We start from the raw sequence: 112,981 nt of genomic DNA on the forward strand, positions 1-112,981 counted from the left end.
CCAGAGGGGGCGAGTTCAACGGCCATGGTCTTGGTTGCGGTGATCATCCAGCCCTTGGAGGCGTTATACCAGTTCAGGTTAGGGCGCGGCGACAGGCCTGCTGTGGAGGCGACGTTGAGGATAGCCCCCGCGCCGCGGGCCTTCATCGCGGGGACAAAGGCGCGGGCGGTCAGGTAGACGGATTTCATGTTCACATTGAAGACGCGTTCAAAGTCATCCTCGCTGACATCTTCCAGCGGTGTGGGCAGATGCGTGACGCCCGCATTGTTGACCAGAATGTCGAGATGTTCGTATGTGGCATAGGCTGCATCGGCCATGGCCTGGACCGAGACACGGTCACCCACATCCACCTGCTGCGCCAAGGCGTTTGGTCCAAGTTGCGCGGCCATGTCCTGCGCTGCGTCGCCGTTTATATCGGCGATCATCACACGGGCCCCTTCGGCCAGAAACTTCTGTGCGATCCCTGCCCCGAACCCGGACGCCGCGCCGGTCACGATTGCGGTTTTTCCGTCCAGCCTCATGATGTTGCCCTCCTGCCTGTCAGGGGCAGAGTAGCAACGCATCGCAAAGATGCCAGATCATTCTTCCGACACTTTGCCACGCAGCGCCTTGACGTCACCACGCGCCTTTTTCGCTGCCAACCGCCGTTTGACCGACCCATAGGTCGGTTTCGTCGCGACCCGCCGTTTGGGTTTGACCAGCGCGCGGGCGATCAGTTCGGCCAGTCGGGCGCGGGCAAGTTCGCGGTTGCGGGCCTGAGATCGGGTTTCTTCGCATTGGATGATGATCGCGCCATCCTTGGTCCAGCGCCGCCCGGCCAGCCGTTTCAGCCTGTTCTTCACCGGGTCGGGCAGTGAAGGCGAGCGCGCGGCTTCGAACCGCAACTCGACGGCGGTGGACACCTTGTTGACGTTCTGCCCGCCGGGGCCAGAGGACCGCACGAAGCTTTCCGTCATTTCCCAGTCCTGCAGGGTGATCTCGTCGGTGATGCGCAACATGAGGCGGACCTTACAGGGACCGCACAGAAACAGAAAGGGCCGCCCCGGCGGGACGGCCCTTCGAAAGTTCAGGAGGTCGGGTCGGTTAGATCAATCGACCAGCCGGAGCGAGCGCTCCGCCAAGGGCTGCCCTAGCAGGCGATCCCCCCGGTTGTTCCGACACCTCTCTCCAATCTCTTTCTCGACACTGGATCACCTCCTTTTCTATCTGTTGCGGTTGAAAAGGATGGTGGCACAAGTTGTGCCATTCTCCAAACGTTTTTTACGTGGGCTGCGCAGTCAGGCGGGAAACGATCACCTTGAATGGAATCAGGGCGATCAGCGCCAGGGACAGTTTCACCAGCCAATCCGCAAAGGCCAGTGTGACCCACAGCGGGGCCATCGGGCCGGACAGCATAAAGGGCACAGGCTCCCACGCCCAGCTGATGGCTGCGTCTGCGCCAGCACCGAAGACCGTGACCGAGGCCGAGAAGGCGAGGGTAAAGAAGATCGCGGTGTCCAATGCCGAGCCCACAAGGGTCGAGACCAGCGGCGCGCGCCACCAGCGACTGCCGCGCAGCGAATTGAAGATGGTCACATCGGTCAGCTGTGCGATCAGGAAGGCGGTACCCGACGCAACTGCGATCCGCAGCGGTACGGCGGTATAGGTGAAGCCGTCCCCTTGCAGCACGATCTGGCTGCCGATCAGCGAGCAGATGATACCGGTGACAAACCCGGCAAACACGACCTTGCGGGCCGGGCCCACGCCATAGACGCGGTTCATGATGTCAGTGACCAGAAAGGCCAGCGGATAGGTGAAGGCACCCCAGGTCAACAGCCCGTCAAGGATCAGGAACTGGACCAGGATGTTCGAGGCCACAACAATGGCGGCCATGGCAAGAATGCCGGGAATAAAGCTGCGTTGCATATTTTGATGCCCGTTTTGACAAGGTAGCGGCGACTTGGCCAAGGGCTCATCCCAAGGCAAGCCGTGCGTTTAGACCTTTGCCTGCGCCCTGTCAATCGGGCAGCAGGTATTCCACCAACTCGGTCCGCTGAAGCGCCAGAAAGTTGTCATCCGAGATCATGGTGGCGCGCAATCGGCCCTGATCATCGCGCCAGACCGACAGCCCTTCGAGGTTGTCATGCGCGCCTTTGCCTGTCTCAATCAGGGTTTCTTCGGCCTTTGGCGTGTCTTCCGAGACATCCCACCGCCGCAGGCGCGACCGAAAGCCGGTTATGGATGCGGTGCGTTCCAGCACATAAAACCGCCCATCCGGGCCGAAATCGGCAGCCACAGGCTGGAAATCCCCGCGTTGCGGCACGACAAAGGGCGTGGACCACACGCGCCCGTTCCAGCGATAGACAGGGATGTCCCCCTGCGCCGTGCGGCTTTTCTCGGTCAGGGTAAAAAGGCGACCCTGATCGTCGATTGCCAGCCCTTCGAACGAGCCATTGCGATCCAGACCGTCAAACGCCTTGGGCCGGGGCAAGACCTGGGCCCTTGTTCCCGGCGCCGGGTAATAGGCCACCCGATGCACGCCTTCGAACGAAATATAGAACCCGCCATCCGGCGCCATTGCGATGCCTTCGGAATCCCCCGCATAGCCCAGCATGATGCGACCCGCGCTGGACAGAACAGGCCAATGGCCCAGAATTCGGATGTCCGTGATCTGATCCCCGTCACGGGTGATGCGGGCCGTGACCAGCGTGGCACGGTCGCTGAGCACGGTGATGTGAGTGCCATTTTCCGACATATGGATGGCCGAAAACCCGCCGAACCATTCGGCGTTATGCCTCCAGACATAGCTGCCAAGTTGCGTGGCGGATTTGACCTCAACGGCCCCGACCGATCCCGCAAAAGCCGCCGCTGCTATCAGTTGGACGACAAAACGGCGGCGCATTGCTGGGGCAAATCAGCCAGAACATACTCCCGGCGTTTCTTGGGGGCTGGGGCGTTCGGGTCGGGTGGCGGCGGGTTGAGGATGTTGTTCACCCATTCCTGCGCCTGAGCGCAACCGTCGCCCCGCGGCGGCGGATCCTGATTGATGCAACCACGCGATCCGCGCGGGCATTTCAGACGGACGTGGAAGTGATAGTGATGCCCCCACCACGGCCTGATCTTGCGCAGATAGGCGCGGTTGCCTGTCTCGTTGTTGCACATCTGAACCTTGGCACCGGGAAAGACAAAGATCCGCGCCACGCGCTTGTCTTTGGCAGCTTCACGCAGGATCGCGTGGTGCTGAGGGGTCCAGTTGCCGTTCACAAAGGCCCCGCCAGAGCGGCGTAGGGAGATGGAAGAAAGGTTCTCGCGCGCTGTGCGGCTGAGGCGCATGTCCCCGCCGGGCAGCATCCAGATATCGATGTCCAGCCCCAGTTGATGCGAGCGATGGCCCGAGGTCATCGGCCCGCCACGCGGCTGGCTGATATCCCCGACATAAAGGCCGTTCCACCCCGGTTGTTTGGCGGCAAAGCGGCTGAGGTCCTGCACGTAGTCGATTGCCTCTGGATGGCCCCAGTTTCGGTTCCGCGACAGCCGCATCGCCTGCCATGTGGGCCCGGTTTCCGGCAACTGCACTGAACCGGCAGCGCAGCCGCGCGAATAACTGCCGAAAGCGGCCGGTTTTTGCTGAGAACTGGCCCTCTGCGCGCCAAATAACTGTTTGGCCAAAGGCTCGGCCGTTGCTGTACTTGCCAGGGTAAGCGCAGCCAAAACTATCAAAAAACGTCGTAAAATCATCTGCTCTGATCCCCTTCCGGTTTCACCCAGCGCATTAGGAACAGCCCCAGAATAAACAACAGGACGATGGGTGACACCCCCAGTCGCGCGCTGCCAGTCACGGTTGTGGCAATCCCGATCAGCAGCGGCGCGGCAAAGGCTGTGGCGCGACCCGACAGACCATAAAGCCCAAAGCTTTCAACCGGGGTGGCGGGATCCGTGTGGCGCACCATCATCGAGCGGCTGGCCGATTGCAGAATCCCCCCCATGCCGCCGATCAGAACGCCGCAGCCAAAGAACACCAGATCCGGCAGGTTGGACCCTTCGGGCAGGCTGATGCCATAAATCTGCGTCCGGTCCATCATCACCACCGTAGCGCAGACAAAGATCAGCACCCAGATCGCGGTCAAAATCACCGGTTTAGGGCCGTATTTCCGATCCATCTTGCCGCCGATCCAAGCAAAGATGGCCGAGGCCAGAACGCTGACGATCCCGAACACGCCGATCTTGATCAGGTCCCATTCCAGCACCAGCCGCGCGTAAACGCCGCCAAAGCTGTAAAGCCCGTTCAGCGCGTCGCGGTAGAACATGGACGAACCCAGATAGGCCGCCAGACTGCCCCGATGACGCAAGGCGGCGATCGACTTGCCTAAAAGGCGCAACGCCTCTCCGACGCTGCCCTTCTTTTCGGTTTGCGGATCATCGCGCACCCACAGGAAATAGGGCACCATAAACAGAACGAACCACCCGGCGGTGAACGGCCCGACAAAACGCGTGCCCTCGCGCGCGGTGGCGTCCAGCCCGAACAATGGTTCCATACCGATCAGGGTCTTGCCATTGGGCTGTTCCACAAACAGCGCCAGCATGATCGCGAGCGAGATCAGCCCGCCGAAATACCCGAACGCAAAGCCCGAGCCGGAAATCTCGCCCACTTCGTTATCGTCCCCCAGATCGGGCAGCTGAGAATTGATGAAGATCAGCGCATATTCTGCGCCCACAAAGCCCAGGCCAAAGGCCGACAGCATCAGCCACATATTCGAGCCATCGGGCAGCGTGTACCACAGCGCAGCCGAGCCCACCGCGTACATCACCGAAAAGGCAAATATCCAGGGGATGCGCCGCCCCGACACATCCGCCATTGCGCCCAGCAAGGGTGCCCCGAACGCGATGATCAGACCGGTGATGGTCAAGCAGTTTGCCCAGACCGTCTGCGCCTGCGCGGCGGCGGCCTCGGCACCCAGCCCGGTATTGGCGTAATACCCGGCGGCGACCCCTGCGAAATAGGGGCCGAACACAAATGTCACCAGCAGAGTGTGATAGGGCTGGCTGGCCCAGTCGAAAAACCACCATCCCCAGATGCGCTTGCGCTTGGAAATCTCTGCCATGACTGCCCCTGTTCTTCTTTGTCTTCATAAGACGGGGCTTTGTTCCAATTCGCAAGCTTTCAGTTGGGCCGGACTTGCTCTTTACGACAGGGGCGCTTAGGTCTCTGTTCGGTGAAAGAACGGAGTGCCCATGCTGTCGCTGATCCAAATCCTGCTGCTGATCCTGGACATTGTCTGGTTCATCATCCTTGCCCATGTGATCATGAGCTGGCTGATCAACTTTCAGGTGCTCAACCTGCATCAACAACTGGTCGCGCAAATCTGGTACGGCCTGAACCGTTTGTTAGAGCCTATATATGGCCCGATCCGCCGTGTTCTGCCCAATATGGGCGGGCTGGACCTGACACCTTTGGTGGTGCTGATCGGGGTCTATGCGCTGCGGATCATCCTGATCAACAATATGGGCTATTTTGTCTGAGGCCTTGTTCACCGAATCTTAGTATGTGATTGTCCTGTCTTAAGAGCAGACAAACCTTAAAACAGGGCACCCCCGCAGATGTTCGACTCCGCGCCTTTGCTGCGAGATGTCTTTGGATTCGACGCCTTCCGCCCCGGGCAGGAAGAGATTGTCGATGCCGTGACCGCTGGCGAAAACGTGCTGGCGATCATGCCCACGGGGGGCGGTAAATCCCTTTGTTTCCAACTGCCTGCCCTGCTGCGCGACGGGGTGACGGTGGTGATCTCTCCGCTCATCGCCCTGATGCGCGATCAGGTTCGCGGCTTGCAGGAAGCGGGCGTTGAGGCCGGGGCGCTAACATCCGGCAATACACAGGAAGAAACCGATGCGGTGTGGGAGGCGCTGGAGGCCGGACGGCTGAAGCTGCTCTATATGGCCCCCGAACGTCTGGCCGCCGGGTCGGCGCTGGGGATGCTGCGTCGGATCAATGTCAGCCTGATAGCCGTGGACGAGGCGCATTGCGTCAGCCAATGGGGCCATGATTTCCGCCCCGATTACCTGCGGATCGGAGAGCTGCGCCGCGCATTAAACGTGCCGCTGGCCGCCTTCACCGCCACGGCGGATGCGGAAACGCAGGACGAAATTGTCGAGAAACTGTTCGACGGCACGGCCCCGCGCAAGTTCCTGCGCGGGTTCGACCGGCCCAATATCCATCTGGCCTTTGCCGCCAAGGATGGGCCGCGCAAGCAGGTCCTCGACTTTGCCGGTGCCCGCAAGGGCCAGTCGGGCATTGTCTATTGCGGCACCCGCAACAAGACCGAGGTGCTGGCGCAGGCGCTGCGGGCCGAGGGTCATTCGGCCTGTCATTACCACGGCGGGATGGAGGCCGAGGACCGCCGCATCGTCGAAACTCGGTTCGCCCGCGAAGATGGGCTGATCGTCGTCGCCACGGTCGCCTTTGGCATGGGCATCGACAAACCCGATATCCGCTGGGTCGCCCATGCGGACCTGCCCAAATCCATCGAGGCCTATTATCAGGAAATCGGCCGCGCCGGACGCGATGGTGGCCCTGCCGAGACGCTGACCCTGTTTGGGCCGGATGACATCCGTCTGCGTCGATCCCAGATCGACGAAGGCCTGGCCCCACCTGAACGGCGCATGGCCGATCATGCGCGGCTGAACGCCTTGCTGGGGCTGGCCGAGGCGCTGGTTTGCCGCCGTCAGACCCTGCTGGGCTATTTCGGGGAACAGGCTGAACCCTGCGGCAAATGCGACCTGTGCGATACTCCGCCCGAGGTCTTCGACGGCACAACCCCTGTCCGCATGGCCCTGTCGGCGATCCTGCGGACCGAGGAATGGTTCGGCGCGGGCCATCTGATCGACATTCTACTGGGCAATGAGACCGACAAGATCCGCGCCCGCCGTCACGATGACCTGCCCACCTATGGCATCGGCAAGGATTGGTCGCGGCCCCAATGGCAGGCGATTTTCCGGCAGATGATGGGCCACGATCTGGTCCGCCCCGACCCGGACCGCCACGGCGCGCTGCGCATGACTGAGGCCGCCAAGCCGATCCTCAAGGGCGAGGCGCAGATCAACCTGCGCAAGGACACGATCCGCAAGGCCACCCGGCGACCAGCGGTCAAGGCGATGGTGTCCGAAGAAGATGCACCGCTGCTATCGGCGCTCAAGGCCAAGCGCCGCGCCTTGGCCGAATCCGCGCGGGTTCCGGCCTATGTCATCTTCCCCGACCGCACCCTAATCGAAATGGCCGAGACCCGCCCCGCGACCCTGGACGACATGGCCCGGATCGGCGGGGTCGGCGCGAAGAAGCTGGAACGCTACGGCGATACGTTTCTGGAGGTGATTGCGGGCGCGGTCGAGGCCGTTCACCCGGCGCGCCGCAAACTGGCAGGGCGCGATCAGGGCGAGATTTATGACCGTTTGCTTGAGGTGCAGTCTCAGCTGTCGCGTGGCCCGGACGGGATCGACAAGCCGCTGACCTGCTCCGCATCGCAATTGGCCAAGGTGGCACAACTGCGCGCCGACGACCCACGCGGGATCGAGATGGTGCTGGGCGACCGCCGTCACGAAAGGTTTGGCGCGGCCTTTCTGGACGTGCTGCGGGATGCGGGCTAAATACCCGGCATCAGGCAAGGAACGAGGGCGGATATGCTGGTAGTGATTTCCCCGGCCAAACGGCTGGACTGGGCAGAGCGGGATATTGAGGTCACAGCACCCGATTTTCAGGACGACGCGATCCGCCTGTCGAAAACCGCCCGCAACCTGACGCTGGGCGATCTGAAAAAGCTGATGGACCTGAGCGACGATCTGGCCCGCCTGAACCGCGACCGCTATCGCGCCTTTGCCGACGCGCCTGAGGCTGACACCACCCGCCCCGCCGCGCTGGCCTTTGCCGGGGATACCTATCAGGGGCTCGAGGCAGCCTCGCTGGACGCGGACGAGATGGCCTGGGCGCAGGATCATCTGCGCATTCTGTCGGGTCTTTACGGTGTCCTGCGCCCGCTGGATGCGATTCAGCCCTATCGGTTGGAGATGGGCAGCAAACTGAAGACCCGCCGCGGCAAGAACCTTTATGAATACTGGCGCGACCAGTTGAGCAAGGCGCTGAACGCGCAGGCCGAAGAGATTGGCGGCGATGTTCTGGTGAACTGCGCCAGTCAGGAATATTTCGGTGCGGTCGACCTGAAGGCGCTGAAACTGCGGGTGATCACGCCCGTGTTCATGGAAGACAAAGGCGGCACACCCAAGATCGTCAGCTTCTTTGCCAAGAAAGCGCGCGGCGCGATGGCGCGCTATATCATTCAGCATCGGTTGACCGATCCCAAAGGGCTGCTCGATTTCGACAGCGGAGGTTACGAATACCGCCCGGAACTGTCTGAGGAAAACAAGCCGGTTTTCCTGCGCCCTTATCAGGCTTGAACCTTACGCATGAAACCGGCCTGTGGTCCTGGTTGTTGATGGCGGAGCGAGGGGCGCTGCCCCTCGCGCTCCCCGAGATATTTTTGGCCAGATGAAGGGGATCCGGTTGCGCGGTTTGAAGCGTGGCGTGTGTGGGGCGAGCGGCGCTAGCCTGTCGGTGCCGGGCTGTCCGAGACCGGTTGGGCTTCATCCGGGCGGTGATCCAGAATCATCTGGTGGATCAGCTTCTTGTGCAGCGGTTTGGTCAGGTAGTGATCAAGCCCGGCGGACAGGATGCCCTGATCGTCACCCGCCATGGCATGCGCGGTCAGGGCAACAATGGGGACATGGCCGCCCGTTTCAATCTCATGCCGCCGGATTTCGGCGGTCGCCTGCTTGCCGTCCATTTTAGGCATGGAAATGTCCATGAAAATCAGGTCAGGGGCGAATTCCTGATAGGTTTCAACCGCCTCTAGCCCATTGCCTGCAAACTGAAGATCGATGTTCAGGTCTTTCACCATCTTCTTCAGGATCAGTTGGTTGGTGCGATTGTCCTCGGCCGCAAGGACGCGCATCCGCCTTTGGCGTTCTGGTTTCTGCGCAGAGCCAGCTTCGGCCACTTCCGGGGGGTCGGGTTTCAACGCGGCGTTGCCCAGCGCCATGAGGCGGCTGTAAAGCTCGGATCGCGGGATTGGCTTTTGCAGAACGCCTTCGATCAGGTGCCGGGCGGGATCGGCGTAGATGGCGCCCGGATTTGCCGACATGATCACCACCGGCAGCTCTGACCAGCCGCGATCTTTCACAGTTGTCGCAAGTTCCAGCCCGTCCATATCCGGCAGGTCGTGGTCACACAGGACCAGATCGACGGTTGCATCCAGCTTTGCCAAAGCCTCACCCCCCGAGGCGCACATCGTGACGTCTGCGCCAAGGCGGCCGAGTTGCTTGGCAAGGATGGCGCGGTTCACGGCCATATCTTCGACCACCATCACATGTTTCAGGCGACCATCCAGATCAGGCGGCGCGGGCTGAGGACCTTCGGCGGTGGGCAGCGACACCCGGAACCCAAAGCAAGAGCCCTGCCCCACCTCGCTTTCGACCCAGACTGTGCCGCCCATCATGGTGATCAGGCGCTTGGTGATCGCAAGACCCAGCCCGGTGCCTTCGAATTGGCGATTACGCTCATCCTCGACCTGATTGAACTCGCCAAAGATGTGACTGATCTTGTCCGGCGCGATCCCGATGCCGGTGTCTTCGATAGCGATATGGATGTCGCATTCCTGCGTGTCCGGATGCGGCACACCAGTGACCCGGATCAGGACGTGACCGTCACTGGTGAATTTGACGGCGTTGCCCACCAAGTTGGTCAGCACCTGCCGCACCCGACCCGGATCGCCCACAAACAGCGTCGGCAGGAACAGGTCGTAATCCACCAGCAGCGTCAGCCCCTTGTCCCGCACGCTGGGCTGCAACAGCATCGCCACTTCCAGAATGCAGCGTTCCAGATCGAACTGTTCGGGATGCAGGATCAGCTTGTCGGCTTCGATCTTCGAATAATCCAGCACGTCATTGATGATAACCAGCAGCGCCTCGCCCGAGTTACGGATGGTGTTGACGTAAAGGCGTTGTTCCTCGTCCATCGGGGTTTCGGACAGCAACTCGGTCATGCCGACGATGCCGTTCATCGGTGTGCGAATTTCGTGGCTCATATTCGCGAGGAAAGCCGACTTGGCGCGGTTGGCGGCCTCGGCCCGGTCGCGGGCGGCCTGCAATTCAGCCTCGTGCCGGACCGAGGCGGTAATGTTCAGCGCCAGGCTGACCACATCGCCGCCATTGCCGCGTTGATCGATCAGACGGATGTATTCGCCGTTCCACAATTGAATTACCTCGGACGGCGGATTTGCCAATGCCCATCGATCCTGCATCCGGGCGCGCCATGCGGCGGCTTTCTCATCGCCGATATCCACGATCCCCTCGGTCGTCAGCAGGTCGAGAATCCGGGTGTATGAGATACCCGGCGCGACCTCATCCAACCCCTCAAACACGCTCAGATAAGCGGTGTTGGCGCTGATCAGGCGGCTTTCACCGTCAAAAAATGCGAACCCGTCCTGAATCGTCTGGATCGAATGCCACAGGCGGCGTTCTGCAACCTCGACCTTGGCATGCGCCACTGTCAGATCGGATTTGACCTTTTCGTTTTCATCCCGGACCGTCTCAACCTCGGCCTGAGTCTCACCGATGCGCTTGGTCAGGGCCATGGCGTGGCGACCCAGCTTGCGATTGGCCGCGTAAAGCTCGGCCTGTTTCATTTCCAGCATCCGCTCGGCCGCGAGACGCGCGCGCCGTTCCTGTGCCAGTTTCTGTGCAAGGCTCATGATGTTCAATTCCGGTCTGATCCGCACCCAGCATCCGGCCAACCGATGAAAAAGTGTTTAAGCCGTTGCGTGACCCGCGGGCCGCATGCGAGATTGATGGGGAATAGGAGGTCCCGATGCACCGCTTTGTTTTTATTTCAATTGCTTACATCTTTTCTTTGCTGATCCTGCCCATGGCGTCAGTGGCACAGACAGCGGTGCCGGAATTCCGCTATATCACCACGCGGGATGCGGATTTTTATGGCTCGGATCTGGACGCGCTGTTCGACACGGATCTGCAATCCTGCATTCGGGCGTGCTCGGCCAATCAGCAATGCACAGCGTTCACCTACAACACCCGATCCGATGCCTGTTTTCCCAAAAGCGGCGTGAACCGGCAGGAGCCCTATCAGGGCGCAGTGTCGGCGCAGAAGGTGGCGACGCCGGAACAGACCCTAACACTGGCGAAAACGCGCGCGGAGGCAATGACCTTCATCCGTCAGAAAGACCTCAACGCGGCCGCACGGCAAGCGCGCGACCTTGGGTTTTTGCACAATGCCGGGGATCGTGATCTGCAGACTTTGCTGGAGGCGGCGCGGAACGCGGATACCGACAGGTTGGCAATGCTCTGGACCGGGGCGGCTGTGACCCTGAGCGACGCGCCAGAATTGTGGGCGGAATATGCAAGGCTGTTGCTGGGCCTGGACCCCAATGGCTATCGCGAAGGGCGTGAGTTGCGCGAACGTGCCCTGAACGCAGCCGTCAACGGGTATCTACGTTCGGATGCGCCGGGGACTCAGATCGCGGCTTTGATGATCCTGGCAGACGCGCTGGAAGCGGCGGATCGCGGGCGGGACATGGTGTCTGCCCTGCGTCTGGCGGAACAGGTTCAGCCGCGTGCGGATGTGCTGGCCGCGTTGGATGAGGCAATCGGGAAATATGGCTTCCGCGTCATCGACAGCACCGTTGAAAGCAACGCCGCCGCGCCGCGTATCTGTGTTGAGTTCTCGGAACCGCTGGTCAAGGCCGGGGTCGATTATGACCCCTATGTGCAGCGCAGCACCGAGGGGTTGGTGGTGCAGGTTGAAGGCAAAAACCTCTGCGTTGATGGCGTGGTGCACGGCCAACGCTATCGTCTGAGCTTGCGTGAGGGGCTTCCAGCCGCATCGGGCGAGGCTTTGAACCGCACGGTGGAATTGACGCATTACGTGCGGGATCGCGCGCCGTCGGTCCGCTTTCCCGGACGCAGCTATGTGCTGCCGAAATCGGCGGATGCCGCCCTGCCGGTCGAAACGGTAAATACCGCATCTCTGGACCTGACCCTGCGGCGTGTCAGTGACCGCAACCTGATCCGCGCGGTGCAGCAGGATTTCTTTGGCCGCCCGCTAAGCGATTGGCAGGAAGAGACGTTCTCGGAAGAGATCGCCGAGGATATCTGGACCGGCACAGCTGATATCTCGAACGAGTTGAACCAAACCATGACCGCCCGTCTGCCGATGGCCGAGGCGATTGCCGAGCAGCCCGCAGGCATCTACGCGCTGACGGCGCGTGTTCCGGGCGTCGATCCCTATGACGATCCGGGTGCGACGCAATGGTTTGTCCTGACCGATCTGGGGATCAGCACGGCTTTGGGCACTGACGGTCTGCATGTCACCGTGCGTGGGCTTCATGATGCCGCGCCTCGGGCGGGGATCGACGTCTCGCTGGTGTCAAACGCCAACGCTGTGATTGCTCAGGCGCAGACCGATGACAGCGGTTATGTGCGGTTCGACCCCGGTTTGACTCGCGGCGCGGGCGCAAGCGCGCCTGCCTTAGTGATGGTATCCGACGGGGATACGGATTTCAGCTTTCTGTCCCTGACCGACCCGGCCTTTGATCTGTCGGATCGCGGTGTCGAAGGGCGCGCGCCTGCCGGGCCGGTGGATGTGTTCCTGACCACCGACCGGGGGGCCTATCGCGCGGGCGAGGTGATCCATATCACCGCGTTGACGCGCGATAGCACAGCGCAGGCGATTGACGGCCTGCCGCTGACGGCCATTCTTTCACGCCCGGATGGGGTGGAATACCGCCGTGCGGTCTCGGATGGTGGGGTCGCCGGGGGGCATGTCTTTGCCTTGCCCGTCGCGGCCGATGTGCCGCGCGGGGCGTGGAAGATCGAGATCAAGTCCGATCCCAAGGGCACGGCGCTGGCCCGCCAGACCGTTCTGGTCGAGGATTTCCTGCCCGAACGCATCGACTTTGACCTGACCCTGCCGGACGCCCCGCTGCGCCCCGGCGACACACCGCCCTTGCAGATCGACGCCCGCTATCTGTTCGGCGCGCCCGGGTCGGATCTGGGCATCGACGGTCAGGTCATCGCCCGCCCTGCGGACACCGTTCCCGGCTATGAAACCTATCGCTTTGGCCGGTACGACGCCGAAACCTCGACCAAAAGCACCTATTTCGGTGACGCCCGCACGGATGCCGCCGGGCAAGCCACAATCGCCGTGGAAATCCCTGTGTTAGAGACAGATGGTGCTCCGGTCGAAGCGGTTGTCATCACCCGTCTGTCCGATGGATCAGGTCGTCCGGTGGAGCGTCGGCTGACGGCCCCGGTGCGGTCCGCGCAAGCGATGATCGGGGTCCGGCCCTTGTTCGAGGATGTGATCCCCGAGGGGACCGAGGCCGCCTTTCAGATCGTCGGACTGTCGCCCGACCTGACCCCGGAACCCATGCGCCTGCGCTGGACGCTGAACAAGGTGGAAACCCGCTATCAGTGGTACCAGCTATATGGCGACTGGAATTGGGAGCCGACCACCCGCCGCACCCGCATTGCCACTGGTGAGGTCGAGACGACCACAGACCCGCTGACCCTGACGCAGCCCGTAGACTGGGGGCAGTATGAACTGGTCGTCCAGCGCCTTGATGGCGCTTACGCCGAAACGGCGGTTGAGTTCTCGGCAGGTTGGTATCAGGCGGCAGATGCATCCACCTCGCCCGACCGGTTGGAGATGTCGCTGGACCGCGATAGTTATCGCCCCGGCGACACCGCGCGATTGCGGATCGTCCCGCGCATGGCCGGTGTGGCGCAGATCGAAGTGCTATCGAACCGCCTGATCCACCGCCATATGGTCAAGGTGCCCGAAGGCGAATCCGTGATCCCCATTGAAATCACCGAAGACTGGGGCGCAGGCGCCTATGTCACCGCCACGGTGATCCGCCCGATGGACGTCGCCGCAGGCCAGAACCCGGCGCGGGCCATGGGTGTGGCCCATGCGACGGTCGAACCGGTGGGGCGCATGCTGGATGTGGCCATCGACGTGCCCGAGGTGACCGCACCAAGACAAACGCAAAAAGCCCGTATCAGGGTCGAAAATGCGCGCGAAGGCGACCCGGTCTGGCTGACCTTGGCGGCTGTAGATGTCGGCATCCTCAACCTGACCGGATTCGAAAGCCCGGACCCGCAGGGGTACTATTTCGGCCAGCGTCGTCTTGGCGTTGATCTGCGCGATGTCTATGGGCGTCTGATCGATGGCATGAACGGCGCGATGGGTACGATCCGGTCCGGTGGTGACAATTCGGGCACGCGGCGACAATCGCCGCCGCCAACGCAGGACCTGATGGCCGTGTTCAGCGGGCCGGTTCAGGTCGATGCAAATGGCGAGGTCGAGATCGACATCCCCCTGCCCGCCTTCAGCGGAACCGTGCGCCTGATGGCGGTGGCGTGGTCAAATGCTGCCGTCGGTCAGGCTGAGGCTGAAATGATCGTCCGCGACCCGGTGGTCGTCACCGCCAGCCTGCCACGCTTTCTGGCCCCCGGCGATCAAAGCCGAATGCTGTTGGAAATCGTCCATGCCGACGGCCCAAGCGGGGAAATGGCACTGGGCCTGACATCCTCATCCGCGCTGCAACTGGGCACAGCGCCCAGCAGTTTCGTGCTGGAAGACGGCGGCAAAGTCACGTTCGAGGTCCCGGTCAGCGCTCTTGCCGTAGGCGACCCTGAAATCAGCGTTGCGATCACCACTCCGGATGGCCGCGATCTGTCGCAGACCCTGAGAATGCCTATCCGTGCAAATAACCCCGTTGTGGCTCAAACACGGCGGTTTTCGCTGGGCGAAGGCGACAGTTTCCTGCTCACACAGGATGTGTTTGACGGGTTCCAGCCCGGTTCTGCCAAGGCCATCCTGTCCGCCGGAGCGCTGGCGAAATTCGACACGCCCGGCTTGCTGGACCAACTGAACCGCTACCCCTATGGCTGCACCGAACAGATCACCAGCAAGGCGCTGCCCCTGCTCTATCTGTCATCTGTCGCGCAAGCCTCGGGGCTTGGCAATGGCCCAGCGGTGGATCAGCGCATCACCGACTCGATCCGCAGCATCCTGACCCGGCAGGCCCCGAACGGAGCCTTTGGCCTGTGGCGTGCGGGCAGCGGGGATTTCTGGCTGGACGCCTATGTCACCGACTTCCTGTCGCGCGCCCGTGCGCAGGGGCACCCGGTGTCCGACCGCGCCTTTGCCCAAGCCATGGACAACCTGCGCAACCGCATCAACTATGCGCCCGACTTCGACAAGGGGGGTCAGGATATTGCCTATGCCCTGATGGTGCTGGCGCGAGAAGGGGCGGCCTCGATGGGCGATTTGCGCTATTACGCAGATGCCAAGGGCGACGCGTTCGACACCCCACTGGCTGCGGCCCAGTTGGGGGCAGCGCTGGCCTCATACGGGGATCAGACCCGCGCTGACGCCATGTTCGCCCGTGCCGCCCAAATGTTGCAACGCCGCCCCGCGCAAGAGAAATACCTGTGGCGCGCGGATTACGGCACCGATCTGCGCGATGCCGCCGGTCTGCTGACGCTGGCCGTGGACGCGGGCAGTCAGGCGGTGGACCGCGACGCCCTGATCCAGCGTGTTAGCGCCGAGCGCGGGTATCTGTCGACGCAAGAGGCGTCATGGTCCCTGCTGGCAGCCCACGCGCTGGTCTCGAACCCGTCCGGGTCGGGGCTGATGGTGAACGGCGCACCGGTCTCTGGCCCCTTCGTTCAGGTGCTGGAAAGCGGATTGACGGATGAGCTGAACATCACCACCACAGACGCGAACCCAACCGACATCACGTTGACCGTCACCGGCATCCCGACCACACCGCCCGAGGCAGGCGGCACCGGCTATGCAATCGAGCGCAGCTATTACTCGATGGATGGTGAGCCGCTGGACCCGACAAACTTCGCCACCGGCGACCGGTTTGTCACGGTCCTGACGGTCACACCCTTTGAGCGCGGTGGCGCGCGGCTGATGGTGGATGATCCTCTGGCAGCGGGGATCGAGATCGACAATCCGAACCTGCTGCGCTCGGGCGATGTGCGCGCGCTGGACTGGCTGGACCTGTCCGAGGCGACGCATACCGAGTTCCGCTCGGACCGGTTTCTGGCCGCGGTTGATCTGTCCGGCGGTGAGACCGTGACGCTGGCCTATGTGGCCCGCGCGGTCACGCCGGGCACGTTCCACCACCCGGCGGCCTCGGTCGAGGATATGTACCGCCCGCAAAACCGCGCCCGGACCGGAACCGGGCAGATCGAGGTTCGGTGATCGGTCGCCCGACATATCAACTGGCAGAGCGTCGGGATGCCTAGAAGCTCCGCGATATTGATGGCGCTGGCCGGTGTGCTCTATCTGACCGCCTTTGCGCGGGACCGGGCGGCGGAGTGGGTGGATGCAACCGTCCTGCCCCCGGTTCTGGCGGAAACCTCGGTCGAGATGCGGGACCGGAACGGCACGTTGTTGCGCACCTTCCCGGTCGAAGACGGGATCTGGCGACTGCGCCCCGGCGCGGTCGATCCCGCCTTTACCGACATGCTGATCCGCTACGAGGATAAGCGGTTCTGGTCCCATTCCGGCGTTGATCCAGTGGCGATGATCCGAGCGGCTGGGCAGGCGCTGTGGAACGGGCGCACCGTTTCGGGCGGATCGACCCTGACCATGCAGGTCGCGCGGCTGATCGAGGACGGCCCCACCGGGCGCTGGAGCGGCAAGATCCGCCAAGTTAGGGTCGCTTTGGCGCTGGAACGACGCCTGAGCAAACATCAGATTCTGGGCCTGTATCTGACCCATGCACCCTATGGCGGCAATCTGGAAGGCATCCGGGCGGGCACCCGCGCCTGGTTCGGCAAAGACCCGGTTCGCCTGACGCCTGCACAGGCTGCGTTGCTGGTCGCCCTGCCCCAATCCCCCGAAACGCGGCGACCCGACCGCGCCGCCGAGGTCGCCCGGATTTCGCGCGACCGGGTTCTGCGACGGATGCAGCGGCATGGGGTGCTGTCTGACGCCCAGATGCTCAGCGCGCTGACCGAAACGGTTCCCACGCAGATGAAGGCCTTCCCGCGCCTCGCACCTCATCTGACCGACCGGGCCCAGCGCGCAAACCCCGAGACCGAGGCGCTGGATTTGACATTGGACGCCGGGTTGCAGGCCCGGCTGGAATCGCTGGTGGCTCAGGCCGCCGATCAGGCGGGGCCGCGCATCTCCGGTGCCCTGATCGTGGCGGATCACCGTAGTGGTGAGATTCTAGCTTCGGTCGGATCGGCGGGCTATCAGGACGACCGGCAGGGCTTTGTCGACATGACCCGCGCATTGCGGTCGCCGGGGTCTACGCTGAAGCCCATGATCTATGGGCTGGCCTTCGATCAGGGGCTGGCCCATCCCGAAACCCTGATCAGCGACAGCCCGGTGATGTTCGGGCGCTATGCGCCGCGCAATTTCGATGGTGTCTTTCGGGGGGACATCCGGGTGCGTGACGCGCTGCAATTGTCACTGAACATCCCGGTGGTGCGCCTGACCGACGCGCTTGGTCCCGCGCGGGTGATGGCCGCGCTGCAACAGGCCGGAAGTGATCCGCAACTTGGCGGCGGGACACCGGGCCTTGCCATCTCGCTGGGTGGTGTGGGGCTTAGCCTGCACGATCTGGTGCAACTCTACGCCACGCTTGCGGCAGGCGGGCAAGGGCCGGTTCTGCATCATGACGCACTGGCCGAGCGGACCGAAACCGCCCGCGCCCTGTCGGACGTCGCCGCGTGGCAGGTGAGCGACGTACTGGCTGGACTCGCCCCGCCACCGGGGGCCGCCGCGCAGGGGTTGGCCTACAAGACCGGCACATCCTACGGGCATCGGGATGCCTGGGCCATTGGCTTTGACGGCCAGCATGTGATCGGTGTCTGGCTGGGCCGTGCCGACGGAACGCCGGTGCCCGGCGCGTTTGGCGGCGAACTGGCTGCGCCCCTGCTGTTCGAGGCGTTTGGGCATCTGAAACCCATCCCCGTTCCGCTGCGCCCGCCTCCCCCATCCACCCTGATTGTCGGAGCCGCCGAATTGCCGCAACCCCTGCAACGGTTTCAGCCGCGCGGGGCTGCGTTTGAAGATGACCCAAGCGCCCCTGACGTGATCTTCCCGCCAAACAATGCCGTGTTAGAGACCGACGGAGCCCCTTTGACCGTCAAGCTGCGCGGCGGGGTCGGGCCGTTTTCCCTGCTGGCCGACGGGGTTCCGGTTTTGACCGGACAGCGGCACCGTGAGTTCGAAATACCCAACCCGGGGCCGGGGTTTTCAGCGCTGGTGGTGGTTGACGCCCATGGCGCGTCTGACCGGGTTTCGGTCAGGATCGACTGAAAGGAGATCGATATGCGGACGTGGATAACCCTGGCGCTCGCGATGACGGCCTCTCAGGCAGTTGCGGACTGCGCCTCTGACGCGCAGATCGAGACCTTTGTGCGCGACTATCTCTCCAATACTGCAACCGCCGCCCTGTCGCCGGATGGAACGATGGAGGATGCGCTGTGTACCCAGGCCAAGCTGGCCGAGGTCATGGAACCGCATCTGGGCCCGGTCATCGGCTACAAAGCGGGCCTGACCAGCGCACCGGCGCAGGAACGGTTCGGGGCGTCCGAACCGGTTCAGGGTCTTCTGTATCGCGACATGATGCGGGACGATGGGGCCACGGTTCCGGCGAATTGGGGGGCCCGACCCGTATTCGAGGCCGACCTGATCCTTGTCGTCGGCGACCCCGCGATCAATCAGGCCACAACGCCCGAGGAGGTCATCCGCAACGTCTCGGCCATTCGCCCGTTCATCGAACTGCCCGATCTGACACTGGCCGAGGGGCAACCCATCACGCCTGTGACCCTTACGGCCATCGGTGTGGGGCCGAAACTGGGCGTGTTAGGCTCGGAAATCGCCGTAACGGACCCATTGGCCATGACAACGGCGCTGGGTGACATGACGGTCACGCTCAGCGCAGCAGATGGCGAAATACTGGCGCAAGCGCCGGGGCGGGCAGTTCTGGGGCATCCGGCCAATGCCGTGATTTGGCTGACCTCCAAAGGCATCACCTTTAAGCCCGGCGACATGGTTTCAGTCGGTTCTTTTGGTCCGCTGTTTCCGCCGGCCAAAGGCAAAGGCGGCGCGTCCGTCAGCTATGAGGGTCTGCCGGGGAACCCATCGGTCAGCGTTATTTTCAGCGAAGACTAACGACGGCCTTCGCGCAGCCAACCACCCAGCAGGAACCCACCCGCCAGCAACAGAACCAGCCAAGGCGGCAGCAACCCGGCCTGCGTGACATCGCGAGTCTCATAAGCCTCGCGCGGGGTCAAACCGATCCAGCCGCGTCCCGCCGCAGGACGCCCGGCCCGGACATTGCGGATCGAGGGCAAGCCATCTTCCAGCCGGATCACCCCGCCACGCATCTGCGCGATTACAGGATCAAGCACATCGCCGGTGGCGATGGTGCGTTCAAATTCCTTGGGTGCAGCGGGGCCAAGGCCGATCACCGCCATCAACTCGCCTTCCTGCAAGCGGTAGAGGCCGATCTCAGGCCCGAAATACTGCGCTTCGAACCGGCCCGGAGTGACCTCGTCCAGCGTGATCTCAAGCGTCTCGCCATTGGGGCGGGTGATTGTGACCGGCCCGACCTCATCCTCAAGCGTCTGACGGATGATGCGCATGGATTGACCATTGGCCTCGGCCCATAGCGCCTCTTCCTCAAGCTCGGGCTCTTTCATCATCCAATGGGCCAACCGGCGCAGCAGTTCTAGCTGCGGCCCGCCACCCTCGTAACCCCTGCTCCACAGCCAGGCATGGTCCGAGGCCAGCATCGCCACGCGCCCCTCGCCCACGCGGTCCAGTACCAGCAGCGGGCGTTCGTCCAGACCGGTCATCAGAACCTGACCCGAGCGCTGGTTCACATCGATCTGACGCAGCCATGCGCCCCAATCCTCGGAATCGCCCAGATTGGTGGTCACCGGATGCCGATGCCCCAGATCGCTGACCATGGGCACATAGCGTTCCTCGATCACCCGCGCCGTGGGTTGCGCGGGCAGGATGGGCGCAAGCGGTGAGCGGAAGATACTGTCTGCACTGGCGAAATCGGGACCCGCCGCGATCAGCACAGCACCGCCGCCGTTGATGTAATCGGTCACGTTATCCAGATAGATCGCGGGCAGGATGCCGCGACGTTTGTAGCGGTCAAAGATAATCAGATCGAAATCGTTGATCTTTTCCAGAAACAGCTCGCGCGTCGGGAAGGCGATCAGTGACAGTTCATCGACCGGGACGCCATCCTGCTTTTCCGGCGGGCGCAGAATGGTGAAATGCACCAGATCAACGGAACTGTCTGATTTCAAAAGGTTCCGCCATGTACGGCCACCGGGATGCGGCTCGCCCGAAACCAGCAGAACGCGCAGCCGGTCGCGCACGCCGTTCATCTGGATCAGCGCAGTGTTGTTGCGGTCGGTCAATTCGCCTTCGGCCTGCGGGACCGAGAACTGGATCACGTTGCGCCCGCCATGGGGCAGCGTGATTGGCAGTTCCACATCCACGCCGATCGGGATACGGAACTCTTCCGCTTCTCCGCCGTCGACCGAGATCTGAAGCGGCGCGTTGGGCGCTCCGCCCGGCGCGGCACCGCTGTCCTCGACACGCAGGGTCAGGGTCACAGGCTCGCCGATAATGGCAAAGGCGGGTGCGTTGCGGACGATCAGCCTGCGGTCCCAGTCGCTTTCGCGCCCGGTTTGCAGCAGATGCAGGGGCGCAGGCAGGTCCGGGGCCTGATCGACATCGTGCACGATCCCGTCCGAGACGACCAGAACGCCCGCAATCCGTGCGCGCGGTTCCTCGGCCAAAGCGGCGTTGACGGCGGCCATCACCTGCGTGCCCTCATCACCGTCCCCGTCGCCAACGCGAATGCGGCGCAGTTCAGTGTTGTCGCGGGATTCGATCTCGGCGGCCAGCGCCTCGGCGGCCTCGGCAGTTTGATCCGCGCGGTCGGAAAGCGTCTGACTGGCGCTTTCATCCTCGATCATCAGGACAATGTCGGTCAGCGGCGCGCGGTCTTCGATCTGGTACACAGGACCGGCCAGCGCGGCGATCAACACCAAAGCCGCCAGGCCCCGAAGCGCCCAGCCGGACAGGCCGCGCCAGACAGCCAGAATCACCCCGCCAACCGCAAGCGCGGCGACAATCGCCAGAACGGGCCATGGGATCAGCGGATCGAATATGACGGTTCCGGTCATTGTCCCAATCTGTCCAGCAGAGCAGGCACATGCACCTGATCGGATTTGTAATTTCCGGTCAGCACATGCATCACCAGATTAACGCCAAAGCGACTGGCCAGTTCGCGCTGACGCTCACCGGCATAGCCGCGACCCACCGGCAGCAGGGCCTGCCCGTTGCGGTCCACCGCCCAGGCCCCGGCCCAGTCATTGCCGCCGATCACCACCGGCGTCACATTGTCGTTGAGGTTACGGAAGGGCATCCCCTCGATCTGTTCGGCATCCAACGGCGCGGCTTCGACCCAGACCTCAGTGCCTGAATAACGGCCCGGGAAGTCCTGCAGCAGATAGAAGGTTCGCGTCAGGACATGGTCGCGGGGAATCGGCTCTAACGCGGGAATATTCAGCGGCCCGGCCAGTTGTTGCAGCTTGCGCCCATTGGGACTTGAGGCCCCGAACCCTGCGATATCGGCGTCCCGCGTGTCGAACAGGATCATCCCGCCCGAGCGCAGATAAGCGTTCAGCTTGGCATAAGCCTCGGCTGAGGGTTGCGACTGATCAGGCGTGATCGGCCAATAGAGCAGCGGGAAAAAGGCAAGCTCATCGCGCTCCAGATCCACGCCGATGGGTTCCGCCGGTTCCACGGATGTGCGGTAGAACAGCGTTTGCGCCAGCCCGCGCAGGCCCGCCTGCGCGATGTCGTCTACCTGAGAATCCCCGGTCAGGACGTGGGCCAGAACCAATTCATGGGTGGCGGCCAGGGCAAAATCCGTCTCATCCGGCGTTTGCGCCTGTGCCTTGGGCACCAGCAGCATGGCCACAAGGGCCGCTGCGGTCGCCTTGGCCAGACCCAACCGGCCCGACAGCGCGAGTGAGGCGATCACGTCGATGGTCAGCAGGATCAGCGCGAGGCTGAGCAGCAGGCCACCCAACGGCGTCTCGGTCGTGACCTCCTGCCCCCGGATCGGCACGTCCGAGGGCCAGACCACCGGGTTCAGCACCGACTCCTCGGACAGAACGTTGCGCGCCAGTTTCTGCTTGCCGCTTTCGTAAAGACCGGGGCGAATGTCGGGGCCGATCTGACCCGAGACAAGTTCCACCCCGTCCACACCGGCCAATGTGCCCGCGTCGGACAGCACGCCAAAGCCGTCCATGATCTGAACCGGCTCCCACGTGGTGCCTTGCAACTGTTCCACTTGTCGGGATTTGGCCGCCGAGGCGACAGCCAGACGGTCCAGCATTTCCACAAACAGGCCTGATAGCGGCAGGCTGGACCATTCCGCATCCGCCGTCACATGGAACAGCACGACCTGCCCCAAACCCAGCGCCTTGCGCGTAACCAGTGGTGTTCCGTCCGACAGCGACGCAATCACCCGATCCGCCAGATTAGGGTCTGGTTGCGCCATAACCTGTGTTGAAACCACCACGTCATCCGGGATTTGCAGCCCATAGAAGGGCGAGTCTTCGGGGAACGGGGCCAGCGTCTTGGCCTCACCCCAACTCATCGCGCCGCCAACGGTGCGACCGCCGCTGCGCAGCCTTACCGGCAACAGCGTATCTTCCTCATCGCGGCCCAGATCGCTGGCGGCCATACGCGGCCCGGCAAAGCGCAGCAGCAGCCCGCCCTGTTCGACCCACGCGATCAGGTCAACCTCTTCCGTGGCGGAAAGCTGGGCCACATCGGACAGAACGACGACATCCGGATTCGCAGGCAAAACCTCAAGCAACCCGCCTTCGACAAAATCCGCTGTGGGGACCAGCACCTGAGTCAGGTAGTGCAAGGGTGATAGCAACTCCAACCCTTCGCGGTTGATCGATCCGGCAATCAGCGCGACCTCGCGCCGACGCAGGCTGTCGTCGGTCAGGGTGACTGCTCCGGCGGACCGCTGGCCCTGAAGCTCGAACCGGGTAATCCGGGCGCGCAGTTCAGATGGCAAAGCCAGCTCGATCCGCGCTTCGGTTGCGCCATTCTCAAAGGTCATGTCTGCGGATTGCAGAACGCGCGCTGTCCCCGCCGGGTCGCGACCCTGTGCCAGAACGGTGACGCGCTGTTCCGATCCGGGTTCGGCCCGCAGCGCGGTCAGTTGGATCACCCCGTCCTGATAGGCCGCAGGCAACAACGCCACCGCGCCGGAATTGGGCTGATACACCGTGACCTCGCCACGGGATTGCAGATCAGACACTAAATCGGCGTGACCCTCATAGCTCAGCCGGTCGCTGAACCAATGGGTGTCAAAGCCGCCATCGACCTGCTCCAGCGCCGCAAAGACCTGTGCGATCTGCGTTGCGGTCGGTTGCCACGGGTTCGGTGCCAGCCCCGGCAAACGGTTCCGCCATGCCTCAGCCGCCTGAAACACCGGCGTTTCCGGCTCGGTCAGGCGCAGGATCGAGACAGGACGCCCTGCACGCCCGGCCTCGGTCAGTTGCGCATCGATCTGGTCCAGCGTCGCCGACCAGCGCGTCGCCCCGGCCCAGCTTGCATCCAGCACCAGCAGCAACGGCCCGGTGCCCGTCTGATCGCGTGAAGGGTTCAGGACCGGCCCCGCCAGCCCAATGATGATCGCCGCCGCCGCCAGCATGCGCAGCATGAGCAGCCACCACGGGGTGCGATCCGAGACGCTTTCGTCATCCTTCAACCCCAGCAGCAAAGTTACCGCCGGGAACAAGCGCCGGATCGGCGCGGGCGGCACGGCGCGCAGGATCAGCCACAGGATTGGCAGGGTCAGCAGACCCAACAGCACCCATGGGGCGGTAAAGCCGATGCCCGCCAGAACCGTCATCGCATGCCCCCGTCCAGCGCCCGGTAGAGCCATAACAGAGCCGCTTGTGCGCTGTCTCCGGTGTGGTGCAGGCCCAGTTGCCAGCCAGTTGCGCGGCACAGTTGGGTCAGCGCGTCCTTACGCTGTGCCAACCGGTCCAGATATCGATCACGCAGGTCTCCGGCCTTCAGCGTCTCGTGCCGGGTCGTGCCGCCGACACTTTCAAAGATGGTGCGGCCGCGATAGGGGAAGCTCTCTTCGCTTGGGTCCAACACCTGCAGGATCACACCCCGCACGCCCCGGTCGGCGGCCTTGGTCAAGGCCAGTTCGACCTCATCCATCGGGCCGAGGAAATCGGAGATGAAAACAGCCCGCGCATGCGGGATCATCGCCCGGTGTTCGGGCGGGGCATAGTCAGGTTCGGCATCCTCGGACCACGCCTGCGCCAGCCGGATGATCTGCGCATTGCCGCGCCGGGGCGGCAGGGTGGTTCCGGTCAGGCCCACACGCTCGCCCCCGCGCACCAATAGGATCGAGGTTGCCAATCCCAGCAAACGCGCCCGGTCGGCCTTGGTCGGCAACTCTTTGTTCGACGCAAAGCGCATCGAGGCACCCTGATCGACCCACAGCATCACCGATTGCGCAATCTGCCATTCGCGTTCGCGCACAAATTGCTGATCACCGCGCGCTGATCGCCTGTGATCGATCATCCGCCGACTGTCACCGATCTGTGCCGGGCGGTACTGCCAGAAATCATCGCCCAACCCCGAGCGTCGCCGCCCGTGGTCACCCAGCAGGACGGTCCCGGCCAGATGTTCGGCACGCGCCAACAGGGGCGGCAGCCGGGACGCCTCGGCCTCGGATCTTTCGCGAAGGGTCAGCGCGGCATTCACGCCGCGGCCTCGGTCCGGATCAGACCGGCGGCGGTGGATTCGATCAGTTCAGACAAGCTGTCGCCGCGTGCCCGCGCCGCAAAGTTCAGCGCCATACGGTGGCTCAGGACCGGGCGGGCCATATCCAGCACATCCTCGGCATTCGGGGCCAGCCGCCCTTGCAGCATCGCGCGCGCTCGCACGGTCATCATCAATGCCTGCGCCGCACGCGGGCCGGGGCCCCAGGCGACGGTTTCGGCGACACGTTCCGAGGCTCCGGGCTCATCAGGGCGGAAGGCGCGGACCAGATCGAGGATCAATTCGACGACCGAGTCCCCAACCGGCATCCGACGCAGCAGGACCTGCGCGGCCAGCAACTCTTCCTTGGTGAAAATCTGATGCGCCGCGTCCTCTTCGACGCCTGTTGTCGCCAACAGAATATCCCGCTCGGTCTGGCGATCCGGGTATTCGACGTCGATCTGAACAAGGAACCGGTCCAGTTGCGCCTCGGGCAGCGGATAGGTGCCCTCTTGCTCAATCGGGTTCTGCGTGGCCAAAACGTGGAAGGGCACACCTAACGAGCGATCCTCGCCCGCCACGGTCACCGTGCGTTCCTGCATCGCCTGCAGCAGCGCCGACTGGGTGCGTGGGCTGGCGCGGTTGATCTCATCCGCCATCAGCAACTGGCAAAAGATCGGACCCGAGATAAAGCGGAAATGACGGGTGCCGTCATCGGCGGTGTCCAGAACCTCGGAACCCAGAATATCGGCGGGCATCAGGTCGGGCGTGAACTGGATACGGTTGCCATGCAGGCCCATCACGGTCGACAGCGTCTCGACCAAACGTGTCTTGCCCAGACCGGGCAAACCGATCAACAGCGCATGCCCACCGCACAGAAGCGCGGTCAGGGTCAGCTCCACGACCCGTTCCTGCCCGATGAAGCGGCGAGTGATCGAGGACTTGGCCTCTTGCAGTTTTGTTTCCAGCGCTTCGATCTCGGACACGAGGTCGGCAGGTTCGGTCATGACTTTCCCTTCCGTGGACTATTATAAATGAAGTGTATCGCGCTAAGAGGAAATGGCAAAAGCAATGAGCGGACAAAAACCTGTGAAACCTTCGCCGGATGGTCTGGCTGCATCAGTCAAAGCGGCCAAAACCAGGGGTTTACCGCCCGTTCACCTGTGGAATCCTCCGTTTTGCGGCGATCTGGACATCCGGATCGCACGGGATGGTACCTGGAGTTACTTAGGGTCGCCGATCAACCGGTTCGAGTTGGTAAAGCTATTTTCCTCAATTCTTAAGAAAGATGGCGACAGATACTACCTCGTCACCCCGGTCGAAAAGGTGGGAATCACTGTCGAGGACGCGCCGTTTGTCGCCGTGGACTTTGACCAAACAGGCGACGGCGCGGCGCAAGAGCTGACATTCACAACCCATGTGGGCGATACGGCGGTGGCCGGGCAGGACCATCCCATCCGCATTGTCACCGATCCCGAAACAGAAGAACCCGCGCTATATATGTTGATCCGCGCCAACCTTGAGGCGCGCATCGACCGCAAAAGCTTTTACCGGCTGGTCGATATCGGGACCGAGCACGAGGGTTGGTTCGGCGTCTGGTCCGGCGGGCAGTTTTTCCCGTTGATTGCGGCAGAGGCACTGACCGACGTTTAGGTCGATTGCGGAATCCTGCGGTCCTGCGCGACCAGCACCGCCAATGCAACGATCCCCGCGCCCAGCGCGCGGGTCCAGTCCCATGCCTCGCCCAGCACCAGCATGATGATCATGACGTAGAAGGGCGCGACGTTGATGTGGAATGAGGTCAGCGCGACGCCCATTTTGCCAACAGCGGCAATGAAGAACACCTGGCTGATGCCCATTGAGACCAGCGCGTAAATCACCAGCATCGCGCCTTGGGCAAAATCAACGGGCCGTGAGGGGCGCAGATCAAGCCCAAGCAGATACGCCCCCAACAGCAGCACTGCCGCCATCATCAACGCGCCGGCAAAAGTGATCGTCGATCGGCCCATCGGACTGAGTTCAGGGAAGTCGCGCGCTGTGGCCATGCTGCCCCAGCAGAACAGAAACGTGGATACAACCGCGCAAGCCGCCCCCACACCCAGCTGTGCCGGAGCCAGCGCACTGGTGGCGATGATCCCACCGATGATCGAGACCAGGACGCCGAGGGCAAAGTTCCATCGCAGGCGTCGCGTGCCGGTTGCCATTTCAAGCAAAGTGGCGGCCAAAGGCGCGCAGGATGCGATGATCGCCACCGTCACCGGATCGGTCAGCTTTTGCGCCAGCAGGATCAGGAACATGCCGCCGCCGAACCCCACCGCTCCGATATACAGCGCCCGGCCCCAGCGGGCGTTCAGCACCCGCGCCGGACCGTCAAGCCAGATCCAGATCGGAACCATAACGGCCAAAGCCAACGCCATCCGCGCCGCAAACAGCGCAATCGGAGGCCAGCTGTGCAACAGGACCTCTGCCGCCGGAAACCCTGCCGCCCATGTCAGCATCGACGCGACCGCCAACCCGTTGCCGGACAGCGCAGCATTGCGGTCGGCGGGCAAAGCGAGTGCGGTCCCGCGCGCGGGGTCGGGGCTGTAAGCCATAAAGATCGGGCCTTTTTGTCAAAGCGGCGCCGGACATGATTCGCCGCATTGGGGCGGATCGTCCCTCAGACCCGATCCTTGATCTGGTCGATTTTCGACAATCTGTCGTTTTCCGTCCCTTTCCTGAAAACCGCCCGCTCGCTAAGGTCCGGGGACCAAACACCTGGACCGCTCATGCCCAGATTTGCCGCCAATCTCTCGCTGCTCTTTACCGAGCTGCCCTACCTGGATCGCTTTGCCGCCGCAGCCGAGGCCGGGTTCAAGGCGGTCGAGATTCTGTTCCCCTATGATCTGGCCGCGAAAGAGACCCGCCGCGCCCTGTTGGCCAATGGGCTGGAACTGGTTCTGATCAACGCCCCACCGCCCAACTACACCGGCGGGCAGCCCGGTTACGCGGCAATTCCCGGCGGCGAGGCGCGGTTTCAATCCGATATCCGCAGGGTTCTGCGCTATGCCGACGCGCTGCGCCCGAAGATCATCCATATCATGTCCGGCTATGCGTCCGGGCCACAGGCGATGGCCAGCTTCGTGCAAAACCTGCAATGGGCGGCCGAGATCGCGCCCACCCAGCAGTTCACCATCGAGCCTCTGAACCCGGTGTCTCAACCGGGCTACTTCCTGAACGACTACGCGCTGGCGGCCGAGGTTCTGGACCAGGTGGATCGCCGCAATATCGGTCTGCAATATGACAGCTTTCACGCCGATATGATCCATGGCGACGCGTTGGCCGTCTGGGATCAATACCATGACCGCGTGGTGCACGCTCAGATCGGGGCCGCGCCGGATCGGTCGGAACCCGGCAGCGGACACACGGATTTCGACAGGCTTTTCAGTGCGATGGACAATAGCGGCTATACTGGGTGGGTCAGCGCGGAATACACGCCCTCAACGCGCCGGACCGAGGAGTCGCTGGGCTGGATGCGGTAGTCTGACAGCAACCACTGGCATTTGCGGCCAAAATACCCCACATGTTGCCAAGGCCAACGAACGGATGATGCCCATGACCGCCGCCCGCTTATCGCATGTCGTGTTTTGCCTGATCATGTCAGGGCTGATGTCATGCATCGTAACCGGTATTGCGACGGTCAAGGCCGTGGGGCTGGGGCCCACCACCGTCTCGGACTGGATGGCCTCGTGGATGTTCTGCTGGCCCATCGCCTTCGCGGTCATTGTGGTTCTTGGGCCTGCAGTGAAACGGCTGGTCGATCGACTGGTCAGGCCCAAAGCCTGACCCGCTGCGAAGAGGGCCCGCCGGGCCTGATGAGCAGCGTCTTCCTTAATGCGCTTCGGCCCAGTTGGCCCCCTGCCCGGCATCCACATCCAGCTTCACATCCAGTTTGACGGCCGGGTCCGATGCACCCTCCATTACGTCGCGCGCCACACCGATCACCTGATCCACCGCATCCTCGGCCACTTCAAACAGCAATTCGTCATGCACCTGCAACAGCATCTTGGCAGGCAGCCCGTTGATCGCATCCGGCATCCGCACCATCGCGCGCCGGATCACATCCGCGGCCGTCCCCTGAATCGGCGCGTTGATCGCCGCCCGGCGCGAAAAGCCCGCATGGGGCCCCTTGGCATTGATCTCGGGCGTATGGATTTTGCGCCCAAACAGGGTCTGGACATAGCCATGTTCCTTGGCAAACGCGACCGTATCGTCCATGTACTGGCGAATGCCCGGAAAACGCTCGAAATACCGGTCAATGAACCCCTGCGCCTCGGCCCGCGGGATACGCAGGTTGCGCGCCAGACCAAAGCCCGAGATGCCATAGATCACACCAAAGTTGATCGCCTTGGCCTGGCGACGAATGTCTGGTGTCATCTCGTCCAGCGGCACATCAAACATTTCGGACGCGGTCATGGCGTGAATGTCCAACCCGTCCGAGAACGCCTGTTTCAGCGCATCAATCCCGGCGATATGCGCCAAAATCCGCAGCTCGATCTGGCTGTAGTCGAGGCTGACCAGCACATTGCCTGGCTCGGCAATGAACGCCTCGCGAATGCGCCGCCCTTCCTCGGTGCGTACAGGGATGTTCTGCAGGTTTGGATCGGTCGAGGCCAGACGCCCCGTGCTGGCCCCAGTGATCGAATAAGACGTATGCACCCGCCCCGTATCGGGGTTGATATGGGTCTGCAAAGCATCCGTGTAGGTCGATTTCAGCTTGGACAGTTGCCGCCAGTCCAGCACCCGGCGCGGCAATTCATGCTCGGTCGCCAGATCCTCAAGCACATCCGCCCCGGTCGAGTATTTCCCGGTCTTGCCCTTCTTGCCGCCCTCAAGCCCCATCTTGTCGAACAGTATCTCTCCCAACTGCGCGGGTGAGCCGACGTTGAAATTCTCACCGGCCAATTCGTGGATTTCAGCCTCTAACCCGGCCATTTTCTGGGCAAACGCATTGGACATCCGGCTCAGGACATCTCGGTCAACCTTGATGCCATGCATCTCCATCTCGGCCAGCACCGGCACCAGCGGGCGTTCGAGGGTCTCATACACCGTCGTCACCTGCACCTGATGCAGTTGCGGCTTGAACAGCTTCCACAGGCGCAGGGTGATATCGGCATCCTCGGCGGCATAGGCGGTGGCTTCGTCAATCGGCACCTTGTCGAAGGTAATCGCCGATTTGCCTGAACCCAACAGCGGTTTGATCGGGATCGGCGTGTGGCTCAGATAGCGTTCGGACAGCGTATCCATACCATGCCCATGCGCGCCACCATGCATGGCGTAGGACATCAGCATCGTGTCATCGATGGGGGCCACGTCGATGCCATAGCGCGCGAAAATCTTGGCATCATATTTCATATTCTGCCCGATTTTCAGGACCGACGGGTCCTCGAACATCGGTTTCAGCAGGGTCAGGGCCTCATCCAGCGGCATCTGCCCCTCGGCCAGCGCATCGGTTCCAAACAGATCGTCGGTCGCGCTTTGCCGGTGGATCAACGGAATATAACAGGCCTCGCCCGGCTCAATGCACAGAGAAATACCGACCAGATCGGCAATCATCTCGTTCAGCCCGGTGGTCTCGGTATCCACCGCAACCCAGCCACGCTCATAGGCCTGATCGATCCATTTTTGCAGCGCCCCTGCATCGCGCACGCAGTCGTATTTCGATGCATCAAAGGGAATGGCCTCGGCTTCCACCTCTTCGACCGGCGCGGGTGCATCGGCAATCACCGGGGCCTCGGCCCCCAGCTTGCCCGCGATGCGTTTGGTGAGGGTGCGGAACTCCATCTCGGCCAGAAACCCCAGCAGAGTGTCCGGCTCGGGGTCTTTCACCTCAAGATCGTCCAGCGTGAAGTCCAGCGGCGTTTGCTCATCCAATTGCACCAGCTTCTTCGACAGCTCGATCTGGTCGCGCTTTTCGATCAGAGTCTGGCGGCGCTTGGGCTGTTTGATCTCTTCGGCGCGGTCCAACAGCGTTTCCAGATCGCCATATTCATTGATCAGCAAAGCGGCGGTCTTGATCCCGATCCCCGGCGCGCCCGGTACGTTGTCCACCGAATCCCCGGCCAGCGCCTGCACATCGACCACCCGTTCCGGCCCAACGCCGAATTTCTCGAACACCCCATCGCGGTCGATGCGCTTGTTCTTCATCGCATCCAGCATTTCCACGCCGTCGCCGACCAGTTGCATCAGGTCCTTGTCGGAACTGACGATGGTCACACGACCCCCGGCCTCGCGCGCCTGAACGGCGAGGGTCGCGATGATGTCGTCAGCCTCATAACCCTCAAGCTCCTTGCAGGCGATGTTGAATGCTTTCGTCGCCTCGCGGGTCAGGGGCATCTGCGGGCGCAGATCCTCGGGCATCGCCTCGCGGTTGGCTTTGTAGAGATCGTACAGATCATTGCGGAACGTGTGCGAGCCCTTGTCGAAAATCACCGCCACATGGGTCGGCGCATCCGGCCCCGCGTTCCCTTCGACATATTTCTGCAGCATGTTGCAGAACCCCGAAACCGCCCCGATCGGCAGCCCATCGGATTTGCGCGTCAGCGGAGGCAGCGCGTGATAGGCCCTGAAAATAAAGGCCGATCCGTCGATCAGATGCAGGTGACACCCTTTTCCGAAATTGCTCATGCGCGCTCTCCCTGTCGGTCAGGGATGGTTCTGCCACAGGGGCAGGCGACTGACCAGTCAGGAACGTGGGTTAACCACCAAAGAGGCCGCTGAAAACGTCCGAGAAGCTGTTCAGAAGCGCCATGATCGCCAGCACGCCGAGGAAGGCGAAAAAGGCAAAGGCGAAGAACTGGAACAGGATCGCACCGATACCGATGGCGACACCCGCGATAGCAGGGCGCATCCGTTCGTGGCGCAGAATGCCAATTACCGAGACAACAATCGCCAGCCCGCCCAGCATGGCCACGCCGATTTGCAGGAAATCGTCCAGATCGCGGGTTTGGGCGACCGGTTCGGGCTGTTCCAGCCCAGCGGCGGCGCGGAGCGTCGATTTTCCAATCTCGGCGGCCAGTTCCCCCAGCGACACGCCGGTTGATTGCTGCGGTGCAAACGGCCCGGCCCAGAACACAAACAGCGCGGCAAACAACGCCATCGCCGCCAGGCAAAACCCGATCCAGCCAAAAACCGGGCTGGCGTTCTGTTTAGCAGTCATGTCGGTCATCGCACTCACCCGCGTTGGTCCCACCAAAGAGTTACCATGAGAAACGCGGCAAGATTTGGGCAGCGACCGAAGCGGCGTACGATCAGCTTTGCTCTGTGCCCCTCAGAACATATTTGCAGTCGCAATAGGGGCATTCGACCCAGCCGGTATCCTCGGGGATCTGCAACCAGACGCGCGGATGACCCAATGCGCCCTCACCCCCGTCACAGGCGACACGGGTGGTTTCGACGATCCTGGTTTCCGGGGCTTCGATGGTCACGGCTGGCGATCCTTCTGCGGTTGTCGGCCTCGCGGGCATATACTAGGTGCGTTTATGAGCGATGAGCAAACCGGGGGCAAGAGCCACATGGCCGATGCGGCAATCAGGATCGAAGGGCTGCGCAAGACCTATCGCGGCAGCAAGGGCCAGCCCGAGAAACAGGCGTTGAAAGGCATTGATCTGACCATCCCGCGCGGGTCGGTCTTTGGGCTGCTGGGGCCAAACGGGGCCGGGAAATCGACGCTGATCAATATTCTGGCCGGTCTGGTGGTGAAATCCTCGGGCAATGTGTCGATCTGGGGCTTCGATCAGGATCAGAACCCCCGCCAATCCCGCGCCGCCATTGGCGTGATGCCGCAGGAACTGAACCTCGACCCGTTCTTCACCCCACGCGGCGCGCTAGAGGTTCAGGCCGGGCTGTATGGCGTGCCCAAAGCGCAACGCCGCAGCGATGAGATCCTTGAACTGGTCGGCCTCAGCGACAAAGCCGAGGCTTATGCCCGCACTCTGTCCGGCGGGATGCGCAGGCGGCTGCTGCTGGCCAAGGCGCTGGTGCATCATCCCAAAGTGCTGGTGCTGGACGAACCGACGGCGGGCGTGGATATCGAGCTGCGCCAGATGCTGTGGGCCAATGTGCGCAAGCTGAACGAACAGGGCATGACCATCATCCTAACCACGCATTATCTGGAAGAGGCGCAGGAGATGTGCGACCAGATCGCTATCATCAATCACGGCGAAAAGATCGCGCAGGACAGCACCGCAAACCTGCTGGGCCGCATGGACAGCCGCACCATGGTGATTGTCCCCGACCGTCCTGTCACCGATTTGCCCGCAACCGAGGGCGTCGAAGCCACCCTGCGCGACGATGGCAATCTGGTGTTGAACTACCGCAGCGCCCAAACCAGCGCCGAGCAGGTTCTGGAATCCGTCCGCGCCGCAGGTATTCGCATTCGCGATGTCCGGACCGAAGAGGCCGACCTCGAGGATGTCTTCCTTGCTCTGACATCTTCGCGCGCCAATGAACCGGCCGAGGATCAAGACCAGCCGCGCCGGGGGATGCACCGGGTCAGGCTCTAGGGTCCTGACCCTAGGCCCGGTCGATCCGCGCCTGATAGCAGTTGTTGCGGGCAGAGCGGACGTGGATATAGGCAATCTCTGGTCGGGCAAAGATATCCCGGACCTTTGCGCCAATCTGATCCGTAGGCGTGATCGCCCCGGTGCCATAAACGATCCGGTTGTCCGCACCATACCCCTTGATCAGATAGTCCGGCGAGGTGGTCAGGATCTCTGGCAGTTCCGCTCCCTCGTACCGCTCGCACGGGGCGGCGCACAGGAATATCGGGCCGGTTTCTGCATAGGGATGTGTCTCTAAAAAGGGTCTATGCGCCAATATCAGCATCTCTTCGCCTTCAGGAATGTTGCGCAGACAATGACGACATGGATTGCCAGCGCCGGTCGAAACGGCCCGCTCGGGCGGGACACCATAGGCATCCGGGCCGCCTGCCTGAAGGGCGCGGACATCGTCGGTGAGCAATGCGGTGATCTTGAACATATCGGGCCTCCTTTTTCCTGACCCTGCCCGCCTCATCGGCCTCAATCGACCCGTTTCCTGCGCAAAGGACTCGAAAAAGAACAAAACGTGAATATAATGTGGAATCGTCATGTATGCCGAGCTGTCGATCACGTCGAACTTCACCTTCCTCACCGGGGCCTCTCACCCCGAGGAGTATATGGAGCGTGCCGTCACCCTGAACCTGCCCGCCATCGCCATTGCCGATGACAACTCGGTCGCCGGAATCGTGCGCGCCCATACCCAAGGGCGCGAGATCGCCCGCAAGGTCCGCGAGCGGCTGGAGTGGGAGGCGCAGAACACCTCCATCGGCCCGCCCTGCCCGGACCATATCCCCAAACCGCCCTCTTACCCCATCCATGCGGTGCCCCGCCTGATCCCAGCCGCGCGACTGATCTTTACCGATGCACCTACTGTCACCGCCCTGCCCTTGAACCGGCAGGGCTGGGGCAACCTGTGCCGTATCCTGTCGGCGGGCCGTCTGCGCGCCGAGAAAGGCGATTGCATCCTGCACCTGTCCGATCTTTTGGAATTCTCCGACGGTCTCCACCTGCTGCTCTGGCCACAGGCGGATCGATCCCCGGGCGGCGCGAGCCCATGGCGGACACAGGCGCAACAGCTGACGCGCCGCTTTGCCGGGCGGATGCATCTGTTGATGCACCCCCGGTATGATGGCGCAGACAGCACCTATTTCTCCTTATTAGAGACTGAATCGAAACATCTCGGCATCCCCACCCTCGCCAGCGCCGCACCGATGATGCATCACGGTGCGCGTCGCAAGCTGGGGGATGTGCTGACCGCCATTCGTCTGCGCCGCAAGGTGGATGATCTGGGCCGTGCAGCGTTGGCCAATGGCGAACAGCGCCTGCGATCCGAGGCTGAGATGCTGCGCATCTTCAAGGGGCATGAAGGGGCTGTCGCCCGCGCCCATGACCTCAGCGAACGGCTTACCTTCTCGCTGGATGAATTGCGCTATGAATACCCCAGCGAGGGCAGCGCGCAGGAAACCCCAACCGAACGCCTGCACCGTCTGGCCCATGAGGGGCTGAAATGGCGCTACCCGGCGGGCGCATCCGAGAAGGCCAGGAAGATGCTGGCCCATGAGCTTACCCTGATCGGCAAGCTGAAATACGAACCCTACTTCCTGACCGTCCGGGACATCGTCAAATTCGCACGGTCCCGCGATATCCTGTGTCAGGGGCGCGGCTCGGCGGCCAATTCGGTGGTCTGCTACTGCCTTGGCATCACCGAAGTCAGCCCCGAACTGGGCACGATGGTGTTCGAACGCTTTGTCTCGGAGGCCCGCGATGAACCGCCCGATATCGACGTGGATTTCGAGCACGAACGCCGCGAAGAGGTGATCCAGCACATCTATGACCGCTATGGCCGGGACCGCGCGGGCCTCTGCGCCACGGTGGTGCATTACCGTGGTAAACGCGCCATTCGCGAGGTTGGGCGGGCCATGGGTCTGACCGAAGACACGATTTCGGCGCTGTCCTCGCAGCTATGGGGTTTCTTCTCGACCGTCGGGCTCGAAGCGCACCGGATGCGCGAGATTGGCCTCGACCCCGAAGATCGCCGCCTGAAACAGACTCTGTCTTTGGTCTATGAGATCGACGGCTTCCCCCGACACCTTTCCCAGCACGTGGGCGGGTTCATCATCACCGAGGGGCGGTTGGACGAACTTGTTCCCATCGAAAACGCCACCATGGAAGACCGCACCGTGATCTGCTGGGACAAAGATGACATCGACAGCTTAGGCATTCTGAAGGTCGATGTGCTGAGCCTTGGGATGCTGACCTGCATTCGCAAGGCGTTCGACCTGATTGGCCAGCACCACCAGACCAGCTACACGCTGGCCACCCTGCCGCCCGAAGATCCCCAAGTATACGATATGCTGTGCAAAGCGGATTCGGTTGGCGTGTTTCAGGTGGAATCACGGGCACAGATGAATTTCCTGCCCCGCATGCGGCCGCGCAATTTCTATGATCTGGTGATCGAGGTCGCCATCATCCGCCCCGGACCCATTCAGGGCGACATGGTCCACCCCTATATCCGCCGCCGGAATGGCGAGGAAGAGGTCAGCTTCCCCTCGGACGAACTGGGCGAGGTGCTGGGTAAAACGCTGGGCGTACCGTTGTTTCAGGAACAAGCGATGCAGATCGCAATTGTCGGCGCGGGGTTCACCCCGGAACAGGCCGACCGGCTGCGGCGGTCTCTGGCAACCTTCAAGAAGCATGGCAATGTCAGCGAGTTTCGCGCGCTGTTCCTGCGCGGGATGAAGCGCAACGGGTATGAACAGGATTTTGCGGAACGCTGTTTCTCACAGATCGAAGGGTTCGGGTCCTATGGCTTCCCTGAAAGCCACGCGGCCAGCTTTGCGCTGCTGGTCTATGCCTCGGCCTGGATCAAGTGTCACCACCCCGGCATCTTCGCCTGTGCGCTGCTGAATTCGCAGCCGATGGGCTTCTATGCCCCCGCCCAGATCGTGCGGGATGCGCGAGAACACGGGGTGCAGGTGCGCCCGGTCTGCATCAATGCCAGCTTCTGGGACAATGTGATGGAGCCCGACGGCCATGGTGGGCTGGCCCTGCGGCTGGGATTCCGCCAGATCAAGGGGCTCAGCGAAGAGGACGCCAGCTGGCTGACCGCCGCGCGCGGCAATGGCTACCATCAGGTCGATGACGTCTGGCGCCGGGCGGGGTTGGGCCCGTCGGTGATCGAGCGGCTGGCCGAAGCCGACGCCTTCGCCGCCTGCGACCTGACCCGGCGCGAGGCGCTGTGGCAGGCCAAGGCAATTGCCACCGCCAAACCCTTGCCGCTGTTCTCGCAGGATCTGGAGGGTGAGGCGCTGGATGAGCCCGAAGCCTATCTGCCGCAGATGACACTGGGCGAGCAGGTAGTCGAGGATTACGTCGCCACCCGCCTCAGCCTGCGGGCGCATCCGGTCGCCCTGCTGCGGCATCTGCTGACGCCGGATCAGCGCGACAAAACCACGCCTGTCGCGTGACGACAGAACGGGATATTGGCCCGGAACAGAGTCGAAACCGGTGCCCTCATGACCAGACCCGCCCTGCCGCCGCGCTTTCCGGCAACGCCCGATCAGATCAACACTCAGGTCCGCGCCTTCTATGCCCGCGTGCGCGAGGATGCTGTGCTGGGTCCGGTCTTTGGCAACCATGTCACCGACTGGCCCAGCCATGAGGAAAAGATCGCCGCCTTCTGGCGCAACGCCATCCTGTTCGAGCGCTGCTATGACGGCAATCCCCAACGCGTCCATATCGAGCGGCCCGACGTGAAGCCCGAGATGTTCGCCCATTGGCTGGACCTGTTTGAAGAGGTCGCCACCCAGACATTGCCACCGGAAACCGCAACCCCATGGGTCGCGCTGGCCCGGCGTATCGGGGTCGGGATGAAGGCCGGTGTGCAATCGGCCCGCCAACCCAAGGACGCTCCGCCGATCCTGCGTTGATCCCTGAACATGGCGGCTTTGCGATGTTAGCGGTAAAATAGGGGCTATGCGCCCCGGTAAAATCGGTTTACTCAGGGGCAAGACAGCCTTTTTGCGCTGCGACGGCATAGTGCCACCACACCGACATCACCCGAGGCCATATCGATGAGCACTCAAAACACCACCCTTCGGGGACTTGGTTTCGCGTTTGCGGGATTCGCGGTCTTTGCCAGCCATGACGCGCTGATCAAAGTGCTGGGCGGGACCTATTCGGTGATGCAGATCATCTTCTTCGCCACGCTGTTTTCCTTTGTCCCCATGGCGGTCACAATCCTGACCGACCGGACAACGGGCAACTTCCTGCCGCATCACCCGTGGCTGGTGCTGCTGCGCTCGGCGCTGATGGTCACGGCCATGTCCTGCGCCTTTTACGCCTTCTCGGTCCTGCCGCTGGCCGAGGTCTATTCGCTGCTGTTTTCCTTCCCGCTGATCGTCACGGTCCTGTCGATCCCGATTCTGGGCGAAGTTGTCCGCGCCCAGCGCTGGGCCGCCGTTGGCGTCGGCCTGATCGGCGTTCTGATCGTGCTGCGCCCCGGTTCAACGGATATCACTTTGGGCCACCTCGCCGCCCTGACGGCTGCGTTTTGCAGCGCCTTTGCATCCGTTCTGGTGCGCAAGATCGGGAATGAGGAACGCTCGGCCGTGCTGATCCTCTACCCCATGCTACTGGCTATTGTGGTCATGAGCTTGCTGCAACCCGCCGTCTACCAGCCGCCCTCGCTGCTGCATCTGGCGATGATGGCGCTGGTCGGCGTGTTCTCGGTCATCGCGCAACACCTGATCATCCTGGCCTACCGCGCCGCGCCCGCCGGTGTTGTCGCCCCCAGCCAATACAGCCAGATCATCTGGGCAACGCTGTTTGGAATGATCTTCTTTGGCGAGCGACCGGACGGCTGGGTCGCCGTCGGGGCAAGCGTCATCATCGCGTCTGGTGTATTCGTGGTCTGGCGCGAGAGCCGGTCGAATACCACCTCAACCAACACCCCGGTTTTGCGGGTGCGCTCACCGCGCTCGGATACAGGGGCGTCGCGGCCGGGGGATTGAATCAAGGCTTTAGGTGTCACTGCACCTGATCTTGAGTCCTCCATTTATGTTACCTTCTTCAAAGCGGCCAATGGCTCTAACCAAATCGCTCAGCCTTTTGTGACCGTAAGTACGGGAGTCGAAGTCCGGATACATCTTACCTAATTGACTACCGACAAAAGCGAGACTGGCCCATCCATCCGCCTCGTTCGTGTTCAGCACAACGTTTCGGATCAATTGGTAAGCATGGTTCAACTCATGCTTCGCCTTTGGTGTCTCTGCACTCTTCGCGCGTGATGCAATGGGTTCGGATTTTTCAATATTCTCTATGTAAATGAAACGATTGCACGCATTGACGAACGCTTTGGGTGCTTTTCGCTCGCCGATTCCATATACATCCAATCCCTGTTCGCGAATGCGGCTTGCCATGCGGGTGAAGTCGCTGTCTGACGACACCAGTACAAACCCGCCGAAGCGCTCAGAATGCAGGATGTCCATGGCATCAATTACCAAGGCAATATCGCTGGAATTCTTCCCAGATGTATTGGCGAACTGCTGATGGGGAACGATGGCAAATTCAGCCAGCAATGCGGCATCCCATCCTTGGGGTGCGCCGTTGGAAAAGTCTCCGTAAATCCGCCTGAGACCGGCTTCGCCCAATGTCGCAATTTCTTCGAATATCTCTTTGGCATGTTTCGCGGGCACATTGTCCGCATCTATCAATACTGCCAATCGGTAGGATTTTCCTGTTGTCACTTCAAATCCTCAATTCAAAATAATTCTATCATCAAAAATTAGGTACGAAAAAAGGGCGAGCTAAAGCCCGCCCTTCAAGAACATTTCATTGTATCAGTAAACCACAACCGACCGAATGCTCTCACCTTTATGCATCAGGTCGAAGCCGTGGTTGATGTCGTCCAGACCCATAGTGTGGGTGATCATCGGGTCGATCTCGATCTTGCCGTCCATGTACCAGTCGACGATCTTGGGAACGTCGGTCCGGCCCCGCGCACCGCCAAAGGCGGTACCGCGCCAGGATCGGCCGGTGACCAGCTGGAACGGACGGGTCGAGATTTCGGCACCCGCAGGGGCCACGCCGATGATGATCGACTCACCCCAGCCCTTGTGGGCCGATTCCAGTGCGTCGCGCATGACGCCGACATTGCCGGTGGCGTCGAACGTATAGTCCGCGCCGCCCTTGGTGAGGTTGACCAGATAGGGAACCAGATCGCCTTCGACCTCTTTGGGGTTCACAAAATCGGTCATGCCGAATTTCGTCGCCATTTCCACCTTGGCAGGGTTCAGGTCAACGCCCACGATCTGATCGGCCCCGGCCAGACGCAGGCCCTGAATGACGTTCAGGCCGATACCACCCAGACCGAATACGATGGCGCGGCTACCGATCTCGACCTTGGCGGTATTGATGACGGCTCCGATACCGGTGGTCACGCCGCAGCCGATATAGCAGATCTTGTCGAACGGCGCGTCCTCGCGCACCTTGGCCAGCGCAATCTCGGGCAGGACCGTGTGGTTCGAAAAGGTCGAGCAGCCCATGTAGTGCAGGATCGGATCACCATCCAGCGTCGAAAAGCGCGAGGTGCCGTCGGGCATCAGGCCTTTACCTTGCGTTTCACGGATCGCCTGACACAGGTTGGTCTTGGGGTGCAGACAGTATTCACACTCACGACATTCGGGAGTGTAGAGCGGGATCACATGGTCGCCGGGCTTCAGGCTGGTGACACCGGGGCCAACTTCGACCACCACGCCTGCGCCTTCGTGGCCCAGAATGGCGGGAAACAGGCCCTCGGGGTCGGCGCCCGACAGGGTGAATTCGTCGGTGTGGCAAATGCCGGTCGCTTTGATTTCCACCAGAACCTCACCCGCTTTGGGGCCTTCCAGGTTCACGTCCATCACTTCCAAAGGTTTGCCCGCCTGAACGGCGACGGCGGCACGGGTGCGCATTGTGCTTGTCTCCCTGTCTTGTTTGCCCCGACCCTGCGCCAATTGCAGGGTGTTTTCAACTGTGCTTTGATGACAGGCAGGTTAAACGATTGATATTGCAGAAACGACATTGCCGGAATGAGGAGCGCCAATGCACCGATTTATCCCGATCCTGATCCTTCTTGCGGCCTGCGCCGAACCCCCTGCCCCGGAAGAGGCGCGGACCGAGCCCGAAGCCGCGCCGGTCGATCTGGCCTTTTGTCAGGGCGATCCGTTTGCTGACTCGGTCGGTCAGCCCGTGTCTTCCATTCAGGCCGATCTGCCCGAACGGGCGCGGGTTCTGGGACCAAACGACATTGCGACGCAGGATTATCGCATCGACCGGCTGAATGTCTTCGTGAACGGTGCGGGCGTCATTCAGCGTCTGACCTGCGGGTAGGCGTGGACTCGGGCGCTGATTCTCAGGTAAGAACAAAATAAGAACATTTTGATGTCTGCCGATGCCAAAACGCCGAATACTTTCACTGTGGTTTCCCCGTCTGGGGGCTGAACGGCTGATCCGCGCCGCGCGGGGGCTGCATAGCGGACCTTTGGCTGTCGTGGCCGAACAGTCGAACATGCAGGTCGTGACCTCTCTGAACGCCGAAGCTCAGGCCGCCGGGCTGCGCGTGGGTCAGCCGGTGCGCGATGCCCATGCCATGTGTGCCTCGCTGATCACCAGACACCGCAACGCCCCGGCCGAGGCTGCGTTTCTGACCGCGCTGCGCCGCTGGGCGGGCAAGTTCAGCCCGTGGGTGGCCGAGGAAGCGCCGGACGGGCTGATCGTCGATCTGTCGGGCTGCGCCCATCTGTTCGGCGGGGAAGAGGCATTGCTGAGCGTGCTTGAAACCGACTGCGCCGATATGGGCCTCAGCGTGCAGATGGGGATCGCGGATACGCTGGGCGCGGCCTGGGCGCTGGCACGCTATGCAGGGCAAGAGGCCACATCCGACCGCAATGGCGACGCCATCAGTCAGGAGGCCCGTGCCACCCGCGCGCGGGCGGGCAAGCGGCGGCACTGGACCAGAGGCGGGGCCGCGCCGCAGGTGATGGCGCTGGGCGGCGGGGCCCGGATCGCCGCGCCAGGGCAATCCTACGGCGCGCTCAGCCCGCTGCCCATCGCGGCGCTGCGGCTTGAGGATCAGGTGGTCGCACAGCTCAACCGTCTGGGCCTGCGCCGGATCGGCGATCTGCTGGGGCAACCACGCGCCAGTTTGGCGCGGCGGTTCGGACGCGGGCTGGTGCTGCGGCTGGATCAGGCCATGGGCAGCGCGCCCGAGCCCGTCTCGCCCGCCCGCCCGCCACATCAGTTTGCGGTGCGGATGACCCTGCCCAACCCGATCGGGTTGATCGAGGACGTGATGGCTGCTGTTGATCGCGTTCTGCCGACGCTTTGTACCAAGCTGGAAGAGAAAGGGCGCGGCGTCCGGACCCTGCGGTTGGAAGCCCACCGCGCCGATCAGGCGGCTGAGATCATCGAGGTCGGTCTGGCCCGTCCGACCTATGACAAACACCGCATTCGCCCCTTGTTAGAGATGAAAATCGATAAGATCGACGCTGGCTATGGCATCGACATGCTGCGGCTTGAGGCGATCCAGACCGAACCTATCCACGCCCGAACGATGGCAGGACATGCCGAAGCCAGACAGGTGGCCCGCAACCGGCTTGAAGGGAATACAGCCGTGGATGACCTGATCGGCAAGCTGGGCGCGCGGGTCGGGCTTGAGGCGATCACACGGCGACATCCCGCCGCCTCGCACATCCCCGAGAAGACGGCGCAGGTGCTGGCGGCGGCGTGGTCGGAACCGGCTCGCGATTGGCCTGCGCCGGCACGTCCGCGCCCCTTGCAGATGTGGCAGCCCGAGCCGGTGATGGCCCCGGAAACCCCGGATGTGCCCGGCAGCTTTCGCTGGCGCGGGCGCGACTGGCAATTGGCACAGGCCACCGGCCCGGAACGGATCGCGCCCGAATGGTGGCTGGACGATCCCAACTGGCGCAGCGGCGTGCGCGATTACTGGGTGGTGGTGACGGAACAGGGGGAACGGCTGTGGCTGTTCTACGGCCATGGCGGCACCATGTCAGCGGGCTGGTTCTGTCAGGGGCAGTTTGGTTAGGGTCTATTTTCCACGATACACCAGCCAATCCGGCAGGTAATCTACCAACCGGACCACCCAGGAAAACGGTGCAGGAAAATCGGTGCGAAAACGACGGCGCGACATCGCTTTGATGACACGCTCTGCCGCGTCCTCAGGCGTCATCAGCATCGGCATCTTGAAGTCATTCTTCTCGGTCAGGCGGGTCTTGATGAAACCCGGATTGACGATCCGAACCGTGACCCCCGTGCCCGCCAGATCGAACCGCATCGTCTCGGCCAGCGACACCAACGCCGCCTTGCTGGCCGCATAACCCACCGCCGCAGGCAGGCCACGATAGCCGGACAAAGAGCCGATCAGAGTAATGTCCCCCCGACCTGCGCGCATGAAGCCCGGCACCGTCTCACCCAGTACCCGCAACGCGCCAGTGTAGTTCACGTCGGTCATGGCCAGAACCGCCTCGGTGTCCCAATCGGCCGAGCGCATCGGCTCATAGGCTCCGGCGTTGTAGACCAGCCCGTCGATCTCTCCGGTCTCGGCCACGGCGCGGCGTACGGCGTCCAGATCGGTCACGTCGAAGGGCACCGACCGCGCATTGGGCAGCTTGGCGCAGATTTCGGCCAGGCGGTCGGCATTGCGCGCCGACAGGATCAGATGCGCACCGTCGCGGGCCAGCCCCTCGGCCACGGCCCGGCCCAGCCCTTCGCTGGCGCCTACGATCCAATAGGTTTTTCCGTGAAAACTGCTCATCCCCGGGCCATATCTGTTGTGCTGTATCTTCTACGGTTGGGCCAAAGGGCTGGATCACGCAACCACACAGGAAACTCAGCCCAGACGTCACAGTCTAGAGCACGTGGCAAATTAATCTAATCTGATTGATCCGGCGTGAACCCTGCTACGTATCCCTTTGTAAAATGTCGCACTAAGGGGATCACATGTTCGACGAAACACGGGGCGTACGTAAGAAAATCGCAATCGTAGGTGCAGGCATTTCAGGTCTATCCGCAGCTTACTACCTTTCAGAAGACCACGACATCACAGTTTACGAGGCCGAACCCCGACTGGGGGGGCATGCCCGCACGGTCATGGCGGGAAAGAAAGGTGATCAACCGGTGGATACCGGGTTCATCGTGTTCAACTACGCGACCTATCCTTACCTGACCAAACTGTTCGACGAATTGAACGTGCCGGTCACCAAATCCGAGATGAGCTTTGGCGCAACCATCGACAACGGTCGGATCGAGTATGGGCTGAACAACCTGCGCACCCTGACCGCACAGAAACGCAATCTGGCGCGGCCGTCTTATTACAAGATGATCGCCGACATCCTGCGCTTCAGCAAAGAAGCGCCCGAGGCCGCTAAGGACGACGACACCACGATCGGAGAGCTGGTGGATCAGATGCGTCTGGGTCACTGGTTCCGCCACAACTATCTGATGCCGATGTGCGGCGCGATCTGGTCGACGCCAGTTGAATTCGTGGATCAGTTCCCAGCGCGCTCGCTGGTGCAGTTCTTCCGCAATCACGCCTTGCTGGCCAGCGGCCGCGCCAACCAGCACCAGTGGTACACGGTCAAAGGCGGCAGCATCGAGTATGTGCGTCGCATCGACGCCGCCCTGCGCGAACGGGGATGTGACATCCGTCTGGGTGCTCCGGTCGATCATGTTCAGCGTGACGACATGGGCGTTTCGGTTACAAGTCAGGGCCACACCGACCGGTTTGATGAAATCATTCTGGCCACCCATTCCGATCAGTCCCGCGCCATTCTGGGCGACAATGCCACCGCCGCCGAAGCTGCAGCATTGGAAGCGATCCGCTATCAGCCCAACAGCGCCATCCTGCATTGCGACCCCGGCCAGATGCCCAAGCGTCGTGCTTGCTGGTCCAGTTGGACCTATCGCTCGCAAGCCGGGAATGTCGGCGTCACCTATTGGATGAACCGTTTGCAGAACATTCCAGACAGCGATCCGCTGTTCGTGACGCTGAACGCGTCGTCAGAAATTCCCGCGGACAATATCTATGATCAGGTCGAGTTCGCCCATCCGGTGTTCGACAAGGCCGCCCTGAAAGCACAAGGGCAAATCCGCGAGATGCAGGGACAGAACCGGACCTGGTTCGCCGGAGCGTATAACCGGCACGGGTTTCACGAAGACGGGATTGCCAGCGCGATGCATGTCGTGGATCGCATCAAGGGCACCCCGCAAACGATCGGAGCTGACCATGGCACTTTGGAACAAGACCCGGCCATCCCTGCTGTTGCGGCTGAATAGGCGCCTCTGGCGCGCCGGGCTTTTGTCTTTGACGCTGCTGGCCCCGGTTGGGCTGGCAGCGGATCCGCTGTCGCGCGAATTGAAAGACCCCAAGCAGATCGGCAGCGGGACCTTTCGGTTTCTGGGTCTGCCGCTTTACGACGCGAAACTCTACACCCCCGGCGGGGCCGCGTTTAACTGGGCCGAGGATTTTGGCCTGCAACTGACCTACCGCAAGAACCTAAAACAAAAGGCACTTGTGGAATCGACGCTGGAAGAGATGGCCCGTCAGGGCAACCCACAGCCCACACAGGCACAGCTTGAAGCCTGTTTTCAGGCCGTCAGCAAAGGTGACAACTATCTGGCGATCTCGGAAGGGCCCAACAAGGTCGGGTTCTGGCGCAATGGTACCCAAACCTGCACGCTGGCGAGTACCGACATCAAGAAATCCTTCATGTCGATCTTTCTGGGCGACAACACCCGGTCGGCCAGCTTTACGCAGAGTTTGAAGGGTCGGTGATGCTGTACCCCCGTGTCAGCCTCTATGCGCTGATGCTCGCTGCGGCGGGTATTCCGCTTTATATTCACCTGCCGCGCTTTGCGGCGGTGAATCTGGGCATTGGCCTTGGGGTGATCGGTACGGTCTTGCTGGTGATCCGACTGGTCGATCTGGTGCAGGACCCGCTGATCGGCTGGGCCATCGACCGCTGGCCGGGGGGGCAGCTTTTGTTCGCAGCTTTGGCCGCGTTGGGATTGGCCATCGGCTTTCCCTTGCTGTTTGGCCTGCCCGAAGGCGCAAGCGTCACAGCCCTGATCACGGTTCTGATCCTGCTGTTTTCGGCCTACAGCCTGGGCACAATCCTTCTATACGGCCGCAGCGCGACGCTTGCGAAAAAGGCTGACGCGAAAGAACTGATGACACTCGCCGCCTACCGCGAAGGCGGGCAACTGACGGGCGTGGTCATCGCGGCCAGCGCGCCAGCCCTGTTCGTGGCCTTGGGTGCATCAGCGCAAGGTTACCCCGCTTTCGGGCTGTTTCTCGGCCTGTTGGCGCTGTTGACCCTGGTTCTGACAATACCGATCTGGCGGCGCACGCCGATCACCGGTCAGGGCCTGTCCTTCGCCGGTCTTGGGCAGGCCGGAGCGCTGAGACTGCTGGCATTGGCACTGGTCAACAGCCTTCCGGTCGCCATCACCTCAACGCTGTTCCTGTTCTTTGTCGAAGATCGCCTGCAACTGGCCGGCAAGGCGGGGCCGCTGCTGATCCTGTTCTTCCTCAGCGCGGGCGCAAGCGTGCCGCTTTGGGCCAAGCTCAGCAACCGGATCGGCCCGAAAAAGACCCTGATCATCGCCATGCCGCTCTCGATCGCGGGCTTCATCGGTGCCGCAACGCTATCCGCCGGAGACCTCACCGGTTTCGCCATCATCTGCATCGCATCCGGCGCGGCGCTTGGGGCGGATATGGTGGTGCTGCCCGCCATGTTCTCGGTCGTGCTGACGCGCGCGGGGCTGAACGCCTCGGCCGCGTTTGGCATCTGGTCATTCGCTGGCAAGCTGGGCCTTGCGCTCGCTGCCTTTTTCACTCTGCCGCTTCTGGAACGCAGCGGCTTTACACCCGGTCAAACCAACAGTGCCGAGGCGTTGAACACGCTCAACCTCGCCTACGCCGTGCTGCCCTGCATCCTAAAGCTTGGGGCGTTCGGGATGGTTCTGACCCTTCCTACGGAGGTTACAGCCAAATGAATACGCTTATCGTGTTTCTGCTCGCCATCCTCGCTGTTCTTGCGGCCCGGGGCCGGTTTCTGAGCTTTCGGTCCCAATCGCCTGCCGATTACACGGGCACCGGCCCGGATTTCTCGCTGAAGAAACACCTCAATGGCGAGATCCTGTCCGAAGGCTTGATCTATGGCCCCAATGGCAAGATGTCGAACAGCTTCGTGGCGCGCATGGTCGGCGAATGGGACGGCAACTCGGGCACATTGGCGGAATGGTTCACCTATTCCAACGGCAAGCAGATGACCCGCAAATGGTATCTGACTATGGGCACCGGCAACACTTTCATCGCCACGGCAGATGACATTGTGGGGGAAGGAAAAGGTGAAATCTCGGGCTCAACCGTCAAGCTGACCTACAGGATCATCCTGCCCGAAGATGCGGGCGGTCACACGCTGGATGTGACCGACTGGATGTATCTGACCGAAAATGGCGCGATCATGAACCGATCCGAAATGCGCAAATTCGGCATCAAAGTGGCCGAGCTGGTCGCGACCATGCGCCCTGCACCCGAGATCAAGACCACGCATCTGTCCGGCACAAACGGCTATGATGCCGACGCGGACGGCAGGCTGTTGCAATGATCCGTATCCGCGCGCTCATATCCATTGCCGCGATCGCCTGTCTGTTGGTGCTGGCGGCGTGCTCGGCCAAACCGAGGGTTCCCAAATCCTTCCTGTCGGATCGCGAGTTGAACCTTGAGGAGTTTTTCGAAGGCAAAACCGTTGCCTACGGTCAGTTTCAGGACATCCTCGGCAACGTCCCGCGCCGCTTTACCGTTGATATCGACGGCACCTGGGACGGAGAAACGCTCACCTTGGTCGAAGATTTCGTCTATGATGACGGCGCGACCGAGCAGCGTATCTGGACCCTGACCAAAACCGGCGCCGATACCTGGACCGGCACCGCCCCCGGCGTGCTTGGCACCGCTGAAGGGATCGAGCGCGGTGACACCTTCAACTGGAAATACAAGATCGACCTGCCGATCAAGGACGGCTCCATGCGCGTGAAGTTCGACGACTGGATGTGGCTGCTGGAAGATGACCGCCTGCTGAACCGCGCCTATGTCTCACGCTTCGGGATCCGCATCGGAGAGGTCATCCTGTTCTTCGAAAAGAAGTAGTTCGAGGGTTGGGATGCGCCTACATCCGACCCCAACGGTCTTTTGCATATTTCTATGCGGTTCCATACCGCTTGATTGCAGCTGACGCGGGAAAATCCCGCCTGTTCAAGCTTGCCTTGCGGAAAAAGTGGTGAGCCGTGCAGGATTCGAACCTGCGACCCACTGATTAAAAGTCAGTTGCTCTACCAACTGAGCTAACGGCCCACTCTTTCGTTGGATCTTGACGATCCGTGGCGCTCTGTAAGGCAATTACCCGACCGGGTTCAAGCCCTTATTTTGCGCCTCGTTTCGCCGGTTTAATCAGTGTTTCCGGCGACCCGATAGGCGGCCTAATTAGGCAGGTGGCGCGGGGGGGTCAACCCCTTTTTTCAGGAATCTGCGCGACAGGGTGGATTCATGTTCAGAGCAACGTTATATGCCCGCCATGCAACAGATAAGCGATACCGGTTTGCCCTTTATGAAGATGCACGGGCTGGGCAATGACTTTGTCATTGTGGATGCGCGCGCGCATGCCGTTCCGATCAGCGCGGAATTGGCCAGGGGAATCGGGCACCGTCAGTTTGGCGTCGGATTCGACCAGTTGGCCGTGATCGAAACCGGCCCAGCCGACGCACATCTGGTATTTTACAACGCGGACGGATCGACCTCGGCCGCTTGTGGGAACGCCACCCGCTGTATCGCCCGGTTTCTGATGGAGGAAAGCGGGAAATCCGATCTGACGCTGACGACCGAACGGGGCACATTGTTGGCCAAAGAGGCCGGGAGCGGCCTGACCTCGGTCAATATGGGGCAACCTCAGCTGGAGTGGCACGACGTCCCGCTGGCGGAAGAGATGGACACTCTGGAACTGCCCATCGAAGGCGCGCCAACGGCGACCGGCATGGGCAACCCGCACTGCACCTTCTTTGTGGAAAACGCCGAAGCGATTCCCTTGACCGAGTTCGGGTCGCGCTACGAACACCACCCTCTCTACCCGGAACGCACCAATGTTCAGGTTGCTCAGGTGATCGGGCCGGATCATATCCGTATGCGCGTCTGGGAACGCGGTGTGGGCATCACGCTGGCCTCTGGCTCATCCTCTTGCGCCACAGCGGTTGCGGCTGCCCGGCGGGGCCTGACCGGGCGCAAGGTGCAGATCGAACTGGACGGCGGCACCATCTGGATCGACTGGCGCGACGAAGGTGTCTGGATGACCGGACCAACAGCCTATGTATTCTCGGGCACCCTGACGCCCGAATTCATAAGGTCGCTGGGATGAGCGCCCCGAAATTCACCACTCTGGGCTGTCGCCTGAACGCCTATGAGACCGAGGCGATGAAAGAGCTGTCGCAACAAGCGGGGCTGACCGATGCGGTGGTCGTGAATACCTGTGCGGTGACGGCCGAGGCCGTGCGCAAGGCGCGGCAAGAGATTCGCAAGCTGCGCCGGGAAAACCCAAACGCCCGCCTGATCGTCACCGGTTGCGCGGCACAGACCGAGCCTGAGACCTTTGCCCAAATGGAAGAGGTTGACGCGGTCATCGGCAATACCGAGAAAATGCAGCCTGATACCTGGAAGGGTATGGCGGCCGATTTCATTGGCGAAACCGAAACAGTGCAGGTCGATGACATCATGTCGGTCACTGAAACCGCTGGCCACCTGATCGACGGTTTCGGAACCCGATCCCGCGCTTATGTGCAGGTCCAGAACGGATGCGACCATCGCTGCACCTTCTGCATTATCCCCTATGGCCGCGGAAACTCGCGCAGTGTCCCTGCGGGCGTGGTTGTCGATCAGATCAAGCGGCTGGTGGACAAAGGCTATAATGAGGTCGTCCTGACAGGCGTAGACCTCACCTCGTGGGGGGCCGACCTGCCGGCGCAGCCCAGGCTGGGCGATCTGGTGATGCGCATCCTCAAGCTGGTGCCAGACCTGCCCCGCTTGCGGATCAGTTCGATCGATTCCATCGAAGTGGACGAGAACCTGATGCAGGCCATCGCGACCGAGCCGCGCCTGATGCCGCATCTGCATCTGTCGCTGCAACATGGCGACGATCTGATCCTGAAACGCATGAAACGCCGCCACCTGCGCGACGACGCCATCCGCTTCACCGAAGAGGCCCGCAAGCTGCGCCCGCAGATGACCTTTGGCGCAGACATCATCGCAGGTTTCCCGACCGAGTCAGAGGCGCATTTCGAGAACTCGCTGAAACTGGTCGCTGATTGCGATCTGACCTGGCTGCACGTCTTCCCCTATTCCAAGCGCGAAGGTACCCCTGCGGCCCGCATTCCGCAGCAGATCAACGGCAACATCATCAAGGACCGCGCCGCCCGCCTGCGCGCCGCAGGTGATGCGCAGGTGGCCAAACACCTCTCAGCCCAGATCGGCAAAACCCATCACATCCTGATGGAAAACCCCCATATGGGCCGCACTGAACAATTCACCGAGGTCGCCTTCAACGCGCCTCAGCCCGAAGGCCAGATCGTGACGGCAAAAATCACCGGGCAGACCTCGGGCCAACTCACGGCCTGATCCGCTCTTCTTCTGTTCAAAAATACCTCGGGGTGAATTGGCCGCAGGCCAAGAGGGGCTGGCCCCTTCTGGCGACCTCAAAAAGAAACCCCCGCAACCTTAGGGCGCGGGGGTTCTAGTTTCAGTATTCCGAAAAGGATCAGTCCTCGTTGCGAAGCTTACCCTTGTGCGGCGCCCACAGACGCTTGTTCACCAGGTACAGCAGCACCGACAGAACGGTCAGGAAGATCACGCCAACAAAACCGGCATTCTTACGATCCATCATCTTGGGTTCAGCGGCCCACATCAGGAAGGCGGCAACGTCCTCGGACATAGCTTCGACAGTGGCCGGGTGGCCATCGGCAAACTCAACCTGATCTTCCGAAATCGGCGGGGCCATCGAAATCCAGCCGCCGGGGAAGGCCTTGTTTTCGTACAGGATGGTGCCTGCCTCTTCCTTCTCTTCGCCAGTATAGCCATCCAGCAGCGAGGCGATGTATTCCGCGCCGCCCATACCTTTGACCAGCTGGTTGATGCCCAGGCCATAAGGACCATGGAAGCCCGCACGCGCCTTGGCCATCAGGCTCAGGTCGGGTGCGCCAACCGCGTCATTGACCGGGAAATGGTCGGTCGGGATCGCCGGGCGGAAATCGTCCAGCTCGGGGTCGAAGACCTCGAAATTGTCGGCCGCGTAGGTGATGACCTGCTCTTCCGAATAACCCAGCGCTTCCAGATCGCGCAGGGGCACATATCTCAGCCCGTGACAGGCTGCGCAAACCTCGGTGTAGACCTGAAGGCCGCGCTGCAGCTGGTTCTGATCCCAGGTTCCGAACGGACCCTCGAACGAGAAGTCGAAATCCTCGATATGCTGCTCGCCGCCACCTGCCGCAAAGGATGCAGCAGGGGTCAGAGCGAGGGCAAACGCGGCGCCGATTGCAAGTTTCTTGAACATGTTTCCGGTCCCTCTTCTTACTCGGCCGGCGTGGCTTCGGCGTCAGCCTTGCCATAATGCGCGTTGAAGTCTTCTTCGATGGTCTCGGGCTGCGGCAGCGGCTTCTCGATCACCCCAAGGATTGGCAGGATCACGAAGAAATAAGCGAACCAGTAGGCCGATGCGATCAGCGAGAAGGTTGCATAGGGCTCTTCCGCGGGCATCGCACCCAGCCACATCAGGGCAAAGAAGTCGATGATCAGCAGGTAGAACCACCATTTGAACATCGGACGGTATTTGCCCGAACGCACGGTCGAGGTGTCCAGCCAGGGTGCCAGAGCCATCGCCAGGATCGCACCGAACATCGCGACCACACCAAAGAACTTGGCGTCGACGATGCCGCCGGTGATGAAGCTGGCGAATTGCACAACCCAGACCTCGCCGGTGAAGGCCCGCAGGATCGCGTAGAACGGCAGGAAGTACCATTCGGGCACGATATGCGCAGGTGTAACCAGCGGGTTGGCTTCAATGTAGTTATCCGGGTGGCCCAGGTAGTTCGGCATAAAGCCGACAATGGCCCAGAACACGACCAGAATAACCGCCAGCGCGAACAGGTCCTTGATCACGAAGTAAGGCCAGAAGGGCAGCGTGTCCTTGTCGGCCTCGGCTTTCGAACCACGACGCACTTCAACACCTGTGGGGTTGTTGTTGCCCGTGGTGTGGAACGCCCAGATATGCACGATGACCAGTGCCGCGATGATGAACGGCAGCAGATAGTGCAGCGAGAAGAAGCGGTTCAGCGTGGCGTTATCCACCGCCGGTCCGCCCAGCAGCCAGGTCTGCAGCGCATCACCCACAAACGGGATGGCGCCAAACAGGCCTGTAATCACGGTCGCACCCCAGAAGGACATCTGACCCCAGGGCAGAACGTAACCCATGAAGGCGGTGCCCATCATCATCAGATAGATCAGCATCCCGATGATCCACGTGATCTCACGCGGGGCTTTGTACGAGCCGTAGAACAGGCCGCGGAACATGTGAATATAGACCGCAACAAAGAAAAGCGACGCGCCGTTCATGTGCAGGTAGCGGATGAAGTAGCCGCCATTCACGTTACGCATGATGTGCTCGACACTGGCAAAGGCCAGATCGACATGCGGGGTGTAGTGCATCACCAGGATGATGCCGGTGACGATTTGCAGCGCCAGGCAGAACGCCAGAACGATGCCCCAGATCCACCACCAGTTCAGGTTTTTGGGGGTGGGAATCATCAGGGTGTCATACAAAAGGCCGACGATGGGCAGGCGGCTGTGCAGCCACTTTTCGCCGTTTGACTTCGGCTCGTAATGATCGTGGGGAATTCCGGACATAAGTTGGGTCTCCCTTAGCCGAGTTTGAGGGTTGATGCGTCCACCCATTCAACGGGTGGAATCGGCAGGTTCTCAGGCGCGGGGCCTTTGCGGATCCGGCCAGCCAGATCGTAGTGCGAGCCGTGGCAGGGGCAGAACCATCCGCCGAAATCACCGGCGTCGCCCAGCGGAACACAGCCCAGGTGGGTGCAAACGCCCATCTGGACGATCCAGGCACCCGCTGCTTCGCCTTCGGGCGAGGGCAGCACGCGGTTGGCATCGGTTGCGGGCGCGTCCGCGTTCAGGTTGAAGTTCCGGGCCAGCGGGTCGGGCAGGTTGCCAACCGCTTCCTCATCCTGTTGCTGCGCTTCGGCAATCTCGGCACCGGTACGATGGCGGATGAACACGGGTTTACCCAGCCATTTCACGGTCAACTGTGTGCCCGGCTCAACCCCGCTGACATCTGTACGGATCGAGGACAGGGCCTGCACATCCGCCGACGGGTTCATCTGGTTGATCAGGGGCCATACGGCTGCACCTGTCGCAACGACTCCTGCGCCGCCAGCGACGTAATAGAGGAAATCTCTGCGGGTGCCTTCGTGGTCTTCTGCGTGGGACACGAGGTTATCTCCGGTTTTCTGGCGCCCGCGGACGGGCAAATAGCTCGCGCACCGCACGAATGCGGTGTCTTAACCGCGCTGTCTATCGACGCAAATAGCGTTCGTCCAGCGGTCATAAACGCGCAATACGCCGCATCTGTGCTATTTGTCACAATGCATCGGGTATTTTTGGTGATTCAAGCCCACATCTTTTCCGATCATCCCGAATCGGCGGGGTTTGATTCGATGGTCAGGGACACATCCCCGCTATGCCTGACCCAAGCGGATTCGGGGCACATCTTCCGGCAGAAGATTGATGCCATGTCATGCAATATCCGCGACGGCAGAGCCGCATTGTTCCGCGACAAATGACACCTCTGAAATAGACCATTTGTTCAGTGGGATAGCGGTCTTTTTGCTGTTGAATCCTGTGCCTGAATGCCGGACATCCCGGTCTGCGCGAACGCCGATCAGGAGACCCCGATGTCAAAAACCCCCTTGGCCGCCGTTCTGTTAACGATTGCACTGTCCACCCAAACCGCCGCTGCTGGCGATCCAGCCAAAGGCAAGCAGCTTTATAACCGCTGTTCCTCGTGCCACGCGATCATCAAAGATGGCGAGGTTCTGGAGAAAGGCGGCATTACCGGACCGAATCTCTATGGCGTCGTGGGCCGCGTCGCCGGGTCCGAGACCGATTATCTGAATGGCAGCGAGCGCCTGCCCATCGGCATGTTCACCGACGATATGATCCGGGCGGGCGAACAGGGGCTTGTCTGGACCGAGGAAAACATCGCGGTCTATTCAAAGGACCCGATCGGTTTCATTCAGGAGTTTCTGCAGGACGATACCGCCCGCCCCAACATGAGCGTCAAGCTCAGGAAAGGGGCCGAAGACATCGCCGCCTATCTGGCAACCTTCAGCGACTAGGGGCGCGGGTCGCCCTCAGCCTTGCGGGCGGGTGGCGACCATACTGGGCCGCTCGCCAAACTCGGCAAACCAGGCCGCAAGCGCATCATTGCCCTTGCGCCAGCCGCGCGCATCGTGGCGCAAATCAAGATAGCCCAGCGCACAGCCGACAGCCACTTGCCCCATATCCAGCGGGCCGGACAGATGCGCCATCCAGCGCTGGTTCAGGGCGGCACAGGCCCGGTCGATCTTGACCCATTGCGACTCGGTCCAGTCGTCCCATTGCTTGTCTTCGGGGCGCAACCGGTCTTCGTAGGTCATCGACAGGGCCGCATCCAGAATACCATCTGCCAGCGCCTCAAGCGTCAGTACATCCCAGCGGCGCGCGCCATCGGGATAAAGCCGCCCTCCGGCGCGGGCATCCAGAAACGCGCAGATCACCCGACTGTCGAACAGGGTTGGCCCATCCGGGCGTTCCAACGCCGGAACCTTGGTCAGAGGGGCCTTGCTGATCAAAGATGCCGCCGGTGAAATCGGCGTACTGGCCACCGTCTCAAGCTCGACATCCTCCAGCTGATCCGTTTCGTGCAGCAGCACCATGACTTTGCGCACATAAGGCGAGGTCAGACTGTGATAGAGTTTCATTCGCACGCTCCCTGATTGCGCCGACCTTACAACAAGGGCGAAAAAACAAAAGCGGTCAGTCGTCTGACGGCTTGGCCCCGCGCATCAGCGTCTGCAGCACCTGCAACTCGGACCCAATCCCCGACGCGATGTGATCGGACGCCTGCATCCGCACATCATCGGGTTTGTTCTGGTTCAGCTTCCAGGTACCCTGAATGTCATCGATCCGCATCCGACAGGGCACAATCATCCGCATCATGCGATCCAGCGCCTCATCGGTCATCTTATCGGTACGCCACGGCGGCTTCGGACGCAGCCGATCTTCGTAGAACGCCGACTGCCGGTCCAACAGATCGCGCAATTCCTGCGGCGGGCGCATCTCAAGAACGCCGGTCAGATGGGCGGCCACATAATTCCAGGTCGGCACCTGATCCGCGATCCCGTACCAGTCGGGTGACACATACCCATCCGGCCCCGATACCGCGATTCGCGCCGTCACAGGCTGCTTCAACACCCGCACAATCGGGTTCGAGCGGACTAGATGCAGCTCGGCCACCGCCCCGTCTTCGGACAGCAAAAACGGAACATGGCTTACAATCGGCGCGCCATCGGTCGAGATTGCCAACACGCCAAAGGCCCTATCACGGGCAAACGCAATATGACGCGCGCGGTCCTCGGCGCGGAAGGCGGGGTTCGGGTGCATGGCATTCCTCCTGCCAAATCTCTTGCAGAAGGGGCCCGATCTATGCAAGGTCCGTCTCGTTCTCAGGGCGGGGTGAAATTCCCCACCGGCGGTATGCGGGCAATGACCCGTAAGCCCGCGAGCGGCTTTGGATCATCCGGGGTGACAAGCAGATCTGGTGAGAGGCCAGAGCCGACGGTTAAAGTCCGGATGAAAGAGAACGTGCAGCGTGCCGCCTCGGCGCGTCTGCTCGTGATCGCCTTGGGTGACGTGTCTGTCTACTTAAGGAGGTCCAAATGACACACACCCGCTATGCTTTCATCAAAGCCAATTGGCATTCCGATATCGTCGACCGCGCGCTTGACGGCTTCTTTGAGCTCATCCCAGCCGAACAGGTCGACGTCTACGACGCCCCCGGCGCGTTCGAAATGCCCCTGCTGGCGCGCGATCTGGCCCAAACCGGCCAATATGCCGCGATCGCCTGCGCCGCCTTTGTCGTCGATGGCGGCATCTACCGGCATGATTTCGTGGCACAAGCCGTGGTGGACGGCCTGATGCGCGCAGGCCTGGATACCGGCGTCCCGATCCTGTCGGTCTCACTCACCCCGCACCAATATCAGGAAACCGACCACCACAACGCCATCTACCGCGCGCATTTCGTCGAAAAAGGCCGCGAAGCCGCACAAGCCGCGCTCAAGATAACCGCGACGCGCGCGACCATCGCAAAAGCCGCCTGATCCTTCTTCTGTTCAAAAATACCTCGGGGGAGTCGCGCTTGCGCGACGGGGGCAGAGCCCCCTCCCCGACCCCAAGAAGCAAATCCGCTTGAGGCCAAAGGCCCACAAGGCTAATCACTTCGCTCAAAGGAGCACGCCCATGTCGATGAACAGCTTTGGACACCTCTTCCGCGTCACCACCTGGGGTGAAAGCCACGGCCCCGCTTTGGGCGCCACTGTTGACGGCTGCCCGCCAGGCGTCACAATCGATGAGGGCATGATTCAGCACTGGCTGGACAAGCGCAAACCGGGGCAGAACAAATTCACCACCCAACGGCGCGAGCCCGATCAGGTGAAAATCCTCTCCGGCGTGTTCGAAGGCCAGACCACCGGCACCCCTGTCCAGCTGATGATCGAGAACACCGATCAACGCTCGAAAGACTACGGCGACATCATGGACAAGTTCCGTCCGGGCCATGCCGATATCACCTATTGGCAGAAATACGGCATCCGCGATTATCGCGGTGGCGGGCGCAGCTCAGCCCGCGAAACCGCGTCGCGTGTTGCCGCCGGTGGCTTGGCACGAGAGGCCATCAAACAGATCGCGCCCAATGTGCAGATCACCGGCTACATGACCCAGATCGGCCCGCACAAGATCGACCGCGCCAATTTCGACTGGTCGCAGATCGAACAGAACCCGTTCTGGACGCCCGACGCCCAAGCGGCCGGGGACTGGGCCGCCTATCTGGACGACCTGCGCAAATCCGGCAACTCGGTCGGTGCGGTGGTCGAGGTTATGGCGCGCGGCGTTCCCGCCGGGCTGGGCGCACCGATTTACGCCAAGTTAGACACTGATCTGGCCGCTGCAATGATGTCGATCAACGCCGTCAAGGGCGTCGAGATCGGTGAAGGCATGGCCGCCGCTGAACTGACCGGCGAGGCCAACGCGGACGAGATCTTCATGGGCCAGAACGGCCCGCAATACAGCTCAAACCACGCGGGCGGCATTCTGGGCGGTATCTCGACCGGGCAGGACATTGTGGTGCGGTTTGCGGTCAAACCGACCTCGTCGATCCTGACCACCCGCAAGACCATTACCAAATCCGGTGAGGAGACCGAGATCATCACCAAAGGCCGCCACGACCCCTGCGTCGGTATCCGCGCGGTTCCCGTGGGTGAGGCGATGATGGCCTGCGTCATCCTCGACCACTTGCTGCTGCATCGGGGTCAGATCGGCGAGAATCGTGGACATATCGGCTGATCTGTGCGCCCGTCTGCGGGGCATCGTCGCGCAGCGCATGCAGGCCGACCCGGCGCATGATCTGGCGCATCTGGATCGCGTCTGGAGCAATGCGCGGGCCATCGCCGATGAACAGACAGACATGCAGGTCCTTCTGGCCGCCTGCTATCTGCACGATCTAGTCAACCTGCCCAAGAACGATCCGAACCGGCACCTCGCCTCTCGTCTGTCCGCTCAGGAATCAGAGCCTATTTTGGGTGATCTGGGCTTTGATGCCGCGTCGATCCGCGCCACCCAGCACGCGATTGAGGCCCACAGTTTCTCGGCCAACATCCCCCCGCGCACTGCCGAGGCCCGCATCCTGCGCGACGCAGACCGGCTGGACGCACTGGGCGCGATTGGCATCGCCCGCACCTTTGTTGTTGCTGGCGCGCTGGGCCGCGACCTTTATGATCCCGATGATCCCTTTGCCGAAGCGCGCGCGCTGGACGATCTGAAATTCTCGCTCGACCACTGGAAAGTCAAACTGCTGACCCTGCCTGCCGATATGCTGACCCCTGCCGGGGGGGCGCTTGCACAGGAACGGGTGTCACAGATGCTTGAGTTTCTGGATGCCTTCGCGGATGAAATCGGCCACCCCGTTCCCGATCACTGGAATTCCGCCTGATTGGTACAATCCCGTCGTTGATCTTTCGCCGCCAAAGGCGCAGGGTCCCGGCCAATGGCACAATCCTTAACATCGCATCGACCCATGCTTGCCGTGGGTTTGAAACTGGCTGCGCTGATGCTGTTCACCTCGATGTCGGCACTGGTCAAAGCCCTGTCCGAGGATTTCCCGCCGGGTGAGCTGGTCTTTTTCCGCTCGCTCTTTGCCATTCCGGTCATCATCATCTGGCTGATCTGGCGGGGCGAACTGGCGCAAGGTTTTGTCGTCAAGAAACCCATGGGCCATTTCTGGCGCGGCGTTCTAGGCACCAGCGCCATGGGGCTGACGTTCACCGGCCTCAGCCTTCTGCCCCTGCCCGAGGTCACGGCCATCGGCTATGCCACCCCGATCTTCACCCTGATTCTGGCCGCGCTGATGCTGGGCGAACGCATCCGCATGATCCGAATCGGAGCGGTGGCGCTGGGCCTGCTGGGGGTCCTGATCATGATCTGGCCCCGGCTCGGCAGCACTCAGATGGAAGTCACTGCTACCATTGGTGCTCTTTGCGTGCTGGGGGCTACTATGGCCCGTGCCTTCGTGCAGATTCATATTCGGCAACTGGTCAAAGTCGATCACCCTGCGGCCATTGTGTTCTACTTTTCCATGACCGCGACGCTGTTATCTGCGCTGACGGCCTTCTGGGGGTGGGCCATGCCAACCCTGAATCAGGCTCTGATACTGGTCATTATGGGGCTGATTGGGGGGGTCGCGCAGATTCTGGTGACCTCGTCCTATCGGTTCGGGCAGGCCTCGATGCTGGCGCCGTACGATTATTCGACCATGCTGTTTGCGATTTTCATCGGCTATGTCTGGTTCGATGAGTTGCCAACAGTCGCCATCCTGATCGGCGCAGCGCTGGTGATCGCAGGCAATGTCGTCGTGATCTGGCGCGAGCATCAATTGGGGCTAGAGCGCGGCAAGGCGCGATCCGTCACCGACCCCAAAGCGTGACTTTACCTTTCGCAAACTTCGCCTAGGTTGGGCGCGACAGTCAAAGAGGGTTTCCCATGAGCGACGCACAGGATCACAAGGAAAAGATGCAGCAGGTGCAGGCCAAGCACCGCAAGAAAGTGTCCGAGGCGGTTGATCCGGGGCGCGGGCTGGTGCTGATCAACACCGGCAAGGGCAAGGGCAAATCCTCGGCCGCGTTTGGTGTGGTGATCCGGGCGCTGGGCTGGGGTCAGACAGTCGCGGTGGTGCAATTCATCAAGGGTAAGTGGAAGACCGGTGAACGCCGGTTTTTTGAAGACCGCGATCTGGTCACATGGCACACGATGGGCGAAGGTTTCACCTGGGATACGCAGGACCGCGAGCGTGACATTGCCGCCGCCACCGCCGCCTTTGACAAGGCTTGCGATCTGATGGCCAGCGGTGAATATGATCTGGTCGTGCTGGACGAAATCAACATCGCCCTGCGCTATGAATACCTGTCGGTTGAGCGTGTGATCGAGGGGCTGAAGGCACGGTCCGACAAGACCAGCGTCTTCCTGACCGGTCGCGACGCCCCGCAAGCGCTGCGCGACTATGCCGATCTGGTCACCGAAATGACCGAGGAAAAACACCCGTTTCAGGCTGGTATCAAAGCCCAGCGCGGCGTGGACTTTTAGGAATGGTCAAGGTGGGCGTCGCCATACCCACCTTAACCTGCGCGCTTGCCTGACAGGTTTTCAAATACGTAGCGCACAGACTTGCGGCGGCTTGCGGCGCTCTCTGGCAGAATGTCGTCTTTTCCCGCCGCATCGCGGGCAGCCTTGCGGTTCTTTTGGTCCACGTAAGCCGTGTAATCGGTGTCGCAGCAGCTGCACCCACAGGCAGTGGCGGCATCGTGCCGGGCAATGATCTCGTCCATCTTTTCGCGCATACCGAAGCCCTGCGATTGTCTCGTTTCCGAGGCGGCGGCAGGCCCTCACTGTGTCACGCGCTGAGCCCGCAAACCGCCCCGAAACCCTGTGCTGGATAATACATCATCTGGCGTTGAGCTATATCTGATTATTTTAGTCAGACAATTCAAGCCAAAAAAATGCGCCCACGAATTTCTTCGGGGCGCAAGTTACGGGGAAGATAGGATCAGATGGCCGGGTCACGCGGATCCAGCGTTACCGACCATAGCTCGGTATCCGCGCGGTCCATCAGGCGAACGGTCATTTGTTGCGTTGAACCGTCGATATCCACGAGGCCAAAGAACTGCAGACCCGCACTGGGTGGCAGGTTCACCCCTTGATCTTCGGTCGGAGCTTTGACGAATTTCACCTCGGGCCCGAAGGTTCCGTCCAACGCGTTCGGACCAAATGTACCGGCGTGCAGGGGCCCCGAAACAAACTCCCAAAACGGTTCAAAATCCTGAAATTGGGCTTTGTTAGGGTCGTAGAAGTGCGCCGCGGTATAGTGAACATCTGCTGTAAACCAGACCGTGTTCGTGATGCCCGCCGTCTTGATAAAACGCAGCAGATCGGCGATCTCCAACTCGCGACCCTTGGCCGGCCCACTGTCACCGTTTGAGATCGCCTCCGCTCCGGCCTGTTCCTTCCATTTGTCCCACACGATCAACCCGATCGGCATGTCAGAGGCAATCACCTTCCAGGTGGCTTGCGAGGCTGCAAGTTCGCGTTTCAGCCAGGCCAGTTGCGCGGCACCCAGAATGCGGGACTGATCGGTGATTTCATCCTCCATCGCGGGTCCGTTGGGGCCGCGATAGCTGCGCAGATCCAGGAAAAACACATCCAGCATCGGACCGTATGAGATCTTGCGATAGACGCGACCGGGCTCGGCAGGGGTTATGCGCAGCGGTGTCATCTCGTGAAACGCCCGTCCGGCGCGGGCTTGCAGCACATGCACCGATTTCTCGGAATACCGATCATCCGAGATCAGGTCCTTGGCGTCCGACCAGTTGTTGACAACCTCGTGGTCATCCCACTGGAAGAAGGTGGGGCAGACGGCGTTCATGGCGCGCACGTGCTCGTCCATCATGTTGTATTTCCACTGGGCGCGGAATTCGTCCAGCGTCTCGGCAACCTTGCGCTTTTCGTCGATCAGGGTGGCGTTCTTCCAGATCACTTGCCCGTCCTTTTCGACCTCGTCCTGCATCGGGCCGTCGGCATAGACCGTATCGCCGGAATGGATGAAAAAGTCAGGCCGGTGCTGCGCCATGGTCGCATAGGTGCGCATCCCGTCATCATCAATCCCCCAACCCTGACCTGCGGTGTCGCCGGACCAGGCAAATCGAATGTTCCGGCGCGCGGACGGAGCGGTGCGGAATTGCCCAATAACAGGCTCTGATACGGCATTGATATCGCTTAGATCGGCGGCGACAAAGCGATAGAAGATATCCTGATCCGCTGGCAGCCCGTCGATCAGGCGTTTGACCGCGAAGTCACCGTTCGGGATTGCATCCATTGGCGGCAACCGGCGGGCATCGGCAAAGCTCTCGGTGGTCGAGACCTCCATCATCACGCGCGCAGGCCGGTCGATGCGAGTCCAGACCATGCCCGAGCTTGCATCCACGTCGCCTGACTGAACACCATGTGTGAAAACGGGTCGCGACGCGGCACGGCTGATGGCAGGCATGGCCAGCGACGCAGCAAATGCAGTGCTGCCAGCCAGAAACGTGCGGCGGGTCGGGCGAATAATCTTGGTCATCTCGGGGCTCTCCTGTCTGGTGATCGTCTCAAAGATCACGCGATTGGTGAACCGATAAGAACCGCCCGTTTGTAAAACGCGCGGCTCAGTTTCTTGACAGTATCACGATGATACTGTGACAGCTGTGGATAATTCTCAGGCGGCAACACCCTGTTCAGGCGCGCTGAGTGAGATCACCAGCACCACCGCAGCACCGTTCAGCCAGTAAAAGACGGCATCCAGACCCGAAAACCCGAAAAGGCTAGGGGCGAACAGGAAGGTGATGCCGACGATAAGGTCCACGGCCAGATGGAACTTATAGCTCAGGACACGCCAGACCCCCAGGTGATGGTCGGTCAGAGCAGTCAGGACAAAGGCCGCGACCCCGGTGATAACCGACAACCACAAAGCCATGGGGTTGGACTGACCCAGCCCCAGAACAAAGGGCAGCACGATCAGCGCCAGCGCGACGGGGTAGTCCAGATAGGCGTGAATGTTGCGCGTAACGAAACGAAGAGACATCGGAAGATCCTTTTCTTGCTTGGGATAATCCGAAGATGGGGTGGGGATCTCAGACGTATCAGTTCAGGTCGTTCAGGTCTTTTTGCAGATCGTACAAATGCGCCGGTCGATCAGTGCATCGCCCGGTAAGCAGCCGGGGACACGCCGACCTGCTTCTTGAACACGCGCGAAAACGCCGCTTCGGACGCGTATCCGACCTCGGCCGCCGCATCCGCCACGTTCCAGCGGCTTTCTGTCAGTCCATGGCAGGCGATCTGCATCCGCCACGAGGTCAGGTATTGCATCGGGGTCGTTTCCATCTTCTCGGCAAACAACTGGGCAAAGGCGGTGCGTGACATCCCGGCCTCGCGGGCCAGAGTCTCGACACTCCATTCCTGTGCGGGCCCGTGGTGAAATGCGGTCAGCGCGCGGGATATGCGGGGATCGGCAAATCCGGCAAGCGCCGCGCCGGTCGGGCTTTGGCATTCCAGATAGGCCCGGATTGCCTGCGCAAACAGGACCTCGGACAGTTTCAAGGCGATCAGGTCGCCGCCGATCCGCGCGCCGCCCACTTCGGACCCGATCATGCGCAGCGTGGCCTCGATCCAGGCCCCGGCTTCTTCGCCATAATTCTCGATCAGAATGTAGGGCGGCAGCCGGTCGATCAGCATATGCCCGGTGCCCCGCCGCCCCGGCGGACCGGTGAACGAGAAATGGCCGCAGATCAATTGCGTATCGCGGCTTTTGTCCTCGCCGCCATAGACCAGAACGCCGTCGCCCTGATACCCGGCGTCCTCCAGCACCTGCTCCAGTGGCAGGGCGTCCAGCGGATTGACCTCATTGCACAGCAGCGCATGGGCTGCGCCGTGCGGGATCAGAATCAGATCACCCTGTTTCAAACGCAGTGTTTCGCCCGTGTTAGAGACAAAAACCTTCAACTCCCCACGCTGCACAAAGTGAAACCGGGCCACGTTTTCGAACGCGGGCACCTGAATGCCGAAAGGCGGCGTGAAAGAGGTGCGGAAATAGAACGTCCCCCGCAGGGACAGACGGGTGAGGATATCACTGAGCAGGTCCAACATGTGGGTAACGTAACCCCACCTGCGCGTTCGTCCAGCCATCTGAACGATCTGCACAATGTCTTGAACGGCAGGCAAAGAAAAACCCCTGCGCAAGGCAGGGGTTTGGAGTTCAGGATCTGCGCAGATCAGGCGCGGACAAGCTTTTCGTAGTCTTCGGCAATCTCGCGGGTCAGATCGCCCACTTTGAACGTATAGTCACCAATCTGCCCGACCGGAGTGACCTCGGCAGCCGTACCGGTCAGCCAGCATTGTTCGAAATCGGCCATTTCCTCGGGCTTGATGCGGCGTTCGTGGACGGTGATGCCCTTGTCTTTCAGCATCTGGATCACGGTCTGGCGGGTGATGCCGTTCAGGAAGCAATCGGCCAGCGGGGTGTGCACCTCTCCGTCCTTGACGAAGAACACATTCGCGCCGGTCGCCTCTGCCACGTAGCCGCGCCAATCCATGAACAACGCGTCCGAACAGCCCTTGGCCTCGGCCTTGTGCTTGGAGATGGTGCAGATCATGTAAAGACCCGCCGCTTTGGCGTGAACCGGGATGGTTTCCGGGCTGGGGCGTTTCCATTCCGCGATGTCCAGCTTGGCACCCTGCATCTTGGCATCGCCGTAATAGGCACCCCAGGGCCAGACCGCGACGGCCATGCGAACCGGGTTCCTGGCCGAGGCCACGCCCATATCCTCGCCCGAGCCGCGCCAGACCAGCGCGCGGACATAGGCGTCCTGCAAGCCGCTGGCTTTCAGCGCCTCGTCCTTGGCGGCCTCGATCTGATCGACGTCATAGGGCATCGGCATATCCAGCGCCTCGGCCGAGGCGATCAGACGCTCGGAATGTTCGCGGCTTTTGAAGATCTTGCCGTTATAGGCGCGCTCGCCCTCGAACACGGATGAGGCATAGTGCATCGCGTGGGTCAGCAGGTGCACATTGGCCTCGCGCCAGGGCACCAGTTCACCATCCATCCAGATGACACCGTCACGATCATCGTACCCCGCCATGCGAAACCTCCTGAACCGGGTTGAATTTTCGATTGTTGCGCTATTTAGGTCCGGAGCGGACACATTCTTGCGCAAAAACTGCGATTCGATACCTGTCCGCCCTTGGAATGTCAATAAGGCTGACATAAACTGAGCATTGTGTAACGAATGAGGCAAGATATGTCCGAAATCCGCCCCGCCCCGATGTTTGGGGGCGAAAGCCTGTTGTTTCTTACGGATGAGCAGTTGCGACAGGGGATCGAGGCCATGTTTTTCGCCTATCGCGGCTTTACCGCCGATCCTGACCGCATCCTGTCCGAGATGTCTTATGGCCGTGCGCACCACCGGGCGATTCACTTTGTCAATCGCGCGCCGGGGACCACGGTGAACAACCTGCTGGCCATTCTGGGGGTGACAAAACAATCCCTGAACCGGGTGCTGCGGACGCTGATCGAGGATGGAATGGTCGAAAGCCGGGTGGGTACCGCCGACAAGCGCGAGCGGCACCTGTTTCTGACCGAAAAGGGCCGCGCGCTGGAGGCCACGCTGTCCGACGCCCAGCGCGCCCGGATGCGTGCGGCATATAAGGACGCAGGCCCCGAAGCCGTGGCCGGTTTTCGTAAAGTGCTTGAAGCGATGATGGATGCTGATATGCGTCATGCGTATACGAAGCTGCGGGATACGACCTCATGAGCGATATGGACGCCCATCTGCTGATCGTCGACGATGACGAACGCATTCGCGATCTGTTGAAGAAGTTCCTGATGCGGAACGGGTTTCTGGTAACCGCCGCCCGCGACGCAGCCCATGCGCGCCGGGTGCTGTCGGGGCTGGATTTCGACATGATCGTGCTGGACGTGATGATGCCGGGTGAGGATGGCGTGAGCCTGACAAAGGCACTGCGCGAAACGCATGCGACTCCAATCCTGCTGCTGACCGCGCGGGGTGAAACCGAGCACCGGATTGCGGGGCTTGAGGCCGGGGCGGATGATTATCTGGCCAAACCGTTCGAGCCGAAAGAGCTGCTGCTGCGCATCAATGCCATTCTGCGGCGGATGCCGGAAACGCCAGCCCAAGATACCGCGGCGAAGATCCTGACGCTGGGCCCGATCCGCTATGACATCGAACGTGGTGAGATGTGGCAGGGCGAAGACCCGGTGCGTCTGACCGCAACGGAAAGCCAGTTGATGAAGATCTTCTCGGCCCAGCCGGGCGAGCCGATCAGCCGCGCGAAACTGGTCGAGGATCTGGGCCGCGACAAGGGACAGGCGCAGGAACGCGCGGTGGATGTGCAGATCACCCGGTTGCGTCGGAAGATCGAACAGGATCCGAAGCAGCCCAGATACCTGCAGACGGTTCGGGGTGCAGGATATATGCTGGCACCGGATTGATTTGGCCGCTGCGCGGCGATTTTATGCCTTCGGCGAAGGTATTTTTAGCCAGATGAAGAAGGGATCCCGATGAAAACTGCCTTGTTGACCCATGCTGATTGTCTGGGGCACGTGACGCCGGACGGGCATCCTGAGCGGGTGGCGCGGCTGGAGCATATTCTTCATGCGCTGGAGCCTTTGGATCTGGATCGCAGGACGGCCCCGATGGCGGCGGATGATGATTTGCTGCGGGTCCATCCCGAAGATTACATCCGGGATATTCGTGCCACGCGACCTGCGGAGGGGTTTGCGCAGATCGATGGGGATACGTTTATGTCTCCGGGCACTGTCGATGCCGCCTATCGCGCGGCGGGGGCCGTGGTGCGGGCTGTGGATCTGGTGCTGGGCGGTGAGGCTGCGAATGCGTTTTGTGCGATCCGACCGCCGGGGCATCATGCGGAAACGGACAAGGCGATGGGGTTCTGCCTGTTCGGCAATGCGGCTTTGGCGGCGAAACATGCGCTGGATCATCATGGGCTAAGCAAGGTCGCTGTCGTTGACTTTGACGTCCATCACGGCAATGGCACGCAGGATTTGCTGTGGGACGAAAAGCGCGCGCTGGTGATTACCAGCCAGCAGATGCCCTTGTGGCCCGGATCGGGACGCCCGGATGAGACCGGCGCTTATGAGACCGTATTGAACATACCTCTGGCCCCCGGCACAGGCGGGGCCGAGATGCGGGCGGCTTATGAGGCGCAGGCTTTCCCGCGTTTGCGGGCGTTCAGGCCCGAATTGATCATTATCTCAGCCGGGTTTGACGCGCATCAGGACGATCCGCTTGCCAATCTGAACTGGTCCACGGGTGATTTTGCCTGGATCACCGCTGAGCTGTGCAGGATCGCGGATGAGGTTTGTGAGGGCCGTATCGTCTCGACTCTGGAGGGCGGGTATGATCTGAACGCGTTGTCCGAGGCGACACGCGCGCATGTGGAAGAACTGATGAAGGCAGCACGATGACCGATACCCCCGTTGATCAGATGACGTTCGAACAGGCGATGAAAGAGCTTGAGGCCGTGGTCGGCCAATTGGAACGCGGTGACGTGGCGCTTGATCAGTCGATTGCGCTGTATGAACGCGGGGCGGCGTTGAAGAAACGCTGCGAGGATGAGTTGAAGCGGGCCGAGGAAAAGGTGGCCGCGATCACCTTGGATGCGGGTGGCCAGCCGACCGGGACGACGCCTGTCGAAGGTCAGTAAATGTTTCGCGACCAGTTGGCGCGGGATGCGGCGCGCATTCAGGCGCAGTTTGACCATGTCCTAAGCGCCTTTGACGATTTCGATGTGACGCAGGCGATGGGTTATGCCACCGAAGGCGGCAAACGGTTGCGCGGGTTTCTGGTGCTGGAAAGCGCCCGTTTGCATGGCGTGGACGAGGCCCGCGCGATCTGGCCTGCCACGGCGATTGAGGCGTTGCATGCCTATTCTCTGGTCCATGATGATCTGCCTTGTATGGATGACGACGATCTGCGGCGCGGTCGCCCCACGACCCATGTGAAATGGGATGAGGGCACGGCGGTTCTGGCCGGAGATGCCTTGCAGACATTGGCCTTTGAGCTTTGCGCGCGACCCGAAGTTGGGGCGGCAGATATACGGGCCGAATTGACCCTGACATTGGCCAAAGCCAGCGGCGCGCAAGGTATGGTCATGGGGCAGGCGCTGGACATTGCGGCCGAGACTGCAGCAGAGCCCGTGTCGCTGCAGGCAATCACGCATTTGCAGGCCGGAAAAACAGGCGCTTTGATCGAATGGTCCGCCTGTGCGGGTGCTCGATTGGCGCAGGCCGATCCTGCCCCGCTGCGCCAATACGCCCAAGCGCTTGGGCTTGCTTTTCAAATCGCAGATGACATTTTGGATGTGGAAGGCGACGCCGAAAAGGCCGGTAAGCGCCTGCAAAAGGATGCGGATGCGGGAAAAGCCACGTTTGTCTCTCTGTTGGGGCTGGGCCCTGCCAAAGCCCGCGCGGCAGAGCTTGTGGATCAGGCTTGCGCCGCGCTGGACGGGTACGGCCCAAGGGCGGAAACCTTGAAGGACGCCGCCCGCTTCGTTATTGCCCGGGACAGCTAAGTCAGGAACGCGCTAAATGTCTGATCGCCCGAACACGCCTCTGCTGGATCTTGTGAGCCGTCCTGCCGACCTAAAGCAGTTCTCGGACACGCAGTTGCATCAGGTGGCGCAGGAATTGCGGGCCGAGACGATTTCCGCCGTCTCAGTGACAGGCGGGCATCTGGGCGCAGGTCTGGGTGTTGTGGAACTGACTACCGCGCTGCATGCCGTGTTCGACACCCCGCGCGACAAGATCATCTGGGATGTGGGCCATCAGTGCTATCCGCACAAAATCCTGACCGAGCGGCGCGACCGTATCCGCACGCTGCGGATGAAAGATGGCCTGAGCGGGTTCACCAAGCGTAGCGAAAGCCCGTATGACCCGTTTGGCGCGGCGCACAGCTCGACCTCGATCAGTGCTGCGCTGGGCTTTGCCGTTGCGCGCGATCTGGGTGGCGTGACGCCCGAGGGGCTGGGTGACGCGATTGCAGTGATCGGCGACGGGTCGATGTCGGCGGGCATGGCCTTTGAGGCGATGAACAATGCGGGCCACCTGAAAAAGCGCCTGATCGTCATTCTGAACGACAACGAGATGAGCATCGCCCCCCCGGTGGGTGCGCTGTCCAATTATCTGTCGCGCATCTATGCAGAAGAACCGTTCCACGACCTAAAAGCCGCCGCCAAGGGCGCGGTGTCGTTGTTGCCCGAGCCGTTCCGTGAAGGGGCCAAGCGCGCCAAGGAAATGCTGAAAGGCATGGCAGTGGGCGGCACCTTGTTCGAAGAACTGGGCTTTTCTTATGTCGGTCCCATCGATGGCCATGATCTGGACCAGTTGCTGCCGGTACTGCGCACGGTCAAGGCCCGCGCAACCGGACCGATCCTGATCCATGTGCTGACGAAAAAGGGCAAAGGCTACGCCCCGGCCGAGCAGGCCCGCGACAAGGGCCACGCCACCGCCAAGTTCGACGTTGTGACGGGCGAGCAGAAGAAGGCACCCTCGAACGCGCCGTCCTATACCTCGGTCTTTGGCAAGACGCTGGTGGATGAGGCCGCGCGCGATGACAAGATCGTGGCTGTCACGGCGGCAATGCCGGATGGGACCGGGCTGAACCTGTTTGCGGAACGCTATCCTTCGCGCTGTTTCGATGTGGCGATTGCGGAACAGCATGGGGTGACCTTTTCGGCGGCGCTGGCGGCGGGCGGGATGAAGCCGTTCTGCGCGATGTATTCGACCTTTTTGCAGCGCGGTTACGATCAGGTGGTGCATGATGTGGCGATCCAGCGCCTGCCGGTGCGATTTGCCATCGACCGCGCGGGGCTGGTCGGCGCAGATGGGGCGACCCATGCCGGGTCGTTTGACATTGCCTATCTGTCGAACCTGCCGGGTATGGTCGTAATGGCCGCCGCAGACGAGGCCGAGTTGATGCATATGATCGCCACAGCCGTTGCCCATGATGACGGCCCCATTGCCTTCCGCTATCCACGTGGCGAAGGCGTAGGCGTCGACCTGCCCGAACGCGGCGAAGTGCTGGAGATCGGCAAGGGCCGTATGATCCAAAAGGGCGCGCGCGTGGCGCTGCTGTCTTTTGGTACTCGTCTGGCCGAGGTTCAGAAGGCGGCCGAAGCGCTTGGCGCGCGGGGGATCACCCCCACCATCGCCGACGCCCGCTTTGCCAAACCGCTGGACCGCGACCTGATCCTGACCCTGGCCGACGACCATGAGGCGCTGATCACCATCGAAGAAGGCGCTGTGGGCGGCTTTGGCAGCCATGTGGCGCAGCTTTTGGCGGATGAAGGCGTGTTTGATCGCGGCCTGAAATACCGCTCGATGGTATTGCCGGACATCTTCATCGATCAGGCCAGCCCGGCGGATATGTACGCGGTCGCTGGCATGAATGCCGAACAGATCGAAGCCAGGGTTCTGGATGTTCTGGGCGTTGCCTCGATCGGTGAAAAACGCGCCTAGGCCGGGCGGTCATGCGGCTTGCAACCCTGATGGGCGAAAGTTAGGCTCGGGTCAGGCTGTTTGAGGCAGCCACCCGGTCCGCGGAAAGCTGTCATCGGCACCTCATTAAGACGACTTGTAAACCAAATCGGTTTCTCAGCCCGGATCAGCGGACCGTCGGGCAGCGGAGGGAAGACCGATGACCAAATCACTCGACCAACTGCGCCGTGACGCGAAGGCCTTGGGCAAAGCTCTGACTGCGGGCGACAAGGGCGCGATGTTACGCGTCCATGGTATTGTCAAAACGCCCAGAAACGGGGTCTACAAACATGCCGACTGCCTGCATGTGATCGCGCGCGAAACGGGGTATGCTACATGGTCCGCGCTGAAACTGGCCGTCGAAACGCAAGGCATGGACCGGGCGCAGAAACAAGGGCGGCTGCGCTGGGCGCTTTACAACGGCTCGGCGGAAACGGTGGCGTATCTGCTGACGCAGGAGCCTGACCTGGCCGGGGATCAGGTGCCGCTGTTGGTTGCGCTTTACGACGTGAATGCGATGCGCCGGGTTCTGGCGCAGGATCCGGGCGCCGCAACGCGCGAATACCCGCCTCGGCGCCCGATGTGCCATCTGGCGTTTTCGCGGCACATCAAGACCGCCCCCGAGAAAGAAGGCGACATGCTGGCCATGGCGGATCTGTTACTGGCCCACGGCGCGGATGTGAATGACAGCTTTGCCTTCGACCCGGAGTCAGACCATCGCCTGTCCGCGCTTTATGGCGCTGTCGGCCATGCGGACAACATGCCCCTGGCCGAATGGCTTTTGGATCACGGCGCGGACCCCAATGACAACGAATCCCTCTACCATTCCACCGAGCTTGGCCATACCGACGGGCTGCGGATGTTGCTGAACCATGGGGCCGATCCCAAGGGCACCAACGCGCTGCCAAGGGCTATTGATTTCAACAGCACCGACGCGGTGCGCCTGTTGCTGGACCATGGCGCAGACCCCAACGAAGGCATCGCGCCTCACCCGTCGGGCGAGCCATCGCTGGTGATCCCCGCCTTGCATCAGACCGCCCGGCGCTTGGCGTCGGGTGAGATCGCCCGGCTCTTGCTGGATCACGGCGCGGACCCAAACGCCGTCAGTCGCGGCCATACGCCCTATGCCTTTGCCCGCGTCTTCGGGAACCGGGATGTGGCGGATGTTCTGGAGCAGGCGGGGGTATCCACGCAGCTATCAGAGACCGAGGCACTTTTGGCGCGTGCAGCGGATGGAGTGCCAAGGCCCGGCGACCGGATCGATATGACTGCCCTATCGGAAGAATTGACCTATCTTCTGGGTCGTCTGGTGTGGCGAGAAGGCAGCCTGCCCCATATGCAGCGCCTTGTGGAGATGGGCTTTGACGCCAACCTGCCGGATGAGATGGGGATGCCGCCGCTGCATCTTGCCGGGTGGGAAGGGATGGCCGATGTCACGGCCTTTTTTCTGCACCAGAACCCGGACCTTGACCACACCAACGCTTATGGGGGCACATTGCTGTCGACGATCATTCACGGGTCAGAAAACTGCCCGCAACGCGCGCATCGCGACCATATCGACTGCGCCCGGATGGCGTTAGAGCGGGGCGTACCATTGCCCCGAAAAGCCCCGCAATTTGCAACCCGGCCCGAGATGTCCGAATTTCTTGCCGATTGGGCGGAGGCGCATCCGGATCAGGTTGCGGAACACGGGGTGATTTGACACGCACCGACGAAAGAAAAGCGGCGGCGCAATTCAAGCGCCGCCGCCCGGCTTGCACTACTGGCGTCAGCCGTCCAGGCAGAAGCCTTCGATGTCGCCATTTGTCCAGTTGTTCGGACCACTGTTCAGAATGGTGCGGTCGCTTACATGGATGCGGATGTTGTAGCCGCAGGGATCCATGCCGGTGGTATCAAGCTCCCAATTGCCAGACGCGCCATCGGTACTCAGCGATCCAGCCGCGTAGCTGATCGTGACCGACGAACTGCCGCCCACAAACGGGGGCAGAACCGTCGCCGCAGGTGCGGCGGAAGTGATGACCATGGTGCCGCCCGCAGCCTCGGGCAGCGGGGTCACATGGATGCGCAGGCTTCCGCAGTGATTGCCCGTCATCGAATACGTGCCCGAGATCACTTCGCCAATGCCGAACTTGCCACAATTCCCTGCGCCGCTTGTGATTTCGACATCTGCGCCGGGCCGGGTGTTGTCGACCATAAAGACCGTCGATACGGTTGTGCCCAGAACCGGACCTGCCGGTTGCCGGAACTCGATGAAGACCGAGTGCAACCCGTTCTCCAGCCCCGTCAATGCGCCCAACAGATCGTCGGCGACCGAGACCAGCGGCGAGGCGGCCAGATAGGGGAACCAATCCCCAACCGCGTTGACCGTCTGCTTGACCGAAAACGGGCTTGGGAAGGTGGTAACATCGGCCTCGAACGGGTTTGTGTAGGCCCGTGGTGCGATATCGGAAGGTCCCTGGATCATGATCCGGTACTCCATCGCGCCTGCCGGGATGTTGAAGGCCCGGCCCTTCAGCAGCGTCCGCCCGCCAAACGGCGCATCGTCGGCATTGGGGATGATACCGCCCACGCCCGCGCCATTGGCATATCCCATGGCGTTGATCTGCGGGATCGGCATGTTTCCGATGGATTCCAGGAAGGGCAGGAACTGTCCGGGCACGCCGCCTTTCGGAAGATGTTCGACCTCGATCGTGCAATCGGCCCGGTCGCCCCAATGGGGCACGAAATCCGGATCATTCGGCGCGGGCGGGACGGCCCAGGACAGGATACCGCGAATCCGCGCCTGCCCGGTCTTGCACCATTCTTTGCGATGATCATCCAGATCCACCGGCAGCGAGGCCTGATACCACAGCCCGTCATCCGGGATCTGATCGATATTGTGCACATCGACCCAGGTGATGCCCTGGAATTCCCAGCCCGATCCGAAATCAAGGTAGAAGGCGACATATTCCCGCGACCCTTGCGAACACAGATCGCCCGAATAGCCACTGGCGCGCTTGATCTCGATCACGCCATGCAGGTGCGAGGTGTCGCGATCCAGACCAACGCAGTGAAGCTCTTCATATGTCGTGTTGAAGTCGGGCTTCATGATGAAGTCATCGAAATCCGAAAGGTCGATGTCAAAATCCGGTATCTGGAAGGCCGCCATCGTCTGGCTTGCGGCGATATCCGTGCTGTCGGCCGCAAGTTTGACCATGGTGGGAAAGACATTACGCAGAACCTGCATCTTGTCCGCCCGGTCGGTCTTTTTCATCAACTGCGCCAGCGAGGCCGCCGGTTTGTTCGCAACCAACTGGGTTTCCAGCAGCGATGTCGCCTGCTGCAGCACTTTCGGATCGATCTGTTGAATGCCGATATCGGTGATATGATCGATCAGGTTGCATAGGAACGGGCTTCTGGGGTTGATCTGAATGTCGCGCTCCAGCCTGTTGCCCCAGATCGGCAGCCAGTTCGGCATGTTGGCCGGCGGGACCACGTTCCAGGACAGAACGGCCCGAACGGTCGGCAAAACCGGGTCGCGGTCGCAACATGTCCGTTTCTTGGGATCGACCTTGATCGACACGGCGTAGCACAGGTCATCCTTGAACCCGAGGTCGTGGATGTTGAAGCTGTTCACCCCGCTGTCGACCCACACGCCGTCGCCGTAATCGAGGTAAAAGCGCACATATTCCTGCGACCCGTCCGTGCAGGGCCCACCACCATAGCCATCAGCCTGCTTGATCCGCACAATCGCGGTCAGGATACTGCTGTCGGGGTTGTAGCCGATGCAGGTCAGTTCTTCGAAAGCGACGTCCTGAATCTTTTTCAGAACCGGCTTTTGCAGCCCTTTCAGGTCCAGTTGGGACAGGTTGCCGAAATAGTTCGGGTTCTGAAGCAGCCTGAAATTGGCAGAGGTTCGAAGTTCAATTTCCTTGCTGACATCCGTCATGGGAATTCTCCAATAAATGCTTAAAATAAATAAAAAATATGCAGTCAAAAATACCTGCACAGGTTGTATTATACACGATTTTGGTTGATTCCGCGACTGCCCGTTGGGGCTTGGCTGCAAATGGCCGATGCCAGCGCGGCACAACCTGGCGGTGATGCAGGCCTGGCCAATCTGTGCTAGTCTATGGGTAAGCCAAGCGCACGAACACTCCTGATAGTTGCTGACTTTTTTCATGCCGTAGGAGGGCTTTTTATGGTTACCCCGAACGCCGAAGGCGATCTTTATCCGCTGCTCAGGGCCTACAAGAAACAGCATTTGGGCAAGGGCGCGTTCCGCCGGTATGACGCCCATGCGATTGGGATCGGGCAGAAAATCGTATCGGGCAAACCGACAGATACGCTGTGCCTGCGGTTCTATGTCAGCTGCAAGCACCCGACAGACCGAATAGCGCCGGATCGTCGGGTGCCCGCCGCATTCCGAACTTGGTCGCAGCGCGACGGGCGCGAGGTCGAATTGCCGACCGATGTGATCGAGCAGCCCCCGATGCGCTTTACCGCCGACCCGACAGACAGGTTCCGCCCTGTTCCGGGCGGGGTCAGCGGCGGCTCGGTCTTTACCGGCACGATCGGCGGCTGGGCGTGGGACCGGACCGATGCAAGCTTTGTGATGCTGACTGCATGCCACGTCGTGGGGTTTTTTGACGTCGTGGTCCTGTTGAACGGACCGATGCTGCAGCCGGGCCTGTCAGATGGCGGCGACGTGACGGACGACCGGGTCGGAACCGTCAAGCGGCTGATCGAGTTGCAGGCAGGCGAAACCAGAACCGTCGATGCAGCAATTGCGGAACCCACAAACACCGACATAGTGCAAACCGTTGTGCTGGACGTCGGCTCGGCGATCTATGCGGTGGACACGCCCACGCTGGGCATGGCTGTGCAGAAGTCGGGCAAATCCAGCGGGTTGACCCAGGGCCAGGTTGTCGATGCGGATGTGGACACTGCCGTGTTTCTGGCCGACGACATCTTCTTTTTCGAGGATGTCGTACAGATTCAGGCCTCTGACGGTGGCGTTTGGGCGGAACCGGGCGACTCGGGCTCTGTCGTGTTTTCGCAGGCGGGGTTGCCCACGTCCTCGGCCATCCATCCGGCTGTGGGGCTGCATTTCGCCAGTTCCACGGATGCGGACGGGCTGGCCTGCAAGATGCGAAATGTTTTCGAGCAGCTTGATCTGGCGCCGATTTGCGATGGCCTGTTTGCCGATTTTGTCGAAGAGATGGCGGTTGCACCGGGCTTCACCTCACCCGATGCAGATGTGTCACCGGCGGCGGGGCTTCATCCGTTCACACCGCGTGAAAGACGCTGGGCAAGGGTCGGGTCGCCGGCCCGTGGTCTTGGGCGCGATCTACAGGCCCGCCTGGACGGATCGGGCAGCGGGCGTCAGCTGAACACTCTGGTCAGTGCACACCGCGCAGCCCTGACCGAGTTGATGATCCGAAACGGCGATGTACGCCGCGCCGCGGTCGCCGCCATAGGCCCGATCCTGTCCGGGGCGATCACTACAAGTGACGTGCTGTCCCGACGTATCTGTGCCCAGGATGTCAAGCGGCTGCAAAAACTGATCCATGAGATCGAACGATCCGGCGATGAAAAGCTGGTGGCGTCGGTGCAGGCCATGGCCAAAATGCTGGAGGTGGTAGAGGGCAAGTCCCTGTCCGACCTGTTCGAACAGGGTGCCGCTTATTGAACGGTTGGGCCGAGGCCAAGATCAGGTCGCCACAGGATTACCGTCCGGCTGCGTTCGGCAGGACCACAGGATCAGCAGCAGGAAGGACAGATTCAGCACAACGTTGAACGGCGCGCCCACAAGGATGGATCCTGCGCTATCGGTGCAGAACCATGTCCACGTCGCTATCTTTGCAACCTTCGCGGCCACCGTCGCCGACAAAGGCGCAACATGGGTACCCAATGCCCATTGCATAGCGCCCAGCCCGGCCGTCAGACCGCCCGTGATCGCCAGCAACAATGTGGTCGGAGCGGATATATCCGAAGGAACCGTTTGGAACGGCCAATACGCGACCGTCAGAAAAATATGCGCAAGACCGTGCAAAGCCGGAAGCGCGGTAAGCGCGAATAGAACGCCGGTCACGATCAGAATAATACCGGACAGGCGCATTGCGGAATGTTGTCGGGTCATGGTCCCCTCCTGTTCAAGACCCGCCCTTGATGCGCCATGCGCCGAACACAAAGCAATTACGTCAGAGGTAAGTGATTTCCGTACCCGCGCTTGCTAGGCTTGTGTCATGACCCCGTATCCCAGATTGCTGAAAGAGTGGCGCAAGCGGCGCAGGATGAGCCAGCTTGATCTGGCGGTTGAGGCTGATGTCAGCGCCCGCCATATCTCGTTCCTTGAAACCGGCAGGTCCCGGCCCAGCCCGGACATGATCCTGCACCTGTCCGAGGTCATGGATGTGCCGGTCGATGCGCGCAATCAGATGATGCGGGCCGAGGGGTTCGCCGCACGGTTTGCCGCGACTCCGTTCGATGATGCCGCCATGGCCCCCATCCGCAGCGCCGTGGAGTGGACGCTGAAACAGCATGAACCGTATCCGGCGGTGGTGCTGGACCGGCTGTGGCACCTCGTTCGGCTGAACAAACCTGCCGAAATGCTGTTTGCACCGCTTGGGATCGCGCAAGGTCAAAGCCTTCTGACGCTGATCACCGGCCCACTGATGGCCGAGCTTGTCGAGAACTGGCCCGAGGTGGCCCATCACACAATGCTGCGTCTGCGGTCCGAAAGCGCCAATGCAGGTGGCCTGCCGGAACTGGATGCCGCCGCGCGGGCCCTGGCGGAACAGGCGCAGATTTGCAGTGACGCCGCAATTGGCCCAACCATTCCGACGATCTATCGGTTTGGCGGCCAGCGCGTTTCGATGTTCGGCACCATCGCGCAGTTCAGCACCGTTACGGATGTGACGCTGGACGATCTGAAGATCGAACTGTTCTTTCCGTCCGATGATGCCAGCGCGGATTTCCTGCAAGCCTTGTCCCATTCGGCGCAGCATTGAGGGTGCCCCGAGTGGCAATTGACCAGTGCCATTACGCCAGTTGCTTCAACCGGGGCATCAAATCCAGCAGCTCTTTTGTGTAGGCATGCTGAGGGGCCGAGAACAGGGCATCGGTGTCCTGAACCTCGACCAGTTTGCCCTGTCGCATGACGCCCACCCGATCACACATCTGCCGCACGACGGGCAGATCATGGCTGATGAACAGCATGGTCAGGCCAAGGTGATCCTGCAGGTCCTTCAGAATGTTCAGAATCTGTGCCTGAATCGAGACGTCCAGCGCGCTTGTCGGCTCATCGCAGATCAGGAACCGGGGCTGCGTGGCCAGCGCGCGGGCGATGCAGATGCGCTGGCGCTGCCCGCCCGAGAATTCATGCGGGTATTTGCGCCATGCATCCTTGGCCAGACCGACCCAGTCCAGCAACTCGCGCACGCGCGGCTCAACGGCGGGTTTTGGCAGGATTTTGTGGTGATGGATCGGCTCGGCCACAAGATCCCCGACCCTCATGCGAGGGTTGAGGCTTGAGAACGGGTCCTGAAAAATCATCTGGATCTGGCGGCGATAGGCTTGCAGTGCGTCCGCCCCCATGGCGGTCACATCCTGCCCGTCAAAGATCACTTGGCCACCGTCCACCGGATAAAGCGTGCCGATCATCCGTGCGACGGTGGATTTGCCCGAACCACTTTCGCCAACAAGGCCGAACACCTCACCATCGCGAATGTCGAAACTGACCTGATCGACGGCGGTGAAATATTTCCGCTGCGACGGCAGCAGACCGCCCTTTTGCAGGAAGGTCTTGGTGATGTTGTCGACCTCAAGCAGCTTACCCGATTTGGACAGATCGGTCTTGTCCCAATGGGCTGCCAGATCGTCGATCTTGAAGGTTCTCTCCCGCTCGCCATAGCTGACCACCGGAAAACGCTCGACTTTGGTATGCGGGCGCGGCACAGCGGCAATCAGGGATTTGGTGTATTCGTGCGTGGGTGCGCCGAGGATCTGATCAGTCGTGCCGCTTTCAACCACATGGCCGGAATACATCACCGTCACTGTGTCTGTGGTATCGGCAATGACGCCCATGTCATGCGTCACAAGGATGACGCCGACCTGACGTTCCTTGGCCAGTTCCTTGATCAGATCCAGCACCTGCGCCTGCACGGACACGTCCAAAGCGGTCGTCGGTTCATCAGCAATCAGGACGCTGGGTTCAGTACACAGCGCCAGCGCGATCACCACCCGCTGACGCATGCCGCCGGAAAACTGGTGCGGGTATTGATTGAACCGATCCGCCGGGTCGGGGATCGAGACGCGATCCAACAGGGCTATTGCGCGCTTCTTCGCGTCAGACGCGGACAGGCCAAGATGCAGCTGGATTGTCTCGACCAGTTGCTCGCCCACCGTGAACAGCGGGTTCAGCGAGGTCAGCGGGTCCTGAAAGATCATCCCGATCTCTTTGCCCCGGATCCTGCGCTTGTCCTCGGCGTCCAACTCGTCAATCCGGCGGCCGTTCAGCCAGACCTCGCCCTCGGAGACATGGGCCGGAGGGTCGAGCAGGCCGATCACGGCATTGCCGGTCATGGACTTTCCAGCCCCGCTTTCGCCGACAACGCCACGGATTTCGCCGGGATGCAGGTCATAGGTCACATGCTCGACGGGCTTGAATATGCCGTGGCGTGTGGGAATTTCCACCGTCAGGTTGCGGATCGAAAGAACGGGGTCGGTCATTTCAGCCTCGGGTTCAGAACATCACGCAGCCAGTCGCCCAGCAGGTTCACACTCAGCGCCAGCGCCAGCAGGGTGCAGGCCGGGAAGAACAGGATCCACCACTCACCCGAGAACAGGAACCCCTGCCCGATACGGATCAGCGTGCCCAGCGAGGGCTGCGTGGGCGGTGCACCAACGCCAAGGAAACTGAGCGTCGCCTCGGCAATGATCGCCAGCGCCAGCGAGATGGTGGCAATCACCAGCACCGGAGACAGCACGTTGGGCAGGATGTGCCGCAACATGATGGTCAGCGGGCTTTGCCCGATGATGCGCGCGGCGGCGACGTAATCCTTGTTCTTTTCAACCAGCGTGGCACCCCGGACGACGCGCGCGAACTGCACCCAGTCGGACAGGCCAATGGCAAGGATCAGCACCCAGATCGCCATCTGGTCTCGGTATTCAATGGGCGTGATGCCTTTGGCGATGCCAAAGATCAGCATGGCCAGAAGGATTGATGGGAAGGTCAGTTGCACATCCGCCGTGCGCATGATGATCGTTTCGGTCCAGCCGCCGAAATAGCCGGACAACAGACCCAGAATGATCCCCAGAACCATGGCAAACAGAACCGCCGCCACGCCCACAAACAGCGAGATTCGCATACCATAGAGGATCGTGGAAAACACATCCCGCCCCTGATCGTCCGTGCCCATCAGGAAGCTTTCACCGGTAAAGGCGTTCGGCTCCATCGGCGGGGTGAAGCCATTCATCAGGTTCAGGCTGGCCGGATCAAACGGGTTCGTCGGCGCAATCAGCGGTGCAAGGATGGTGGCAAGGATCAGGACCAAAGCCACCGTCGCAGAGACTATGGCCACGGGCGAGCGGCGAAAGGCGTAGAACTGGTCGCTGTCCAGAATGCGTTTCACACGGCTCATGCGCTGACCCTCAGGCGCGGGTCGATGAAGGCGTAAAGGATGTCGACCGCAAGGTTGATGGTGACGAAGATGACCGAGATCATCATCAGGTAAGCTGCCATGACAGGGATATCCACGAACTGGATTGCGTTGATGAACAAAAGGCCAAGGCCCGGCCACTGGAACACTGTCTCGGTGATGATGGCGAAGGCGATGATGGCCCCCAGTTGCAGACCAATGATGGTGATCACCGGGACCATGGTGTTTTTCAGCGCATGGCGGAAGTTGATGGTCCGGTCGCTCAGTCCACGGGCGCGGGCAAAGCGGATGTAGTCTTGCCGCAGCACCTCGAGCATTTCGGATCGCACCAGCCGCATGATCAGGGTCATTTGGTACAATCCCAGCGTGATCGCGGGCAGGATCAGCGCCTTGAGGCCACTGGCGGTCAGGAACCCGGTGTTCCACCAGCCAAGGTCAACGACCTCACCGCGCCCAAAGCTGGGCAGCCAGCCCAGTTCGACCGAGAAGACGTAGATCAGCAAGATGCCGATCAGGAAGGTGGGCAAGGATACCCCGATCAGCGAGGCCGACATGATGAAGTTCGCCGCAAACCCGTCCCGCCGGATCGCGGTAAAGACGCCCAGCGCAATGCCCAGAACAATGGCAAACACGGCTGACACCATTGCCAGTTCCAGCGTCGCAGGGGCGCGTTCGGCCAGAATCTCGGCCACCGGGCGACCCTGACGGAAGCTGACGCCGAAATTGCCCTGCACCGCCTCTTGCAGGAACTTCACATATTGCACCGGAAACGGCTGATCGAGGCCCAACTGGGTACGCAGACGTTCCACATCTTCCATGGTCCGTTCCTGCCCAAGCATGTTGTCGATGGGATCGCCGACAAAACGGAACATGGAAAAGGCGACAAGGCCCACGACGAACAGAACCAGCGCCGACTGGGCCACGCGCCTGATGATGTATGACAGCATTTAGTTGACCGTGACCCAGCGCAGAAGGAAGAAGTTGTCGGGCCGTTGAGTCAGCTCGATATTGCTGCGGGCACCCCAGACCAAAGGCTGAACGTAAAGCGGCACATAAGCTACCTCGTCCTGCAGGATGCCTGCGACCTCATCCAGCATGGCCTGACGCGTGGGTTCGTCAATCTCGGACTGGATCAGCGGCAGCAATTCATCCACGCGGGCGTTGGAATAGCCGCCGAAGTTCCACGAACCCAGCTTCTTTTCCTCATTCGGGGTCGAGGCGAGAAAGCGCACGGGATGTTCGGCATCAAACGTGCCAGGCGACCAGCCCAGCAGGTACATGTCGAAATTGTCGGCCCGCAGTTCCGGCCAGTAGTTCTGCACTGGCATCGCATCCAGCGTCACATTCAGCCCGGCCTGAGTCAGCATGGCGGTGATCGCCTGACAAACCGCTTCATCATTCAGATAGCGATTGTTGGAGCATTTGAAGCTGACCTCGGCCCCCTCTGCCCCCGCTTCGGCAAGCAGCGCCTTGGCCCCGTCGGGGTCATAGGCGTAGGGGTCTGCATTGGCCGCTGAATAACCGCGCATCGCGGGGCTGACCAACTGGCTGGCCACCTCGGCATTACCGCGCATGATGGTCTGAAGGATGGCCGGAACGTTGACCGCCTTGGCCACCGCCTCGCGGGTTCGCGGATCAAGGAACAGGTCAGAATTACCCTGCCCGGCCTCGCTTGCGCCTTCCTGCTGGTCAAAGCCCAGCATAATCACGCGCGCTTCGATCCCCTGAATGACCTTTACATCCGGGTTGCCCTGCAAACGGGCGACGTCCTGAATCGGGACCGGGTTGATGAAATCCACATCGCCAGACAGCAGAGCCGCCAGAGCGGTCGCCGGGTTCTGGATCGGCACAAGTTCGGCGCGGGTCAGGTTGTGCTCTGCCTCGTCCCACCAGCCCTCGAAAGGCTCAAGGACAGTACGCAGCCCCGGTTCGCGTGCAGTGACGCGAAAGGCACCGGTTCCGTTGGCGTTGAGCGTCGCATGGTTCCCGGCCTCTTTGTCGGGAAGGGCGGCGTCGTTGGCCTCGGCCCAGCCGCTGTCCATGATCATCCAGTTGGCGATGCTGTCAGGAAAGATCGGATTTGGCGCGGTGGTCATCACATCGACGGTGTAATCGTTAACTTTCACCACCTCACTGACCGGCGCGAACCAACTACGGGTGTCTGAATTTTCATCGGACGCGCGCTGATACGAGAAAATCACATCATCGGCATTGAATTCGGACCCATCATGAAATGTCACGCCCTCGCGCAGCTTGAACCGCCAGCCTGCACCGTCCCCGATGGTTTCCCAACTGGTGGCCAGCGCCGGTTCGATGGTCATATCCTTGCCCCGACGCACCAGCCCTTCGTAGACATTGTTCAGGAACCCCAGAACAGGGGCGGAATTCACCGCATGAGGATCCATCGTTTGCGGATCGGTGGTGACGGCAAAGGTGAACTCTTCGGCCGCAACCGGCATGGCAAGCGCGCCCAAAAGCGCGGCAGTGGTCAGACGTTTCATGATAGCTCCCACTTTTTGGTGCCGGGCCCCGTATCCCGAGGCCCGGCGACACGGGTTAGTTCAGGCCGAAATGTTTCACCATCGGCTGATCTTCGGGATCGACGTTGATGTCCAGATTCTCGGCCATACCCCAGTTCAGCACCTGATGGTGGATCGGGATGTACAGCTGTTCGTCCTGCACCACACGCCAGATCTCGGCGATATCCTGATCGCGCGCAACGAGGTCCGTGTTCGAGGCCAGCGATTTGATCTTGGCGTCCAACTCATCACTGTCAAAGCCAGTACCATTCCACGTACCAATATCGCTTTCGCGGCCATGGACCAGGAAGTTGAAGATGTACTCCGAATCGTAGGTCGGAACACCCCAGCCCAGCATGTAGAAATCGGTCTTTCCATCCGTGATCAGCGGGAAGTGCTGCGCCTTGGGCTTGGCATCCAGATTCACCGTGATGCCGATCTGACCCAGCATCCCGACAGCGGCCTGACAGATGCCTTCGTCGTTGATGTAACGGTCATTCGGGCAATCCAGCCGGATCGAGAATCCGTCGGGATACCCCGCCTCGGCCAGCAGGGCCTTGGCGCCTTCGACATCCGTGCTGCTTTCACCGTCCATCTCGGCCGTCCAGCCATTCACGAAGGGCGGCGCGATCATCCCGGCGGGTTGCGACTGACCGCGCATGACCACCAGCTTGATGGCGTCGCGGTTGATGGCCTTGGACATGGCCTGACGCACGCGCACATCGGCCAAAGGATTCTTGCCATCAACGTTATCCGCTTCGATGTCATCCCCGCCCTGGTTCATGCCAAAAAAGATCACCCGGTTCTGAGGTGCCTGTTTGACAAGCAGACCATCCACGGCATTGACCCGGTCGAGATCCTGTACCGGCATATCCTGAAGGAAATTCACCTCACCCGACAGCATCGCCGCTACGCGGGTCGCGTCGTTCTGGATCGGCGTATAGATGATTTCGCTGATCGCCATCGGGAACTGATCGCGGCCCCAGTAATCCTCGTTCCGCTGCATCACGGTTTTTACGTCCGGCTCACGGCTGACAAGTTTGTATGGACCGGTGCCGTTTACATTGGTGGTGGCAAAGGTGATCTCTCCGCCTTCGAAATCCTGCACATCGACCGTGTTGTTCGCCTCGGTCCAGCCCTGATCCATGATGAACAGGTCCGTCAGGTTCGCCGGCAGGATCGGGTTCGGGCCGTCAGTCACAATCTCGACCGTGTGGTCATCGACAGCGCGCACTTCAACGATCGAGTTGATCAGTTCCTTCATGTCCGAGTTCGGCTGTTTGGCACGGTTGATGCTGAACACCACGTCTTCCGCCGTGAAATCGGCCCCATCATGGAACTTCACGCCCTGACGCAGGTTGAACACCCAGACATTGGGATCACTCTCACTGGGGGCCCAATCCGTGGCAAGTGCAGGCTCAAAAGCGCCGGATGTATCGCGGATAATCAGCGGTTCATACATCTGATGGCGCACGGTATGCGTGGGCCCTTCGTTTTGCGAATGCGGATCCAGCGTAAGCGCATCGCCCGAGCGCGCCCAGCGCAGGGTTTCCGCACTGGCCAACGTCGTCGACGTCATCAGCACCGCAAGTGCAAGCATTGGTTTGTTCATAATTTCCTCCCTTTTTGCAGTCATTTAGCTGCACCGAATTCACGATGCAGTGCCGCAAAATTCTGTGATTGTTATGGGAGTGGATAGCATACCAACTGCGAGAGCATGTCAATCATTCTGGGTCGGGTCCCCTGAATCGGTCTGGGCCTTGGGCCAAGAGGGCTGGTGTTCACCCAGATACCCCGATGCGTTCCGTCCCTGTTTTGAGGGTGCTCCGCAGCTGATGGTTATTCGCATAGTGACTGACAACTATTGCGCTGATGATAAAGTAGGGCGCATGCGTGCCTTCGAAATTCTCTGGATCGTTCTGTTTCGCTTCAAGCCAATTGCCAGAACTTGGGCCATCTGCCTGATACTTGTGAATCTGGCCTCTCTGCTTTTTCTCGATTCCTATTATGCTTGGTTCAACCTTGTCGCGGTCGGGGTCGGTATTTCGCTGATGATCGTGATTTACTTCAGATTGGGTTTTGTCAGGCTGCTTGGCGCAGGCCACTTTCTATGGGTCCCAATGATCGCCTATTTCGTTTCTAATTTGCCGGACAAAGACACGGACCCTGCGCTTTTTTGGTGGGTTTGTGTTCTTGCAGGCTTCAACAGTGTTTCATTGGTCATTGACGCAATTGATGTTGCACGGTTTTTGAAAGGCGAACGCAATCCGCATTACGTATGGCAATAGAGTAAGCCAATGACTGAAGTCAGATCATCAAAGAACCAAACACAGATGCCGCACAAAGATACTCAGGACTGGCTACCGCCCTATTCTCAATCATTGGGGCTAGAGCTGAAATCGGTTGAGCCAGAAAAAGTCATTGCCACTTTGCGTGTCAGACCGGACATGGGCAACCGGAACGGCGTCATGCACGGTGGGGCGATCATGGGGGCAGCGGACTCGATTGGCGGTGTTGCGGCCGCTCTGAACCTCGAAAAAGGGGCCAACACCACGACACTGGAAAGCAAAACCAACTTTATTCGGCCAATTCGGATCGAAGACCAGATCACACTGACCTGCATTCCGTTGCACCGAGGTCGGAAGACGATGATATGGCAAACCACTGTCGCGCTGCCGGATGGCCGCCCGGCTGCCATTGTGACGCAGACGCAGTTGACGCTGACCTGGTCAGATTGACGGTGCTAAGTCGACTTTGACTGTGCTTTTTTCTTTCGGCGTTTTGGCAAATCGCGGTCCATCTCGACAAACGCGACATGAAAGAGATCCCGCAGCTCGTCCTTCTTCAGTCCGGGAGATCCCTGTTCCTCATCCAATACTATGACGCACCGGTGATCGTGATGATTCACGTCAGCGTTCTCGCTCGTGTGAGCCTTGCGAAGAACAGACAAGACATACGGTATCAAATTCTCTCCTCCCACTTATTTGCCCAAGCTTTGCCGCTGCGGGCCACATCCGAGCGCAACTGGTGAGGCAGGCTCTAGGATCCCCTTCCGTGAGTGCTCCCCGCAGCGACACGGCGGATGTAGGGGTTTCGTTTTGAGACGTAAGGGGGAAGGAATCGACGATTTGCATCAGTTTTTGACCGCGTAGTCAAAATAACCAGCGATAGTTGACGCTTACGTCAACTTGTTAAGGAAAGTGTCAAACAAAGCGACGTTACGTCGTTTTTTCGGGCGTCTCAGATTCAATGCTGAATGATAGGTCCAATTCTGACCATCCAACGGTCATCCGAAGCGATTGAGTCCAAAATCGACGGCGTTTTCACTGAGAAGAACTGGTGCCGCTGAAGGGACTCGAACCCCCGACCCCATCATTACGAATGATCAGGGGAAGCGGTTAACCGCTTTGTTTTAAAAGTATTTTTTGCGGCCTTAAATTTTCGTTGCAAGGATATTGCAAGAATGACGCTGCCATATTGTCGCCATGATTGCCCACTTTATGTTGCAACATGAGAGGATTGACCGAGAGCATGATAAGTGGCGTTCAATTTGCGTCTGATCGGTGCGAAACCAATAACAATCGGATCACCCTCTTCATCTTTGATTGACCCGATTCATTGAATGATTCAGACTGGGCGAATCAGCGGGAGACATAGAACTATGCTTGCAGCAGTTGAGTCAAGATCAGATAGAGCTCTCGAAACCGTTAAACTTGTCCTTGCCCTTGAAGCGAAGAAGCAACGGTATCCCGAGACGTTAAAAAACTATTTTAGAGAAGTAATAAAGCAGACTCTTGCCTTGCTTGAGGAACCTTCCGGCACTGCTTCGACTGCGCTGCCCGAAGCTGTATCACTTGCGTTGAAGCTGTCGCTCAATCAGGAGTTGCGCGCGGCAATCGAAGCGATTGAGAATGCAAATGAAATCGACACTGAGCGTGCGGAAGTTGCGCTGAATAATCTGGAGACTGGATTTGACCCCAGTAGTGAATCTGCACATTTTAGCAAAGAGATATACGCAGCTATCTAAGTCAGCCTTTTTTGACCCAGCGTTTAAAGAATTTGCAAATCGTACAGTCGACGCAATCCAGCATGTAATCGACAACGTAGAAAAATACCCCGAAGAAGTTGTTCGCCAATTTGAGGCCCATGTCTGGCGAGTTATGCAGTTTGTTCGAGGCAGCCGTTCCAACGACGCCCCTCATGAAACACAATACGTGCTTAGAAAAGCTCTCAAAGAGTGGGTTCCCGACGACGCTCTGATCTCGAGTGCGGCGCTTGAGGAGTTCAATTTCTTTCTTAATCCCGCCGACCTTTGGGATCACATTGAGCATTCACTAAACCTTTTTGACACCGGCGGTTACAAGCCGCTGGTTGTTCGCATCGGGTCGCCCGAGGCATTCAAACACCGTCCAGTTTTCTGCATCCCACTATTCCACGAACTCGGTCACTTTGTAGATCATCACTACAAAATCTCAGAGCTATCGATGCTTTTGACAGCCCCTGCTGCTCCTCCGCATGGGGTTCCTCAGCAAGATTGGAACTTTATTAACCTGCGGCATCGAATGGAGCATTTTGCTGACTTGTTTGGTTCGTGCTACTGCGGTGACGCCAGCAACAAGTCGCTACTCGCCATCGCACCCGGTCACCCTGACAGCCCTACGCATCCAGCAACTGACAAGCGCGTTAAGACCGTGGAAGATTTCCTCTCAGGAACACCTAATCCAATGGTCGACTTGCTGCAGAACACACTCGCGGCAAGGGGGCTAAAATCCCTGACACCATGGTTCAAAAAGCCCGATATTTCATCTGCCTTTGACGACGTAGTTACTTATCGCATCCCTGACGTTTCTGAGCTTTATGGAATTTTCCTGGCTGGGTGGGATTATATGCAAGCGCAATTGAACAAGGCATCAGCACCTTGGACAGATGAGAACTCCGATGCGTATGTGATTGAAAAGACCATCAACGATCTTGTTGAAAAATCGATCAGAAACTTTGAAATTCGGGAAAGATGGTCCAATGTCGCTGCTAACTAAGACCGAACTCCTCGCCAGAATTTCATCTGAAAAATCGAACAGGATTTTTATCGACCCGCTGATTTCTGACGATCAGGTTGGAGCAGTTTCCGTTGATCTTCGATTGGGTTGTGATTTTCTAGTTTCAGTTCTCAATCACAAACCAAGCGTCAGCCTGCACCACGAAAGCACCCATTCTCACCCGGATACTTTCTTTCAATCTGCCCGTCGTGACCTTGGGGATGTTTTCCTAATCCATCCCTCACAGACCGTGCTGGCTACATCCTTGGAGTACATTGGCCTACCAAACGACGTCTATGCAGATGTGATCAGTCGGAGCAGCTATCACAGGCTAGGTGTCAGCATAACGTCGATGTTTCAGCCGGGCTTCCGTGGATGTATATCCTTAGAATTATTCAATCACTCCAACGTGCCCGTCGAACTCATTGTCGGTAGCCGAATAGTTCAGGCTAGGTTCTTCCAAAACGAGAACCCAGAGGAATACATGCAGGCGGGACAGAGACGAAAGTACATCGGAAATGTTCGACCGACTGTATCAAGGGCACAACTCGACAATGATCTGCCTGATTTACTGTCTTTGTCGAACAAATAGTGACTAAAGATGGTGCCGCATGAGGGACTTGAACCCCCGACCCATCGCTTACGAAGCGATTGCTCTACCAGCTGAGCTAATGCGGCAGCGACACGTCGTTTAAACACGCCAATCCTCGTTGTCCAGTGTCCTGACGGACTGATCGTGGCTTGAATATCTCGGACGCTAGAGCCGCTTTTGGGCCAAGTTTGCAAATCGTGCCCACCGCTGCGGGTTCGAGCCAGCCAAGGGCAAACTGTATTAACCGACCTAAGCAGTTCCGGCTTTTGATCGGGCCTTTGATGTTTGTCCATGCCTATTGGTAAATGACGGCGCAATTCAGGCGCTCACAAGCCCGAGGCATATCTCATTGTAAGATGCTTAAACGCCGACTAGCCTTTCGGTGATGATCGGCATTCACGAATTCTAAACTGGGATAGTGAGAGGGGCGACCAACGGGTCGCCCACTTGTCGTTCCACCATGGCGTCGAAAAGCGCGTCACACAGCGACGGTTTCGGTCAGCCGGGTATGAGCGCAAATACACCTTGCACCGCGTCACGCGGGAGAAAAACGCGGTCGCTCGTCGAACTCACGGCACATTGACCCAAGCGATGGCAGCGAGTTCGACGAGAACGCAGTTTAGAACGGTATTTCTGGCTCGTCGAACACTGGAACACGCGGATTGTCTTCGGGCGTGAGACCAACTTCATCCAGCAGTTCACGCGGTATCGAACGTTCCTCATCCACACGAAAAGCCATCGCTTCAAGCACTATCCTGCGCTTCTTTTCTCGGGCTTTCTCGGGATTGGTCGAAACGAAGGTATTGCCAAAAAGCGACTCATATCCGCCTTTGGCGATGACTTCCTCTAGTTTCTTCCTAGCGCGGTGTTTGCGTCGTGCGTCCTCACGGGGATCACCCGTCGGGCCGTTGCGCGGCCAACCTTTTCGCTCGAATTGTGGTGCACGTGGGAAATCACGTCCTCTATTACTATCAACAGGCATTTTGCCTCCTATCATCGTGGCAATTTACAATGAGGGAAGAAACACCAGCCACAACGGAGTCCGACCCATTCACCGCAAGAGCGGCAGAATTCAGTGTTGGATTGCCCGACGCGCGTTCTGCCGTCCTGTGTGTTAGGAACAATTCCAATGCCTCGCGGAACGTCGGAATGCCGCTCTTGGCTTCAATCGCTTCCTGCTTTGTCTGCGCGCGACCTTCGATCACGTCGAGCGAAGCGCGACCAACCTGTTCCTTTGCCCAGCGGCAATGCGTGCCTTTCGCGGCCCATTGACCGAGTTTGACGCGGCGCGTCTTTTGAGCGTTTGTATCCCATTTGTTGAGATACCATGTCTTCACGCCGCCAGCGGTGACGCATAGCTGCAACCCTTTGATGGACGGGTCTGAAAACCAAGTCGTTCTGTCGGCAGACAGCGTCCTCAGGTTCGTGTCGGTGAATTTGATTTCAGGCATGGTGGCTCCTTGCAAAACGATGAAAATTGCAAGGACGACGTTACGATCTAACCCCGGCGAGCCTCAACCGAGAATTGGTCAAGTACCTTATTTTATTGAGTTTTGTTGATGTAACACCGGTGAGTGTTGGCACGTAAATCGCATTACGAATGACGTGCTCTACCAGCTGAGCTACAGCGGCACCCTGGGCCACCCGGACCCGGGTGTGAAGGCTCGTTTAAACCGTCGCTCTTGCGCCTGCAAGTCCAGATGCGCGGGAACCGGGCTTTGATCACGCTGCGCAGCGGTGACATCCGGGTTTGTGAAATTTTTGTAACGGCACCAGTCGCGAATTGATCCGCAACTCTTATTTCGATATTTCATGAAATATGATAGAAAGAATCACTGACCAACTGGCCATCCTGGGCCACCCGCAGCGTATCACCGTGTTTCGCATGTTAATGCGACGGTTTCCTGACAGCGTGCCTGCGGGCGAGCTTGCGGGGGAACTGGGCATCAAACCCAGCACCATGTCGAACTACCTGAACGCACTGCAACGGTCGGGGCTGGTCACTCAGGAACGATCCGGAACTTCGCTGCGCTACTCGGTCGACATGAAGAATGTGCAGGGGATGCTGGATTTTCTGATTGTCGATTGCTGCCGGGGCCGCCCGGACATCTGCATGCCTTTCACAAAAGGAAATGACACTATGACAGATCGCAAGTTCAACGTCCTTTTTCTGTGTGTTGGCAATTCTGCCCGCTCGATCTTTGCCGAATCCCTGCTGCGCCAACTCGGTGGGGATCGGTTCAATGTGCATTCCGCCGGAACCCAGCCCGCGTCCGAACTGAATCCGTTCGCCGTTCAGGTGTTGAAGGACAAAGGGCATGACACCTCGGTGTTGCGGTCAAAGCATATGTCCGAGTTCGCAACCGAGGACGCACCGGAAATGGATTTCGTCTTTACCGTCTGCAATCAGGCCGCCAACGAAGAATGCCCGGCCTGGGAAGGTCAGCCCATCAGCGGCCATTGGGGCATGGAAGATCCGGTCAAAGCCACCGGAACCGATGCCGAGAAAAGTCTGGCGTTCCAAAGCGCCTATGGCGCGTTGAAGCACCGGATCGAAGCCTTCACATCACTGCCGGTCGAAAGCCTTGACCGGATCGCGCTGCAATCTGCTGTCGATGACATCGGCAGAAACTCGGTCGGGGATTGATATGACCACATATGCTGTAAACGGCCTTGGCCGAATTGGAAAACTGGCGCTCAAGCCGTTGCTGGAGAAAGGCGCAAAGATCGCCTGGATCAATGACGCGGTCGGCGACCCCGAGATGCACGCGCATCTGCTGGAGTTCGACACCGTGCACGGCCGCTGGGATGCAACATTCGATCATGACGCCGACAGCGTCACCATCAACGGCACCCGTCTGCCCTTTATCGGCACCAAGGACCTGAGTGCCCTACCATTGGACGGTGTCGATGTGGTGATCGACTGCACCGGCGTCTTCAAGACCGAGGCGAAGCTGGCCCCCTATTTCGACGCAGGCGTGAAGAAGGTTGTCGTCTCGACCCCGGTCAAGGACGGACCGACCGCCAACATTGTTTTCGGCGTCAATGATGCGATCTACGACCCTGCCGCTCATCAGATCGTGACGGCGGCCTCATGCACGACCAACTGCCTCGCCCCGGTGGTCAAGGTGATCCACGAGAATCTGGGCATCCGACACGGCTCGATAACGACGATCCATGACGTGACCAACACGCAGACCATCGTGGACCGCCCCGCCAAGGACCTGCGCCGCGCGCGGTCTGCGCTGAACTCGCTGATCCCGACCACAACCGGGTCAGCCACCGCGATCACACTGATCTATCCAGAGCTCAAAGGACGCCTGAACGGCCATGCAGTGCGGGTGCCGCTGTTGAACGCCTCGCTGACCGATTGCGTGTTCGAGGTCGAGCGCAATACCACGGTTGAAGAGGTCAACGCCCTGTTCAAAACCGCTGCCGAAGGCGAATTGAAGGGTATTCTGGGCTATGAAACCCGGCCTTTGGTCTCGACTGACTACACCAATGACGAACGCTCCTCGATCGTCGATGCGCCGTCGACCATGGTGGTGAACGGCACGCAGGTGAAAATCTACGCCTGGTATGACAACGAAATGGGCTATGCCCACCGTCTGGTGGATGTGGCGCTGATGGTCGGGGCCTCGCTGTGACCAACCGGCCCGAGGGACTGTCGGCCTATATCGCGGTCACGGCGGCCTATTGGGCCTTTATGCTGACCGACGGGGCCTTGCGGATGCTGGTGCTGCTGCACTTTCATACGTTGGGATTCTCGCCGGTGCAGTTGGCGTATCTGTTTGTTCTCTACGAAATCGCCGGGATGGTGACAAACCTGGCCGCGGGCTGGATTGCGGCGCGGTTCGGGTTGACCTCGACCCTTTATGCCGGGCTGGGGCTACAGGTCGCGGCGCTGCTGACAATGACCTTTCTGGACCCGCACTGGACCGTCGCCACATCGGTTGCCTTTGTCATGGTTGTGCAAGGGGCCAGCGGGGTGGCCAAGGATCTGGCGAAAATGTCCTCGAAATCCGCTGTCAAACTGCTGGCCCCAGCCGAGGGCGGCGGGCTGTTCCGCTGGGTTGCCGTGCTGACCGGGTCCAAGAACGCAGTCAAAGGTTTGGGCTTTCTGCTGGGTGCTGCGATGCTGGCAACGCTGGGCTTCATGACCGCCATCGTGGTCATGGCTGTTGTTCTGGCAGTGATCCTGTTCGCCGTCATCCGGTTCATGCCGCCGGGGCTGCCCAAAGGGCGCAAAGGCGCGAAATTCTCCGAGGTGTTCTCGAAATCCGCCAACGTGAACTGGCTGTCAGCGGCCCGCGTCTTTCTGTTCGGCGCGCGGGATGTCTGGTTCGTGGTCGGCATCCCGATCTATTTCTACGCGGTCCTCTCCGACGGCACCGAGGATGGCAATCGCGCCGCGTTCTTCATGATCGGCACGTTCATGGCGATATGGGTCATCCTCTACGGCGCGGTACAGGCCAGCGCCCCCAAGATCCTGCGCGCCTCGGACCGCAGCGAGGGTGACCTGATCCGCGCCGCCCGCAGCTGGGCGGCAGGTTTGTTCTGCATTCCTGCGGCTCTAACACTGGCTGTTTTGCTGTCCTCGGGGCCCGAGACGTGGCTAACGATCACGTTGGTCATCGGCCTGCTGGTGTTCGGAGCGATCTTCGCCGTCAACTCATCCCTGCACTCCTACCTGATCCTCGCCTTCACCAAATCTGAGCGGGTCACGATGGACGTAGGCTTTTATTACATGGCCAACGCAACAGGCCGGTTGGTCGGCACCGTCCTGTCCGGCCTCACCTATCAGATCGGCGGGCTGTCCCTTGTGCTTGGCACGGCGGCGGTAATGGTTGCGCTGGCTGCGCTGACATCGGGCAAACTGACCGACCAAACGTCCGAGGCATATTCATGAGCATATTCGAACGCTACCTGACCATCTGGGTTGCCCTCGCCATGGTCGCGGGCGTGGTGATCGGGTTGGCCGCGCCCGGCCTCGTCGGGCTGGTCGCCTCGGCTGAGGTCGCCAGCGTCAACCTTGTGGTCGCCATCCTGATCTGGGCCATGGTCTATCCGATGATGGTTGGCGTCGATTTCGGGGCGGTCGCAGGCGTGGCGCGCCAACCAAAAGGGCTGATCGTGACCCTGGTCGTCAACTGGCTGATCAAACCGTTCACCATGGCGCTGCTGGCGGTGCTTTTCTTCGATTATGTCTTCGCCCCGTGGATTCAGCCCGAGGATGCGGCCCAATACACCGCCGGCCTGATCCTGCTGGGCGCGGCCCCCTGCACGGCGATGGTCTTCGTCTGGTCGCAGCTGACCAAGGGGGATGCGACCTATACGCTGGTGCAGGTTTCGGTCAACGACCTGATCATGGTTGTGGCTTTTGCGCCCATCGTGGCGTTTCTGCTCGGTGTCACCGACATCTCGGTTCCGTGGCAGACCTTGGTGCTTGCTACCGTTCTCTATGTCGTCCTTCCCCTGATCGCCGGGCTGATCACGCGACGCAAGCTGGGCTCGCAACAGGCCATCGATGCCTTCTCGGCCCGGGTCAAGCCATGGTCCATCATGGGCCTGATCGCAACGGTTGTGATCCTGTTCGGCCTTCAGGGGCAGACGATCCTGTCGAAACCGATGGTCATCGTCCTGATCGCCGTGCCGATCCTGATCCAAAGCTATGGCATCTTTGCCCTGGCCTACGGAACCGCCTACGCCCTGAAAGTCCCCCACCGCATCGCCGCCCCCTGCGCGATGATCGGCACATCGAACTTTTTCGAACTGGCCGTGGCAGTCGCCATCAGCCTGTTCGGCCTGAACTCGGGCGCGGCGCTGGCAACGGTCGTGGGCGTTCTGGTCGAGGTTCCGGTCATGCTGTCGCTTGTCGCCTTCGCCAACCGCACCCGCGCGCGGTTCCCAGAGCCAGTAACACCCTAAGCTGGCGACCCCGGCAGGATTCGAACCTGCAACCTGCCCCTTAGGAGGGGGCTGCTCTATCCAGTTGAGCCACGGGGCCGCGCAAGGGTCTCTGTACCTGTGTTTTTTCGGCTTGTCATGGGGTTTACGGCGGGTTTACGGCGGGTTCGTAGAACAGTTGTAAACTGCGCCCTGTTCACGCTACCATCGGGCAAAACAACAACGCAGGTGCCCTCTCGTGAATACTGAAACTAAACGCCCGCTTACCCTTCGCGATGTATCCGAGGCTTCGGGGGTCTCCGAGATGACCGTCAGCCGGGTCCTGCGCAACCGGGGCGACGTGTCAGACGCCACCCGCACCCGCGTTCTGGCTGCAGCCAAAGAACTGGGCTATGTCCCCAACAAGATCGCCGGTGCGCTGGCGTCCAGCCGGGTCAATCTGGTCGCGGTGATCATCCCGTCGCTGTCGAACATGGTTTTCCCCGAGGTTCTGACCGGCATCAATCAGGTGCTGGAAGACACCGAGTTGCAGCCGGTGGTGGGCGTCACCGATTATTTGCCTGAAAAGGAAGAGAAGGTGCTGTACGAGATGCTCTCGTGGCGGCCCTCGGGCGTGATCATTGCGGGGCTGGAACATACCGAGGCTGCGCGGGCCATGCTGGATTCGGCGGGCATTCCGGTGGTCGAGATCATGGATACCGACGGCAAGCCGGTGGACGCAATGGTGGGCATTTCCCACCGTCGCGCGGGTCGTGAGATGGCGCAGGCGATCCTTAAAGCGGGCTATGAACATATCGGGTTCATGGGAACCAAGATGCCTTTGGATCACCGGGCGCGGAAGCGGTTCGAAGGGTTTACCGAGGTACTGGGCAAGCACGGGATCGAGATCGAAGATCGTGAGTTCTATTCCGGCGGCTCCGCTCTGGCCAAGGGCCGTGAGATGACGCAGACCATGCTGGAACGCTCGCCCGAGTTGGATTTCCTGTATTATTCCAACGACATGATCGGTGCGGGCGGGCTGTTGTATCTGCTGGAGCAGGGCATCGACATTCCCGGACAAATCGGTCTGGCCGGGTTCAACAACGTGGAATTGCTGCAGGGCCTGCCGCGGAAATTGGCGACGATGGATGCCTGCCGGTTGGAGATTGGTCGCCAGGCGGCCGAGATCATTGCCGAACGGCTTAAAGATCCGAATTCCGAGATCGAAACCCGTGTGACCCTGACCCCCAAGATCAGCTATGGCGATACGCTGAAGCGGCGCTGATCCGGTGACGCTGCGACGGTTGGACAACCGGACGGCACGGGCGCTGTTTATGGATCGCCACGCGCTGGCCGAGCCACCGGCGGGCGGTGCGAAAGGCACGGAGTTGTTGGATCTGATCCAGCGACTTGGTTTCGTTCAACTGGACAGCATCAACACAGTCGCCCGCGCCCATGACATGATCCTGTTCTCGCGCAGGCCCAGCTATCGCAGCGGCAACCTCAAACGTCTGTACGAGAGGGATCGGGCGCTGTTCGAACACTGGACCCATGATGCCGCCGTCATTCCGATGGACTACTACCCCCATTGGCATCTGCGGTTTCAGCGCGATGCAGCGTTGCTTGGGTCGCGCTGGAAGAACTGGCGTCGGGACGGGTTCGAACAGCAGTTCCAGTCCGTTCTGGATCATGTCCGCGACCATGGGCCGGTGTCGTCCTCGGATGTCGGGAAGGACGAAAAGAAGGGCTCTGGCGGCTGGTGGGACTGGCACCCGTCCAAGACCGCGCTTGAGTTTCTGTGGCGGTCGGGGGCTTTAACCGTTGTGGGGCGCGACGGATTCCAGAAACGCTATGACCTGACCGAGCGGGTGATCGAAACACATCTGTGCCCCGGGCAGCGACCTTGTGACGAAGGGGCGACGGTCGATTGGCTGTGCAACGCGGCACTGGACCGGCTTGGCTTTGCAACCTCGGGCGAGTTGGCCGCGTTCTGGGATACGGTCAGCCCGGCAGAGGCGAAGGATTGGTGCGCCAAAGGGCTGAATTCAGGTGCCCTGGAAGAGATTGAGATCACCTGTGTGGACGGGCGGGCGCGCAAGCTGTTCGCGCGACCCGACCTAATCGACGCTTCGTATGACCTGCCGCAGCCCACGGGCCGCATCCGGGTGCTCAGCCCGTTTGACCCGATGCTGCGCGACCGAAACCGGGCCGAGCGGTTGTTCGGCTTCTACTACCGGATCGAGGTTTTTGTGCCCGAGGCGAAACGGACCTATGGCTACTACGTGTTCCCCCTGCTTGAGGGCGACAAGCTGATCGGGCGGATCGACATGAAAGCCCATCGGGATGCGGGCGTTTTGCGGGTCAAAGCCTTGTGGCCCGAGCGCAAGGTCCGGTGGTCGGACGCCCGCACCCGTCGATTGGACGCGGAACTGGATCGGGTCCGCCGCTTTGCCGGTCTGGATAGGGTCGAGTTTGCGCAGGATTGGCTGAAAGACCCCCAATAGGGTCTATTCTGCGTCTGTCAGTGTCAGGCGAATGGGCTCTAACCCGTCAATCCCGCCTTCGATTTTGTCCCCTGCAACCACTGGCCCGACTCCGGCAGGTGTACCGGTCAGGATCAGATCGCCGGGGCGCAGGTGATAGAAACCGGACAGGTGGCAGATGATCTCATCGATCTTCCAGATCAGCTCTTGCAGGGTCGCGTCCTGCCGGACTTCGGAATTGACGCTCAGGTGGATGCGCTTGTCATCGTCGGGCGACCACGTGGCGGCAGGGGTCAGCGGCGCAAAGACCGCGCCGTTTTCGACGTCTTTGCCCAGATCCCAAGGTCGTTGCTTGTTGCGCTCGCGGATTTGCAGGTCACGACGGGTCATATCCAGCGCGCAGCCATAGGCGTAGACCGCCTCCCATGCCTGCAAACGGGAGGCCTTGAACACCGGTTTGCCAATCGCAACCGCAAGCTCCATCTCGTGGTGGTAGTTCCCGGTGCCGGGCGGATAGGGCACTGTCGCATCCGTCAAAACGGCGTTTGCGGCGGATTTGGTGAAGTAAAAAGGCGCCTCGCGATCAACCTCATGCCCCATTTCGGCGGCATGAGCGGCATAGTTTCGACCGACGCAAAAGATGCGACCGACCGGGTAAAAAGCCCTTTCCCCGACAACAGGAAGGCCGAGCGTGTCCGGAACCGGAAACAAATAGTGTTGCATGATGACCCCTAATTGCGTGTTCAGAGGCATCTTAGTTAAGACCGCGCTATCGGCAACCGGCGGAAACACGCCTGTTTTTACCAACACCTTTAGATTGTTTCGGCATGGAACTGCTCAATTCCGGCACACAACCACAGATATGTTCCCTGAATCTGATCAACCCGGTTTGATCAAGTCCAGAGCGTCTGTGCTTTTTGACCCCCGGCGCAGATCGTTCAAAGGCATGTGTTGCAGGACCACATGCCTGAATTGAAGAATATAGCTTGGAAACCGCGGCTTTCGCACTAGAACACGTGGTATCGAAGCAAAAAAGACATTTGCCGCACGGCACCTGTCGTCGAGACAGGGAAAGACACACATCCGGTCCTATAGAAGACCGGAACAACAGCACGACCAAACTGACTCGAAGAAACCTCTTGCGGACAACCCCACAAGTCTGCAATTGGACGCGACTGTTTCGGAAGGAGCAAGGGCCAAAGGTCTACCCCCTAGACCCCAAACCCCGGTACTGAGCCATTTTCGGTTCTGCACTTTCTGAAACACGGGCCAGGCACAATTCCAGTCCGGGTCTGGCCACCCCGCCGGAGATTTCCCCCTACCATCTCCGGCGGGGTTTTAATGCAAATCGCGAATTTGCCCCTTAGCTTTCCAGATCTTTCAGCTCGTTCAACAGATCCAGAAGCATCTCATGCTTGTCCGGGCCAAGCTGGGTGCGGATGCGTTCGGCCTGTTCGACGCTGACGGCCAGATTGGCGTGGATCACCTGAATACCGTCGGCGCTGATCTCGACGATCTGGCGGCGCCGGTCCTGAGGGTGGCTGCGCCGGACAATCAGCTTCTTCTGTTCCAGCTTTTGCAGAATCCGCGTGAGGCTGGGCAACAGAAGACAGGCGCGTTCGGCAATATGGGTGGGTTCTTGCGGGCCTTCTTCGTTCAGCACCCGCAGGACCCGCCATTGCTGTTCGGTGACACCAGCGTCCACCAGCAATTTCCGAATGGGTCCCATAACCTTTTCCCGCGCCCGCAACAAAGCAATGGGCAAAGATCGCGACGTTAGGGGAAGTTCGTCGGTCATACTGAATCCTCACCTAAATCCAGAAATTGCGCAAGTTTTTGCAGTTGAAATTCGTGATACCAATCGATCTGGCATTGTTTTGTTTAATGGGATGAGGCGGCTAATTCGCGGGGAAAAGAAGTAGAACTTGACCCCGGCCAATTGGCGGAATTCACTGACACCACAAGAGCCTGAAACAGGAGTGTTCCCAATGCCCGCCCCACATAACCCGTTCAAACAGGCTCTGACACAGGGCAAACGGCAGATCGGCTGCTGGATGAGCTTTGCCGAACCAATCACCGCCGAGATCATGGGAACCGCGGGTTTCGGTTGGCTGGTCATCGATGGAGAACACGCGCCAAATGACATCCGCTCGATACGGGATCAGTTGGTGGCATTGGCGAACAGCCCCTCGCATCCGGTGGTGCGTGTGCCCGTGGGGGAAACCTGGCTGATCAAGATGGTGCTGGATGCAGGCGCGCAGACCATTCTTGTGCCCATCGTGGAAAGCGCTGAACAGGCCCGCGCGCTTGTCCGCGCCTGCACCTATCCGCCCGAAGGGGTGCGCGGTGTCGGGGCAACCTCGGCGCGGGCGACGATGTATGGGTCCGTCAAAGACTATATCCAAACCGCCGATCAGGAAATCTGCCTGCTGGTGCAGGTGGAAAACCGCGCCGGGATCGCGGCGCTGGACGAGATTTTGCAGGTCGAGGGTATCGACGGGGTGTTCATCGGCCCCGCCGATCTGTCCACGGATATGGGCCACCAAGGCAACAGCGCCGCGCCCGAGGTTCGCGCGGTGATCGCAGACGCAATGAAACGGATCAGGGCTGCCGGCAAGGCTCCGGGCATTCTGGGCACGAATGACGAGGCGACCTCGGCCTATCTTGAGATGGATCCGGCGTTTCTGGCCGTGGGCATTGACGTAATGCTGTTGGCGCAATCCGCCCGTGCACTGGCGGCACAGTGGAAGCCGGAATAACCGCTTAGCCGCGCATGACCGCTGCGGCCTGCGCATATCCACCGGATGCACCGTCGACAAAATGCACATGGTCGTCGCGCGTGGCTGCAGGGACAAAGCAGGTCATCATCGCCTCATCCTGCGCGTGCAGGCCGTATCTGATCTTACCCCGCCCGCGCGCCTCTTCCAGCATGTGTTCGATCTGGGCCAGCGTCGCCGGGTCGCAATCCAGCGTCATTTTCAGCCCGTCATCGAATTTGCGGAAATCGGCGTTGCGGCTGACCATATGCCTGTAATGCCCAGGTTCGAACTGGCCCATGCGTTTGCCGGTCCAGAACAGCATCGCGATCAGCAGGTTCTGACCCAGCAGCATCAGCTTTTGCGCCAACAGGTTCCGCCCGGCGCGGGACACATGAGCATCCAAGCCCACATCCGGGGGCGGCCAGGTCATGGGCGGGCCGGTCTCGGGCACCGGATGGCCTGCACGGTCCAACCCGTCCGAGGCACGCAAAACCGATTGCGCCAGATCGGCAAAGTCGCTTTCGGTGGCGCTTGCCGTCGGCTGCACCACGACCGACACGATGCGACCATGTTGCGCCGGACTGTTGGACCAGCGGCAGGACAGGCCGGTCAGATCCGGTTGGCTGCCCGGCTCGGCCATCGGCACCTCATGCACACCTGCTTTCATCTGCGCCTCGGCCCAGGCCAGTCCGCCGCCCGTGAACATGGCATAATCCACCCCGTTCGAGGGTGCATAGCGTGCCACGCGCAAATCCTTGCCCGCCTTGCGCAGCTCGGCGACCGGCACCAAGGCGGCGCGCAAGGGCATCGAGAATTCCTCCTGCGCCCAGCGCCGCAGGTCAGACAGTGTAGTGCGCGCGGTATCCGCTGCGCTGGGTGGCACCGCAAATCCGGCCCCGTCGCCACCAAAGACATAGGGAAACAGCTTGCCGTCCATGGCGTTGATCATGCCCGAGATTACCGCCGCGCCGACCATGTTGACCGTCTTGTAGCGCCCGCGCGCGATCTCTCCGGTCGAATCGACAATATCGGCGACGCCCAGAATCCAGTCATCGGGAACAGGTGAAAAAGTCGACGGGTCTGCCAGCCGGTTAAAATCCCGCAGCAGCGGAAGGTTTTCATAAAACGCAGAATGGAGGTCTTTCATTGTCCCCCTCAAATTGGCTTGACCCAAGAGCTAGCTCAAACGTGATCGAAGTCCGCCCTCTGCAACATTCTACACGCGCTTGTGCGTTTTGCCACGACGTGCCAAGGATTGGTGCCAAGATGTGAAGGGGACGTTACATGAAGTCAGGGCTGGTTGTACTGTGTCTGGCTTACGTCCTCAGCCAGTTCTTTCGTGCGTTTCTGGCCGTGCTCAGCCTGGATCTTGAGAAGGATATAGATGCCACGCCCGAGGATCTGGCCTTTGCCTCGGGCCTTTGGTTTCTGGTCTTTGCCGCCATGCAATTGCCCGTGGGCTGGGCGCTGGACCGGGTTGGGCCGCGCCTGACCGCCGCCGCGCTGCTGCTGGTGGGCGGTGCCGGCGGGGCGGCTGTGTTTGCCACCGCATCCTCGGCCTTTCATATCAGCGTTGCGATGGCGCTGATCGGGGTCGGATGCTCTCCGGTCCTGATGGCATCTTACTTCATCTTTGCGCGCGAATACCCGCCTGCCCGGTTTGCAACCCTTGCGGCGGTGATGCTGGGCGTGGGATCGGTGGGCAATCTGGTCGCCTCTTACCCCACCGCGCTGGCGGTCGAGTTGATGGGCTGGCGCGCCACCCTGCTTGGGCTGGCGGTGATTTCCGCCGTGATCGCCCTTGGCATATGGGTCAGCGTCCGCGACCCCGCCAAGGTCGAGACCGAGCATAAGGGATCAGTTCTGGACCTGCTGAAACAGCCAGCCCTGTGGCTGATCCTGCCCCTGATGCTGGTGGCCTATGCGCCCTCTGCCGCGCTGCGGGGATTGTGGGCCGGACCGTATCTGAATGACGTCTTCGGGCTCAGCACCACTCAGATCGGTACTGCGACGCTGATCATGGGGTCGGCAATGATCGCCGGGACCTTTGCCTACGGGCCGCTGGATCGCATTCTGGGCACGCGGAAATGGGTGATCTTCGGCGGCAACGCGCTGGGCGCTGTGGCACTGGGCCTGCTGTGCCTGTGGATCGACAGCGCGATCTGGGTCTCGGTCCTGCTGCTGGCGGTCATTGGCTTTCTGGGGGCCAGCTTTCCGGTGATCATGGCCCATGGTCGCGCCTTTGTGCCGCCACATCTGGTCGGGCGCGGGGTCACGTTGTTGAACCTGTTTGGGATCGGCGGGGTCGGCATCGCGCAATTCGTGACCGGTCGCATCCATGCGGCCAATACCGCCGCCGGAGCCGCCGCGCCTTATCTGGCCATCTTCGGCTTTTTCGCCGTGACCCTTGCCATTGGCTGCGTGATCTATCTATTCAGCCGGGACAACGTGGATTGATTTAGAACCGGAGGGACGGCCCGTGCAGGATATCGAGGTGATCGCACCCAACCTGAAACACAGCCTGTCCGGGGTCACAACCACGGTCATCCGCCTGCTGCCGATCCAGAAAGAGATGATCGGGATCGTCGCCACCGGCCCCGGCCTGCCGGATGACCTGCCGAATATCCGCCTGATCAAGGTTCCGTTCCTGTCGAACCGCAAACGCCGGGTCTGGCACGCGCGGCGCAACACGGAAATGCTGATGGGCCTGTTTCTGCGCAAGGTCCTGCGGCGCAATCTGAAACTGCTGTTCACCTCTGCGGCGCAACGGGATCATTCCGGGTTTACCAAGAAGCTGATCTCGCAAATGGATGCCTTGATCGCGACAACGCCGCAGGCAGCCTCGTTCCTGCAGCACCCTTCGACGGTGATCATGCATGGCGTGAACACCGAACTGTTCCACGCGGCGACCGACAAACAAGCCCTGCGCGACAAGCTGGGCCTGCCCAGCGGTACGCTGATCGGCTGTTTCGGACGCATCAGGCCACAAAAAGGCGTCGATCTGCTGGTCGACGCCGCGCTCAGCGTTCTGCCCAACCATCCCAACGCCCACATCATCTTCACCGGTCGCGCCACCAGCGAATTCGAAGCCTTTCAGGCCGAGCAGGAAGCCAAGCTGCAAGCCGCTGGCTTGTGCGACCGTGTCCATTTTCTTGGCGAACGCCCGTGGGAGGAAATAGTCGAGACCTATCGTGCCCTCGATCTGTTCGTCGCCCCCGCCCGCCACGAAGGGTTTGGTCTGACCCCGCTTGAGGCGATGGCCTCGGGCGTGCCCGCCATCGCCTGCCATGGTGTGGGCGCGTTCAGTGCCCAGATCAAGGACACTGAGACCGGACGGCTGGTTGAAAAAGACAACGCCCCGGCATTGGCCGAGGCGCTGGATCAGATGCTGTCCGACCCGGCCCAACTGGCCACCGCCGGACAGGCCGCACGCGCCCATGTGGAACAGAATTTTCGAATCGAAGGCGAGGCCGAAGCCATCGTAAAGGTCTACCGCTCTCTGCTGGATGCGGAATAAGCGCAGCGAACCGCCTCAAATCCGCGTCAATCGGTGAAATACCCTGCGAAAGCCCTTTTTTCTTCGCTGCAACGCGGCTATGAACGCGCGTCCTTAACTTTGGAGACATGAAATGGGCTATCGCGTCGTCGTCGTCGGCGCCACGGGTAACGTGGGCCGCGAAATGCTGAACATCCTGGCGGAACGCCAGTTCCCCGTGGACGAACTTGCCGCTCTGGCAAGCCGCCGTTCGCTGGGCACTGAGGTGACTTTTGGCGACAAGACACTCACGACCAAAGACCTGGACACCTTTGATTTCACCGGCTGGGACATCGCCCTGTTTGCCGTAGGCTCTGCCCCGACCAAGGATTATGCGCCCAAAGCCGCTGCGGCGGGCTGCGTGGTGATCGACAACTCGTCGCTCTATCGCTACGACCCGGACATTCCGCTGATCGTGCCGGAATGTAACCCGCAGGCGATCCACGACTACAAGAACAAGAACATCATCGCGAACCCCAACTGCTCGACCGCGCAGATGGTTGTCGCGCTGAAGCCGCTGCATGACCGCGCCAAGATCAAGCGCGTTGTCGTCTCGACCTATCAGTCGGTATCCGGTGCGGGCAAAGAGGGTATGGACGAGCTGTGGGACCAGACCAAAGCCGTCTACAACCCGATCAACGAGGTTGAGCCGAAGAAGTTCCAGAAGCAGATCGCCTTCAACGTCATCCCGCAGATCGACGTCTTCATGGAAGACGGCTCGACCAAGGAAGAGTGGAAGATGGTTGTCGAGACCAAAAAGATCGTCGATCCGTCGATCAAGGTCACAGCCACCTGCGTCCGCGTGCCTGTGTTCGTTGGCCACTCTGAAGCCGTGAACATCGAATTCGAGGAATTCCTGGACGAAGACGAAGCCCGCGACATCCTGCGCGAAGCACCGGGCATCATGGTGATCGACAAGCGCGAGGCCGGCGGCTACGTCTCGCCCGCCGAATGCGTCGGCGATTTCGCCACCTTCATCAGCCGCATCCGTCAGGACTCGACCGTCGAGAACGGCATCAACCTGTGGTGCGTCTCGGACAACCTGCGCAAGGGTGCTGCGCTGAACGCGGTGCAGATCGCGGAACTGCTGGGCCGTGAGGTTCTGAAGAAGGGCTGAGCCCACTGAAGGATCAAGGACTTTGAAACAGACCCTGCCACTTCGGTGGCGGGGTTTTTTTGTGCGGTATGAGCGAATTCAGGCCTATGTAACCACTTCGCGACAAAACGCTATTGCCGGGCAGCAGAGAAAACCCAGTTTTCGGTGGTCACTTATTCCCCCTGCTTTCAGCAACTTGCATGCCCTGCCTTGTTTGATATTCAGCAAATCATCCAAATCGGTTTCTCAGCGCCCGCCGCGAAACAGGAGGCACAATGTCCTGGTCAGAACTGCATTTCGTCGAGGCCGGTAAGCTTGAAATTGCTTATCATGAGTTCGGTCCAACCGATGGTAAGCCGGTCATTCTGCTGCACGGCTTTCCCTATGACGTGCGCTCTTACGATCCGGTTGCACCGGATCTCGCCGGACAGGGGTTTCGGTGTTTTGTGCCGTACTTGCGCGGCTACGGTCGAACGCGGTTTCTGTCCCCCGACACGATGCGTTCAGGGCAACAGGCAGCAATCGCCGCTGATTTGCTGGCCTTCATGGAAGCGCTGAGGATCGAACGTGCAACGCTTGGCGGCTATGACTGGGGTGGCCGGGCCGCCTGCATTGTGGCCGCGCTTTGGCCGGAACGCGTCAGTGGTTTGGTCAGTTGCGGCGATGGCTACAACATTCAGGACATTCCAAACGCATGGAAACCGGCATCGCCCGAGAAAGAAGCCCGCTACTGGTATCAGTATTATTTCCACACCGACCGCGGGCGTACGGGTCTGATTCAGCAGCGGTATGATCTGTGCCGCCACATATGGTCCCTTTGGTCGCCCAGTTGGGCGTTCGATGAAGTGACGTTTGCAACCACCGCCGCATCATTCGAAAACCCCGATTTCGTGGACATCGTGCTGCATTCCTACCAACACCGCTATGGCGGGGTTTCGGGTGACCCCGATTACAACGAGATCGAGCAGCTTTTGACCGGGCAACCCGACATCACGGTCCCCAGTATTGTTTTGTTGGGGCGCGACGATGGGGTTGAGCCTCCGTCTGACGAAGACCTCGATCAGCGCCACTTTATCGGCCCATACCAGCGCCGGATCATCGACGGAGTCGGCCACAATCTGCCGCAGGAAGCCCCGCAGGCGTTTGCGGCGGCGATCTCAGATTTGCGGGCCACGGCTGACTGAACGGATTCTGGTGGCGGGCGGTCAGTTTCTGACGGGCAAGCCGCGCGCAAAGCTGGTTCTGTCACCCCTGCCCCTCGACCAGTGCCTTCAGGTTGGTTAATCCGCGCTCATAATCTCCGCCGACCCAGCCATCCATCATCAGCCCCATCCAGCGCGTCATCGGGTTCAGGCCCAGATCGGATGTGAATCCCCAAGTGACCTGCGTCTGCCCGCCTTCGGGTTGCAGGGTAAACGACGCCGTAGCCGTGCCCATCGGGCCGAAATCCAGCGCTGTCTGGACGCTCTGGTTCTCAACACTCTCTACAATTTCTTGCGAGCCGGTACCAACCTGCGGGTGGTCCGACGCCCAGTTCAGAGTATTGCCGACACCCGACGCTGGCCCCGAATAGGACAGCTGGGTTTCGGGATCACGGTGCAGCCAGGGCGACCATTGCTCGGTCTCTTGCATGGAGTTCACATAAGGAAAGATCGCCTCGGGCGGAGCATCGATGGTGATGCTGCGGGACACTTCGGCTTTGCCGGGCAGCAGGTAAGAGATGCCCACAAGCGCCAGAACAAGCACGATCAGGCTCAGAACAATGCGTTTAATCCATTTCATAATATGCTCCGGAGATTGCGATCAATGACCTAAGCATACCGGAATACAACTGAAAACCAGACCCTGAACTGCACCTGATGCCTGCGCTGGCGGTTCGGCGCTGTCAGACCGGCACGAATCTCTTCTGGTGCGGATCGAAACACTCCAGCCCGCCCGCACCGATATCCGTCCAGAGCCCGTGCAGGCTGAGCGTGTCGTCTTCGACCGCTGACGCCACAAATGGGAAGGTCATCAGGTTCTCCAGCGACGCCACAACCGCCTGCCGTTCGAACTGGCGGGCCTGGTCGGCGCTGTCTTCGATATCTGCGACCAGATCATATTTGGGCTTCAGGATGTCCATCCAGCGGCCCACAAAGCTTTCCTTGGCCTCAAGTTGCGGGGCCTGCCCCTTGCACATGTCGATACAGCCCTGCACACCGCCGCATTGCGAATGCCCCAACACGATCAGATGCGCCACTTTCAGGGCCGTCACGGCGTATTCGATAGCGGCACTTGTACCATGATGGTCGCCGTCGGGCGCGTAAGGCGGGACAAGATTGGCGATATTGCGGTGAATGAAGAACTCACCCTGATCCGCCCCGAAGATCGAAGTCACATGCACCCGGCTGTCGCAGCAGGAAATCACCATGGCGCGGGGGCGCTGCCCCTCATCCGCCAGACGCCGATACCAGACCTGATTTTCGGAATATGTCGTCGCCTTCCAGCCGTGATACCGTTTCACCAGATAGGTTGGCAAAGGTTTGGCTATATCCATTTCGGTGTTCCTGTCTTCAATTGCTTAGGCCGCTGTAAACTGAATTCAAGGAAAATTCGAGCCATTATCCGAACTCCGCGCAAGGATTTGCAAAGAATTTCCCGCCAAACATCAGGCCTACGCCGTGGGGGCGACTGAACTAGGGTGAATGTGGTGGATAAGATACTCACACTTGAACATAAGGAAACCGTGCGACTGGACCCGGATCGCCTCAGCGGGCTGTACCGGCAACTGGGCGACAAGAACGCGTTGGATGTGCTGTGCCGCACGGTCGAGGAACTGGCCGTGCGCCTGTCGAATTGCGAACGGTTCTGGCGGCAGCGCGATTGGGAGAACCTGCGCAAATGCGCGAAATCGCTGGTGGCGATCGCCGATCAGGTCGGGATGACCGCACTGGCGCGGGTTGCGGGCGACGTGGCAGGCGCGGTCGATGCCGGGGATGCGGTGGCGGCGGGTGCAACGCTGGGGCGGCTGATCCGCGTGGGTGAGCGATCGTTGACCGCCGTTTGGGATCAGCAGGACCTTTCCGTCTGACGGGGGTTGCGGGCGGGTCGCAGGTGGCTAGTCTGGGCGCAAATTCAATCAGCCGAGACGCCCATGACCCTAAGCTTTGCCCCGCCCTCTGACGTTTCTGTTCCGCTGCATGTGCTTGGTCAATCCGATCTGGACGGATGGCTTCAGGACCAGCCGGATCATGTTCGTGATTGGGTGGAGGTGAACGGGTTCACCGGTGCAATAGGTCAGGCGCTTTTGGTGCCGGGCAAGGATGGCCGGGCCGGGTTTGCGCTGGCGGGCTATGGAACGCAGGCCAAACGCGCCCGCAAACGGTTCCCTCTGGCCGCCGCTGCCGAGGCGCTGCCCGAAGGCACGTATCACCTCGGGTCCGATGTCCCGCCCGATCAGTTGGAGATGGAGTGTCTGGGCTGGCTGCTGACCGGCTATGCGTTTGACCGCTATGCCAGCCAATCCCCGGCCAAGGCGCGTCTGGTCGCGCCGGATACTGTAGATGCCGCGCGGCTTGAGACGATGGCCAATGCCGAGGCGCTGACCCGCGATCTGGTCAACACTCCGGCCTCGGACATGGGGCCCGGCCAGTTGCAACAGGCGGCGGAAGCGCTGGCGCAGGAATTCGGGGCGACATGCAGCACCATCACCGGTGATGCGCTGCTGGAGCAGAATTTTCCGATGATCCACGCGGTTGGCCGCGCAGCGGATCAGGCCCCGCGCCTGATCGAGATGAGCTGGGGCAGCAAAGGGCCCATGCTGACGCTGGTCGGCAAAGGTGTGTGTTTCGATACGGGCGGTTTGAACCTGAAACCCGGCGCATCGATGGGTCTGATGAAGAAGGATATGGGCGGCGCGGCGAATGTGCTGGGGCTGGCCCGGATGATCATGGCGCTGAATCTGCCGCTGCGACTGCGGGTGCTGATCCCGGCGGTTGAAAATGCAGTGGCAGGCAACGCCTTCCGCCCCGGTGACATCCTGACCTCGCGCAAGGGTCTGACGGTCGAGATCAACAACACCGATGCCGAGGGGCGGTTGGTGCTGTCCGACGCGCTTGCGCTGGCGGATGAGGGGCAGCCGGATCTGGTGATCTCGATGGCAACCCTGACAGGGGCTGCGCGCGTGGCCGTCGGCCCGGATCTGGCTCCGTTCTATACAGATGACGATCAGGCGGCGGCGGCCCTGACGCAGGCCGCGCAACGCTCGGCCGATCCGGTCTGGCGGATGCCGTTCCATACACCTTATGAGGCGATGATCGAGCCGGGGATTGCCGATCTGGACAACGCCCCCTCGGGCGGGTTCGCGGGATCCATCACCGCCGCCCTGTTCCTGCGCCGCTTTGTCGAAAACAGCGCCTATATGCATTTCGATATCTATGCGTGGCAGCCCAGCAAGTCGCCCGGCCGCAGCAAAGGCGGTTTGGGCCAAGGCCCGCGCGCCGTGCTGAACGCCCTGCCGGAGATTTTGGGCCTATGACCCGCCTGCGCGTCATCCGCCCCGTTATTGACCTGCTGCGCAGTCCCGATGGAGCGCGTGACCGGCAATTGCTGTTCGGAGACACCGTGCAGGTCGCCGAAGAACAAGACGGGTGGAGCCGGATCACCGCCGACAAAGATGGCTATCCCGGCTGGGTCCGGTCTGCCCAATTGGGGCCGGAGGTGCCGCAGACCCACCGGATCACTGCTCTCGCAACCCATGCCTATGAACAGGCGGATATGAAAACCCGCGATCTGGCCTCGCTGAGCTTTGGCAGCACCGTGCATGCTCTGTCGCAGACGGACAGGTTTCTGGAAACCGAGTTGGGATACATTCCAACGGTCCACACTGCGCCGATCTCGGACATTCAAACCGACCCGGTGGCCGTGGCCGAGCTGTTTCTGGGCACGCCCTATCTGTGGGGCGGCAACAGCCGGTTCGGGATCGACTGTTCCGGGCTGGTTCAGGCCGGGTTGCTGGCTTGCGGTATCGCGTGTCCGGGTGACAGTGGCGATCAGGAGCAGGCAGTTGGCACTGCGCTACCTGATGGCACACCGCCCCAACGCGGCGACCTGCTGTTCTGGAAGGGTCATGTGGCATGGGTTTCAGGGCCGAACATGCTGTTGCATGCGAACGCGTATCACATGGCAGTGGCCTATGAGCCTATGGATCAGGCAATCGCCCGCATTCTGGCCCAAGGCGACGGGCCTGTGACAGCCCACAAAAGGCTCTAATCCGGCGAAACCGAGCGGATCAGCTTACGCTCCAGCACCCTCAGTACCGTGCGCAGATCATGGCCGCGTTTCAGGATACGTCCGTCCATACCGACAACCGAATACATCCCTTGTTTCTGCCGCAGGCGTGGGTGCTTTTCGATGCGATAGATCGGATGTTCCGCCGTGCGCTGGAAAATCGAGAAAATCGCCATGTCACACAGGTTGGAAATTCCGTAATCGCGCCATTCTCCGGCGGCGACCATCCGGCCGTATACGGACAGGATATGGGACATCTCGCGCCGGTCGAACGCGACGGGCATCTGGGCCGAGTTTGCAGAAAACCGGCTGGGAGGCTGCATGTTCATACCCCAAGCCTTGCCGGAAATCGCGCCCGAATCAAGCCTGTTGCGCTGCTATGCTTCAATTCGTCAAAAGGTGTTACCGGCGTCCGACCTGTCGGCAAATCAGGATGACGGGCAGCAATCCGACGGCCAGAATGACCAATGAGGGCACCGCCGCGCCCTCAAGCCGTTCGTCCGACGCCAACCGGTACGCCTGCACCGCCAGCGTATCAAAGTTGAAAGGCCGCATGATCAGTGTCGCGGGCAGTTCCTTCATCACATCGACAAAGACGATCAGCAATGCAGTCAGCAGCGATGGCGTCAGAATGGGCAGATGCACCCGCCGCAGCGTGCCCAAGGGCGTTTGCCCCAGGGATCGCGCGGCGGCGTCCATATTGGCGTGAACCGTGCTCTGCCCGCCTTCATACGCGCTCAGCGCTGCTGCCAGAAACCGCACCATGTAGGCCGCAACCAACAACCAGATCGAGCCGGTGACCAGCAGGCCGGTTGAGATATCAAACGTCTGGCGCATCCACGCATCGAGCGCGTTGTCGAAGGCAGCAAAGGGGACGATCAGCCCAACCGCGATCACCCCACCCGGAACCGCGTAACCAAGACGCGAGATATAAGCCGCACCTGACGAGGCGCGACCGGGGCGAAGGCGCTGAAAAAACCCGACGCTGATGGCGGCAGACACGGTGACAACCGCTGCGGTCCCCGCAAGGATCAGTGAGTTGCGGATGAACCCGAGATAACGCTCCGACAGCAGGTTCTGCTCGGATTCCATTCCCATCTCAACAAGAATGATCACCGGCAGCAGAAACCCGAACAGCACCGGGACAGCGCATAGAACAAAGGCACCGACAGCGCGCCAGCCGGTCAGATGTGCGGCGGGCTGCGCTGCGTGCTGCTTGCCCGCCTGATAGTATTTTGCCTTGCCCCGCTGCGTGCGTTCAGCCACCGCCATGACCAAAGCAAAGGTCAAAAGGCACAAGGCCAGTTGCGCGGCACCCGCGCGATCAGCCAGCGAGAACCAACTGGTATAGATACCCGTCGCAAAGGTCTGGACACCGAAATAGGACACGGTGCCAAAATCCGCGATGGTCTCCATCACCGCCAACAGCACGCCGCCCGCAATCGCCGGGCGCGCCATCGGCAGAGACACGCGCCGAAACGCGAGCCATGGGTTGTTGCCCAACGCACGCGCCGCCAGAAAGGCCGTTGCGCTTTGCTGCAAAAAGGCCGCGCGGGCCAGCAGGTAGACATACGGATACAGCACAAGGATCAGCATCGCCGCCGCACCCTCGGTCGAGCGGATCTCGGGGAACCAGTAATCGCGCGGGCCCCACCCCGTTACATCACGCAGGGTGGATTGCACGATCCCCGGGTGATCCAGAATAAAGGTATAGGCATAGGCCAGCACATAAGCCGGAAAGGCCAGCGGCAGCACCAGCGCAATCTCAAGCAAGCGTACGCCGGGAAACCGGGTCATCGTGACCAGCCACGCGGCCCCGGTGCCAATGCTGAACGTACCCGCAGCGACCAAAACTACCAGGATGAGTGTGGTCACCGTGTACCGGGGCAGAACCGTCTCGGCCAGATGCGCAATCGTGTCGGTCCCGCCGGTCAGCGCCGCCAGAACAACGGCCACCATCGGCAACAGACAGGCCGCTGCAACCATATAGGCCAGCCCGGCCAAAAGCCGGGTGCCGCGTACGCCGCGGTTGCGCGATCCGTTTTCAGAATAGTCGATCTGGGTCATTGTCCCGGTACGTAAGTGGCGAAGGCTTTGCCTTTAATCGACCAAAACGCTCGGAAACGCCAGTGCAGGGGGTAACAAATCTGCGGCACATACTGCCGCAGACGTTATTCGTAGACCCGCTGATCCTCGATCACCAAACCGTCTTTCGGCAGCGATCCGGGGGCGACAACCTCGATGGCGCCTTTCAGTTTCAGCACCTCGGCGACCGATTTGGCATAGGCGGTGTCATCGCCGCCCGGGCTTTCGATCTGGACGGTCATGGTGTCCATCTCACCCTGACGCGCGGCGATCACGCGGGCTTTGACGATCTCGTCGTGTTTTTCGACCAGAGCCGCCACCTGTTCCGGTCGCACGAACATGCCCTTGATCTTGGTGGTCTGATCAGCACGGCCCATCCAGCCCTTGATCCGCATATTGGTCCGACCGCAGGGCGAGACGCCGGGCATTAGCGCCGACAGGTCTCCGGTCGCGAACCGGATCAGGGGATAGTCGGGGTTCAGCGAGGTCACGACAACCTCACCCACTTCACCAATGGCCACAGGAATGCCGGTTCCGGGGGTCACGATCTCGACGATGACATGCTCGTCAATGATCATTCCTTCCATCGCGGCGCTTTCATAAGCGACATTGCCCAGATCAGCCGTGGCATAGCATTGCAGGCAGGAAATCCCGCGATCCGCATATTCCTGCCGCAGTGACGGGAACAGCGCACCGCCGCCCACCGCCGCCTTCGAGAAGTTCAGCGCAACGCCCATCGCGTCCGCCTTGTCCAGAATGACCTTCAGATAGTCCGGCGTGCCGGCATAAGCGGTACATCCGACATCGCGCGCCGCTGTGACCTGCAATTCGGTCTGGCCGGTTCCGGCGGGCAGAACCGCAGCGCCAACCGCGCGTGCGCCGTTTTCAAAGATCATGCCCGCAGGTGTCAGGTGATAGCCGAAACAGTTCTGAACGATATCGCCCGCCCCAACACCCACTGCGTTCAGGAAACGCCCCATGCGCCACCAATCGTGATCGGTGCTGCCCGGCTCGTAAATCGGGCCGGGGGATTGGAACACGTGATGAAAGTGCCGCGCCGGTTTCACCGTGAAGCCGCCAAAGGGCGGACGACTGGCTTGCGCGCGGGTCAGGTCCGATTTGCGCAATACCGGCAACATGGGCAGATCATCCGCCGATTCCACCTTATTAGTGTCTTTTCCTGCCAGATGCGCCGTAAAGCCCGGAGAAGATTTCGCCCGTTCCAGCTGCGCGCGCAAAGCGGCGGCCTGATCCGAGGCGCGTTCGTCGGCTGAGCGCGTTTCGAGTGTGTCGAAATAGGTCATCGCCATATCCTCCATCAGATCACAACCACCGCTTGCGGCGACGGTACGAGCGGACGTCGCGAAAGCTCTTGCGGCCTTCATCCGACATGCCAAGGTAGAATTCTTTCACATCCGGGTTTTCGCGCAACTCGGCGGCGGGGCCGTCCATCACCACGCGGCCCGATTCCAGAATGTAGCCGTAGTGCGCAAAGCGCAGCGCCACATTGGTGTTCTGTTCGGCCAGCAGGAAAGACACGCCCTCTTTCTCGTTCAAATCCTTCACGATGCCGAAAATCTCTTCGACCAGCTGCGGCGCAAGACCCATCGAGGGTTCGTCCAGCAGGATCGTCTCGGGTCGTGACATCAGCGCCCGGCCCATCGCCACCATCTGCTGTTCCCCACCCGAGGTATAACCGGCCTGGGATTTGCGGCGTTCTTTCAGACGGGGGAAATAACTATAGACCAGTTCCAGATCCTGTTGGATCGCGGCATTGCCGTCTTTACGGGTATAGGCCCCGGTCAATAGGTTTTCCTCGACCGTCAGGTGTTCGAAACAGTGGCGGCCTTCCATCACCTGGATGACGCCTTTTTCCACCAAATCGGCAGGGTCGCTTTCATGCACGCTTTGGCCGCGATATTTGATCGAGCCCTTGGTGACCTCGCCCCGTTCCGAATGCAGCAGGTTCGATACGGCCTTGAGCGTCGTTGTCTTACCCGCACCATTGCCACCCAGCAAAGCCGTGATGCCGCCCTTGGGCACGGTCAGGCTGACGCCCTTCAGCACAAGGATCACATGGTTGTAGATCACCTCGATATTGTTGACCTCAAGCAGGGTTTCTGCCTGCACTTCGGTGGTGTGTGCCGCATCAAGCATCAGCGCGTTTCCTCGTGCCTGCCCCCGAAGGGGCTGTTCGTGAGGAGCGGCAGTGCAACCGCCGCTCCGGATTTTCAGCGCCCCGGATCAGGACCGGGACAGGGGGTCGCTTATTCGCAGCGCCCTTCGATGTTGTTTTCGGCGGCATAAGCGGCCGAGTCTTCCTCGATCAGCGCGTTGATGACCTCGACATCGGTGGGCTTGAAGTCCTGAACCGAATTCCAGGTTCCTGCGGCGGCATCCCACTGCACGACACCGACCAGGCCGGGGCCACCATGGTTGTCACAGCTGACCGAGAATTCAGGCCCGAAGCCCGACATGCCCAAGCCTTCCATCTTGGCGCTGGTGATTTCCAGTG

At 60.7% G+C, this 112,981-nt stretch carries 105 protein-coding genes, 3 tRNA genes and 1 riboswitch (2 of these 109 cut by a window edge); of the genes, 57 read left to right on the top strand and 51 right to left on the bottom strand.

Translation table 11 applies throughout. The features are described 5' to 3' along the window. The 6 genes from ACR0KX_RS11035 to ACR0KX_RS11060 all read right to left on the bottom strand — a co-directional run. Positions 1 to 521, bottom strand: the 5' portion of a protein-coding gene (locus ACR0KX_RS11035; protein WP_170453559.1) for an SDR family oxidoreductase. 226 nt of this gene lie to the left of the window's left edge; only the first 521 of its 747 coding nucleotides appear in the window; the start codon lies at positions 519 to 521; the stop codon falls past the left edge of the window. A gap of 57 nt (positions 522 to 578) precedes the next feature. Further along, the gene (gene arfB / locus ACR0KX_RS11040) at positions 579 to 998 is read right to left on the bottom strand and encodes an alternative ribosome rescue aminoacyl-tRNA hydrolase ArfB (RefSeq protein WP_170453558.1); all 420 of its coding nucleotides are present in this window, start codon (positions 996 to 998) and stop codon (positions 579 to 581) included. Between the two features lie 262 nt (positions 999 to 1,260). Next, a complete protein-coding gene (locus tag ACR0KX_RS11045; protein WP_170623308.1) occupies positions 1,261 to 1,905 on the bottom strand; it encodes a queuosine precursor transporter in 645 nt (214 codons plus the stop codon). Positions 1,906 to 1,996: 91 nt separating this feature from the next. Continuing rightward, entirely contained in the window at positions 1,997 to 2,881 is an 885-nt protein-coding gene (locus ACR0KX_RS11050) for an esterase-like activity of phytase family protein (RefSeq protein WP_170623310.1), read from the bottom strand. Beyond that, on the bottom strand, positions 2,854 to 3,717 hold the full coding sequence (mepA, locus tag ACR0KX_RS11055; RefSeq protein ID WP_170623312.1) for a penicillin-insensitive murein endopeptidase: 864 nt from the start codon (positions 3,715 to 3,717) through the stop codon (positions 2,854 to 2,856). Before mepA ends, ACR0KX_RS11050 begins: the two co-directional genes overlap by 28 nt. Beyond that, a complete protein-coding gene (locus ACR0KX_RS11060) occupies positions 3,714 to 5,081 on the bottom strand; it encodes an MFS transporter (RefSeq protein WP_170623314.1) in 1,368 nt (455 codons plus the stop codon). The genes mepA and ACR0KX_RS11060 overlap by 4 nt, the downstream gene beginning before the upstream one ends. A 130-nt stretch (positions 5,082 to 5,211) precedes the next feature. Between ACR0KX_RS11060 and ACR0KX_RS11065 the strand changes: the two genes are divergently transcribed. The 3 genes from ACR0KX_RS11065 (at position 5,212) to yaaA (ending at position 8,421) form a co-directional block, all read left to right on the top strand. After that, positions 5,212 to 5,499, top strand: a complete 288-nt coding sequence (locus ACR0KX_RS11065; RefSeq protein ID WP_170521175.1) for a YggT family protein — start codon at positions 5,212 to 5,214, stop codon at positions 5,497 to 5,499. Between the two features lie 78 nt (positions 5,500 to 5,577). Beyond that, positions 5,578 to 7,617 carry a DNA helicase RecQ gene (gene recQ, locus ACR0KX_RS11070; RefSeq protein WP_170623316.1) on the top strand — a complete coding sequence of 680 codons (2,040 nt, stop codon included), beginning with the start codon at positions 5,578 to 5,580 and terminating at the stop codon, positions 7,615 to 7,617. Between the two features lie 33 nt (positions 7,618 to 7,650). Beyond that, a complete protein-coding gene (gene yaaA / locus ACR0KX_RS11075; protein ID WP_170623318.1) occupies positions 7,651 to 8,421 on the top strand; it encodes a peroxide stress protein YaaA in 771 nt (256 codons plus the stop codon). A gap of 146 nt (positions 8,422 to 8,567) precedes the next feature. Here the strand turns inward: yaaA and ACR0KX_RS11080 are convergent, their stop codons facing one another. Beyond that, positions 8,568 to 10,772 (bottom strand): response regulator, encoded by a 2,205-nt coding sequence (locus tag ACR0KX_RS11080; protein ID WP_480708419.1) that lies wholly within the window; start codon positions 10,770 to 10,772, stop codon positions 8,568 to 8,570. A 116-nt stretch (positions 10,773 to 10,888) separates the two neighbouring features. On the opposite strand from ACR0KX_RS11080, the gene ACR0KX_RS11085 reads away from it, so the two are divergent. The 3 genes from ACR0KX_RS11085 to ACR0KX_RS11095 are packed head-to-tail and all read left to right on the top strand — an operon-like array spanning position 10,889 to position 19,243. Beyond that, complete coding sequence (locus ACR0KX_RS11085) at positions 10,889 to 16,312, top strand: alpha-2-macroglobulin family protein (RefSeq protein ID WP_480708420.1); 5,424 nt, start codon at positions 10,889 to 10,891, stop codon at positions 16,310 to 16,312. 36 nt (positions 16,313 to 16,348) lie between these two features. Further along, entirely contained in the window at positions 16,349 to 18,385 is a 2,037-nt protein-coding gene (gene pbpC, locus ACR0KX_RS11090) for a penicillin-binding protein 1C (protein WP_170623324.1), read from the top strand. A gap of 12 nt (positions 18,386 to 18,397) precedes the next feature. Beyond that, a complete protein-coding gene (locus ACR0KX_RS11095) occupies positions 18,398 to 19,243 on the top strand; it encodes a fumarylacetoacetate hydrolase family protein (RefSeq protein ID WP_170623326.1) in 846 nt (281 codons plus the stop codon). On the opposite strand, the gene ACR0KX_RS11100 is transcribed toward ACR0KX_RS11095, so the two are convergent. Genes ACR0KX_RS11100 through ACR0KX_RS11115 form a run of 4 tightly spaced genes read right to left on the bottom strand, consistent with a single transcriptional unit; the run spans position 19,240 to position 25,917 of the window. Next, positions 19,240 to 21,282 carry a hypothetical protein gene (locus ACR0KX_RS11100; protein WP_170623327.1) on the bottom strand — a complete coding sequence of 681 codons (2,043 nt, stop codon included), beginning with the start codon at positions 21,280 to 21,282 and terminating at the stop codon, positions 19,240 to 19,242. The two genes, ACR0KX_RS11095 and ACR0KX_RS11100, sit on opposite strands and share 4 nt — an antisense overlap. Next, positions 21,279 to 24,041 (bottom strand): DUF4159 domain-containing protein, encoded by a 2,763-nt coding sequence (locus ACR0KX_RS11105; RefSeq protein WP_170623329.1) that lies wholly within the window; start codon positions 24,039 to 24,041, stop codon positions 21,279 to 21,281. Before ACR0KX_RS11105 ends, ACR0KX_RS11100 begins: the two co-directional genes overlap by 4 nt. Further along, entirely contained in the window at positions 24,038 to 24,913 is an 876-nt protein-coding gene (locus ACR0KX_RS11110; RefSeq protein WP_170623331.1) for a DUF58 domain-containing protein, read from the bottom strand. The genes ACR0KX_RS11105 and ACR0KX_RS11110 overlap by 4 nt, the downstream gene beginning before the upstream one ends. After that, positions 24,910 to 25,917, bottom strand: coding sequence for an AAA family ATPase (locus ACR0KX_RS11115; protein WP_170521152.1), 1,008 nt, complete (start codon positions 25,915 to 25,917; stop codon positions 24,910 to 24,912). The genes ACR0KX_RS11110 and ACR0KX_RS11115 overlap by 4 nt, the downstream gene beginning before the upstream one ends. A gap of 64 nt (positions 25,918 to 25,981) precedes the next feature. Between ACR0KX_RS11115 and ACR0KX_RS11120 the strand changes: the two genes are divergently transcribed. Further along, positions 25,982 to 26,563, top strand: coding sequence for a DUF1285 domain-containing protein (locus ACR0KX_RS11120; protein ID WP_480708421.1), 582 nt, complete (start codon positions 25,982 to 25,984; stop codon positions 26,561 to 26,563). Here the strand turns inward: ACR0KX_RS11120 and ACR0KX_RS11125 are convergent. Continuing rightward, on the bottom strand, positions 26,560 to 27,504 hold the full coding sequence (locus ACR0KX_RS11125) for a DMT family transporter (protein WP_170623335.1): 945 nt from the start codon (positions 27,502 to 27,504) through the stop codon (positions 26,560 to 26,562). The two genes, ACR0KX_RS11120 and ACR0KX_RS11125, sit on opposite strands and share 4 nt — an antisense overlap. 174 nt (positions 27,505 to 27,678) lie before the next feature. On the opposite strand from ACR0KX_RS11125, the gene ACR0KX_RS11130 reads away from it, so the two are divergent. Together ACR0KX_RS11130 and ACR0KX_RS11135 are read left to right on the top strand one after the other, a co-directional pair. Beyond that, positions 27,679 to 28,431, top strand: coding sequence for a hydroxypyruvate isomerase family protein (locus ACR0KX_RS11130; protein ID WP_480708422.1), 753 nt, complete (start codon positions 27,679 to 27,681; stop codon positions 28,429 to 28,431). A 73-nt stretch (positions 28,432 to 28,504) separates the two neighbouring features. Further along, positions 28,505 to 28,735, top strand: coding sequence for a DUF2798 domain-containing protein (locus ACR0KX_RS11135; protein ID WP_170453539.1), 231 nt, complete (start codon positions 28,505 to 28,507; stop codon positions 28,733 to 28,735). Between the two features lie 45 nt (positions 28,736 to 28,780). Here the strand turns inward: ACR0KX_RS11135 and polA are convergent, their stop codons facing one another. From polA to ACR0KX_RS11150, 3 genes are all read right to left on the bottom strand, one after another. Further along, positions 28,781 to 31,576, bottom strand: a complete 2,796-nt coding sequence (polA, locus tag ACR0KX_RS11140; protein WP_480708423.1) for a DNA polymerase I — start codon at positions 31,574 to 31,576, stop codon at positions 28,781 to 28,783. A gap of 70 nt (positions 31,577 to 31,646) precedes the next feature. Beyond that, a complete protein-coding gene (locus tag ACR0KX_RS11145; protein WP_480708424.1) occupies positions 31,647 to 32,108 on the bottom strand; it encodes a hypothetical protein in 462 nt (153 codons plus the stop codon). Positions 32,109 to 32,199: 91 nt separating this feature from the next. Next, on the bottom strand, positions 32,200 to 32,376 hold the full coding sequence (locus ACR0KX_RS11150) for a zinc-finger domain-containing protein (protein ID WP_170453536.1): 177 nt from the start codon (positions 32,374 to 32,376) through the stop codon (positions 32,200 to 32,202). Between the two features lie 87 nt (positions 32,377 to 32,463). Here ACR0KX_RS11150 and ACR0KX_RS11155 point away from each other — a divergent pair, with 87 nt between their 5' ends. Then, positions 32,464 to 33,453 (top strand): ABC transporter ATP-binding protein, encoded by a 990-nt coding sequence (locus ACR0KX_RS11155; RefSeq protein ID WP_170623615.1) that lies wholly within the window; start codon positions 32,464 to 32,466, stop codon positions 33,451 to 33,453. A 10-nt stretch (positions 33,454 to 33,463) separates the two neighbouring features. Here the strand turns inward: ACR0KX_RS11155 and ACR0KX_RS11160 are convergent, their stop codons facing one another. Next, on the bottom strand, positions 33,464 to 33,928 hold the full coding sequence (locus tag ACR0KX_RS11160) for a DUF1203 domain-containing protein (RefSeq protein WP_480708425.1): 465 nt from the start codon (positions 33,926 to 33,928) through the stop codon (positions 33,464 to 33,466). A 109-nt stretch (positions 33,929 to 34,037) separates the two neighbouring features. Between ACR0KX_RS11160 and ACR0KX_RS11165 the strand changes: the two genes are divergently transcribed. The 3 genes from ACR0KX_RS11165 (at position 34,038) to ACR0KX_RS11175 (ending at position 38,501) form a co-directional block, all read left to right on the top strand. Continuing rightward, complete coding sequence (locus ACR0KX_RS11165; protein ID WP_480708426.1) at positions 34,038 to 36,956, top strand: error-prone DNA polymerase; 2,919 nt, start codon at positions 34,038 to 34,040, stop codon at positions 36,954 to 36,956. 48 nt (positions 36,957 to 37,004) lie between these two features. After that, positions 37,005 to 37,418 carry a group III truncated hemoglobin gene (locus tag ACR0KX_RS11170; protein WP_170453533.1) on the top strand — a complete coding sequence of 138 codons (414 nt, stop codon included), beginning with the start codon at positions 37,005 to 37,007 and terminating at the stop codon, positions 37,416 to 37,418. 144 nt (positions 37,419 to 37,562) lie between these two features. Next, entirely contained in the window at positions 37,563 to 38,501 is a 939-nt protein-coding gene (locus tag ACR0KX_RS11175) for a DMT family transporter (protein ID WP_170453532.1), read from the top strand. Between the two features lie 9 nt (positions 38,502 to 38,510). Here the strand turns inward: ACR0KX_RS11175 and ACR0KX_RS11180 are convergent, their stop codons facing one another. Both ACR0KX_RS11180 and ACR0KX_RS11185 read right to left on the bottom strand, forming a co-directional pair. Continuing rightward, a complete protein-coding gene (locus tag ACR0KX_RS11180; RefSeq protein WP_480708427.1) occupies positions 38,511 to 39,212 on the bottom strand; it encodes an NYN domain-containing protein in 702 nt (233 codons plus the stop codon). A gap of 117 nt (positions 39,213 to 39,329) precedes the next feature. Continuing rightward, entirely contained in the window at positions 39,330 to 40,442 is a 1,113-nt protein-coding gene (locus ACR0KX_RS11185; RefSeq protein WP_170453530.1) for an S-(hydroxymethyl)glutathione dehydrogenase/class III alcohol dehydrogenase, read from the bottom strand. Positions 40,443 to 40,572: 130 nt separating this feature from the next. Here ACR0KX_RS11185 and ACR0KX_RS11190 point away from each other — a divergent pair, with 130 nt between their 5' ends. Together ACR0KX_RS11190 and ACR0KX_RS11195 are read left to right on the top strand one after the other, a co-directional pair. After that, complete coding sequence (locus ACR0KX_RS11190) at positions 40,573 to 40,860, top strand: I78 family peptidase inhibitor (protein ID WP_170453529.1); 288 nt, start codon at positions 40,573 to 40,575, stop codon at positions 40,858 to 40,860. 61 nt (positions 40,861 to 40,921) lie between these two features. Continuing rightward, positions 40,922 to 42,574, top strand: a complete 1,653-nt coding sequence (locus ACR0KX_RS11195; RefSeq protein WP_170453528.1) for a Y-family DNA polymerase — start codon at positions 40,922 to 40,924, stop codon at positions 42,572 to 42,574. Between the two features lie 3 nt (positions 42,575 to 42,577). On the opposite strand, the gene ACR0KX_RS11200 is transcribed toward ACR0KX_RS11195, so the two are convergent. Next, positions 42,578 to 43,303 carry an SDR family NAD(P)-dependent oxidoreductase gene (locus tag ACR0KX_RS11200; protein ID WP_170453527.1) on the bottom strand — a complete coding sequence of 242 codons (726 nt, stop codon included), beginning with the start codon at positions 43,301 to 43,303 and terminating at the stop codon, positions 42,578 to 42,580. Between the two features lie 185 nt (positions 43,304 to 43,488). On the opposite strand from ACR0KX_RS11200, the gene ACR0KX_RS11205 reads away from it, so the two are divergent. From ACR0KX_RS11205 to ACR0KX_RS11225, 5 genes are read left to right on the top strand one after another with little or no spacing between them, the layout of a single operon-like run. Continuing rightward, positions 43,489 to 44,823, top strand: coding sequence for an FAD-dependent oxidoreductase (locus tag ACR0KX_RS11205; RefSeq protein ID WP_170453526.1), 1,335 nt, complete (start codon positions 43,489 to 43,491; stop codon positions 44,821 to 44,823). Next, positions 44,774 to 45,322: a hypothetical protein gene (locus ACR0KX_RS11210; protein ID WP_480626529.1), complete on the top strand. Its 549-nt coding sequence runs from the start codon at positions 44,774 to 44,776 to the stop codon at positions 45,320 to 45,322. The genes ACR0KX_RS11205 and ACR0KX_RS11210 overlap by 50 nt, the downstream gene beginning before the upstream one ends. Beyond that, positions 45,322 to 46,545: an MFS transporter gene (locus ACR0KX_RS11215; protein ID WP_170453525.1), complete on the top strand. Its 1,224-nt coding sequence runs from the start codon at positions 45,322 to 45,324 to the stop codon at positions 46,543 to 46,545. The genes ACR0KX_RS11210 and ACR0KX_RS11215 overlap by 1 nt, the downstream gene beginning before the upstream one ends. Then, positions 46,542 to 47,159, top strand: coding sequence for a DUF3833 domain-containing protein (locus ACR0KX_RS11220; protein WP_170453524.1), 618 nt, complete (start codon positions 46,542 to 46,544; stop codon positions 47,157 to 47,159). The genes ACR0KX_RS11215 and ACR0KX_RS11220 overlap by 4 nt, the downstream gene beginning before the upstream one ends. Continuing rightward, positions 47,156 to 47,698, top strand: coding sequence for a DUF3833 domain-containing protein (locus tag ACR0KX_RS11225; protein WP_170453523.1), 543 nt, complete (start codon positions 47,156 to 47,158; stop codon positions 47,696 to 47,698). Before ACR0KX_RS11220 ends, ACR0KX_RS11225 begins: the two co-directional genes overlap by 4 nt. Positions 47,699 to 47,826: 128 nt before the next feature. Here the strand turns inward: ACR0KX_RS11225 and ACR0KX_RS11230 are convergent. Next, a tRNA-Lys gene (locus tag ACR0KX_RS11230) sits at positions 47,827 to 47,902 on the bottom strand. Positions 47,903 to 48,113: 211 nt separating this feature from the next. On the opposite strand from ACR0KX_RS11230, the gene dapF reads away from it, so the two are divergent. Then, a complete protein-coding gene (gene dapF, locus ACR0KX_RS11235) occupies positions 48,114 to 48,956 on the top strand; it encodes a diaminopimelate epimerase (RefSeq protein ID WP_480708428.1) in 843 nt (280 codons plus the stop codon). Beyond that, complete coding sequence (gene mtaB / locus ACR0KX_RS11240; protein WP_480708429.1) at positions 48,953 to 50,209, top strand: tRNA (N(6)-L-threonylcarbamoyladenosine(37)-C(2))-methylthiotransferase MtaB; 1,257 nt, start codon at positions 48,953 to 48,955, stop codon at positions 50,207 to 50,209. The genes dapF and mtaB overlap by 4 nt, the downstream gene beginning before the upstream one ends. Before the next feature lie 139 nt (positions 50,210 to 50,348). Here mtaB and ACR0KX_RS11245 read toward each other — a convergent pair whose 3' ends face one another. Genes ACR0KX_RS11245 through petA form a run of 3 tightly spaced genes read right to left on the bottom strand, consistent with a single transcriptional unit; the run spans position 50,349 to position 53,088 of the window. Next, the gene (locus ACR0KX_RS11245; protein ID WP_170453477.1) at positions 50,349 to 51,140 is read right to left on the bottom strand and encodes a cytochrome c1; all 792 of its coding nucleotides are present in this window, start codon (positions 51,138 to 51,140) and stop codon (positions 50,349 to 50,351) included. Positions 51,141 to 51,157: 17 nt separating this feature from the next. Then, positions 51,158 to 52,489, bottom strand: coding sequence for a cytochrome b (gene petB, locus ACR0KX_RS11250; RefSeq protein WP_170453476.1), 1,332 nt, complete (start codon positions 52,487 to 52,489; stop codon positions 51,158 to 51,160). Between the two features lie 14 nt (positions 52,490 to 52,503). Beyond that, the gene (petA, locus tag ACR0KX_RS11255) at positions 52,504 to 53,088 is read right to left on the bottom strand and encodes a ubiquinol-cytochrome c reductase iron-sulfur subunit (protein WP_170453475.1); all 585 of its coding nucleotides are present in this window, start codon (positions 53,086 to 53,088) and stop codon (positions 52,504 to 52,506) included. A 462-nt stretch (positions 53,089 to 53,550) separates the two neighbouring features. Here petA and ACR0KX_RS11260 point away from each other — a divergent pair, with 462 nt between their 5' ends. Then, positions 53,551 to 53,994 (top strand): c-type cytochrome, encoded by a 444-nt coding sequence (locus tag ACR0KX_RS11260; RefSeq protein ID WP_170623358.1) that lies wholly within the window; start codon positions 53,551 to 53,553, stop codon positions 53,992 to 53,994. Between the two features lie 15 nt (positions 53,995 to 54,009). Here ACR0KX_RS11260 and ACR0KX_RS11265 read toward each other — a convergent pair whose 3' ends face one another. Beyond that, positions 54,010 to 54,618, bottom strand: a complete 609-nt coding sequence (locus ACR0KX_RS11265) for a glutathione S-transferase (RefSeq protein ID WP_170623359.1) — start codon at positions 54,616 to 54,618, stop codon at positions 54,010 to 54,012. 55 nt (positions 54,619 to 54,673) lie between these two features. Further along, on the bottom strand, positions 54,674 to 55,300 hold the full coding sequence (locus tag ACR0KX_RS11270) for an FMN-binding negative transcriptional regulator (RefSeq protein ID WP_170453472.1): 627 nt from the start codon (positions 55,298 to 55,300) through the stop codon (positions 54,674 to 54,676). Between the two features lie 54 nt (positions 55,301 to 55,354). After that, a riboswitch (FMN riboswitch) is annotated at positions 55,355 to 55,505 on the top strand. Between the two features lie 70 nt (positions 55,506 to 55,575). On the opposite strand from ACR0KX_RS11270, the gene ACR0KX_RS11275 reads away from it, so the two are divergent. The 5 genes from ACR0KX_RS11275 (at position 55,576) to cobO (ending at position 59,548) form a co-directional block, all read left to right on the top strand. Continuing rightward, on the top strand, positions 55,576 to 56,016 hold the full coding sequence (locus ACR0KX_RS11275; RefSeq protein ID WP_170453471.1) for a 6,7-dimethyl-8-ribityllumazine synthase: 441 nt from the start codon (positions 55,576 to 55,578) through the stop codon (positions 56,014 to 56,016). Between the two features lie 139 nt (positions 56,017 to 56,155). Then, entirely contained in the window at positions 56,156 to 57,256 is a 1,101-nt protein-coding gene (gene aroC / locus ACR0KX_RS11280; RefSeq protein ID WP_170453470.1) for a chorismate synthase, read from the top strand. Next, positions 57,240 to 57,902: an HD domain-containing protein gene (locus tag ACR0KX_RS11285; RefSeq protein ID WP_170623361.1), complete on the top strand. Its 663-nt coding sequence runs from the start codon at positions 57,240 to 57,242 to the stop codon at positions 57,900 to 57,902. Before aroC ends, ACR0KX_RS11285 begins: the two co-directional genes overlap by 17 nt. Positions 57,903 to 57,956: 54 nt before the next feature. Continuing rightward, positions 57,957 to 58,892 carry a DMT family transporter gene (locus ACR0KX_RS11290; protein ID WP_170453468.1) on the top strand — a complete coding sequence of 312 codons (936 nt, stop codon included), beginning with the start codon at positions 57,957 to 57,959 and terminating at the stop codon, positions 58,890 to 58,892. Positions 58,893 to 58,948: 56 nt separating this feature from the next. Next, complete coding sequence (cobO, locus tag ACR0KX_RS11295; protein ID WP_170453467.1) at positions 58,949 to 59,548, top strand: cob(I)yrinic acid a,c-diamide adenosyltransferase; 600 nt, start codon at positions 58,949 to 58,951, stop codon at positions 59,546 to 59,548. A gap of 32 nt (positions 59,549 to 59,580) precedes the next feature. On the opposite strand, the gene ACR0KX_RS11300 is transcribed toward cobO, so the two are convergent. From ACR0KX_RS11300 to ACR0KX_RS11320, 5 genes are all read right to left on the bottom strand, one after another. Further along, positions 59,581 to 59,790, bottom strand: coding sequence for a hypothetical protein (locus ACR0KX_RS11300; protein WP_480708430.1), 210 nt, complete (start codon positions 59,788 to 59,790; stop codon positions 59,581 to 59,583). 218 nt (positions 59,791 to 60,008) lie between these two features. Beyond that, positions 60,009 to 61,577, bottom strand: a complete 1,569-nt coding sequence (locus ACR0KX_RS11305) for an alkaline phosphatase D family protein (protein ID WP_480708431.1) — start codon at positions 61,575 to 61,577, stop codon at positions 60,009 to 60,011. A 135-nt stretch (positions 61,578 to 61,712) separates the two neighbouring features. Next, positions 61,713 to 62,078, bottom strand: coding sequence for an SPW repeat domain-containing protein (locus tag ACR0KX_RS11310; protein ID WP_170623368.1), 366 nt, complete (start codon positions 62,076 to 62,078; stop codon positions 61,713 to 61,715). A gap of 110 nt (positions 62,079 to 62,188) precedes the next feature. Further along, positions 62,189 to 63,139: an AraC family transcriptional regulator gene (locus tag ACR0KX_RS11315; protein ID WP_170623617.1), complete on the bottom strand. Its 951-nt coding sequence runs from the start codon at positions 63,137 to 63,139 to the stop codon at positions 62,189 to 62,191. A 125-nt stretch (positions 63,140 to 63,264) separates the two neighbouring features. Then, on the bottom strand, positions 63,265 to 64,131 hold the full coding sequence (locus ACR0KX_RS11320) for a branched-chain amino acid aminotransferase (RefSeq protein ID WP_170623370.1): 867 nt from the start codon (positions 64,129 to 64,131) through the stop codon (positions 63,265 to 63,267). 159 nt (positions 64,132 to 64,290) lie between these two features. Between ACR0KX_RS11320 and ACR0KX_RS11325 the strand changes: the two genes are divergently transcribed. The 7 genes from ACR0KX_RS11325 (at position 64,291) to ACR0KX_RS11355 (ending at position 71,268) form a co-directional block, all read left to right on the top strand. Continuing rightward, positions 64,291 to 64,803, top strand: coding sequence for a MarR family transcriptional regulator (locus tag ACR0KX_RS11325; RefSeq protein ID WP_170623372.1), 513 nt, complete (start codon positions 64,291 to 64,293; stop codon positions 64,801 to 64,803). Continuing rightward, positions 64,800 to 65,501: a response regulator gene (locus tag ACR0KX_RS11330; protein ID WP_170453461.1), complete on the top strand. Its 702-nt coding sequence runs from the start codon at positions 64,800 to 64,802 to the stop codon at positions 65,499 to 65,501. Before ACR0KX_RS11325 ends, ACR0KX_RS11330 begins: the two co-directional genes overlap by 4 nt. 69 nt (positions 65,502 to 65,570) lie before the next feature. Then, positions 65,571 to 66,497 carry a histone deacetylase family protein gene (locus ACR0KX_RS11335; protein WP_170623374.1) on the top strand — a complete coding sequence of 309 codons (927 nt, stop codon included), beginning with the start codon at positions 65,571 to 65,573 and terminating at the stop codon, positions 66,495 to 66,497. Then, positions 66,494 to 66,736 (top strand): exodeoxyribonuclease VII small subunit, encoded by a 243-nt coding sequence (locus ACR0KX_RS11340; protein ID WP_170521075.1) that lies wholly within the window; start codon positions 66,494 to 66,496, stop codon positions 66,734 to 66,736. The genes ACR0KX_RS11335 and ACR0KX_RS11340 overlap by 4 nt, the downstream gene beginning before the upstream one ends. Beyond that, positions 66,737 to 67,603 (top strand): polyprenyl synthetase family protein, encoded by an 867-nt coding sequence (locus tag ACR0KX_RS11345; RefSeq protein WP_480708432.1) that lies wholly within the window; start codon positions 66,737 to 66,739, stop codon positions 67,601 to 67,603. Positions 67,604 to 67,619: 16 nt separating this feature from the next. Next, positions 67,620 to 69,548, top strand: a complete 1,929-nt coding sequence (gene dxs, locus ACR0KX_RS11350) for a 1-deoxy-D-xylulose-5-phosphate synthase (protein WP_170453457.1) — start codon at positions 67,620 to 67,622, stop codon at positions 69,546 to 69,548. Positions 69,549 to 69,726: 178 nt separating this feature from the next. Continuing rightward, the gene (locus ACR0KX_RS11355; protein WP_170623378.1) at positions 69,727 to 71,268 is read left to right on the top strand and encodes an ankyrin repeat domain-containing protein; all 1,542 of its coding nucleotides are present in this window, start codon (positions 69,727 to 69,729) and stop codon (positions 71,266 to 71,268) included. A gap of 66 nt (positions 71,269 to 71,334) precedes the next feature. On the opposite strand, the gene ACR0KX_RS11360 is transcribed toward ACR0KX_RS11355, so the two are convergent. Next, positions 71,335 to 73,494 carry a hypothetical protein gene (locus ACR0KX_RS11360; protein WP_170623379.1) on the bottom strand — a complete coding sequence of 720 codons (2,160 nt, stop codon included), beginning with the start codon at positions 73,492 to 73,494 and terminating at the stop codon, positions 71,335 to 71,337. 252 nt (positions 73,495 to 73,746) lie between these two features. Here ACR0KX_RS11360 and ACR0KX_RS11365 point away from each other — a divergent pair, with 252 nt between their 5' ends. Continuing rightward, entirely contained in the window at positions 73,747 to 75,237 is a 1,491-nt protein-coding gene (locus tag ACR0KX_RS11365; protein ID WP_480708433.1) for a chymotrypsin family serine protease, read from the top strand. A gap of 21 nt (positions 75,238 to 75,258) precedes the next feature. On the opposite strand, the gene ACR0KX_RS11370 is transcribed toward ACR0KX_RS11365, so the two are convergent. Further along, positions 75,259 to 75,687, bottom strand: coding sequence for a hypothetical protein (locus ACR0KX_RS11370; RefSeq protein ID WP_480583481.1), 429 nt, complete (start codon positions 75,685 to 75,687; stop codon positions 75,259 to 75,261). A gap of 106 nt (positions 75,688 to 75,793) precedes the next feature. On the opposite strand from ACR0KX_RS11370, the gene ACR0KX_RS11375 reads away from it, so the two are divergent. Then, positions 75,794 to 76,558: a helix-turn-helix domain-containing protein gene (locus ACR0KX_RS11375; protein ID WP_480708434.1), complete on the top strand. Its 765-nt coding sequence runs from the start codon at positions 75,794 to 75,796 to the stop codon at positions 76,556 to 76,558. A gap of 31 nt (positions 76,559 to 76,589) precedes the next feature. On the opposite strand, the gene ACR0KX_RS11380 is transcribed toward ACR0KX_RS11375, so the two are convergent. The 5 genes from ACR0KX_RS11380 to ACR0KX_RS11400 are packed head-to-tail and all read right to left on the bottom strand — an operon-like array spanning position 76,590 to position 83,338. Beyond that, a complete protein-coding gene (locus ACR0KX_RS11380) occupies positions 76,590 to 78,278 on the bottom strand; it encodes an ABC transporter ATP-binding protein (protein WP_480583476.1) in 1,689 nt (562 codons plus the stop codon). Then, complete coding sequence (locus ACR0KX_RS11385) at positions 78,275 to 79,189, bottom strand: ABC transporter permease (RefSeq protein WP_170453450.1); 915 nt, start codon at positions 79,187 to 79,189, stop codon at positions 78,275 to 78,277. Before ACR0KX_RS11385 ends, ACR0KX_RS11380 begins: the two co-directional genes overlap by 4 nt. Further along, positions 79,186 to 80,154 carry an ABC transporter permease gene (locus tag ACR0KX_RS11390; protein ID WP_170623388.1) on the bottom strand — a complete coding sequence of 323 codons (969 nt, stop codon included), beginning with the start codon at positions 80,152 to 80,154 and terminating at the stop codon, positions 79,186 to 79,188. The genes ACR0KX_RS11385 and ACR0KX_RS11390 overlap by 4 nt, the downstream gene beginning before the upstream one ends. Next, the gene (locus tag ACR0KX_RS11395; protein WP_170623390.1) at positions 80,155 to 81,708 is read right to left on the bottom strand and encodes an ABC transporter substrate-binding protein; all 1,554 of its coding nucleotides are present in this window, start codon (positions 81,706 to 81,708) and stop codon (positions 80,155 to 80,157) included. Positions 81,709 to 81,763: 55 nt separating this feature from the next. Continuing rightward, positions 81,764 to 83,338, bottom strand: coding sequence for an ABC transporter substrate-binding protein (locus tag ACR0KX_RS11400; RefSeq protein WP_480708435.1), 1,575 nt, complete (start codon positions 83,336 to 83,338; stop codon positions 81,764 to 81,766). Between the two features lie 238 nt (positions 83,339 to 83,576). Here ACR0KX_RS11400 and ACR0KX_RS11405 point away from each other — a divergent pair, with 238 nt between their 5' ends. The 6 genes from ACR0KX_RS11405 to dcd all read left to right on the top strand — a co-directional run bounded on the left by ACR0KX_RS11405 (position 83,577) and on the right by dcd (position 87,354). After that, positions 83,577 to 84,014 (top strand): hypothetical protein, encoded by a 438-nt coding sequence (locus ACR0KX_RS11405; RefSeq protein ID WP_170453446.1) that lies wholly within the window; start codon positions 83,577 to 83,579, stop codon positions 84,012 to 84,014. Between the two features lie 45 nt (positions 84,015 to 84,059). Further along, complete coding sequence (locus ACR0KX_RS11410) at positions 84,060 to 84,464, top strand: PaaI family thioesterase (protein ID WP_170623392.1); 405 nt, start codon at positions 84,060 to 84,062, stop codon at positions 84,462 to 84,464. 77 nt (positions 84,465 to 84,541) lie between these two features. Next, positions 84,542 to 84,757, top strand: a complete 216-nt coding sequence (locus tag ACR0KX_RS11415) for a hypothetical protein (protein WP_480708436.1) — start codon at positions 84,542 to 84,544, stop codon at positions 84,755 to 84,757. 630 nt (positions 84,758 to 85,387) lie between these two features. Beyond that, a complete protein-coding gene (locus ACR0KX_RS11420) occupies positions 85,388 to 85,753 on the top strand; it encodes a hypothetical protein (RefSeq protein ID WP_170623393.1) in 366 nt (121 codons plus the stop codon). After that, positions 85,698 to 86,762 (top strand): hypothetical protein, encoded by a 1,065-nt coding sequence (locus ACR0KX_RS11425; protein ID WP_170623395.1) that lies wholly within the window; start codon positions 85,698 to 85,700, stop codon positions 86,760 to 86,762. Before ACR0KX_RS11420 ends, ACR0KX_RS11425 begins: the two co-directional genes overlap by 56 nt. After that, entirely contained in the window at positions 86,746 to 87,354 is a 609-nt protein-coding gene (gene dcd / locus ACR0KX_RS11430) for a dCTP deaminase (RefSeq protein ID WP_170623397.1), read from the top strand. The genes ACR0KX_RS11425 and dcd overlap by 17 nt, the downstream gene beginning before the upstream one ends. Before the next feature lie 10 nt (positions 87,355 to 87,364). Here the strand turns inward: dcd and ACR0KX_RS11435 are convergent. From ACR0KX_RS11435 to ACR0KX_RS11445, 3 genes are all read right to left on the bottom strand, one after another. Continuing rightward, a tRNA-Thr gene (locus ACR0KX_RS11435) sits at positions 87,365 to 87,440 on the bottom strand. A gap of 533 nt (positions 87,441 to 87,973) precedes the next feature. Further along, the gene (locus tag ACR0KX_RS11440) at positions 87,974 to 88,336 is read right to left on the bottom strand and encodes a hypothetical protein (RefSeq protein ID WP_170623398.1); all 363 of its coding nucleotides are present in this window, start codon (positions 88,334 to 88,336) and stop codon (positions 87,974 to 87,976) included. After that, positions 88,326 to 88,805 (bottom strand): Arm DNA-binding domain-containing protein, encoded by a 480-nt coding sequence (locus ACR0KX_RS11445; RefSeq protein ID WP_170623400.1) that lies wholly within the window; start codon positions 88,803 to 88,805, stop codon positions 88,326 to 88,328. Before ACR0KX_RS11445 ends, ACR0KX_RS11440 begins: the two co-directional genes overlap by 11 nt. Positions 88,806 to 89,173: 368 nt before the next feature. On the opposite strand from ACR0KX_RS11445, the gene ACR0KX_RS11450 reads away from it, so the two are divergent. The 4 genes from ACR0KX_RS11450 to arsB are packed head-to-tail and all read left to right on the top strand — an operon-like array spanning position 89,174 to position 93,282. Then, the gene (locus ACR0KX_RS11450) at positions 89,174 to 90,001 is read left to right on the top strand and encodes an arsenate reductase/protein-tyrosine-phosphatase family protein (protein ID WP_170623402.1); all 828 of its coding nucleotides are present in this window, start codon (positions 89,174 to 89,176) and stop codon (positions 89,999 to 90,001) included. A gap of 1 nt (position 90,002) precedes the next feature. Then, positions 90,003 to 91,001: an ArsJ-associated glyceraldehyde-3-phosphate dehydrogenase gene (locus ACR0KX_RS11455; protein WP_480708437.1), complete on the top strand. Its 999-nt coding sequence runs from the start codon at positions 90,003 to 90,005 to the stop codon at positions 90,999 to 91,001. After that, positions 90,998 to 92,263: an organoarsenical effux MFS transporter ArsJ gene (arsJ, locus tag ACR0KX_RS11460; RefSeq protein WP_480626512.1), complete on the top strand. Its 1,266-nt coding sequence runs from the start codon at positions 90,998 to 91,000 to the stop codon at positions 92,261 to 92,263. The genes ACR0KX_RS11455 and arsJ overlap by 4 nt, the downstream gene beginning before the upstream one ends. Beyond that, positions 92,260 to 93,282: an ACR3 family arsenite efflux transporter gene (gene arsB, locus ACR0KX_RS11465; RefSeq protein ID WP_480708438.1), complete on the top strand. Its 1,023-nt coding sequence runs from the start codon at positions 92,260 to 92,262 to the stop codon at positions 93,280 to 93,282. The genes arsJ and arsB overlap by 4 nt, the downstream gene beginning before the upstream one ends. Before the next feature lie 2 nt (positions 93,283 to 93,284). Here the strand turns inward: arsB and ACR0KX_RS11470 are convergent. Then, positions 93,285 to 93,361: transfer RNA gene (locus tag ACR0KX_RS11470), tRNA-Arg, on the bottom strand. A gap of 138 nt (positions 93,362 to 93,499) precedes the next feature. Here ACR0KX_RS11470 and ACR0KX_RS11475 point away from each other — a divergent pair. Continuing rightward, positions 93,500 to 94,525 carry a LacI family DNA-binding transcriptional regulator gene (locus tag ACR0KX_RS11475; RefSeq protein ID WP_170521041.1) on the top strand — a complete coding sequence of 342 codons (1,026 nt, stop codon included), beginning with the start codon at positions 93,500 to 93,502 and terminating at the stop codon, positions 94,523 to 94,525. Between the two features lie 4 nt (positions 94,526 to 94,529). Beyond that, complete coding sequence (locus tag ACR0KX_RS11480; RefSeq protein ID WP_170623412.1) at positions 94,530 to 95,744, top strand: DNA glycosylase AlkZ-like family protein; 1,215 nt, start codon at positions 94,530 to 94,532, stop codon at positions 95,742 to 95,744. A 3-nt stretch (positions 95,745 to 95,747) separates the two neighbouring features. Here ACR0KX_RS11480 and ACR0KX_RS11485 read toward each other — a convergent pair whose 3' ends face one another. Continuing rightward, complete coding sequence (locus ACR0KX_RS11485; protein ID WP_170623414.1) at positions 95,748 to 96,446, bottom strand: fumarylacetoacetate hydrolase family protein; 699 nt, start codon at positions 96,444 to 96,446, stop codon at positions 95,748 to 95,750. A 640-nt stretch (positions 96,447 to 97,086) separates the two neighbouring features. Continuing rightward, entirely contained in the window at positions 97,087 to 97,521 is a 435-nt protein-coding gene (hpaR, locus tag ACR0KX_RS11490) for a homoprotocatechuate degradation operon regulator HpaR (protein ID WP_170453436.1), read from the bottom strand. A gap of 190 nt (positions 97,522 to 97,711) precedes the next feature. On the opposite strand from hpaR, the gene ACR0KX_RS11495 reads away from it, so the two are divergent. Further along, positions 97,712 to 98,482 carry an aldolase/citrate lyase family protein gene (locus ACR0KX_RS11495; protein WP_480708439.1) on the top strand — a complete coding sequence of 257 codons (771 nt, stop codon included), beginning with the start codon at positions 97,712 to 97,714 and terminating at the stop codon, positions 98,480 to 98,482. A 4-nt stretch (positions 98,483 to 98,486) separates the two neighbouring features. Here ACR0KX_RS11495 and ACR0KX_RS11500 read toward each other — a convergent pair whose 3' ends face one another. Further along, positions 98,487 to 99,629, bottom strand: a complete 1,143-nt coding sequence (locus tag ACR0KX_RS11500) for a DUF3095 domain-containing protein (protein WP_170623418.1) — start codon at positions 99,627 to 99,629, stop codon at positions 98,487 to 98,489. A gap of 137 nt (positions 99,630 to 99,766) precedes the next feature. Between ACR0KX_RS11500 and ACR0KX_RS11505 the strand changes: the two genes are divergently transcribed. The 4 genes from ACR0KX_RS11505 (at position 99,767) to ACR0KX_RS11520 (ending at position 104,297) form a co-directional block, all read left to right on the top strand. Then, a complete protein-coding gene (locus ACR0KX_RS11505) occupies positions 99,767 to 100,939 on the top strand; it encodes an MFS transporter (protein WP_170623420.1) in 1,173 nt (390 codons plus the stop codon). A 22-nt stretch (positions 100,940 to 100,961) separates the two neighbouring features. Further along, positions 100,962 to 101,999, top strand: coding sequence for a glycosyltransferase family 4 protein (locus tag ACR0KX_RS11510; RefSeq protein ID WP_170623422.1), 1,038 nt, complete (start codon positions 100,962 to 100,964; stop codon positions 101,997 to 101,999). A gap of 112 nt (positions 102,000 to 102,111) precedes the next feature. Then, positions 102,112 to 103,134 carry an aspartate-semialdehyde dehydrogenase gene (locus ACR0KX_RS11515; protein ID WP_170623424.1) on the top strand — a complete coding sequence of 341 codons (1,023 nt, stop codon included), beginning with the start codon at positions 102,112 to 102,114 and terminating at the stop codon, positions 103,132 to 103,134. Between the two features lie 254 nt (positions 103,135 to 103,388). Continuing rightward, positions 103,389 to 104,297, top strand: coding sequence for an alpha/beta fold hydrolase (locus ACR0KX_RS11520; RefSeq protein ID WP_480708440.1), 909 nt, complete (start codon positions 103,389 to 103,391; stop codon positions 104,295 to 104,297). A 61-nt stretch (positions 104,298 to 104,358) separates the two neighbouring features. Here ACR0KX_RS11520 and ACR0KX_RS11525 read toward each other — a convergent pair whose 3' ends face one another. Together ACR0KX_RS11525 and ACR0KX_RS11530 are read right to left on the bottom strand one after the other, a co-directional pair. Then, positions 104,359 to 104,895, bottom strand: a complete 537-nt coding sequence (locus ACR0KX_RS11525; RefSeq protein WP_170453430.1) for an SRPBCC family protein — start codon at positions 104,893 to 104,895, stop codon at positions 104,359 to 104,361. Positions 104,896 to 104,998: 103 nt separating this feature from the next. Beyond that, complete coding sequence (locus tag ACR0KX_RS11530) at positions 104,999 to 105,649, bottom strand: carbonic anhydrase (protein WP_170453429.1); 651 nt, start codon at positions 105,647 to 105,649, stop codon at positions 104,999 to 105,001. A gap of 144 nt (positions 105,650 to 105,793) precedes the next feature. On the opposite strand from ACR0KX_RS11530, the gene ACR0KX_RS11535 reads away from it, so the two are divergent. From ACR0KX_RS11535 to ACR0KX_RS11545, 3 genes are all read left to right on the top strand, one after another. Further along, positions 105,794 to 106,183 carry a hypothetical protein gene (locus tag ACR0KX_RS11535; protein ID WP_170623426.1) on the top strand — a complete coding sequence of 130 codons (390 nt, stop codon included), beginning with the start codon at positions 105,794 to 105,796 and terminating at the stop codon, positions 106,181 to 106,183. A 63-nt stretch (positions 106,184 to 106,246) separates the two neighbouring features. Beyond that, complete coding sequence (locus ACR0KX_RS11540) at positions 106,247 to 107,629, top strand: M17 family metallopeptidase (RefSeq protein WP_170623428.1); 1,383 nt, start codon at positions 106,247 to 106,249, stop codon at positions 107,627 to 107,629. Continuing rightward, positions 107,626 to 108,363 carry a C40 family peptidase gene (locus ACR0KX_RS11545; RefSeq protein WP_170453426.1) on the top strand — a complete coding sequence of 246 codons (738 nt, stop codon included), beginning with the start codon at positions 107,626 to 107,628 and terminating at the stop codon, positions 108,361 to 108,363. The genes ACR0KX_RS11540 and ACR0KX_RS11545 overlap by 4 nt, the downstream gene beginning before the upstream one ends. Here the strand turns inward: ACR0KX_RS11545 and ACR0KX_RS11550 are convergent. The 5 genes from ACR0KX_RS11550 to ACR0KX_RS11570 form a co-directional block, all read right to left on the bottom strand. Next, the gene (locus tag ACR0KX_RS11550) at positions 108,360 to 108,710 is read right to left on the bottom strand and encodes a DUF2794 domain-containing protein (RefSeq protein WP_170623430.1); all 351 of its coding nucleotides are present in this window, start codon (positions 108,708 to 108,710) and stop codon (positions 108,360 to 108,362) included. The two genes, ACR0KX_RS11545 and ACR0KX_RS11550, sit on opposite strands and share 4 nt — an antisense overlap. 73 nt (positions 108,711 to 108,783) lie before the next feature. Beyond that, complete coding sequence (locus tag ACR0KX_RS11555) at positions 108,784 to 110,448, bottom strand: ABC transporter permease (protein WP_170623432.1); 1,665 nt, start codon at positions 110,446 to 110,448, stop codon at positions 108,784 to 108,786. A gap of 104 nt (positions 110,449 to 110,552) precedes the next feature. After that, positions 110,553 to 111,770: an acyl-CoA synthetase family protein gene (locus ACR0KX_RS11560; protein ID WP_170453423.1), complete on the bottom strand. Its 1,218-nt coding sequence runs from the start codon at positions 111,768 to 111,770 to the stop codon at positions 110,553 to 110,555. 19 nt (positions 111,771 to 111,789) lie between these two features. Next, complete coding sequence (locus ACR0KX_RS11565; RefSeq protein ID WP_170623434.1) at positions 111,790 to 112,623, bottom strand: ABC transporter ATP-binding protein; 834 nt, start codon at positions 112,621 to 112,623, stop codon at positions 111,790 to 111,792. Between the two features lie 110 nt (positions 112,624 to 112,733). Then, a protein-coding gene (locus ACR0KX_RS11570; protein ID WP_170453421.1) for an ABC transporter substrate-binding protein crosses the window boundary here: on the bottom strand, positions 112,734 to 112,981 show its final stretch. Its footprint extends 1,036 nt past the window's final position; 248 of the gene's 1,284 nt are visible here — the last part of the coding sequence; its start codon lies beyond the right edge, outside the window; the stop codon is at positions 112,734 to 112,736.

The sequence above is a fragment of the Ruegeria sp. BG5 genome, assembly GCF_056538425.1.

Bases quoted from the DNA above. Each gene is read 5' to 3' on its own strand.
- arfB (WP_170453558.1), bottom strand. From the start codon at position 998: ATGTTGCGCATCACCGACGAGATCACCCTGCAGGACTGGGAAATGACG.
- ACR0KX_RS11045 (WP_170623308.1), bottom strand. From the start codon at position 1,905: ATGCAACGCAGCTTTATTCCCGGCATTCTTGCCATGGCCGCCATTGTT.
- ACR0KX_RS11050 (WP_170623310.1), bottom strand. From the start codon at position 2,881: ATGCGCCGCCGTTTTGTCGTCCAACTGATAGCAGCGGCGGCTTTTGCG.
- mepA (WP_170623312.1), bottom strand. From the start codon at position 3,717: ATGATTTTACGACGTTTTTTGATAGTTTTGGCTGCGCTTACCCTGGCA.
- ACR0KX_RS11060 (WP_170623314.1), bottom strand. From the start codon at position 5,081: ATGGCAGAGATTTCCAAGCGCAAGCGCATCTGGGGATGGTGGTTTTTC.
- ACR0KX_RS11065 (WP_170521175.1), top strand. From the start codon at position 5,212: ATGCTGTCGCTGATCCAAATCCTGCTGCTGATCCTGGACATTGTCTGG.
- recQ (WP_170623316.1), top strand. From the start codon at position 5,578: ATGTTCGACTCCGCGCCTTTGCTGCGAGATGTCTTTGGATTCGACGCC.
- yaaA (WP_170623318.1), top strand. From the start codon at position 7,651: ATGCTGGTAGTGATTTCCCCGGCCAAACGGCTGGACTGGGCAGAGCGG.
- ACR0KX_RS11080 (WP_480708419.1), bottom strand. From the start codon at position 10,772: ATGAGCCTTGCACAGAAACTGGCACAGGAACGGCGCGCGCGTCTCGCG.
- ACR0KX_RS11085 (WP_480708420.1), top strand. From the start codon at position 10,889: ATGCACCGCTTTGTTTTTATTTCAATTGCTTACATCTTTTCTTTGCTG.
- pbpC (WP_170623324.1), top strand. From the start codon at position 16,349: ATGCCTAGAAGCTCCGCGATATTGATGGCGCTGGCCGGTGTGCTCTAT.
- ACR0KX_RS11095 (WP_170623326.1), top strand. From the start codon at position 18,398: ATGCGGACGTGGATAACCCTGGCGCTCGCGATGACGGCCTCTCAGGCA.
- ACR0KX_RS11100 (WP_170623327.1), bottom strand. From the start codon at position 21,282: ATGACCGGAACCGTCATATTCGATCCGCTGATCCCATGGCCCGTTCTG.
- ACR0KX_RS11105 (WP_170623329.1), bottom strand. From the start codon at position 24,041: ATGACGGTTCTGGCGGGCATCGGCTTTACCGCCCCATGGGTGCTGTTG.
- ACR0KX_RS11115 (WP_170521152.1), bottom strand. From the start codon at position 25,917: ATGACCGAACCTGCCGACCTCGTGTCCGAGATCGAAGCGCTGGAAACA.
- ACR0KX_RS11120 (WP_480708421.1), top strand. From the start codon at position 25,982: ATGAGCGGACAAAAACCTGTGAAACCTTCGCCGGATGGTCTGGCTGCA.
- ACR0KX_RS11125 (WP_170623335.1), bottom strand. From the start codon at position 27,504: ATGGCTTACAGCCCCGACCCCGCGCGCGGGACCGCACTCGCTTTGCCC.
- ACR0KX_RS11130 (WP_480708422.1), top strand. From the start codon at position 27,679: ATGCCCAGATTTGCCGCCAATCTCTCGCTGCTCTTTACCGAGCTGCCC.
- ACR0KX_RS11135 (WP_170453539.1), top strand. From the start codon at position 28,505: ATGACCGCCGCCCGCTTATCGCATGTCGTGTTTTGCCTGATCATGTCA.
- polA (WP_480708423.1), bottom strand. From the start codon at position 31,576: ATGAGCAATTTCGGAAAAGGGTGTCACCTGCATCTGATCGACGGATCG.
- ACR0KX_RS11145 (WP_480708424.1), bottom strand. From the start codon at position 32,108: ATGACTGCTAAACAGAACGCCAGCCCGGTTTTTGGCTGGATCGGGTTT.
- ACR0KX_RS11155 (WP_170623615.1), top strand. From the start codon at position 32,464: ATGGCCGATGCGGCAATCAGGATCGAAGGGCTGCGCAAGACCTATCGC.
- ACR0KX_RS11160 (WP_480708425.1), bottom strand. From the start codon at position 33,928: ATGTTCAAGATCACCGCATTGCTCACCGACGATGTCCGCGCCCTTCAG.
- ACR0KX_RS11165 (WP_480708426.1), top strand. From the start codon at position 34,038: ATGTATGCCGAGCTGTCGATCACGTCGAACTTCACCTTCCTCACCGGG.
- ACR0KX_RS11170 (WP_170453533.1), top strand. From the start codon at position 37,005: ATGACCAGACCCGCCCTGCCGCCGCGCTTTCCGGCAACGCCCGATCAG.
- ACR0KX_RS11175 (WP_170453532.1), top strand. From the start codon at position 37,563: ATGAGCACTCAAAACACCACCCTTCGGGGACTTGGTTTCGCGTTTGCG.
- ACR0KX_RS11185 (WP_170453530.1), bottom strand. From the start codon at position 40,442: ATGCGCACCCGTGCCGCCGTCGCCGTTCAGGCGGGCAAACCTTTGGAA.
- ACR0KX_RS11190 (WP_170453529.1), top strand. From the start codon at position 40,573: ATGCACCGATTTATCCCGATCCTGATCCTTCTTGCGGCCTGCGCCGAA.
- ACR0KX_RS11195 (WP_170453528.1), top strand. From the start codon at position 40,922: ATGCCAAAACGCCGAATACTTTCACTGTGGTTTCCCCGTCTGGGGGCT.
- ACR0KX_RS11200 (WP_170453527.1), bottom strand. From the start codon at position 43,303: ATGAGCAGTTTTCACGGAAAAACCTATTGGATCGTAGGCGCCAGCGAA.
- ACR0KX_RS11205 (WP_170453526.1), top strand. From the start codon at position 43,489: ATGTTCGACGAAACACGGGGCGTACGTAAGAAAATCGCAATCGTAGGT.
- ACR0KX_RS11210 (WP_480626529.1), top strand. From the start codon at position 44,774: ATGGCACTTTGGAACAAGACCCGGCCATCCCTGCTGTTGCGGCTGAAT.
- ACR0KX_RS11215 (WP_170453525.1), top strand. From the start codon at position 45,322: ATGCTGTACCCCCGTGTCAGCCTCTATGCGCTGATGCTCGCTGCGGCG.
- ACR0KX_RS11220 (WP_170453524.1), top strand. From the start codon at position 46,542: ATGAATACGCTTATCGTGTTTCTGCTCGCCATCCTCGCTGTTCTTGCG.
- ACR0KX_RS11225 (WP_170453523.1), top strand. From the start codon at position 47,156: ATGATCCGTATCCGCGCGCTCATATCCATTGCCGCGATCGCCTGTCTG.
- dapF (WP_480708428.1), top strand. From the start codon at position 48,114: ATGCCCGCCATGCAACAGATAAGCGATACCGGTTTGCCCTTTATGAAG.
- mtaB (WP_480708429.1), top strand. From the start codon at position 48,953: ATGAGCGCCCCGAAATTCACCACTCTGGGCTGTCGCCTGAACGCCTAT.
- ACR0KX_RS11245 (WP_170453477.1), bottom strand. From the start codon at position 51,140: ATGTTCAAGAAACTTGCAATCGGCGCCGCGTTTGCCCTCGCTCTGACC.
- petB (WP_170453476.1), bottom strand. From the start codon at position 52,489: ATGTCCGGAATTCCCCACGATCATTACGAGCCGAAGTCAAACGGCGAA.
- ACR0KX_RS11260 (WP_170623358.1), top strand. From the start codon at position 53,551: ATGTCAAAAACCCCCTTGGCCGCCGTTCTGTTAACGATTGCACTGTCC.
- ACR0KX_RS11265 (WP_170623359.1), bottom strand. From the start codon at position 54,618: ATGAAACTCTATCACAGTCTGACCTCGCCTTATGTGCGCAAAGTCATG.
- ACR0KX_RS11270 (WP_170453472.1), bottom strand. From the start codon at position 55,300: ATGCACCCGAACCCCGCCTTCCGCGCCGAGGACCGCGCGCGTCATATT.
- ACR0KX_RS11275 (WP_170453471.1), top strand. From the start codon at position 55,576: ATGACACACACCCGCTATGCTTTCATCAAAGCCAATTGGCATTCCGAT.
- aroC (WP_170453470.1), top strand. From the start codon at position 56,156: ATGTCGATGAACAGCTTTGGACACCTCTTCCGCGTCACCACCTGGGGT.
- ACR0KX_RS11290 (WP_170453468.1), top strand. From the start codon at position 57,957: ATGGCACAATCCTTAACATCGCATCGACCCATGCTTGCCGTGGGTTTG.
- cobO (WP_170453467.1), top strand. From the start codon at position 58,949: ATGAGCGACGCACAGGATCACAAGGAAAAGATGCAGCAGGTGCAGGCC.
- ACR0KX_RS11300 (WP_480708430.1), bottom strand. From the start codon at position 59,790: ATGGACGAGATCATTGCCCGGCACGATGCCGCCACTGCCTGTGGGTGC.
- ACR0KX_RS11305 (WP_480708431.1), bottom strand. From the start codon at position 61,577: ATGACCAAGATTATTCGCCCGACCCGCCGCACGTTTCTGGCTGGCAGC.
- ACR0KX_RS11310 (WP_170623368.1), bottom strand. From the start codon at position 62,078: ATGTCTCTTCGTTTCGTTACGCGCAACATTCACGCCTATCTGGACTAC.
- ACR0KX_RS11315 (WP_170623617.1), bottom strand. From the start codon at position 63,139: ATGTTGGACCTGCTCAGTGATATCCTCACCCGTCTGTCCCTGCGGGGG.
- ACR0KX_RS11320 (WP_170623370.1), bottom strand. From the start codon at position 64,131: ATGGCGGGGTACGATGATCGTGACGGTGTCATCTGGATGGATGGTGAA.
- ACR0KX_RS11325 (WP_170623372.1), top strand. From the start codon at position 64,291: ATGTCCGAAATCCGCCCCGCCCCGATGTTTGGGGGCGAAAGCCTGTTG.
- ACR0KX_RS11330 (WP_170453461.1), top strand. From the start codon at position 64,800: ATGAGCGATATGGACGCCCATCTGCTGATCGTCGACGATGACGAACGC.
- ACR0KX_RS11335 (WP_170623374.1), top strand. From the start codon at position 65,571: ATGAAAACTGCCTTGTTGACCCATGCTGATTGTCTGGGGCACGTGACG.
- ACR0KX_RS11340 (WP_170521075.1), top strand. From the start codon at position 66,494: ATGACCGATACCCCCGTTGATCAGATGACGTTCGAACAGGCGATGAAA.
- ACR0KX_RS11345 (WP_480708432.1), top strand. From the start codon at position 66,737: ATGTTTCGCGACCAGTTGGCGCGGGATGCGGCGCGCATTCAGGCGCAG.
- dxs (WP_170453457.1), top strand. From the start codon at position 67,620: ATGTCTGATCGCCCGAACACGCCTCTGCTGGATCTTGTGAGCCGTCCT.
- ACR0KX_RS11355 (WP_170623378.1), top strand. From the start codon at position 69,727: ATGACCAAATCACTCGACCAACTGCGCCGTGACGCGAAGGCCTTGGGC.
- ACR0KX_RS11360 (WP_170623379.1), bottom strand. From the start codon at position 73,494: ATGACGGATGTCAGCAAGGAAATTGAACTTCGAACCTCTGCCAATTTC.
- ACR0KX_RS11365 (WP_480708433.1), top strand. From the start codon at position 73,747: ATGGTTACCCCGAACGCCGAAGGCGATCTTTATCCGCTGCTCAGGGCC.
- ACR0KX_RS11370 (WP_480583481.1), bottom strand. From the start codon at position 75,687: ATGACCCGACAACATTCCGCAATGCGCCTGTCCGGTATTATTCTGATC.
- ACR0KX_RS11375 (WP_480708434.1), top strand. From the start codon at position 75,794: ATGACCCCGTATCCCAGATTGCTGAAAGAGTGGCGCAAGCGGCGCAGG.
- ACR0KX_RS11380 (WP_480583476.1), bottom strand. From the start codon at position 78,278: ATGACCGACCCCGTTCTTTCGATCCGCAACCTGACGGTGGAAATTCCC.
- ACR0KX_RS11385 (WP_170453450.1), bottom strand. From the start codon at position 79,189: ATGAGCCGTGTGAAACGCATTCTGGACAGCGACCAGTTCTACGCCTTT.
- ACR0KX_RS11390 (WP_170623388.1), bottom strand. From the start codon at position 80,154: ATGCTGTCATACATCATCAGGCGCGTGGCCCAGTCGGCGCTGGTTCTG.
- ACR0KX_RS11395 (WP_170623390.1), bottom strand. From the start codon at position 81,708: ATGAAACGTCTGACCACTGCCGCGCTTTTGGGCGCGCTTGCCATGCCG.
- ACR0KX_RS11400 (WP_480708435.1), bottom strand. From the start codon at position 83,338: ATGAACAAACCAATGCTTGCACTTGCGGTGCTGATGACGTCGACGACG.
- ACR0KX_RS11410 (WP_170623392.1), top strand. From the start codon at position 84,060: ATGCCGCACAAAGATACTCAGGACTGGCTACCGCCCTATTCTCAATCA.
- ACR0KX_RS11415 (WP_480708436.1), top strand. From the start codon at position 84,542: ATGAAAGAGATCCCGCAGCTCGTCCTTCTTCAGTCCGGGAGATCCCTG.
- ACR0KX_RS11420 (WP_170623393.1), top strand. From the start codon at position 85,388: ATGCTTGCAGCAGTTGAGTCAAGATCAGATAGAGCTCTCGAAACCGTT.
- dcd (WP_170623397.1), top strand. From the start codon at position 86,746: ATGTCGCTGCTAACTAAGACCGAACTCCTCGCCAGAATTTCATCTGAA.
- ACR0KX_RS11440 (WP_170623398.1), bottom strand. From the start codon at position 88,336: ATGCCTGTTGATAGTAATAGAGGACGTGATTTCCCACGTGCACCACAA.
- ACR0KX_RS11445 (WP_170623400.1), bottom strand. From the start codon at position 88,805: ATGCCTGAAATCAAATTCACCGACACGAACCTGAGGACGCTGTCTGCC.
- ACR0KX_RS11450 (WP_170623402.1), top strand. From the start codon at position 89,174: ATGATAGAAAGAATCACTGACCAACTGGCCATCCTGGGCCACCCGCAG.
- ACR0KX_RS11455 (WP_480708437.1), top strand. From the start codon at position 90,003: ATGACCACATATGCTGTAAACGGCCTTGGCCGAATTGGAAAACTGGCG.
- arsB (WP_480708438.1), top strand. From the start codon at position 92,260: ATGAGCATATTCGAACGCTACCTGACCATCTGGGTTGCCCTCGCCATG.
- ACR0KX_RS11485 (WP_170623414.1), bottom strand. From the start codon at position 96,446: ATGCAACACTATTTGTTTCCGGTTCCGGACACGCTCGGCCTTCCTGTT.
- hpaR (WP_170453436.1), bottom strand. From the start codon at position 97,521: ATGACCGACGAACTTCCCCTAACGTCGCGATCTTTGCCCATTGCTTTG.
- ACR0KX_RS11495 (WP_480708439.1), top strand. From the start codon at position 97,712: ATGCCCGCCCCACATAACCCGTTCAAACAGGCTCTGACACAGGGCAAA.
- ACR0KX_RS11500 (WP_170623418.1), bottom strand. From the start codon at position 99,629: ATGAAAGACCTCCATTCTGCGTTTTATGAAAACCTTCCGCTGCTGCGG.
- ACR0KX_RS11505 (WP_170623420.1), top strand. From the start codon at position 99,767: ATGAAGTCAGGGCTGGTTGTACTGTGTCTGGCTTACGTCCTCAGCCAG.
- ACR0KX_RS11515 (WP_170623424.1), top strand. From the start codon at position 102,112: ATGGGCTATCGCGTCGTCGTCGTCGGCGCCACGGGTAACGTGGGCCGC.
- ACR0KX_RS11520 (WP_480708440.1), top strand. From the start codon at position 103,389: ATGTCCTGGTCAGAACTGCATTTCGTCGAGGCCGGTAAGCTTGAAATT.
- ACR0KX_RS11525 (WP_170453430.1), bottom strand. From the start codon at position 104,895: ATGAAATGGATTAAACGCATTGTTCTGAGCCTGATCGTGCTTGTTCTG.
- ACR0KX_RS11530 (WP_170453429.1), bottom strand. From the start codon at position 105,649: ATGGATATAGCCAAACCTTTGCCAACCTATCTGGTGAAACGGTATCAC.
- ACR0KX_RS11540 (WP_170623428.1), top strand. From the start codon at position 106,247: ATGACCCTAAGCTTTGCCCCGCCCTCTGACGTTTCTGTTCCGCTGCAT.
- ACR0KX_RS11545 (WP_170453426.1), top strand. From the start codon at position 107,626: ATGACCCGCCTGCGCGTCATCCGCCCCGTTATTGACCTGCTGCGCAGT.
- ACR0KX_RS11550 (WP_170623430.1), bottom strand. From the start codon at position 108,710: ATGAACATGCAGCCTCCCAGCCGGTTTTCTGCAAACTCGGCCCAGATG.
- ACR0KX_RS11555 (WP_170623432.1), bottom strand. From the start codon at position 110,448: ATGACCCAGATCGACTATTCTGAAAACGGATCGCGCAACCGCGGCGTA.
- ACR0KX_RS11560 (WP_170453423.1), bottom strand. From the start codon at position 111,770: ATGACCTATTTCGACACACTCGAAACGCGCTCAGCCGACGAACGCGCC.
- ACR0KX_RS11565 (WP_170623434.1), bottom strand. From the start codon at position 112,623: ATGCTTGATGCGGCACACACCACCGAAGTGCAGGCAGAAACCCTGCTT.